Here is a 112,958-nt window from a genome sequence, read left to right as displayed (position 1 = left end):
GACGGGTGCGCCCATCGGCGTGGGAGCCGCCCGGCCACGCGGCGGCGAGGGGAACATGGGCGCACCGGACGCCGGAAGTCCGCTAAGGGGGAGCGCCGTGGACGACGCCGATCACTGTGCGGGCGGCGGATCGCGGCCCGCCCCGCCGCGTCCCTCCGCCGCGCAGGTGCGGCGGTGGCGGCGGCGGCTGGCCGGCGAACGCGACGCGGCCCGGATCTACCGGGAGCTGGCCGGGCTCCGCAGCGGGCAGGAGCGCGAGATCCTGCTCGGGCTCGCCGAAGCCGAGGAACGGCACGTCGCGCACTGGGAGGCGCTGCTCGGTGACGACGCCGGCCGCCCCGGCCGCACCGGATGGCGGGCCCGGACGATGCTCGTCCTCGCCCGCACCCTGGGCTGGATCGTCGTCCTGGCACTGCTCCAGCGCGCCGAGAGCCGGCCGCTCTACGAGCGCGACTCCGACGCCCCCGCGTCCATGGCCGCCGACGAGCGGATCCACAGCGAGGTCGTGCGCGGGCTGGCGGCGCGCGGCCGCGCCCGGATGTCGGGAACGCTGCGCGCGGCGGTATTCGGCGTCAACGACGGCCTGGTCAGCAACATCGCACTGGTCCTGGGGGTCATCGGCGGCGGGGCGAGCGGGCCGGCCGTGCTGCTGACAGGGCTGTCCGGACTGCTCGCGGGCGCGCTGTCGATGGCCGCCGGGGAGTACATCTCGGTGAACTCGCAGCGCGAACTCCTCGCGGCGGCGGCGCCCGATGACGCGGCGCGGGCGTCGCTGCCCGCTCTCGACGTCGACGCCAACGAACTGGCCCTGGTCTACCGGGCCCGCGGGATGAGCGCCGACGAGGCCCGGAGCCGGGCCGCCGCCGCTCTCTCCGGCGGGCGGGCCGACGGGGAGCGGCGGACGGGCACGGGAACGGGCGGGGCGGACGGGTCGGGAGCCGCGGGCGCCGACGTCGTGGGCAGCGGTACCGCGGCCGCGCTGTCGAGCTTCCTGGCGTTCGCGGTGGGCGCGGCGGTCCCGGTACTGCCGTTCCTGGCCGGACTGGCGGGGATCGGGGCGGTCGCGGCCTCGGGCGTGCTCACCGGCGCCGCGCTGATGCTGACCGGTGCGATCGTGGGCCTGCTCTCCGGCGCGCGCCCGCTGCGGCGGGCGCTGCGCCAGTTCGCCATCGGCGCCGGCGCCGCGGCCGCCACCTACCTGCTCGGCCTGGCCTTCGGCTCCGCCGTCGGCTGACGGGCGCGCACCGGCCCGCGTGGCGCCCGTGCGCGCCCGGCGGCGGCGGAGCCGGGGTCAGCCGAAGTAGTCGGGGAAGCGGTCGCCGCTCGGCCACGACGCCACGTCCCGCGACGCCTCCCACAGCAGCGGGTCGATGGTGCCGTAGGACAGGCCCGAGGGGTCGTCGCGCTGGTTGAACAGCGCCGCCCAGCTCATCCCGTTGTACGTGCGCACCAGGAGCGTGGAGGTCCCGGTCAGGCCGCCGGTGTGCCAGGTGTTGCGCCCGGTCCCGCCGCTGGCGACCGGGCGGACGCTCCAGCCGAACCCGTAGTAGGACCCGCCGGAGCCGATCCCGGTCTCGGGCTCGGCGAACACCCGTGAGATGGAGGTGCCGTTGAGGACGGGGGTGGCGGCGGGGGTGTCGAAGATGGTCGCGAACCGGACGAGGTCGACGGCGCTGCCGATCCAGCCGCCGTGGGAGTCCATGTTCTCCAGGTTGAACGTCCCGTAGGGCCCGGGGACGGTCGCGCCCGACCCGTCGAGCACGGTGGTACCGGTGTTCTGGGAGCGGTAGGGGACCTCGGTGGGCGCCGCGTCGGCGGCGGCGCTGCGGCCCAGCCGCATCCGGGAGATACCGACGGGGCCGAGCACCTCGTCCTGCACGTAGGACGGGTAGTCGGTGCCGGTGACGGCTTCGATGGCGCGCCCCAGCAGGAGGTATCCGTAGTTGCTGTAGGCGTAGGCGGTACCGGGGTCGTGGTCCAGCGGCAGGCCCGTGGTGTGGCGGATGACGTGCTCCATGCCGATGGGCAGCGGGACGCCGAGCGCGTCGGAGATCGCGAAGTTCCGGAACATCGGGTCGGGCGTGCTGGCGCGGTCCCATCCCCCGAGGTGGTGGAGCAGCCGGCGGATGGTGACGTCGCCCAGCCGGGGGTCGGCGCTGCCGCCGGACGGCGGCTCCAGGTCGACCAGGGACCCGATGGGGGCGGAGAGGTCGAGCCCGCCCTCCTGGACCAGGCGGGCCACTGCCGCGCCGGTGATCGGCTTGGACAGGCTCGCCAGCCGGAACAGGGAGGTCGGCTGCACGTCCAGCGCGGCGTCGTCGGTCCAGGCGTAGCCGCGGGCCAGCACCAGGCGGCCCTGGTAGGTCACCGCGAGCTGCCCGGCGGAGACGTCGCGCTCCCGCATGAACGCCCGCATCGTCTCGTCGAAGCCCGCCAGCGCGCTCACGGCGGTGCCGGTCGCCCGCCACTCGGGGGCCGCGGCCGCCGAGGGCGCACCGGCCGCTGTTCCCCCGAGCACGGCGCCGATCCCCGCGGCCACCGCCCCTTTGCCGAAACCGCGTCTGCTGATCCCCCGCGACGTCATCCCGTTGCCCCCGCATGCCGTGTTCACCTGGTGCCGTGGTCCCCCGACCCCGGCAGCGGGGAGCCTAACGCACGCCCGTCACCCCCGACCACTTCGGAAATGTCCACTTATGGCCGGGCGGCGCCAACGACGGTTCGGGGACGGCCGGGGATGAAGGCGGCGAGGGCGAGGCCGGCCAGCGCGGCCACGGCGCCGATCGCCAGCGCCGCGCGGAAGCCGTCCAGGGTCGGCACCTCCAGCGAGCCCACCTGCGTGGTCGTGTAGGCCAGCACCACACCCGTGACGGCGCTGGCGGTCGACGTGCCGATCGACCTCATCAGCGCGTTGAAGCCGTTGGCCGCCGCGGTCTCCGACGTCGGCACCGCCGACATGATCAGCGCGGGCAGGGCCGAGTAGGCCATGGCCACGCCGCAGCCGATGACGCACCCGACGACCACGATCTGCCAGACCTCGTCCAGGAAGACCAGTCCCAGGGCGTAGCCGGCGGTGATGATCACGGTGCCGATCATCAGCGACGCCTTCGACCCCCACGCCTTGGCGACCCGGGCCGCCACCGGCGAGATGAACAGCATCATCAGCCCGCCCGGGGCCACACACGCCCCGGCGACCAGCATCGACCGCCCGAGTCCGTACCCGGTCGATTCGGGGAGCTGGAGCAGCTGGGGCAGGACCAGCGCCTGGGCGAACATCGAGAAGCCGACCGCCACCGAGGTGATGTTGGTCAGCAGGACCTGGCGGCGGACCGTGGTCCGCAGGTCCACCAGCGGGTCGGGGGCGCGCAGCTCCCACAGCGCCCAGCCCGTGAAGACGACGGCGGCCGTGGCCAGCAGGCCCACGGTGGTGGTGCTGGTCCAGCCCCACGCCCCGCCCTTGGACACCGCCAGCAGCAGGCAGGTGAGCCCGATCGACAGCCCGACGGCGCCCACGGCGTCGAACCGGCCGCCGCTGCGCTGCGCCGACTCCGGGACCGCGCGCGCCACCCAGACCAGCGCGACGGCCCCCATGAGCGCGGACGCCCAGAACAGCGCGTGCCAGTCGGCGTACTGGGCGACCGCCGCCGCAGCAGGCAGGCCCAGGGCGCCGCCCACCCCGAGGGAGGAGCTCATCAGCCCGATCGCCGAGCCGAGCCGTTCGGGCGGGAGTTCGTCGCGCATGAGGCTGATGCCGAGCGGGATCACCCCCATGGCGCAGCCCTGGAGGGCGCGGCCGACGACCAGCGGCACCAGGGAGGAGCTGAAGGCCCCCACCAGCGATCCCGCGACCAGGATCCCGAGGCTGGCCAGCAGCACCCGGCGCTTGCCGAACATGTCGCCGAGCCGGCCCGCCACCGGGGTCGCCACGGCGCCGGCGAGCAGCGGCGCGGTCAGCGCCCACGACGCGTCGGCCACCGACGCGCCGATGAGGGCGGGCAGGGCGGGGACGATCGGGATCATCACCGTCTGCATGACGGCGACGACGATGCCCGCCGTCGCCAGTGCCGTGATCACGGATCCGGATCTGGGCAGGGGCGCCGCCCCTCCTCCGGTGCCGGATACGACCTCGGTTGCGCTCAAGGATGCCTCCACATCGCGTCGGCCGCCGGGGGCAGTGGCGGTCTCCCCCTGACGCGCGAGTGCATCGTACATAAAGGGTGCATCGTACAATTCGCATATCAGTAGTAACCTCCGTCACCAGAACGCCCGGAGGTGCGGCGCGGCACAGCATGTGGAGGCCGGATGGAAGCCCTGCTGGAGGTCCTGGAACGGGAGCTCATGCTCGCCGGCCGCCATTCGGCCATGGGCCCGCCGGGCTCGGCGTGCGGGCCGCGGGCCCTGGAGCGGTCGGCGTATGTCCTGCTCAGCCGACTGGAGACCGAAGGCCCGATGTCGAATGGCGAACTCGCCCACGCGTTCCGGCTGGACGCGTCGACCGTGCACCGGCAGACCGGCGCGATGATGCGGTCGGGGCTGGTGCGGCGCATCCCCGATCCCGACGGCGGGATGGCGCGCAAGTTCAGCATGACCGACGAGGGCGCCCGGCGCCTGGCCGAGGACCGGTCCCGCATCCGCGACGGTCTGGCGGCGGCGCTCGACGGCTGGACCTCGAAGGACATCGGCCGGCTGACCGAGATGCTGACCCGGTTCAACGCGAGCATCGAGGAGCGCGACGAACGGCCCTGGCCGCGGGCCGCGTCCGGGCGCGAACGCGCGAGCGCCGGCGGGGGATGAGCGCGGGCACCGCGTCACCAGCGCCGATACACGGGACGGCCGGAATCGGGGTCGACGGCGGGTCGCCACCGCGTCCGCCCGGCGCCCGCGGCGACCGCGCCGGGCCGTGTGGCGGGCGACACATCAGCGGACTTCGCGCGAATCGGCGCATACCTGGCCACCAGGTCCATCCGGACCCGGCCGCCCGGAGGCCGGGATCGGGGCACTCCCCCGCCTCAGCATGGCCGCGGGCCGAGCGGACGCCGCTGAGGGGGCCTGTGGGGCACGGCCTCGGGCGGGCCCGACCGGACCTCCGCCGGGCGGCGCGCCTGGTCGACGTTGAGCGCGAGGCCGGCCGCGGCGACGGACCGCGGTCGACCTCCAGCACCCCCGGGCGGCCGCCTCCGGCGCGCGCCGGAGGCGGCACCGGTCTCACGGAGCGGGCCGCGCTCGATCAGCTCGCCGACGACGCTGGAGACCGTGGACGCGGCCAGGCCGGTGGCCGCGGCGACGTCGGCCCGCGGGTCAGGGGACGAGCAGGATTTTGCCGAGGCCCTGGCCGCGTTCGCTGGCCCGGTGGGCCTCCGCGGCCTGGTCGAGCGGGAACAGCCGCGGCGCGGGCAGCACCACCTGTTCGCGGGTGACCGCCTCGGCGAGCATCGCCAGCACCTCCTCCGTCTGGTCCTCGGCGGTGCCGACCAGGAACTCCACCCCCGCGTCGAAGGCGGCGCCGTCGGCGATGGTGACCACCCGGTCCGCCCCGCCCGCCAGCGCGACGGCGTCCGCCAGCACCCCGTGCCCGGCGACGTCGAAGACCGCGTCGACCCCGTTCGGGGCGATCTCGCGGACGCGGTCGGCCCAGCCGTCGCCGTAGACCACGGGGGTGGCGCCCAGCGAGGCCACGTGCGCCTGCTTGGTCGGGCTCGCGGTGCCGATGACCACGATCTCCTGGGCGGCGGCGAGCTGCACCGCGATGGTGCCGACCGCGCCCGAGGCCCCGTTCACCAGGAGCGTTCGGCCGGAGTCCACCCCGAGCGCGGCGATCCCGCGCACGGCGGCCTCCCCCGCGACGGGCAGCGCCGCGGCCTGGTAGACGGTCAGGCCCTCGATCACCGGGAAGAAGGTGGTCAGGGTGGCGGACTCCGCGTAACCGCCGCCCCCGGTCCAGCCGAACACCTCTTGGCCGATCTCGACGCCGCTGACCCCGGGCCCGATCTCCTCGATGGTGCCCACGGCCTCGTGGCCGGGGACCACGGGATCCGCGGGCGCGGGGGCGTCGGCGAACATGCCCGACCGCTGCTTGACGTCGACGGGGTTCACCCCGGCCGCGAGCACGCGGATCCGCACCTCGCCGTCGCCGGGCCGCGGGGGGTCGGTCTCGACCTGCTCCAGCACCTCGGGGCCGCCGAACCGGGAGTACTCGATCGCACGCACGAAGCCTCGTGTCCTTTCGTCGATGAGGGCGGCCGCCGCGGCCCACCGGGGGGCGGCCGCCGCCGGGACCGCACGGATGGCGCGCCGTCGCCACCACGCGTGACGTCGCCACGCTAATGCGTCCGGCGCGCCACGGCACCGCGCTCCGGACCCGTCGGCGTGTCGACGCGCTTCGGCGGCTAAAATCTATTTTTCCTACTTATATAGTTCCCTATGCTCGGCGCCGTCCCCTCACGCGCGCCTGGAAAGGTGTTGATCGGCTGTGCACAGGCACTTCGTCCTCCCCGCGGTCCTGATCGCGACCCTGGCCGCGGGCGCGTGCGGGGCGCCCTCCGAACGGGCCTCCGACGGCGATGGCGACGGCGGCGCGTACACGGGCCCGCTGCGCGTCGGGGTCACCGCCGGGGACGGCGGCGACATCGCCCGCAACGTCGCGGACCTCGCCGAGAAGAGCGATACCGGCCTGGAGGTCGAGGTCGTGGAGTTCTCCGACTACAACGTCCCCAACACGGCGCTGGCCGACGGCGACCTGGACGCCAACGCCTTCCAGCACGCCCCGTTCCTGGAGGAGTTCAACGAGGCGTCGGGAACCGGCATCGTGCCGGTCGCCGAGACCTACCTCGCCCCGCTGGCACTGTACTCCGACACCGTCGACGACCCCGCCGACCTGCCCGACGGCGCCACCATCGCCATCCCCAACGACGTCACCAACGGCTCCCGCTCGCTGCTGCTCCTCCAAGAGGGCGGCCTCGTCACCCTGGACCCCGACGCCGAAGGCGAGAACCACACGGTCGCCGATATCCAGGACAACCCCAGGGACTTCGCGTTCGAGGAGATCGACGCGGCGCTGCTCCCCCGCAGCCTGGAGGACGCCGACGCGTCCATCATCAACGGCGGGTTCGCCGCCGAGGCCGGGCTCACCCCCCGAGCGGACGGGATCCTCGTCGAGGACGCAGCGGACAGCCCCTATGTCAACATCGTCGCCGTCGACTCGGGCGACGAGGACGACCCCCGGGTGGCGCAGTACGTCGAGCTGATGCGCTCACCGGAGTCCAAGGCGTTCATCGAGGAGAACTTCGGCGAGACCCTGATCCCCGTCTTCTGACCCGCTTCCCGCCCGGGCGCCGGCCCGGGGGCCGCGGGGGCGTGCGCCCCTCCCCCGCACGGGGGAGGCGCCCCCTCCCGCGCGGGATGACCGGGCCGGTCGCGTCGGGCCACGCTCGTGCCATGACCTTCTCCGCGCCCTCCCGGCCCTCCCCGCCCACCGCACACACGCCCGCGCGCACCCGCCCCGCGGCGGCCTCCGGCCCGCCGCCCGCCCGGCTCCGGCTGTGGGCCGGCGGCGCCGCCGCGTGGACCCTCCTCTACGTCGGCTCCAAGGTCCACTACGCGCTGGAGGGGCGCCTCGGCGTGACCGGCGGACCGGAGGTGGCCGCGGGTTCCTACGACGCCTACGGCCCCGGCGACGTCGCGGGCGCCCAATGGGCCAACGCCGCGGTGGGCCTGACCGTCGTGCTCCTCTTCGCCTTCTGCCGGACGCCGCGGGCGCGGCGCCTGCCCCGGTGGGCGGTGCTGCCGGCCGTCGGCGCGGTCGCGCTGATGGCCGCGGCCGGCGCGGTGGGCATGCTCGTGCGCGCCGCCGCCACCGACGCCGGAGGCGCCGTGTTCGGCGGCTACTGCCTCGTGTGGACGGTGCTGGCGGTCGGCACCCTCATCACCCTCCACCGCTCCACCGGGCCGGCCCCGGCGACCGGCCGGCCGAAGGCATGAGCGCCCTGCCCGTGCCGGACGGCGATCAGGGCGGCGGCGGGCGAGGGAGGCCGCCGGGTCGCCCGGCGGCCTCCCTCGGCCCCGGCCGGTCCCCGCCGACCGCGACCCGCCGAGCGCCCTGACGCAATGCCGTGACCAGGCGACTCCATGGTGTTAGCATCCGAGGCCATGCGCATAGGGTTTCTCGGTCTGGGCCGCATGGGTTCGCTCATGGCCCACCGGCTCACCGACGCCGGATACGACGTCACCGTGTGGAATCGGACCCCGGAATCCGCCCGCCCTCTCGTTGCGGCGGGCGCCCGGGCGGCCGATACCCCGCGCGGCGCCGCGGCCGACCGCGATCTCGTCATCTCGATGCTCGCGGCCCCGAAGGCGGTCGACGCCGTGTTCTTCGGTCCCGACGGCGCCGCCGACGGACTCGCTCCCGACACCGTCGTCGCCGAGATGTCGACGATCGGCCCGTCGGAGATCCACCGGATGCGCGACCGCCTCCCGATCTCCGTCCGGCTCATCGACGCCCCCGTGCTCGGGAGCCTCCCCCAGGCGTCCGCGGGCGAGCTCAAGATCTTCGCGGGCGGTACCGGTGCCGATGTGGCCGCGTGCGCCGAACCGCTCGGCCGCCTCGGCGACCTGCGCCACGTCGGCGGGCTCGGCGAGGGCGCCGCGCTCAAGCTCGCGGCGAACCTCTCCTTCATCACGGCGACCGTCGCCATCGGCGAGGCCATCCGCCTCGCCGAGTCCCACGGGCTGAGCACCGACACGATCCTCGACGCGCTCTCCGACAGCCCCGCGGGCGCCCTGGTCACCCGCATGCGCGACAAGATCACGGCCGAGACGGCGCCCCCCACGGGTTTCGCGCTCGGCCTCGCCGAGAAGGACCTCGCGCTGGCGGTGGCCGAGGGCGCCCTGGAGGGCGGGGTGGTGGCCGCCGCCCGCGACCGGCTGCACTCCGCGAGCACCGCCGGCCTGGCCGACCAGGACCTCAGCGCCGTCATCGGCCACCTGCGCGGCCACCCCGGCGGGCCGCGGTGACCTCCGCCGGGTGAGCGCGCTCGCGGCTACGAGGCGCTCATGCCTGCGCGAATCCACCGTCGGCGAAGAACTCGGCACCGTTGACGTAGCTCGACGCGTCCGAGGCGAGGAACGTCGTCACGGCGGCGATCTCGTCGGGCTCGGCGAGCCGGCCGAGGGGAACAGCGCCTTCGGCCTGCTGGAGCATCTCGGGTGAGACCAGCTCAAGCAGACCAGAGGTGCGCGTACCGCCCGGGGATACGACGTTGACCCGGAAGCCGTGTGTGCGCGCGCTGAGAGCCCAGCCGCGGGCCAGGGCGCGGACCGCGGCCTTCGACGCCGCGTAGACCTCAAGTCCCAGGTTGGGCCGGGTCGCAGCGGTCGAACCCGTCAGGATCACCGAAGCGTTCGTACTGAGCAGCGGCAGCGCCTGCTGGAGCGTGAAGATCGTTCCCTTGACGTTGGTGGCGAACACCGAGTCGATCAGATCTTCCGTCACCTCGCCGAACGTCGCCGCGGTGCCGACGCCGGCGTTGGCGACCAGCACGTCGATGCGTCCGGCCTGGTCGCGCACTGTGCTGTAGAACGCATCGAGCTCTGAGGGCACCGAAGCATCGCAGACCACGCCGGTCACGCCGGGTCCGAGCTCGGCGACCGCGGCGTCGAGCGCGTCTTTGCGGCGGCCGGTGATGAACACCGTGGCACCCCCGTCGCGGAATGCGCGCGCGGTCGCGAACCCGATGCCGGTGCCGGCCCCGGTGACCACGGCGACCTTGTCTTCCAAGACGGCCATGCCGCCCTCCTTCAAGTTATGGACTGTTACGTCCATAATCTTGGCCGATATGGACCGCTCAGTCAAGATTGCTTCGGCATCGGGGATTCCCGGCGCGGCCCCGTAGACGGGCCGCGCAGGCTGCGGGCAGGGGTCCCGCGCCCGCGACCCCTGGTCGGACGCCTGCGGGGCCACACCACGGCAGTGCCGACCGCCGCGGCGGTATCGGCCGCCGGGTCGCGATTCGAGTCGCCTGACGACCGGCAGCGCGCGGGAGCCCGGCCGGCGGAGCGCGGCCCTCCGCAGGAGCCGCGGCGCACGGCTTCAGGGCGCGCCCCGGGGTTCGGATCCGGTCGCAGGCCGTGGCGGTACAGGCCGGCCGGTGCGTTGCGCTACCGCGCCGGAGTGGGCAGCAACCGTGCCAGGGCGGACCGGGCCATCACGGTGAGCGCTCCGATGTCGATGCCGGTGCGCCCGAGAGCGATGAGGCCGAGTTGCGCGACGAGGGCCGCGCGGGCGGTCTCAGCAGGGTCGATGTCGGGGTCGAGGTCGCCTTCGCTCCGGGCGCGCTCCAGCGCCGCGGTGAGGACGGTGGCGATCGCGTCGTAGCTGCGGCGAGCCTCGGCCGCGACGTCCGGAGTGCTTGCGGCCAGCTCGGCGTTGCTGTTGGCCAGCAGGCAACCCCGACGCGCGATCGCCCCGGTCGGATCGCCGGTCGGGCCGAGTACGAACTCGCGCACCACGTCGATCCCCCGCGCCGCGGATGCCAGACGCTCGCGCAGCACCAGCAGGTTCGCGTCGTCGTAGTCGCGCAGCACCCGCAGGAACAGCCTGCGCTTATCCCCGAACGCCCCGTAGAGGCTGCCTTTGCCCAGCCCGCTCACGCGCAGCAGGTCGTCCATCGATGTCGCCGCGTAGCCCTTGTCCCAGAACTCGTCACGGATAGCGAGAAGCACACGATCTTCATCGAACTCACGAGGTCGAGGCATACCCGCACGATACAAGTTCTGGACCGCATGGGCCACAATGGAATCCGGGCCGCTCTGTGCCCGGATCGGCTCGGGAGAAATCCAGCCGAGAACGGTGCTGGAGTGCCAGGGCGCATCACGTCGTGATCAATCTGCGGCGCCCTGGCCGGGGGCGGCCGGCCGCCGGGTGCGCAGCCGCCCGCACATGCCGAAGCGGCGGGGCCCCGGGTGGGGCTCGGTGCGCACCACCGCCGCCCGGGCCATGACACCGGGTTCGCCCCCGGCCAGGGCGGCCAGCTGGTTCCGGGTCAGCTCCACCTCCTGCTCCACCCCCTCGCGCCAGATCTCCCGCCAGCGGGCGACCCGCGGCCGCACCAGTTCCGCGGCGCGCCGGTGGAACTCGTGCAGGGGCCCGGGCCCTCGGGCGCGCACGGCGTCGGCCAGCTCGGCGTACCCGCGCACGGCCAGGTCGCGGCGGACGCGGGCCCGCTCGGCGCGCAGTTCCTCGGGCGCCTCCGCCGGCAGGTGGGCGGCGCGCGCATAGGCGTCGTCGTCGGCCATCACCGCGCGCGGGAACGTGAAGACGGCGTCCCCGGCCTCGGGCAGGCCGGCGTTCTGCATGACCACGGCGATCCGCAGGCCGCCGCCGTTGACGAGGCGGTGCACCGTGCCCGGGGAGAACCAGAGGACGTCGCCGGCCGCGAGGTCGTCGGCGGCCACACCCTCTGGGGTGACGGTGTGCACCTCGCCGGTGCCGCCGAGGACGATGTAGCCCTCGGAGGAGGCGGTGTGCAGGTGCGGGCTGCCGCCGTGCAGGCCGTCGGGGCCCCGCGAGTCGTAGACGCGCAGGTCGCTGACCCCCGTGCCGCCGGGGAAGCGGGGTGTGGTCACGGTGTGAACTCCTTCGCGAGCGCGGCGGCCTCGTCGGCGGTGTACTCCCGGTCCGCGAACACCAGGCGATGGCGCAGGTCGAGGGTGTGGCCCGGTGCCAGGACCAGCTCCTCGTCGAAGCTCGGCGAGGGGCTGAACACAGGGAAGGGCTCGGACCGCACGAACCAGCGGATCGGCGCGCTGCCGCTGGTCGTCCCGGCGTAGGCCAGGACGGTGGCGCCGCCGTCGCGCTCGTCGTGTCGGCCGGTGAAGGCGATCCAGTCCGCCTCGGTGCCCATGACGGTGTCGGCGCCGGTGCGGCCGGTGGCGCTGTGGACCGCCCCGCCGGTCCAGGAGCGGGGGCCGCGCCAGAAGAACCCGGTGTAGCCCGCGGCGGGGCGGCCGTGGGTGGTCGGGCTGCCCAGCCGGAGGTCCGCGCCGCGGACGTTGGTCAGGGAGGTGGCGAAGTCGAGCGCCCACAGTCCGCGGGCGCTGTCAGCGGCGTGGAACCGGTGGCCGCGGACCTCCTCGATCCACCGTTCACCGGTGGCGGCGGTCCAGGCCAGGTGCTCGGTGAACGCCGCCTCGGCGCCGCCGCCGGACGTGGAGGCGAACCGCTCGTGGCGGATGGTCCCGAGGTTGTCCAGCCAGCGGTAGCCCTTTCCGCGTACGAAGGTCGGGCCGCCCCAGAAGTTCTGCCCGGACACGTGGGACCAGGTCATCTGGAGCCCTTTGTGCCAGCGGTGGTCCCAGGGCCGTATCGCGGTGAGCGGGGCCCCGCTGAGGGTGCGCAGCGGGTGGAGGTAGGGCTTGGGGGCTTCGGCCGCGGGCGCATCGGGGCGGATGACGTAGCGGGCGATCTCGACTCCGCCCGCCTCCACGGCCAGCGCGTCGTCGTCCTCGGTCAGGTGGAGGGTCTCAGGCATCGGTGTCGGCCTCCGTTCGGCGCAGGGCGGCCGTCGCCGCGGCCGGGTCGCCGCCGTGCAGGGCGGTATAGAAGGGGTCGTCGGGGGTGAGGTCGCCGCGGCGCACGGTCGTGCCGGTGAGGGCCGACCGGTACATGCCGGTGGCGAGTTCGAGCGCCCGGCGCCCGTCGGGGCCGCCGGCCGGCGGCCGCTCGCCGCGTGCCATGGCGTCGAGCAGGGCGGCGAGCTGGGCGCGGTGCGAGCTGGGCTCATCACGCCGGGGCGCCCATCCCGCGACGGTGTCGGGATCGGTCACGTGCGGCGCGGGCGTCCAGCGCCAGTGGGCGTTGTCGTAGCCGTAGAGGTGCTCCAGCTCGACCGTGGCGTGTTCGAGGTCGAAGCGCAGGTAGCTGGTCTCGCGGGGGGAGAGCAGGCTGTTGACCACCGAGAGGGTCGCACCCGAGGCCAGGCGGACGATCGCCGCGGACACGTCCTCGGTGCGGGTGGCGCGCGCGGTCGTGGCCATCGCGGCGGTGGCCTCGGTCCAGTCCCCGAGCAGGGACAGGACGAGGTCCATCTGGTGGATGCCGTGGCCCATGGTCGGTCCGCCGCCCTCGGAGTCCCACCGGCCGCGCCAGGGCACCTCGAAGTAGGCGGCGTCGCGGTACCAGAGGGTGTGGCACACGGCGACGAGCGGGCGGCCGAGGGTGCCCTCGGCCAGGTGGCGGCGCAGGCGCCGGGCGCCCGAGCCGAAGCGGTGCTGGAAGACGTAGGAGGCGTAGGGGCCGGAGGGGTCCCGCTCGTGGCGGACGACCTCGTCGTATTCGGCGAGGGAGAGGGCGGGGGGCTTCTCGCACCACACCCAGGCGCCGGCCTTGAGCGCGGCGATGGCGGTGTCCTTGTGGGCGGCCGGCGGGGTGCACACCACGACCAGGTCGGGGGCCTCCGCGGCGAGCATGGCGCCGGTGTCGGTGTAGCGGCCGGGGATGTCCCTGTGGGCCGCGGTGGCCTCCACGAGGGCGCGGTCGATGTCGCACAGGGCGACGACCGACACCCGTTCCGCGAAGGCGGCGAGGGCGGGCAGGTGCCTGCCGCGGGCGATCGCGCCGCTGCCGACGACCGCCGCACGGACCGGTGAGGGGGGACTGGGCACAGGCGCTCCTTGGGGGCGGAGCCAAAAGTGAACGTTCACTTTTCACGGTCGGCCCTAAGGTAGTGATCGTTCACCCGGACCGTCAAGACCGCCCCCGCCCCCGGAGGAAGCACCGATGACCGCGCCCGGGCCGCCGCGGCGGCCGACCATCATGGAGGTCGCCCGCCTGGCCGGCGTCTCCCACCAGACCGTCTCGCGCCACCTGCGCTCCGACGGCGGCGGGCTCAGGGCGTCGACCCGCGAGCGCGTCGACGCCGCGATCCGCGAGCTTGGCTACCGCCCCAACCTCGTGGCGCGGTCGATGCGCACCCGACGCTCCGGGCGCCTGGCGATCCTGCTGCCGGCGGCGAGCTTCTCCGGCCCGGCCCGCATGCTCGCCGGCGCCATCGCCGCCGCGCACGCGGCGGGCTTCACCGTCGAGGTGCTCAGCCTCGACGGCGGGGCCGAGGCGCGCACCGGCCGGATGCTCGAACTCGCCGCCTCCGGGCAGGTCGAGGGGATCCTGTCACTGGCCCCGGTGACCGCCGACAGCGACCGCCGGCGGCCGGACGGCGCCTCCGTCGTGGTCTCGGCCGACTACGACGACGAGATGCGCGGCATCGGCGAGATCGCCGACGGGTCGATCCTGGGCGAGCTGGTCGAAGGGCTCGCCAAGGCGGGCCACCGGCGCTTCCTGCACGTGGCCGGCGCCCCGCAGTTCGCCTCGGCCCGGGGCCGCAGGGCGACCTACGTGGAGACGGTCGACCGGCTGGGCCTGGAGTCGCACGGCGTGGCCGACGGCGACTGGTCGGCCGAGTCGGGGCGCGAGGCGGTGCGCTCCCTGCCCGAGGGGTGCGGTGTCACCGCGGTGATCGCCGCCAACGACGTGGTCGCCGCGGGCGCGGTGCGCGGAGCGCTCGAACGCGGCTGGGACGTGCCGGGCGACCTCAGCGTGACCGGCTGGGACGACGCCCCCGTCGGCGCCTACCTCTCCCCGTCGCTGACCACCGTCGCGGTGGACCTGGAGCGGCTGGGCGCGGGCGCCATGGAGCGGCTGATCGCGGCGGTGCGCGAAACCGCGCCCGCGCCGCGGCTGACCTCGCTCAACCGCGTCATCTGGCGGGAGTCCACCGGCCCGGGCCCATGGCGGTGAATACGGTGGGAAGGCGACGCGCGTGGCGCCGGACCGTCCGCGCGGAAATCCGCGCGGACGGACATCGATGGTCCCTCAGTCGAATCCGCGGCGCCGGAGGCGCACCTCGACGATGGTGGCGCATGTCGCGCCGGCCACGAGAAGGCATATCCCCGTGTACCCCGGCCCGCTGCGGATCGCGGTCTCCGTCTCCATCGGTTCACAGGAGCGCCCTCCCCCGCCCGTCAGAGCGTTCGGCCCGCACACATCACCCGGGGCATGGGCCGCCCGCCGCGATCGACCCGGTCGTCGCCGAAGACGACCGCTGGACCGGCGAGGAGCATGATGCAGCCGATCAGAACGGCCGGGTGGGCGAAAGCCGGAATGTACTCGGGAAGGGGGTATTTCCGCATGGTGCGACCGCGGCAAGGCGCGGCGGGGCGTGCGGGGTCCCGTGAAGTGAGCGTCATCGGGCGTAACAGGGATGTCCCGGCGCGCAGCGGGCCCCGCCCGTCGCCGGGACGCGGTTCACGGTCCATCGCGGCCGGTGGACCGATCGTCGTCGTCCGGGACTGGGCGGCGGGCACCGCCGCACGCCGTGCCTCCTCACCCCGGGACGGTCCCCGCCCCCGCTGAGAGGACCCGGTCGGGGCGGATCGGGAGGTGGCGGTGGCGGACGCCGGTCGCGTGCCAGACCGCGTTGGCGATCGCCGCCGCGGCGCCCACGATGCCGATCTCGCCGATGCCCTTGATACCGACCGGGTCGTCGGGGTCGATGTCCTCCACCCAGTCCGCCTCGATGAGCGGCACGTCGGCGTTGGCCGCCACGTGGTAGCCCGCGAGGTCGGCGCCGACCAGGCCGCCCGACGCCGCGTCGCGGAACGCCTCCTCATGCAGGGCCATGGAGATCCCCCACGTCATCCCGCCGATGAACTGGCTGCGCGCGGTCAGCGGGTTGACGATCCGGCCCGCCGCGAAGATCCCGAGCATCCGCCGCACGCGGACCTCTCCGGTGGCGGTGTCAACGGCGGCCTCGGCGAAGTGCGCCCCGAAGGAGTCCCTCTCCTTCTGCGCCAGGGCGCCGAGCGCCTTGGTGGTGTCGGAGCGGACGGTGACGCCCTCCGGCGGGATGCCGCCGCCCAGGGCCAGCCGCTCCTTGAGCTCCCCGGCCGCGGCCGATACCGCCCACCCCCAGGAGCGGGTGCCCATCGAGCCGCCGGCGAAAGCCGCGGGGCTCAGATCGCTGTCGGCGATGTGCATGCGGATACGGTCCGGGGCGACCTCAAGCGCCTCCGCGGCGACCAGGGCGATCGCCGTCCGCGCCCCGGTGCCGATGTCGACCGCGTTGATCCGGACCGTGAAGGAGCCGTCCGCCTCCGCCGTCACCTCCGCCGTGGAAGGGGCGGCGACGACGGGGAAGACGGCAGCCGCCGTACCGGTCCCGAGCGACCAGCGCCCCTCGCGGCGCACGCCGGGGCGCGGATCGCGGTCGGCCCAGCCGAACCGGCGGGCGCCCTCCGCGAAGCAGGCGAGCAGGTTGCGGCTGGCGAACGGCAGCCCGGACACCGGGCCCGCCTCGGGTTCGTTGCGGACGCGCAGCTCGATCGGGTCCAGTCCGCACTTCTCGGCGAGCTCGTCGATCGCCGACTCCAGCGCGAACGACCCCGGCGCCTCGCCGGGGGCGCGCATCCAGGCCGGGGTGGGCACGTCCAGCCGCACGAGCCGGTGGACGGTGCGGTGCGCGGCCGCGCGGTACAGGGTGCGTCCCGGCGCGGCGCTCGCCTCGATGAACTCGTGCTCGGTGGACGTGAGGTTCTGCGCCTGGTGGTCGAGGACGCGCAGCCGCCCGTCGGGATCGGCGCCGAGCCGGACCCGTTGCGCCGTGGGGCTGCGGTAGCCGCAGAGCGCGAACGTCTGGCGGCGGGTGAGGGCGACCCGGACCGGGCGGTTCAGGACGGTCGCGGCCATCGCGGCGGCCACCAGGTGCGGCCGGGTGGATTTCGACCCGAAGCCGCCGCCGACGTGCTCGGAGCGCACCCGCACCGACGCCCGGTCGAGGGAGAACAGCTGTGCCAGATCACCGGCCACCCATTGGGTGCCCTGGTTGGAGTCCACGACGTCGAGGCGGTCGCCGTCCCAGCGGGCCGCCGCCGCGTGCGGTTCGAGCGCGCTGTGGTACTCCTCCGGCGTGGTGTAGTCGGCGTCCACGACGACCGCGGAGGCGGCCAGCTCGGCCTCGGCGTCGCCCACGACCACCTCCGCCGGCCCGATCGGGGTCGGCCCCTCAGGAACGTAGGTGCCGGGGCGCCCGGCGGAGAACGCGACGTCGTGCGGCTCCCGGTCGTACTCGACCGCCAGCGCCTCCGCCGCCTCTCTCGCCTGCTCGGGCCGCTCGGCCACGACCAGCGCCACCGGCCAGCCGGCGTAGGGCACGCGGTCGTGCTGGAACAGCCCCAGGACCGGGTCCGGACGCTGGCCCATGATGGACGTGAAGTCGGTTTCGAGGCGCGGGGCGTTGCCGTGGTGCAGGACGGCGAGGACACCGGGCATCGCCAGAACAGGGGCGGTCTCCACGGCGCGGATGCGGCCGCGGGCGACGGTGGACAGCACGAGCCAGCCGTGGGCGAGCCCGGCGAAGGGCAGGTCCGCCGCGTAGCGGGCGGCGCCGGTGACCTTCTCCCGGCCTTCCACGCGCGCGTGCCCGGTTCCGACGGCCCGGACGGGGGCGGCAGGGGTGTCCTGGACGGTGGTCATCGGGCGGCCTCCTCTGCGAGTTCGGTGAGCACGGCCACGATCAGGTTGCGCATCAGCGCCACCTTGTAGGCGTTTCCGGTGAGCGGCCTGGCCGCCGAGAGTTCGGCGTCCGCCGCGGCCGCGAAGGCGTCGGGCGTCGCCGGTCGCCCGGTCAGCGCCCGCTCGGCCGCCCGCGCCCGCCACGGCCGGGACGCGACCGCGCCGAGGGCGAGGCGCACGTCGCGCACGTGTCCGTCCTCGACGCCGAGCACCGCGGCGACCGAGCCGATCGCGAACGCGTAGGACGCCCGCTCGCGTACCTTCCGGTACCGCGAGGCGACCGCCGCCGGCGGGGGCGCGACACCGACGCCGGTGATCAGCGCGCCGGCCGGCAGGGCGGTCTCCAGGTGGGGGGTCTCGCCCACGGGGAGGTAGAGCTCCGCGACGGGCAGTTCACCGGGGCCCTCCGCCGTTTCGTAGGCGACGACCGCGTCCAGGGCGGTGAGCGCCACCGCCATGTCCGAGGGGTGGGTCGCCACGCAGTGCTCGGAGGCGCCGAGGATCGCGTGGTTGTGGTGGTGGCCCGCGACGGCCGGGCAGCCGCTTCCGGGGGCGCGCTTGTTGCACGGTCCGGCCGTGTCGGTGAAGTAGCCGCAGCGGGTGCGCTGGAGCAGGTTCCCGCCGACCGTGGCCATGTTGCGCAGCTGCCCCGACGCCCCGGCCAGGACGGCCTGCGCCAGCACCGGGTAGCGGCGGCGCACGCCGGGATGGGCGGCGAGGTCGGAGTTGGCGACCGTGGCGCCGATGCGCAGACCGCCGTCCGGGGCCTCCTCGATCCGGCCCAGGGGGAGGTCGCCCACGTCGACGAGGCGGCCGGGGCGCTCCACACCGGTCTTCATGAGGTCGACGAGGTTGGTTCCCCCGCCGAGGTAGCGCGCGTCGGGATCCGCGCCGAGCAGCGCGACGGCCTCGGCGACGTCGGAGGCGCGCTGGTAGCCGAACTCTCTCATGCGACGGCCTCCTCGGAGTCGGCGGTCCGCGCCTCGGCCGCCCGGGCGACCGCCTGCACGATGGACACGTAGGCCCCGCAGCGGCACAGGTTGCCGCTCATCCGCTCCCGGATCTCGTCGGCGGTGAGCGCCGGGGGGCCTGCTTCGGGACTGATATCGGCGGTGACGGCGCTCGGCCAGCCCGCCGCGTGCTCCTCGATCGCCGCGACGGCGGAGCAGATCTGGCCGGGGGTGCAGTAGCCGCACTGGTAGCCGTCGAGGTCGATGAAGGACTGCTGCACCGGGTGCAGCCGGTCGCCGTCGGCCACGCCTTCGATGGTGGTGATGTCGCGGCCTTCGGCGGTCACCGCGAGCCTGAGGCAGGAGACGGTCCTGCGGCCGTCGATCAGCACGGTGCAGGCGCCGCACTGGCCCTGGTCGCACCCTTTCTTGGTGCCGGTGAGGTCGAGGTGCTCGCGCAGCGCGTCGAGCAGGGTCGTGCGGTGGTCGACGGGCAGCGTGTGCTTCTCTCCGTTGACGGTCAGGGTGATGACGCTGGACGTCGATGGGGCCATGGAAGCCTTCCTTCGCGTATGTGGTGCGCGTCGGAGCCGACCGGCGAGGTCACGGGCCTGCGGCGTGCGAGACAATGTCGGTCGGCGGTCGATTCCGGCACGTCCGTGGGGGACGTCCCGTCGGCGGGATGGCTTAAGTGGACAATTGTCCGCCACGCGGGAATCTACCGGACAACTGTCCGCTCAGCAAGGCCGGCCGGCGCCGCGGCACGGCCGGAAAAGGGAGAACGGGTGCACGACGACAGGGAGGTCCCGCTGCGCTTGGACGCGCAGCAGAACCGCGAGCGCATCCTGAGCGTGGCGCTGGCCGAACTGACGCGTTCGGCGGACGTCCCGCTCAGCGTGATCGCGAAGAAGGCGGGCGTCGGCCAGGGAACGATGTACCGCAACTTCCCCAGCCGCGAGGCACTCGTCCTGGAGGTCTACCGCAACGAGCTCCAGCAGGTGGCGGGGGCCGCGGACCGGCTGCTCCGCACGCGCCCGCCCGACCGCGCCCTGCGGGAGTGGATGGACGGCCTGGCCCGGTTCGCCGTGGCCAAGTCCGGCCTCGCCGACGCGCTGCGCAAGGCGACCAGCGCCCCCGGCAGCCCGGGCAAGCCCGGTCACGACCAGGTGACCACCGCCATCGCACGCCTGCTGAAGGCCAACGAGCAGGCGGGCACCATCCGCCCCGGTGTGACCCCCGACGACTTCATGCTCGCCGTGGCAGGGCTGTGGCAGATCGGCCCCGACGACGGGCCGGAGCGCGCCGACCGCCTTCTCGACCTGGTCATGGACGGCCTGCGCGCGGGTGCGCCGGGCCGGTGACCGGGATCGGCCCCCGCCGGCGCACCGGAGAGCGGCAGCGGGCTACTGTCCGCGCCGGACGCGGTCGTCCCACAGGCCCGCCACCAGGGCGGCGAAACCGTCGTGGGGTTCGGGGTCGTCCCCGTCTCCGGGCCACCACTCATAGGCGGTCCACTCGCCGTTCTCGGCAACGCTGTCGGCGTGCAGGAAGAGGTACTGGCCGCCGCCGCCATTGTCATCGGCGATCAGCAGCGACCTCTCCAGCAGCCTGATCAGTTCGGGGTGGTCGTCGGCCAGGCCGAAGTCCGACCATGAGAAACACGGTCCAGTCCGCGACGGTCGACGGGGGGACGGTGGCCATGGTCGAACTCCTCCAACGGTGTGTACGCGGCGGGCATCATCCCAGCACGCTGCGACATTCGGCGCCCGCCCCTCCAGACGCCGCCCGACCACGCCGGCATGGGCGGGCCGCGCTAGTGCGCCGGGGTCGACCGGATCCATTCATCGACGCGGCCGTTGAACCAGTCGGGGTACTGCAATGGCAGCCCGTGCCCCGCATCTCCATGGATCACCAGATCGCCGCGCGGATGGTCGTCACGGAGGCGGCGCATCCCGCGCAGGAGCGCCCGTGGTTCGTTCGCTCCGGCGAGAAGCAGCACCCGGCCGGGGAACCCGGGCCAAGCGGACGGCGTGCGGAACTCGGCGTTCGCCCGCGTGAACGCGAGCAGGTTCTCCTTCGAGAGTGCCCGGGCGGTACGGAGGTAGTCATCGAACAGACCGGGCGGGACGAACAGCGACCGTGCCTGCGCCTTCGCGAACCACGTCCGCCGCGCCAGGGGGGCGGCGGCCCCGACCAGCAGCAGGCTCAGGCCAGGGGCCGGAATACCGACGGTGAGCGCGCTGGTCACGATGGCGCGGCTGATCAGCTCGGGATGGGTCGCGGCCAACTCGACCGCGATCTGTCCGCCGAGTGAGAACCCCGCCACGGTGATGTCCGTGCCAGTGGGAAGCCCCTGAAGACGTCCCGCCAGCTCGGCGACGATGTCCGCGCTCGTGGTGAAGGGTTCGCCGCTGCTCCGGTCATGCCCGGGAAGGTCGGGAACGAGCACGCGATAGCGCGACCCGAAATGCGCGACCTGCGCTTCCCACATCCACCCGCCCACGCCGCCACCATGTATCAGCAGGAGGACCGGCGCACCGCTCGGCCCGCTCTCTCGCACGTGCAACTGCACCCTCCACCACGACCCGGCGCCACGAGCAGGGCCGATCACCGACGCGGATCGGCACCTCAGATCGGTGGCAGACCAACGCGGAATCACCCATCCGCGATGAAAACACCTCTGTCCACCACACTAGTGAATCCTCAGCGCTCCCGACCAACCGCGAAACATGCCTCCAGCCGGATCCCTTCGGAGCAATCGAGGATCCCATCCCCCACCGACCCCGGAACGCCCCGGAAAAATCGCCTCACATCCGGGGGACCCGCATCAGCCCCTAAGGTGAACGGTCCCTGCACCGACCGCGGTTTCCAGGCCGGATCAGAGTGAACCGAGGCCGCATACTTTCCGCCTCGCTTGCGCACGGAGACCAGCCGCCCGCCGCATTTGTCGGCGAAGCACGACGCATGGCCGCGCACGAAATGGGCCGGCTGCCGGGCTGACCACGGCCGACGAACGCATACCGACTCTTGAACGCACGCCTGAACTGCGACAGAAGCGCCTCCATGGCCGGGCCGAGAATTCTTCGGCACATATTCCGCAAGCGGCCCTCGGGAACCGGCGATGACACCCCGGATACGGGCGGGCGGATGCGGCGTAGGCCGTGGATCCACACCGCCGGACCGGCCGGAAACGGCCAATATCAGCTACTCAAGGAGCCTATCGCCGGCACATACCGCTTGGTATTTTCACGTTCGAACCGAAAGAGAAATGCGCTTGAGGGCACCAAGGTGGTCCGGTAGGGAGTAGCCGATGAGCAAGTGCAAGAGGTGCGATGCGACCGGGCTCGATGCCGGCATGACGCTATGCGACCCCTGCTTGCGGATGATCGGGTCGACCATGCAGGAGTTGGAACGGCAGGGCGTCGACCTCCTCGACCCCGACGACCCCGCCAACCCGTTCGCGCCTCCGTCGAGATGACCGCCGGGCGGCGGCGGTACCCGCCGCTGCCATCGGCCTTCCGGCGATCGCGTCGCGCATCGTGTCGCCACGGCGCTCCACCCCATCGGCCGACCGTCGTCCGGGCGCGGCCTGCTGACGGACGACGAACCATCGGGACGGGAGACCACGTTGCCCTCGAACGCCTCCCACCAGTGCCCCAAGTGCGGACGATCGGTCTCACAGGTCGGGCGACTCTGCGACGTGTGCGAGCGGTGGATCGAGGATGTGACCGCGGAGCAGGTCCGCCGCGGCGCGGCGATGCACGAGGAGTGGAAGCGCCGGGATCGGAGCGGTACCGGCTGCCTGATGGCCACGGTCGGCCTCCTGACCATCCCCATCAGCCTGGCCGCCGGCCTGATCGACACCATCGCGTGACACCGGGTGACGATGGACGCCGTGCGCGGACGATCGGCCGAGGACGCTCGTGAGACGGACGCCTGCGTAGAACGCCGACATATGGACCGAGCGGACCCCCTCGACGCGGAGGCCCCGATGCCTGAACCGATCTCTCCACAGGAGCCCGAACCCGCCGCCGCCGCCGAGGCACCGTTCGAAGTCGTCCTGACGGTCTCGGAGCCGGCCGGCGTCGGTCCGCTGTTCCGACGTCTCAGTACCATCCCGGATGCGACCGTCACCCGAAGGCGCTCCGGCCCGCGTGACGGCGAGCTCGGCGTCGCCGAGGTGTTGCAGGTACTCGTGCCTTCTTCGGCGGTGCTCGTTGTCGCGATCCGGACGCTGCCGGTGTTCATCAGGTCCCGGCGGTCGTCGGTGACCGTGACGGTGACCCGGGGAGACCGGTCCGTGACCGTCACCGGTGAGAACCTCGACGACCCCCAGAAGGTCTACGAGATCACCGACCGCCTCCTCGGCGATGACTGACCCGGCGAACCGGGACTACTCCCGGTCGCGTGCGGTCCTCATGGGTACCTGGGACTACACGGACTTCGATCAGGTCCTCGCGGTCGAACGCAGCTACGACCGGATGCGGGACCTGCTCCTGGACCCGGTGTGCGGCCCGTGGCCTGAAGCGTCCATCGTGCCGTTCGGGAACCGCCCCACGCTCGGCACGACGCGTGTCGAGCTCATCGACGCGTTCATCGCGGCCACGGATGTCGCGTTCTTCTACTACGTCGGACACGGGATCTACGATCATCGCGAGCGGCTGTACCTCACCGTGGGCGACACGAGGACCGATCCGAACTACACGGCCGCCACGGGGCTGCCGTTCGAGGCGGTGCGGGACGCGTTCCGCGCCAGCCGGGCCGCGGTCAAGATCGCAGTGCTCGACTGCTGCTACGCGGGGCTCGCCACGGAGGAGTACGGCCGCCTCTCCGCCGACCGCCTGCCCCCGGTGTCCGGCGCCTACCTGCTGATGAGCAGCGGTGCGTTCGAGGCCTCCTGGTACGAGGGCGAGGCCGTCGCCGACGCGCAGACGTACTTCACCAAGGCCCTCGTGGACACCGTGCACGAGGGTATCCGCGGCGGACCGGCCGGCCTTACGTTCGATCACGTCTTCGGCGTGGTCGCCGACCGGCTCGTCGAGGACGGCAGACCCGAGCCGGGCCGCCGCGTCGAGGACCACGCCGCCGGCTGGGTGTTCGCCCGCAACAACGCTCCCGACGCCCCACCCGAACCCGGCGCCGACCCGGACACCGTCTACCGCGAGGCGTACCGCCGAGAGACCAAGGAGGGCGTCGAGCGACTGCCGGTGATCGCCGCGATGTACCGTGCGGCGGCCGCGGCCGGACACACGCCCTCGATGAACCGGCTCGGGCAGATCGCCGAAGGCCGGGTCCAGGCGAGGATGCAGGGTATCGAGCCGGGACCCGTCGACGGTGCGGCGCTCCTGGAGGCGACGCAGTGGTACACGAAAGCGTCCGAAGCCGGCGACCCGGTCGGCCCGCTTCACCTCGGGCAGCTCTACGAAGAGCGGTACAAGGACCAGGACCAGGCGTTGTACTGGTACGCCCTCGCGGCGCGCCGGGGCAACGGCGCGGCACGCGAACGGCTGACCGGACTGGAGCAGCGCATCCGCCTCGGCATCGACGCGTCCCGGCAGCCCGGGGCCAGGGGCGGGACCGACGGGGAGCCGCGACCGGCGCGCCCGGCGCCCGCGGCCGACGCGGCCGACGCCACCGTCGCCGGCCTCGCTACCGGGGCACTGCGACAACGATGGCTGGCCGACTGGGACGGCAGTGAGGCGCTGGCCTTCGCCCAGTGCCTCGACGTCCTCATCGACGCCTGCGGCGGGCCCTACGGTGAGTGGGCGGCTCTCGACGAGGCGGAACGAGCGCGCATCGTCACCGACTTCACCGCGCTGCGGCCCCGCCGGGGGGACCTCGCGAGCGCGGCGCGCAGGTACTACGAGGCCGTCGGTCCGGGGAACCTGCGCGACCGCGCTGCGAGGCTCCGTCACCGGGCGAAGTGATCCGAACCGAACCACAGGACAAGGGAGCGCGACATGGAGATCCCGGAAGTCAGCACGGCACTCCGGCAATCCCTCGAACGCCACCGGTTCTCGCTCCAGCCGCAGCCCGGAGCGCGCCCCGGCGAGGAGACCGTCCACGTCGTCCTCGACAACGGTGCGGGAACGTTCCACGCCGGCCATGTGGACCACCACCTGGGACTGTGGTCCGCCTTCGCCGTCGTGCGAGCCCACGGGCTCTTCCGTTCCGACGAGGTCGGCCGGCACGAGTCGTTCGAGGACGCCGTGCTGACCGTCCTCACGAGTTTCACCCACGTCGAGTAGGAGGCGCCGGAATGCGTGTCGAACCACGGTTCTGCGACCAGGTCAGATGCCTCGTCCTCAAGGACCGCAGGGCCAAGGCGCTCGACGAAGCCCTCTCACCGGCCGACAGGATCGCCTTCAACGGCTTCCTCGTCTCGGTGGTCGCGGTGCTCCTCGCGCCGCGCCTGGGCGATCGGTGCGCGATCGATGACCTCGCGGCGTTCAGCGATGAGGTCGCCGCCCGGCACCGCGGCGAGCGGCGGCCGGTCAACGAGTTCGTCGTCGAGGAGATCCTCCGCGAGATCTACGGAGTGCCCCGGCTCTTCCAGACGATCCCCGTACCCCCCGCGGCCGTCTCGTCGGCGGGCGCGGCGATCGTGCGGTACCTGAACAACACGGACACCGGTATCGCCGCCGACATCGACCGCATCCTCGACACGGCCGTCGACCTCCACCAACGCCGCACCCGCCAGTGATCCCGCGCGGCCGCCACACCGAGCCGCCGGCCTCGGGTTCCGGGCAGGCGTAGCGAGAAGCCCGATCGCTGTCGGCCGACCCCCTCTTCGGCCCCCTGGGCGCATGAAACGCCCACGCGTGACCAAGCGGATGGGCCTCTGACCGGAGTCGGCCGCCCCGAACCGCCCCGGATCACGGTGTGTTCCTCGGGGGTCCAGAACGGTGACGGGAAGAAGGCACCGGGTGCCGCCCGTCCACGACGCGCCTCAGCCCGATCTGACATGTCCGGGCGCGGACCCGGACATGTCAGTGACCGACCCGTGACGTGTCCCGCCACTTCCTGCCTTCGCTCGCCACCGGCTCCCCGGGGGCGAGCGCGACCGCCGGATCCTCGCACGCTTCGGCGGCACCTGGCCCGATCGGCCGGAACGGCCGGAACGGTCTTCGCGCGAACGCCGCGGACTTCTGGACGTGGCGGCGCTGCGCGATCCGGATCGGCGCTCGGCGCGGCGCGTCCGGGACCGTGACAGCGATGAGGCCGCATGGCCGGATGCGGGCACGAGGGCTGCGGCAGCGGAGGGTTTCTGACAGCATCGGTCCGGCGGATACCCAGGCGGAAGCGGTGCCATGTCCCATCCCCCACGCGAAGGCGATCCGGCCCAGGTCGGCCCTTATCAGGTTCAGGGGCGCCTGGGCGGGGGCGGGATGGGCCAGGTGTTCTTGGGCCGATCCCGCGGCGGGCGCCCGGTGGCGGTCAAGGTGGTGCGCCCCGAGCTGGCCGACGATCCCGCCTTCCGCCGCCGCTTCGCCGCCGAGGTGGAGGCCGCCCGCAGGGTCGGCGGGTTCTACACCGCCCAGGTCGTCGACGCCGACCCCGACGCCGAACAGCCGTGGCTGGCCACCGCCTACATCCCCGGCCCCTCCCTGCACCTGGCCGTGGCGGAGTACGGGCCGCTGCCGGCCGAATCCGCGGCCGTGCTGGGCGCGGGCCTGGCCGAAGGGCTGGCCGCCGTGCACGACAAGGGACTAGTGCACCGCGACCTCAAACCGGCCAACGTGATCCTGGCCGAGGACGGTCCCCGGCTGATCGACTTCGGCATCGCCCGCGCCATGGACGCCACCTCCTACACCCAGACCCACACCGTGCTGGGCACCGCCGCGTTCATGTCCCCCGAACAGGCCCGCGCCGACGCGGTGGGCCCGCCCAGCGACGTGTTCTCCCTCGGGTGCGTGCTCACCTTCGCCGCCACCGGCCACAGCCCCTTCGGCACGGGCCCCGCCCACGCGGTGGCCTACCGCGTCGTGCACGAGCCGCCGGACCTGTCTGGTCTCCCCGCCTCCCTGACCGACCTGGTCACGGCCTGCCTGGCCAAGGACCCGGCCGACCGTCCCGGGGTCGACGAGATCCTCCGCCGGCTGGCCCCGCCCCGACCGGCCGCCACCGGCTGGCTGCCCGCCGACATCACCGCCGCGATCACCCTGCGCCGCACGGCTGTCCTGGGCCCGGACACCCCTGCCCCCGCCTCGGCGAGTGCCACGAAGGCCGCGCTGGCGGCCAGATTCCTGGGGGATGTGAAGGCGCTCATCACCCGGCGTCACGCCGTGGCCGTGGCCCCGGACGCCCCCGCTCCCGACCCGGCGCCACCCCGCAGCCGCGACCGGCGGCAGCAGCCGGCGCAGAAGACACGGGCCACGGCCAGCGATTCCCAAGGGAGAACGACGGCCTTCGGCTGGGTCGTGGCCGCCGCGTCGGCCGTCGCCGTCGTCTACTTCCTCATATGGCCCGCGTTGAGCGGGGACTCAGAGGCATCCGCTTCCCGAGCCGCCTGCGACGAGGCATTTCACGCCATCGCCGCGTTCGAGCGGGACCATCCGACGTTCGACGGATCGGTCGGCGACGACCCTGCGGCGCAGTCCGCGGCCATGCGGTTGTCCGACGACCTCGCGGCCGTGTCCGAGGAAGCCACCGATGACAACGTCAGCATCGCGATCCACAACCAGGCGGTGTTGATCCAGTCGGGGTCGGGCCCCGCCAACACCGTTTGGGCGTCCTATTACGCTGACATCGTCGACAGCTGCGACGCCGTGGGCGCCGACCAGAAGTAGCCGATGACGCCGCCGACCGCGCCTGGCGGCGGCCGGCCGCCAACCCTCGGGTGCGGTCCCCGTACGTCGGCCGCCGACTACTGCTCCGATCCGTCCTCACGGTTCTGCTCCGGACCGCGCCGGATCCGGGCCGCGTCCTTGCGTCCGACGAACGACAGGACCAGGAAGACCAGGGCGATCAGAGGCCCGAAATAAAGGAGAAAGGCCGTGATGGGCTGGTAGTAGAAATCCACTGGTCGCGCTCCCGCCTGCTGGGCGGCGACCAACCAGAGCACGACACAGATCACGAGCGCGATTCGGGCCCACGTGCGGGTCATGGCGATCTCCGTTCTCCGTTTCCAGTATGGCCCCGCCCTACGTGCCGATCAAGCCCCGAGGAGAAGGCAGAGGCCGACGCCTGCGGCCATCGGTGCCGGGCAGGTGCTGGTGCGGGTGGCGGCCACGTCGTTCGACCCGGTCGACGACCACATCCGCGCCGGCATCCCGGCCGGGATGCTCCCGATCACTCTCCCGTACGTGCCGGGGATCGACCTGGCGGGCACCGTCGCTGAACTCGGCGCGGACGTGACGGGCCTCGACGTCGGCGACCGAGTCGTGGCGATGCTGCCCCTCGACTCCGCCGGCCCGGCCGCCGCGGGCGCCGAGTTCGGCACCGGCGCGACCTACCGGCCGGTCGGCCCGCGGGTCACGGTGGTTCATGACGCGTGACTTTCCCCCTCGAATGCCGCCGACGAGGTGATGAAGAGCTCGGCCGCGGCGTCGACCTCGGCGGCCGGGGTCAGCAACCTTTGCAGCAAGAGTCCTCGCAGACATGCGGTCGCGATGATGCTCTGCCGCCTGGCGTCGGTCGCCGTGGCGCCGTCGCGAAGAGCCGCCGCTTCGAGAAGCTGCGCCAGGCCATCGATGTCGACGACGAGCTCCTGGAATGCGTCGCGTTCATAGACCGCGAGCCCGACCAGGTGGAAGAAGGCATGGGTGCGATCTTCGTGCGCGGGGTCCGAGTAAAAGTTCCAGATGGCTCTGCACAGGGCCACGAACCCGAGTTCGTCGCCGGTCGCGGCGATGACGAGGTTGTCACGGCGGCGCGCCTCTGACAGCACAGCACGCAGCAGACCCGGCCGCGATCCGAAGTGATACGTCAGCAACGTGTGGTGCACACCGAGCCGCTCTGCTACCTGGCGCATGGACAGGTTCGGGCTGGGGCCGTTCTCGCCGAACTCATCGAACAGCGCCTCCAGGAGACGCTTCTTCCCTTCCCCCACCGGCGATCTCACGTTGCCTCCGTTTGACGGTTTCACCACTGTTGAGTACGTTACCCGATATTCAATTCACCACTGTTGAGGACAGTGGGCCGCGGTCCGCGAGAGGAGGTTCGATGACCGATACATGGTCGGTCGGCGGTATATCGTCGCGGACGGATCGGGCGCCGACCCGACCGCGGTCGACGTGTGCGTTGAGGACGGCATGATCACCGCGATCGGGCGGGCGCCGGCGGGCGCGACGATCGTCGACCTCAGTGGCATGGCTCTGACCCCGGGACTGATCGACGCACACGTCCACCTGGGTCCCTCAAGCCCGGTCAGAGCGCAGTTCGGGTTTCGGCTCTCGGCTGCCGAGCTCGCTGCCGGCATCTTCGCCGCCACATTCCCGGGCTCTGTGCCTTGTCGCTGATGCCGGGTGACGCCGATGAGCTTCGGCGCGATGTGCGCGAGTCGTTCCGTCGTGCCGTCGTGGCGCGAGTCTCCCGAAGCTGTGCGTCACGGGCGGTGTCGGCGCTTGCGCGCCGAGCTGGAATCACCCATGCGAGCGCTCGTGTCGGCCACCGGCGTCAACGCCGACATCCTCGGTCTGGGCGAGACCGTCGGGATGATCCGCGTCGCGACGCAGGCCGACATGGTCGCCCGGCGACAAGACCGCTCCACGACCCGAAGGTGTTCGCCGATCCGGACCTGGCCGCCCTCGTCGTCAAAGGCGGGCGCATCATGAAGGAAGGAACCTAATGAGCGAGATATTGCACGGCTGCTTGCCGGACACGGAGTACCTGGAGGTGACCGCCCGGTCAGGGCACCGCTACGGCGTCTGGGTGACCACGCCTCCCGGTTATGCGGACTCCACGGACCCCCTACCGCTGATCTACGTATTGGACGGCAACTGGACGGTCGGCCTCACCGCACCCCTCATCGTCACCCAGGCGGACCCGTATTTGACGATCGCCCCCTACATCCAGGTCAGCATCGGGTACACCGGTAAGGAGGCTGCGGCCTGGGCACAGATCCGCAACCGCGACCTCGTGCCGCCGGGGGAACCTATCGGTGACGACACGCTGGCCACCCTCACGGCCGCCCGCGATGCGGGTGCGATGACCCAGGAGCAGGTCGACGCCTATCTCGCGGAGCTGGAGGAAGCCCAGGCCGACGTCTTCCTCGACTTCCTGACCAGCGAACTCCACCCTCACTTGGGGTCGAAGCTGCGTGTCAGCGAGTCCGGGCACGGCCTCTTCGGCTACTCCTACGGAGGTCTTTTCGCCCTCTACGCATGGCTGCGCGAGACAGGACTCTTCGCGAGCATCGGTGCGGGCAGCCCCGGTGTGGCCAGTACGGACAGCCAGATCTTCACCCTCGTCGAAGCCCTGCCGGAACTCGGCGAGGACGCAGCCGCTCCACGGCTGCACATCACGCTGAACGAAGCCGAACTGCTAGGAGACATTCCGTTCTATCGCGGTATGGCCCGTAACGTCCTTGCGACGGTGGAACAACTGCACACCCAGGGGCGGTCAGAGCAGGTTTCGAACGCGTTGTTGCGGGAGACGCACGTCACCGGGCTACAAGCATCATTCCTCAGCTACGTGAAGACGTGCCACAGCCGCTGACCGGCCACGGACGTGAGCGACCCGATAGCTCATCCGCGGCCGTGAACGGGGGTTCGACGACCTGTTCGACCAGCCCATGGCGGCGCACCCGCACGGCCGATGAAATCCGGCATCCGGCCACGCTGCGCAGTAGTCAACGCGAGATTCTCAGGAGCGCGGGTGGACCACCGCCGGCGCCCACTGCCCTGCCACAACACGTCGGCGATCGGGGTGTGCGTCATCGGCACCTACTCCCGAACCCTTCCTTCCCCGGCGGCGCTCGCCGCGGTCGCCGCCCTGTACACCGAAGCCGGCAACCGCACCGACCGCGACCTGACGATCATGGGCGACCGGGACGGCTTCTCGACCTCATGCCCCGGCGACGCCCCTCTACGACTGGGTGGGCGACGGCACGCCCACCACCTCACCCACCGAAGGAGATGACGACATGGTCGGACTGCGCGAAGGTGACTCCGGCGAGCGCGTGAAGTACCTCCAGGAACTCCTCGTGAAGGGCGGCCACTCGGTCGGCGGCTCGGGTATCGACGGCGACTACGGCCCCAACGCCTCCAAGGCCGTGCTCGCCGCCCGCAAGGCCGAGGCAGCGAGCAGGACTTCGGCGACCGGATCACCGGCGCCGCCGCCAAGCAGATCATGTCCCAGTTCATCAAGGCGCACGTCTGAGGGGCCGAGGGTGGACCCGGAACGCCCTTGAGCCGACTCGTTCCATCCGTAGGTGGTGGAAGTTGAGTAGGCGTACTCACGCGGACGGCAGCGCCCGGCCTCACGATGAGCGCATGAGAGATTCCCACGAGGAGGACAGAGGCCCGACAGACGGGACTGTACAGATAAGGGTGTAACTCTAAGGGGGTAATAGTTCACCATGAGTGACAAGACGCAGTCGAAGGCGGATACTGGCAGGTCAGACGAGGAACTCGTCGCCGAGCTCGTCGCCAAGGCCAAAGCCGAGGGCATCGACATGGTCGGGGAGAACGGCCTGCTCAGCCGCCTCACCAAGACCACCCTGGAGAACGTCCTCGCAGCTGAGATGGACGCCCACCTCGGCTACGCCAAACACGAACGCGCCGCCGAGCCCGGAGGCAACGCCCGCAACGGCACCCGGGCCAAGACCGTCACCACCGAGGCCAGCCCCGCGCAGATCGAGGTGCCCCGCGACCGCGACGGCTCCTTCTCCCCGCAGATCGTGCGCAAGCGCCAGCGGCGACTGAGCGGGGTCAACGGCATCGTCCTGTCGCTGTCGGCCCGCGGGCTCACCCACGGCGAGATCTGCGCCCACCTCGCCGAGGTCTACGGGGCCGAGGTGTCCAAGCAGACCGTCTCGGCCATCACCGACGGCGTCGTGGAACGCATGGCCGAATGGCAGAACCGGCCCCTGGACGCGGTCTACCCCGTCCTGTTCGTGGACGCCATCAACGTCAAGATCCGCGACGGCCAAGTCGCCAACCGGCCCGTCTACATCATGCTGGGGGTGACCACCGAGGGCGAACGCGACATCCTGGGGCTGTGGGCCGGCGACGGCGGTGAGGGCGCCAAGTACTGGGCGCACGTCTTCACCGAGCTGCGCAACCGCGGTGTGGCCGACGTGCTCATGCTCGTCGCCGACGGGCTGAAGGGCATGGGCGAGGCCGTGGAGGCGGTGTGGCCGCGCACCGTGGTCCAGACCTGCATCGTCCACCTGTTGCGCAACAGCTTCCGCTACGCCTCCCGCGCCGACTGGGACAAGGTCGCCAAGGCACTCAAGCCTGTCTACACCGCGCCCACCGAGGAAGCCTCCCTGGAGCGGTTCGCCGAGTTCTGCGAGGACTGGGGCGAGAAGTATCCGGCGATCGTGCGGCTGTGGGAGAACGCGTGGGCGGAGATGGTGCCGTTCCTGTCCTTCGACGTGGAGATCAGGCGGATCATCTGCACCACCAACGCGGTGGAGTCCATCAACGCCCGGATCCGCCGCGCGGTGAGGGCACGGGGGCACTTCCCCAGCGAGCACGCCGCGCTGAAGTGCGTGTATCTGGCGTTGATGAGCCTGGATCCCAAGGGCACCGGCCGCGCCCGGTGGAGCGCGCGGTGGAAGCGGGCTCTGAACGCCTTCGACCTGACCTTCGATGGCCGCCTTACCGCGACACGCCACTGAACAGGAACAACACTTACACCCTTAAATTGACAGACCCCGACAGACCCACCTGGCCCTTCATATGCCGTCCACGCGACGCTCACAGTGTTGGGGGTGCTCCTAGCCGTGGTCGATTGGTCCGTTGTGAACCTCGTGGCATTCAGCATCTCCGAAAATGGAAGCGCCGGAGCCACGCTTGCCTGGTGGGGTGGCATGGGGACAGCGGCCCTCGTTCTGGGGCTGCTGGGGCTGTCATGGGGGCTCACGGACACGAAGCGCTTCGGCCCCACGCGTTGGTGGTGTGTCGTTGTGGCGTATCTGATCGCAGTATTGCCGTTCACGATCGCGGTGGAGCATTTCTAGGCGGTGATGTCACCCCGTCGCGTCCCTGATCCCGCCCCGCCTCGCATTCCCCCGGCCATTCGGTCGGGGCTTTGTCGTTCCTGGAGGAAACTTCCCAATGAAGATGTCAAGCCGCCAAGGTCACAGGCGGTGAAGCGTGGTAAGGCGTGCCGTCACGGAGCATGGCCCACAGGACGTTGACCCGTCGACGCGAGAGAGCCAGCAGCGCCGTGCACGCATCCTCGACCCCCACCCCCGGCAGCCGCAGCGAAACCGCGACCGACGCCCGGTCCCGCGCGCTGCGAACCCTCGTCCAGGCCCTGGCCGTCACCGCGGTCGTCGGCGCCTCGACCGCCGTCTACCAGCTCGCCACGACCGGCGACGCGCTCACCGGCGCCACCGTCATCACGGCCGCTCACCGGCGCCGGCACCGTTGTAGCCGCGTGGGTCCAACGGCGCCTAGAGGGCACTGGCGAAGGAGAGGCTTGGTCTCCGGCTTCGAATCGAACCGCGCCCCCGCTGCCTCACGACGGCGGCGGGGGCGTTTCGTCGCGTCGGGGTTCAGGACAGCCTCAGAGCGGCGACCTCGGGGCACGCCCTCCATCTCGGCGGCGGGGTACTGGAGCGTGATCCACTCCAGTGTCGTGCCCTCCGGTACCTGGAAGTGGAACGCCACCCCTTCCGCTGACAGTCCCGGGCTCAGCCCGTATCCGGCGTCTTCGCCCGTGAACGCCATCGACCTGTGCTGTTCACCGTCGGAGTCGTAGGCGAAGGCCCACTCCATCCCAGGGATGGTCTCGGCGCCGCTGATGTTCTCCGCTGTCACGGTGACCGGCACGTAGACGGCGCCTTCCTGCTCGGTGTAGACCTCGCCGGCTTCGTCGCTGAAGCTCGCCACCGGATCTCCGAGGGACACGTCGGTGTAGTCGTGGAACCCGTTGGTCGGGCGCTCCTCGGTGGGCGCCTCGGCACCTTGGCCCTCAGGGACGAGGCCGAGCAACTCCGCGTCCTCTTCGCCCGTTGCCTCTCCCGCGTCCTCTCCGACGTCGTCCAGGGCGTCGGCGTCGGCGTCGGCGACGGTGAAGACCATGTACTGCTGGTAGACGAACCAACCGCCGGCGAATCCGATGATGAGCGCGACGACACCGGTCACGGTCGGGAGCACCCACCGGGGGGTGGAGGCCTGCGGGGCGGGCTCCGCGATGGGGGTGGGGGATTCAGGGGCCATGGTGGTCTCCTCGTGAGCTGGAAGGGATGACGCTACGCGCAGCTCATCCGCCCGTGCCGGGATGGACGCGCATTCTCGGGTCTCTGCACGACTCGGTGCCACCGGCAGAATCGCGTGCGGCAGCAGCGTCGAGCACCACGCGGCGGCCCGTGTGCCCCAGTACGGAGCGGTATGCGGCGCCAGGTTCAGCGGCCAGGACACCTCGCGCCTCCAGGTCCAGTCCGCGGGGCACCTCGGAGGGCCGTACCTCGGATCTGATCCGGACGTAGCGGACCGCGTGGCGCCACCTGGTGCCCGTGGTCGAGGTGTCCGGCTGGATCTCGACCACCAGCTCCGGCTCCACCCGCCGGTACGCGATCCGCTCCCGGCTGCCCCACGCCGTCGCGAGAGTGCGCGGCCACGGGTGATCGTCACCAGCACGCTGGAGCAGCGGCGCGATCTCGGCCTGCTGCGCCCGTGTCAGCTCGACCTTCTGGCCGGCGATCCGCAGCTCCCCGGCGGAATGGGATCAAGGTAGCGATCGAACACTGATCCCGCGGGGAAATCCGCACATCTGTGGATTGGATGTTGGGAATACGAAAAGCCCGCCTCGGAAGAGACGGGCTTCGCTGCCGCGCACCGGCTTCCCCCGGAGCCTCGGTCATTTGCCCTCCGCCCGGTACACGACCGGGGGTCAGATCACGTGCGCCCCCTGCCCGCCAGCTCACAGGGATGCCGTCCTCGTCACTCGGCTCCGGCGGGCCCACCGGCAGCACGGGCATCGGCACGTCCGCGTCCACCAGGTTCCGCAGGATTGCCCGTTGGAGTGGATGCACAAGGCGCGGGACTCCAAGCCGCTCTGAAGTCACGTCCGCGATCGGCCCGGCCTCATGGTCGGGCCGTTATTTTCGTGTGCCGAGGTCGTGACCATGCGACGGCGCGAATTCCCTGCTCTGGCGTAGAACGTGGGCACAACGGAAAAGAGCGAAGCCACCCTGCGCGATACACTTCCCGCGTGGAAATCACTCTCATCGAAGCCTGGGACAAGCGGTGGGACGGTAAGCAGCTCACAAACTACAGCATCCACGGCATGTCTGTGCTCTGGGCAGCGCGGATCGGAAAGCTGCTGATGTTCCTCGCCGGAACCACTATCGTCCTCGACCGGATCGGCCCCGAACGCCTGAAGACATGGGGGTGTACATTTACAGGAACACAAAAGGAGGCGGGGTATATATCTCATCCTCTTGTACGGGTTTCTGGCGATGATTTCGATCTGGTCGTTCGCATTGATTGATTCGATACCTCGGGACTTGGCCTCCCCAGTCTCACTCATAGTGATTATCGGTTTTGTGGTCAATGCGATCCCGAAGAGGTATTACGGGGTGGTAGTCGGGTGGATCGGGAGTCTCCTCGAACGCCCCTCTTTCGAGCGCGCGCTTCGCGCTATCGCCGTCCCCCTGTTCTTCATCGGGTCCGGTCTGGACTACCTGGTGTCCTGAGCACATCGCATTGGTGCCGGACCTTGGTCATCCCCGCTGCCGGCGGTCATCCGGAGCGCGAGGGCGGCCGGATCGGGCGGCCAACGAGAAGGCCCGGCCGACCCCACAGGCGCCGGGTCTTGGTCATCCTCCGCCGCCTCCGCCCCACCACGGAGGTGGGACCCAGCCCCACTGCGGCTCCCCGCCCTAGCGCGGCGTGGGCGCGTCCTTCGCGCGTTGTCTGTGTTCCCGCCAGTAGAGAAGGCATCCGAAGACCACGACGAAGCCACCCACAGCCGCCCAGGCCAAGGCGGGTGCCTCAGAAGTGTTCGTGCGCGCGATACGGATGTCCTCCGCGGTACCGATCATGAATTCCGGGGGCTGAGGAGGCGGGGAGATCGGGCACTCCAGCTCACCAGGGAGCGACAGAGTCTCGGCGGTTTGGAGGTGATACACGCCGACCTGGGGATCCCAAACGTCGTGGTCGATATCAGCACGCCCAGAGAAGTGATACCGGGCCGGGGGGCTGGCGGTTCCCTGAAGAGGGATGGTGAGGGTCCCGGCGCGCCGGGCCGAGTCTTCCAGTTCGGTGCGATAGGAGTCGGGGTCCTCACCGTGTCGTTCGGAGGGGGCGATAGTGAGGACGAGAGGGGTGTCCACCTCCACCACCTCCCCGGCGGGGACCGGGAGGTCGTACCTCACTTGTCCCGAGACGGTGACGCTGATCTTGTCTTCATCCGGTTCGAGGGAGGCCACGGAGATACCGAGGTCCGCAGTCTGCGCCCCCGGACAGTTCAGTCGGGGTAGAAATGGTGACTCCTCCGCAACGGCCGGGGCGATCGGAACCGATAGTCCCAGGGCCAGGACACAGCCCATGGCAAGTAGATGTTTCACTAGCGCCTTCACCCCGAGACTTTGTTGATGACCACGTGTGGCCGCAGTTGTCGTCGCTTAAGAGGCCCCGGCCACGGACGCACTCCCGCAGGCGCGGGGAAGGACTTCAGTGTTTGACCAGAGGGGAGGCGCGGCAACGTTTTTCGGCGGAAACCGAAAATCCGTGGTCACGTCGTTGGTCGAGACGCCGGGCACAGGTATGCGACCCTTCGACACGGTGCACCCGGACGCCGTCGCAGGCGCCGGGCCTCTCATCGATCTCAGCTCACCCAGGATCGGTCGTGATCCGGGTGGTCGGCGTACACCCCGGCCAAGTCGCCAGCGTCGAGCATGGCCAGCCGGCCTGCGGGTCGCACCCCGCGTGGCACACCCGCCCGCTCACGTCACGCGGGTCCGGGACGGGGCGGTGCGTGTGGACGATCCGCCGCTTGGCATCCACCTCCCGCAGTGCCCGGGCCGGATCATGGTGGGCAATGTGCTGCTGGGTGTCCGGAGGAAACGACACCGCCCATGGCTCCATCGGCTGGAAGGTCTTGTCGGCTCGCCACTCATCGAAGTCGCGCCCGGACCATTCGGCGCCGACCTCGGCCTTGTCAGCGGCCCGCGCCACCGCCTCATCCCCGTGCGGCCGCGCCGCCAGGAACTCGATGATGTCCATTCCACCCTCCCGTCGTGCCCTGATCGCTACGTCGGTCTCGCTCTCTCCATGCACACCACCCGACCCGCGGGCAGGCGGTAGCCGAGCCACGAGGTTCGGCCTGCCCGGCGAGGAGCGTGGCCATGTCACGTCGTGACGAGGTGTCGCCACACGAACGGCGCTGGGAAGTGATCAAGTTCGCACTTGCGCCGGGTTGGACTGGGCTCGCGGGAATCCGGTTCCTGCTGTGGTGGCTCCGAAGCGGCGACGGCCCCATGTAACAGGAAGTCGAATCCCGTTACACAGGACCCTCGGCCTGTCAGGCGGTCACCGGCGCTTCCCTCAGCAGGGTGCCGGTGGCCGCCTTCTACATGCACAGCTGCAATCTCATTTACACGAAACAGATCGGTACCCGGAGATTTTACCGAACGCACTGAAGCACGGTTCTTGTTCGCGATTCCTACGCCGAAAACTCGACGGCGAGATCGTGCGGTGGTCCGGTGACCGCCTGGACTTCGACGCCCTTCTCCGCCGCGACATCGTCGGCCCCCGCCGGTCGAAGCGGCTCGCCGACGAGGAGCCGTGCCATCTTGTGGTCTTCGACCTCCTGCGTGACGAGGACGTCGACATGACCCGGAGTCCACTCGCGGACCGCCGTGAGCTGCTGGAGGAGGCGCTCGCCTGGATCTCCGAACCGCACCTCATGCTCGGTCGGCAGACGCGCGGCCGTGACGAGACCCTGCAGTGGTACGAGGAGATGCCGCAGCTCGGCGTCGAGGACCTGGTCGTCAAGGACGAGCGCAGGACGTACCGGCCCCGACGCGCTCGCCGGGCTCCTGCCGGACGAGGACATGGCGATGGTGCGCGCCCTGGAGCTCGATGTGGACGCCACCACGCCGACCCGAGAGTTCGAGCGGCGCCTCGAACAGCTCGCCGTCGTTGGCCCGCACCTGCCGTGGCACATGAGTCGGCGGTAATAGGCGGACACCAGGGCCCAATCGGGGACGAACCTCAAACACTCACAGTAACCATCGAACGACCAGGTCACCACGCGAAACGTGACGCAAACCCGCACCAACCGGTTCACCTGGTGACCCCCTGTGGCCAAACCCCACGAACTCCGCCCTCGGAGACCTACTGTGCTCTCACCAGCGCAGAAAGAGAGATCCCCCATGTATGGACCCCCTCCTCCACCCGCACAGCCGAAGAAGAACGCGTGGCTGTGGGGCTGCCTCGGATGCGGCGGAGCCGCGTTCCTCGTGCTCATCATGGGCGTCGGGTGCGTCGCCGTCATCGGCTCCAATGTCGATGCCCCACCCGAGCCCGGGGGGAGCGGCGAACAGGCCGCTGATGACAGCGCCGAACCGGCGGCCGAAGAGGACACCGACGGCGGAGACGCCCTGATCCCCCTCGGTGAACCCGGCACGGTGGACGACTGGACGGTCACCGTCGCCGGCATGGAGACCACCAGCGTCTATGGCGACGAGTTCCTGGAGGAGACGGCTCAGGGCGAATTCCGGGTCATCAGCTTGACCGTCGAGAACACCGGCTCTGAGGCGACCTATTTCGACTCCTCCGCGGTGAAGCTGGTCGACGCCAACGGTAGCGAGTACAGCAGCCAGACCGTCCTCGGCGGCGACGACCTGTTCCTGGAGCAGATCAACCCCGGCAACTCCGTGTCAGGGGAGGCTGTGGTCGACGTTCCTGAGGGGACTGAGGTGGCCGAGGTCGTCGTCGAAGACGTCTGGAGTTTCTCGGACCCGTTGCGCTTCAGCGCCGAATAGATCCTGGACACAACGAAGCGCCCCCGCCGCCTCACGGCGTTCGGGGGCGCTGCTCGGTTGGCACCCGGAGGTCAGCCCTCCCCGCCGGGCGTGCCCTCCAGGCGGCGTCGGACCCACGCGGCTACAACGGTGCCGGCGCCGGTGAGCGCGGCCGTGATGACGGTGGCGCCGGTGAGCGCGTCGCCCGACGTGACGAGCTGGTAGACGGCGGTCGAGGCGCCGACGACCGCGGTGACGGCCAGAGCCTGGACGAGGGTTCGCAGCGCGCGGGACCGGGCGTCGGCCGCGGTTTCGCTGCGGCTGCCGGGAATGGGGGCCGGGGATGCGTGCACGGGTCCTCCAAAAGAGAAGCCATGGCCGACCGGCCGGGGCAGTCAGGTGATGCCGGTTCAGAGGTGGGCCTTGATGAACTGGGACATGATCTGTTTCGCCGCGGCGCCGGTGATCCGGTCGCCGAAGGCCTGCTTGCTGCCCTTGGACTTGTGGGCGGCGAGCACGGCCTTCGAGACGGCCGGCCCGTAGTCGCCGTCCGAGCCGCCGACCGAGTGGCCGCCCTGCACCAGCACCTCCTAGAGGAACGTCACACGCTCCCCGGAATCTCCTTGCTTCAGTCCCACCATGTCGTCCTCCAGACTCCTGCCCCCGAAGCACCCGGGGCTTCGCTGAACGTTCCGTTGGTTTTGTTCGCGTCCAGCAACAACGTTTGTCGATGAGTTTGGGCAACACCCCTGCTCATCGCCGTAGTGTGTTGATGAGTTTCAGTAACACCGGGGGGCTTGCGGTGGGAGCATCGAGGTGCTGCTTACCGTGAAGCCCCGATGCCGCAGACCCAGACCCAGCTATATGTGGCAATCCGGCACGATGTCCACACCGGCGTTGGCATCCGGGTGCGAACTCGGCGGCGTGCGCCTGGCCGACGGTTCATTCCGCGGGGGTGGGCGGGCCGAACATCACCGTGGCCGTTTCCGCGGGGCGCGGGACCGAGGACGACTGGGCGAGGACGATCCCGGCCGGTACAACGGTCCGTTCGTGGGCGACATCGGAATCCCCCGCCTCCAGCTGGTCGGCGAGGGGTGCCGGGATGATGCCGCCGTCCCGGAAGTCGATCGCGACCGGCGCCCCGTCCACGTCGGCATAGAGGAAGCCGTCGCGCACCTGGTGCCGGCTCCCGCTGTGCTGGCCTATACGGTTCGGCAGCTCCCACGCTTCGGAGCCGTCGCCGATGTGGATCGCTGTGGTCTTGGTGATGAAGACCCCGCCGAACGGCGGGACCGTCCCGGAGGGGCCGTAGTCGCCGATCGAGCCCTCACTGCGCCACAGCTCTTCCCCGGCAGGGTTGAAGGCGACCAGCTCGGGGCCCGGGTGGCCGTGCGGATCGGATTGGGCGTCGTAGCAGTCGACCTCCACCACGGTGGCCGTTTCATCGGCGATGGCGTTGTACACCGCGTGCCCGTCCTCATCGGCGTCCCCGTGCGGGGCGGGCAGCGTGGCGTCATGGATGGGGCTCCCGTCGGCGGCGTCGTAGACGGCGATGGCCGGCCCCCTGGTCAGGACGAGCCGGCCGCCTCCGAGCACGGCCTTTTCGGTGGGCTCGGGGCCGCGATAAAACAGCGGTCTCCCCTCGGGTTCCTCCGGCGCCTCGGCGGCCAGGGGGGTCAGGTCGATGTCGGGGGCGGCCACGGTGCGGCCGTCGGAGGTGTCCAGGAGCCTCCAGGCGTCGTCGTAGACCGCGACGCGGTCGGGGGCGGCGGGGTCGAACTGGAGGTGCGTGACGCCGGGGGCGCACCAGAGCCGGTCTCCGGTCTCCACGTCGAGGGCCAGGAGGGCAATGCGCGGAAGATCGTTCGGGCCATATCCGTCTCTGAGGTGGACGAGCAGCGTATCGCCGACCGTGTGTACGAGGTCGCCACTGATTGTTCGCCTGCCGCCCTCCGATATCCAGCCGAATATCCCATGGGTCCCGTCGTCGTTGAGCTCCCACTTCGCCCGGGCGCTGTCGAGCGTCCACTTCACGTGGCCGTCGGCGGCGTCGTAGACGCCGAGGCCGTCCACGTCCACCATGGCCACCGACGTGGAGTTCCCGGTCGCCATCCCGCCCCAGAAGGGCGTCCACCAGGCAGCCGTTCCGAAGGCGGCGTTGCCGTCGAAGTCCTCGGCCGCGTCCAGCAGCGGCGAGTCCTCCCGCGTGGGATCGCGCTGATCCAGCGGACGCGCGTCGGGCCATGCGTCGCTGGCTCCCTGCTGTACCGTGGGCCGCGCGCACAGTACGGCCTCGGCGGCCGGGGACCAGTACCAGGGCGACAGGAGCCCGGCGGCGACCAGCGCCGCCGTGGTGGCCGCCGCCGTCCGGGCGGCGATCCTTCCCGCCCGCCCCGGGATCACGGTCGTCAGCGTGTCCCAGTGGTCCAGGCGGACGATGACGTCGACCGTGATGAGCACGCAGAAGACGAGCACGGCCGGTGGGGGCCAGGCGGCCCAGGCCGCCGCCGACGCGGCGCCGAACAGCACGATCTCCCCGGCCACCAGCACGATCCCCGGTGCGCGCACGAGGGGTGTGCCGTCGCGCCGGGGCACCTGGCACGCGATCAGGGCGAGCACGGCCGCCGCCGCGACCCCAGCGGCGAAGAGGGAGAACATGCCGAGCACCCCCACCACCGCCGCCAGACTCACGAGCAGCGCAGCGGCATGCAGAAGGACAGCGACGACATCCGCGAGCGTCCATGTCCGAAGAAGTGGTGGTTTGGGGGATTCCGGGGTCATCGTGGGAGCTTCCCACAGCGCGGCGGGCCGCCGTGCCCCTCGCCGCCCCGATGACCACAACGGGCCACCGGGACGTCTCCTTCCCGGTGAGCGAGTCGCCATCCTGGTGCGCGGAACCGAGGAGGAAGCCCATATCGGCTCTCAGGCTGCGCCCCTGTTGCTGAATCCCGTCGACATTTACGGCGTGATCTGGCCGCAGGCGTTACCTGAACACATCAACAAGCGTTCCGGTTACTGATCGACACAGTCATTCCGTGGCGCACCATCGCGTAGGCGGCATCACCGGGGCACGAGGTGCCGATGAAATCTCGGTGGCCCTTCACGGCCCCGAAGAGCCCGTAGTCCGCCATCAGCCACGCACGCAGAGCCCGAACGGCGTCGATCTGCTCGTCAGTGATCGAGTCCTGTCCTTCCCGCACCTGCGGGGGTGTGCCGCCGCCGCTGTGCGGCCAGGACGTCGGCCAGAGGTCCTCCCCGCACCTGCGGGGGTGTGTCCACGCACGCCTACCAGGTCACCGACACGCTGATGCTCTCCGTGGACGACCAGATGGAGTTGGCGGGCGCCGCCGGGACTCTCCAGGGCCTCCTGCGCATGCGCAGCCTGGACGTCCCCGACTACGTCAGGGAGGCCCTGCACGAGGCGCTGGACACGCTCGACGGCATCCGCGGCGTGTCGAGCGAGGCCGTGTGGCAGCGTTTCCTTGCCGAGGACGCCGAGCGCTGCGCGGCCAAGCAGCAGGGCCAGGCCGAGGGCGGTGCGCGATGAGCCTGATCCACCTGTCCCTTGCCGCCGTCGAGGCGCTCGGCTCGGCCATGGGCACCCTCGACCGGCTGGCCGCCATGACGCCCGAGCAGCTCACCGCCACCGACCCCGCCACCCTGTCGGCGTGGCTGGTCGAGACGCGCGGCCAGGTCGACGCCGTCCATGCCGAGATCGTGGGCACCGCCTCCTCGGCGGCGCCGGCGGGGGGCGAGCCGGAGTGTGCGGGCCGCGCACGACGCCCGGGTCCTGGGCGCCGGGGGCGGTGGCCGATGAGCCGCGGGCGTTTCAGCGTCGACGCGGTCCTGGCGATCGCCTCCAGCCTGACCATGGCGGCCGGACTGCTGGCCGTCTCCTACGGGCACGCCTACGAAGTGGCCGAGGCGGCGGGCGCGCGCGGCTGGGAGGCCGCCGTGTTGGCCGCCGTGCCGGACGGTCTGATCGTGATCTCCATCAGCGTGCTCGCGGTCGCCCGCCGCGCCGGACAGTCGTGGCAGGTGCGCGCCGGGCTCATCCTCGGCATCGCCATGACGACCGCGGCAAACCTCGCGCACGGGATCGCCTACGGGGTAACCGGCGTCGTCGTCGCCCTGTGCGTGCCGGTGGTCGCCGAGGTGGCCTACCAGCTCGCCATGTACGCCATCACGCACGGCCGCGGGGAGCCTGTCCGGCCCGGCGAACAAGTCGCCGAGGAGGTCGAGGGGGCGACGTGCCCGAACCCGCTCCGGCCGCGGCCGCCCCGCTGGTGCCGTTCGCCTGCCCGGAGTTCGTGCCGCTGGAGACCGCCCGCGCCTCGGCGCGCGAGGCCGCCGAGCGGGCCGTCACGGCGGCGGCCGTCCAGGCGGTGCGCCAGGCCGACGCACTCGGCGCACCCTTGTCCCTGCGACGCCTGGCCGCGATGTTCCCGACGGACGGCCGGCCCCGGTCGACGCACTGGGCCACGGGGATCAAGGAGCTGGCCACGGCGCGTTCGACGGACGCCGTGTCCGGGCGCCCGCGCGCACTGTCCGGGCTGTCCGGGCTGTCCGGGCTGTCCGGGCTGTCCGGGCTGTCCGTCATACCGAACACCTCCTAATGGAGTTGTCAAGCCGCAAGTGTGACCGGAGGTGAAGGTTGATAGCACTTTCCGTCACGGATCAGCGCCCACAACACATTGACCCGTCGCCGGGCCAACGCCAGCACCGCCTGGACGTGGCTCTTGCCCTCGACCCGCTTCCGTTCGTAGAAGGTACGGGAGGCCGGACAGCACTGGATGCCGATCAGCGCGGAGGTGTAGAACACCCGTTCAGTCCGCGGTGATAGCGGCGGGGCCGGTGCAGGTTGCCGCTGACGGAACCCGAGTCCCGGGGCACAGGGGCCACCCCGGCGAGACAGGCGAGCCGGTCGGCGCTGCCGAAGCGGGCCATGTCGCCGGCCGTGGCCGCCAGGAACTCCGCTCCCAGCAGCGGCCCGATCCCGGGCATGCTGGAGATCACCCCGGCGAGTTCGTGCTCGCGAAACCGGGCCCCGATCTCGGAGTCGAGGTCGCTGATCCGGGAGTTGAGGGCCATCACCTCCCCGGCCAGCTCGGCGATGACGCCGGCGGTGGCGCGCTGGCCGGGAACGCTGGTGCGCCGGCGCCCGGCGGCATCGGCGGCGGCTTCGGCGAGGGCCGCGGCGTTGCGGACCTTACGACTGGCCCGTTTGACCCATCAACAACGTAGGACCCTCCTCATCGGCTCCCGCGGCAGCCACCTCGCCAAAGCCATGGTCCGCGAATTCCTCGCCCCCCTGCGCGCCGCCCACCCCCACATCACCTTCAAGCAGCGCACCATCATGACCAGCGGCGACAAGGACCGGGTGAGCAGCCTCCAGGCCCTCGGCAAGTCCCTCACCTCCATCTTCGCCACCCAGGTCGAGGAAGCGCTGCTGCGGGACGAGGTCGACATCGCCGTCCACTCCCTCAAAGACCTCCCCACCACACCCACGCCCAGGACCTTCCTGGCCGTCACCCCCGCCCGAGAAGACCCGCGCGACGCCCTCACCGGAACCCCCTGGGAAGGGCTTCCCGCCGGCGCCCGGATCGCCACCAGCTCCGCCCGGCGCATCGCCCAGCTCGCCCACCTGCGCCCCGATGTCACGACGGTTCCCATCCGCGGCAACGTCCCGCCGCGCCTGCGCACGACCCGGGAGATGGGGCTGCACGGCTGCCTGCTCGCCTCCTCCGGCCTGCGCCGCCTCGGCATGGGCGGCGAGATCGGTACCGACATGGACCCCGACCTGTACCCGCCTCCCCCCGCCCAAGGTGTCCTGGGCGTCCAGATCCGCGAGGGCGACCGGCACCTGACGGAGGCGGAGCACCGCTCCCCGCTGGCGGGCACCCGCTATGCCCTCCGGCACACCTGCGTCTCCACCTGGCTCAACGCCCAGGTCTCCGAGACCCTGGTCGCCCGATGGGCCGGGCACAGCGTGGCCGTCCTCAAGAAGATCTACGCCAAATGCCTCGTCGGAGAGGAGGAACACGCCAAGAAGAAGATCGAGGAGGCTCTGAAGCGAGGCCGGGCGGCGCCGGCGGGCGGCCCGGATCCTTCAGCACGTATTCAGCACAGGTAACCGGCCCCATCCGGATCGAGCCGTACCCAGCCGGACAGGCATGCGAACGCCCCCTGGTCTGCCTGCGCAGGTCAGGGGGCGTTTTTCGTGTTCGGGGAGGGTGGGCGCGAGAGGACTCGAACCTCCGACCACCCGCTTGTAAGGCGGGGGCTCTGACCAACTGAGCTACACGCCCCGGGTGCCGTGGGTGCCGCGGTGGGCGGACGGCGGATGAAATAGTACCGGTTCCGGGCCGCGCTATGCGCGGGGGCTACGACCTACGCGGGGAACCTGCGACCTGCGATCTACGGCGGGAATGGTGTCGCCGTTCCGGCCGCGGGGCCGGCGGCGCCGGGGCCCTTCCGGTCGATGGGCGCGGGCGCACGGGCGCAAAGGCGCGAGCCGTTCTCGGCGGGCGGGACCGTCTGAAGCGCGTCCGCGTCCACCGTGCCGGGCCCGAAGCCGGAGGGCCACGGCCCGAAGCCGGAGAGCCGGTCCCCAGGGCGGTTGCTGAAGGTGATGGGTCAGGTCAAGGCAGCGAGGGCCTTGCGGTAGGTGTCGATGTCGCGGGGCTCGGAGATCGGGTTGATGATCTTCCAGCGGACGACGCCCTCCTTGTCGATCAGGAAGGTGCCCCGCACCGCCACGCCGCGGGTGTCGTCGAACACGCCGTACTCCAAGGCGACCGCCCCGTGCGGCCAGAAGTCCGACAGCAGCGGGAACTCCAGTCCCTCCCGGTCTGCCCAGACCCGGTGGGCGAACATGGAGTCGACCGAGACGCTGAGCAGCTGCACGTCGTCGTTCTGGAACTCCCCCAGGTTCTCGCGAAGCGCGGACAGCTCCCCCTCGCACACGCCCGAGAACGCCAGCGGGTAGAACACCAGCAGCACGTTCTTGCGCCCCGCGAAGTCCGAGAGCCGCACCGCCTGGCCGTGCTGATCGGCCAGCTCGAAGTCGGGCGCGGTGCGCCCGGTGTCGATGGACGCCGCCACCGTCATCCCCCCAGTCCCTTCCCCCACATCTGTCCCCACGCCATACCCCCACGCCCTCTTCGCCACGCCTAGGGGTTCTCGCCGGCTGCCGACCACCGGCACGCCAACGGTGCCGCCCGCCCCCCAAGGGCGGGCGGCACTCCTCAAGGTCCGCTGCGGGGCGGACCATCACGGGGCTGCTGTGCCCCGGCACCACAGGATCGAGTCAGCGCTGCATCTTGGGAACGACGAGCCGGGTGCCCGACCAGTCGGCGCCGGCGCTCACGGCACTGGTCTGAGACAGCCCGGAGGTGGTCGCCGCCTCCGCGACATCGCTCGGTGACACGTGGCCCTCGCGTCCGGCCTTCGGGGTCAGCACCAGGATGATGCCGCCGCCCTCGACCGCGCCCAGAACGTCGACGAGGACGTCGGTGAGGTCGTCCTCCTCGTCACTCCGCCACCACAACAGTGCGGCGTCCACGACGCCGTCGTAGCTCTCATCGACCAGCTCTTCACCGGTGCGCTCGGCGATCGACGCGCGAAGCTGCTCGTCCACGTCGTCGTCGAAACCGTATTCCTGCACCACCTGACCCGGTTTGAATCCGAGTCGATCGGCCAGGCCACGTTCGCTTTGTGCCTGGCCCGCGGTCGCGCTCACGAAAGTCCTCCTCCACACTTTTTCTGTTCTGCCGGCCGTGACACTGCGTCGGGGCTCGGCGGTTCGCGGTCCCGGTTACCGGGTCGATCCCGCTGTTGCTGGCTAAGTTCACACGCTGGGAGCCTGATCCGTCAACGCGTCACCCGCCTCGCGGTTCCTTCACCTACCATCCTGCTCCGTCAGACGGGCTCGTCAAGAACGAAAGCCGAACCTGACGGTCAGGATTGTCCACGTTGAGGTCCACGACGGCGATGGACTGCCATGTTCCCAGCTGCAGCCGGCCGTCGAGCACGGGAACGGTCGCGTAGGGCGGGATGAGCGCCGGCATCACGTGGGAGCGCCCGTGGCCCGGTGACCCGTGCCGGTGCCGCCACCGGTCGTCGGCCGGGAGCAGGTCCCGCAGGGCCGCGAGCAGGTCGTCGTCGGAACCCGCGCCGAGTTCGATGATCGCCACGCCCGCTGTCGCGTGCGGGACGAAGACGTGGAGGAGCCCGTCCCCGCCCGCTCCCGCGACGAAGTGCCGGGACGCTCCGGTGATATCGGTGATGCTCTCGGACCGGCCCGTGGGCAGGTCGAGAAGTTCTGTCCGCATGCGCCAACGATTACCCAGGTTGGCCGGTGCTTCAACCCTCCCGGCCCCTGGCGTTCGCCGCTGGTGGACACGGGCTGGATCCCGTCGGCCCTTCGCCCTCCCCGCGCCGCGCGTTCCCGCACCCGGCCGCCGCCCGCGATCGGGCCGGGTGACTCCGCGCCGCCTTCCCGCCATACTCGATGACGCCCCGGACCGGGCGGGCCGTCCCGCCCCGGCCGGGGACCGATGAGCGGAGGTGGAGGGACCGACATGGGCGCTGGTCTGCGGCTGGGTCCGATGCTGCGGCATGTCACGGACACGACGGCGACGATCTGGGTGGAGACCGACTCCCCCTGCCGGGTGACGGTCGCCACGAGCTGGCATACCGCGGGCGCCGACACCTTCACCGTGCACGGACACCACTACGCCGTGTGCGAACTGACGGGATTGCCGCCGGGCGCCATGCTGCCCTACGAGGTGCGTATCGACGACGCCGTGGCGTGGCCGGAGCCGGACTCCGCGTATCCGCCGAGCCTCGTGCGGACCGTGGACCACGACGCCCCCGCCCGCATCATGTTCGGCTCCTGCCACACCAGCACCGACCACTCGGCGCGGGCCGTGGCCCGTTACGGGGTCGACATGCTCCGCGCCTACGCACTGCGCCTGGCCGATCTGCGCTGCGGCGAGGGCGCGGCCGACGACAGTGAGCCGTCGCTGCTGCTCCTCATCGGCGACCAGATCTACGCCGACGAGATCCAGCCGCGCATGAAGGCGTTCCTGGCCGAGCACCGGCGGCGCCCCGGCGCGCCCAAGGCGACCGGGGCGACCGGAACGCCCGGCGCCACCGACGCGGAGGCGGACACCGGCACGGACGCGGCCCCGGACGCTGATGCGGACGGCGCCGATGGGCCGCCCGACGACGAGGTCGTGTTCTTCGACGAGTACGCGGAGCTGTACCGCCATGCCTGGTCCGACCCCGACCTGCGGTGGCTGCTGTCCACGGTGCCCACGCTGATGATGTTCGACGACCATGACATCCGCGACGACTGGAACACCTCCGGGGCCTGGCGGCGCGACATCGCGGCCCGGGCGTGGTGGCGGACCCGGATCACCTCCGGAATCGGCGCCTACTGGGTCTACCAGCACCTCGGGAATCTCTCGGGGGACCTGCGGGCCGCCGACCCGGTGTTCGCCGACGTGGCGATAGCCGACGGCGACGCGGCGCCGATCCTCGACGCGTTCGCCGCCCGCGCCGACGACGACCCCGCCCACTACCTCTGGAGCTACCGCTACGACATCGGGCGCAGCCGGATCCTCATGGTCGACACCCGATGCGGGCGCGACGTCGCCGACGACACCCGCCGCACCATCCTGGGCGCCGACGGCACCGCCTGGCTCGATCGGCAGGTCACCGGCGGCGTCGACCACCTCGTGGTGGCGAGCTCCCTGCCGTTCCTGCTGCCCAAGGCGGTGCACCACCTGGAGGCGTGGAACGAGGCCGTGTGCGCGGGCGCGTGGGGACGGTGGCTGCGCGGCCCAGGGGAGAAGCTGCGGCGGGAGGTCGACCTGGAGCACTGGGCCGCCTTCCAGACGTCGTTCCACGCGCTCGGCGACGCCGTGGCGGGGGTGGCGGCGGGTGAGCGGGGCGAGCCCCCCGCGAGCGTGCTGTTCCTCGGCGGCGACGTGCACTTCTCCTACCTGGCGCGGGCCCGCGTGCGCGCGGGGGAGGCCCGCGGCACGGGCACCGCGATCGTTCAGCTCGTCTGCTCGCCGACGTGCAACCGGATGCCCCCGGTGCTGCGCCGGATCACCCGGCTGGCCACGAGCGCGGCCACCGCGCTCGTGGGTGCGGTCCTGGCGCGCGCCGCCGGGGCCCGCCGCCCCGTTCTCGACTGGCGGCTCGACGGCGGCCCTTGGTACGACAACTCCCTGGCGGCGCTGACCCTGGACGGCCGCGCCGCCGAGGTGTCGTGGTCCCACTCCCCCGACCCTCGGCACACCGTGTCGGAGGAGGGCCCGGCTGGCCTGGCTCCGACGGCACGGCCCGTCGTCACACGGCCGGGCGGCCACCGCCTGACGGGCTGAGCGGATTCCGCATTCCGGTTGGTTTCGGCCGGGGCTGGCGGCCGGTTCGTGTCCGTTCAAGGGTGTCCGAAAGGCGGTCGGCGCCGCGCCCGTGATCCGTGCAACGGGGTCGCCTCCGGACCGTGTCCCGGCGCTGGAGGAGCGGGCACGGTGCGGTGGGGTCGACCGGGCCGCATCCCGGGCGCGGCGGGGGGTTCGGGCGGGGCTCCGGCGCGGTCCGCGGCCCCGCGCAGCGCCGGCAGCGGTCACGGCACCTGGTAGGCGGAGTCGCGGATATCGGTGATGGCCATGTGGCCCGGAGCGTGGGCGATCGCGAACTCGGGGCGGGAGGCCATGACCGCCGCTTGGGGGGTGACGCCGCAGGCCCAGAACACCGGGACCTCTCCCGGGCGCACCTCGACCGGGGAGCCGAAGTCGGGGCGGCCGAGGTCGGCGATCCCCAGCGCCGCCGGGTCGCCCACGTGCACCGGGGCGCCGTGCACGGCGGGGTAGCGCGAGGTGATGCGTACGGCGTCGGCCACCCGGTCGGCGGGGATGGGGCGCATGGACACCACGAGCGGCCCCGAAAGCCGCCCCGCGGGACGACAGGGGCGGTCGGTCCGGTACATCGGGACGTTGCCGCCGGTCTCGATGTGGCGGACCGGGACCCCGGCCTCCAGCAACGGGGTCTCGAAGGTGAAGCTGCACCCGATGAGGAACGCGACGAGGTCGTCGCGCCACGCGTCGCGCACGTCGGTCGTCTCCGCGGTCAGGACACCGTCGGTGTACACACGGTAGGCGGGGAGGTCGGTGCGCAGGTCGCCATCGAAGATCGACGCGCTCACCTCGCCCGGGTCGGTGACGTCCAGCACCGGGCAGGACTTCGGGTTGCGCTGGGCGAACAGCAGGAAGTCGAACGCGATGTCTCGCGGCAGCGCGATCAGGTTGGCCTGGGTGTATCCGGCGGCGTAGCCGGACGTCGGCACGGCCAGCCCGGACCGGAACAGCTCCCGTGCGCGCCCGGGTTCCAGCGCGGCGGCCAGAGCGGGCGCCGGAGTCTGCGGTGTCGATTTCGATGTCGGTGTCATACGATCCCTGCCTTTCGTTCGGGGGCCGGTGCCGACCGGCTGCGGGGCCGACGGGACCCGCGGCCCGCCGGTGCGGGCGTGGTGGTGGTCTCGGCGGTGGGGCTCAAAAGGTTCGCCTGCCCGACGCGCGGACGCGCCGGGCTGAAAGCGCCCGGAGGAAGGGCCACACGGAGGACGACACGGCTGCGCACGCGCCGGCGGGCCCTTTCCGGCTCCCGCCGGAACGCGGCATCGGTCCGGCTTCCCGTGCCGGACCGGCATCCCGCGCATGCCGCAGCGGAGCACCCGGCCCCGGACCGCCCCGGCCACAGGCATCCGCCCCGACAACGGACCCTGCCCGCCTGGAGGCCCCGGGGCAGGAGCACAGCGCGGACGACATCGACGGCGGGCCCTTCCGACTCCTGCCGGAACGCGCCATCGGCCCGCCCGCCCCGCGGACCGCCTCTCTCGCCCCGGATCGTCTCCCGCGCGTGCCGCGGCGGAGGAACCGGCGGTCCGGGCCGTGTCGGCCAGAGGGGTCCGCCCCGGTAACGGGTCCTGTCCGCCCCGAGGCACTCCGGCGTGGGGCAACGTGGGGCCTCTGGTCGTCAACGGTGGAACCACAGGCGGGTACCGGGGCGTGCCTGGGCGGCGCGGGCGACGTCGGCGGCGGTGACCACGGCGATCACCGGATAGCCGCCGGTGACCGGGTGGTCGGCGAGGAACAGGACGGGGTCGCCGTCCGCGGGAATCTGTACGGAGCCGGGGACCATGCCCTCGCTGGGCAGCTCGTCGTGCCGGGTCCGCGGAAGCGCGGGGCCCGATAGGCGGGCTCCGACGCGGTCGCTGCGGTCGGTCACCGTGTAGGGGCGGGTGAGCAGGGTCTCCACCGCCTCCGGGGTGAACCAGTCGTCACGGGGGCCCAGCACGACCCGCAGGCGGAGGTCGTCCCCGGGCGGAGCCGGGACGGGTGCCTGGTCCACGGCCGGAAATCCCTCAGGGGCCGCCCCGACCGGCAGCAGCGCCCCAGGAACCGGCCGGTCGGGCCCGAGCCCGGCGAGGGTGTCGGTGCTGCGCGAGCCGAGGACCGGCGGGACCTCGATGCCCCCGCGCACCGCGACGTAACTGCGCAGGCCGCGGGCGGGGGCGCCCAGCCGCAGCTCGGCCCCGTCGGCCAGGCGCAGGACGCAGTCGGTGGCACCGCCGCGCCCGCCCGCGTCGACGGGGCAGGTCGCCCCAGTGACGGCAAGGGTGAGCGCACCATGGGCGCGCACGCGCAGGCCGCCGTAGGTGACCTCCAGCGCGGCCGCACCGAGCGGGTTCGCGACCAGCCGGTTGGCCAGGGCGTAGGCCCCGATGTCGGCGGCGCCCGAACGCCCTACGCCGAGCGCGGCGTGGCCGTACCTTCCGGCGTCCTGCACCGTGGTGAACGGTCCGGTCTCCAGCACTTCAAGGGCTGCCATCGTGGCGCCCGTCTCCCTCCTGCCGGGCGCGGCCGGCCGGGCCGCGCCTGTCCTACGTGCGTACTGGGTGTACCTGGGTGCGGCCGTCCGCAGCGTCCGTCCGGGCCAGCGCACCGCGGTCTCCGGGCTCTCCGCGCGGCGGGACCGCCGGCGGTCGGGATCCGGCCGCCCGCGGCGCGCTCCGTGTACCGGTGCTCCCACCGGACGGCGGACGGCCACCCCTCTGCCGAACGGCCACCCCTTTTTGCCGGACGGCCGCCGCTGGAAGGCAGATGCGATCGCCACCGCTGTGAGGACGATCCTCCCCCACCGCACAGCGCTGGCCCCGCGGCGGCGCGCCCGGCGTCGGCTCCGCTCCAGGCCACGACCATCCCGGGTATGTGCGGGGATCCGGTGGGCGCGGTCGGCGGGTGACCCTGTCCGGTCGCCTGTGGCGCTCCACCGCCGGCCACCGGAGAACTACAGCCGCCACCTTTGCGTTGTAGATTTTTGTAGAGATCCCCTCGCTCCCGTGGAATGCGGTGCCGAGCCCGTTGCAGGCGGCCGGGCACACGTCGCGGGACGGTATCCCGGCGCCCGGAGGGCCCGCGCTCTCCGCATCCCATGGCACGGGGGTCAGACCTCGCGGAACCTGACACGGACGCCCGGGCGGAGGATGCCCGGAGGATCGCGGTCAAGGTCCCAGATCGGGGCGTCCGTGCGGCCCAGCAGCTGCCACCCGCCCGGGGAACTGCGCGGGTAGATCCCGGTGAACTCGCCGGCCAGCGCCACCGCGCCGGCGGGGACCCGGGTGCGGGCCTCCTTGCGGCGCGGTACGCGCAGCCGCGGGTCGTCGCCCACCAGGTAGCCGAAGCCGGGCGCGAACCCGCAGAAGGCGACGGTCCACACGGCCCCGGTGTGGGCGGCCACGACGTCGCGCTCCGTCAGCCCGGTGGCCGCCGCGATGTCGGCGAGGTCGGCGCCGTCATAGGTGACATCGAGGGTGATCTCGCCCTGGTCGGTGCGGCGGCCGGGGCTGGGGCGCAGGCGGCTCACCGCCGCCGCGATCGCCGTGGTGTCGCCGCGGCCGGGTTCGACGCGCAGCAGGACCGTGCGGGCGGCGGGGACGATGTCGGTGACCCCGGGCAGCGGCATGCCCGCCAGGGTGGCCTGCAAGGCCAGCGCCGCGTCGAGGTCGGCGACCTCGACGAGCACTCCGCTGTCGGCACACGTCAGCACACGCATGGGCATCCCTTCTCGACGACGGCCGACCGCGCCGGGCGCAACGGTCCGACGCCGCCGCTGCCGGCCGCTTCCCACGGGCGGACGGTCGGCATAGCGGCCCGCGCGGCCAGCCGGGTCGGCCGCCTGAGGTGCGCACGGCACGGCGCGGTCGCGTAGCCGACCGCCTGCCAGAACGACCGCCCAAGACACGCACGACACAGGGCGGAGCCGGGACGGCCGCGCACGGTCGGCCGCCTCCATCCCGGGGCGGCCGATCGCGTCAGGTCCGGGCCGGCCGGTCGCATCAGGCCGCCGCCGCGGCGGCGAAGGGGGCGATGCGCACGCCGGCGCCCGATAGACGGTCCGCGACGGCGCGGGCCATGCGCACCGCGCCCGGGCTGTCGCCGTGCACGCACAGCGAGTCGGCGTCGATGCGGACCGTGCTGCCGTCGACCGCGGCGATGGGCCGTCCTTCGACGATGTCCAGGCACCGGGCGGCGACCTGGTCCGGGTCGCCGAGCACCGCGCCGGGTTCGCGCCGCGAGACGAGAGTGCCCTCGGGGGTGTAGGCGCGGTCGGCGAACGCCTCGCGCACCGTGCGCAGCCCGGCGTCACCGGCCAGCCGCAGCCACGCCGACCCGGGCAGCCCCAGCACGGGCAGCGATGGATCGTAGGCGCGCACCGCCGCGACGACCGCGGCGGCCTGCTCCTCGTGGTGGACGATCGCGTTGTAGAGCGCGCCGTGGGGTTTGACGTAGCGGACGCGGTCGCCGGCGATGCGGGCGAAGGCGTCCAGCGCGCCGATCTGGTAGACGACGTCGTCAGCGAGGTCGCTCGGCGGGACGTCGACGAAGCGCCGTCCGAACCCGGCGAGGTCGCGGTAGCCCACGTGGGCACCGATCGCGACCCCCCGGGCGACGGCCCCCTCACAGGTACGCCGCAGCACCGACGGGTCGCCGGCGTGGAACCCGCAGGCCACGTTGGCGCTGGTGACGACGGACAGCAGCGCGTCGTCATCGCCCAGTTCCCAGCGGCCGAAGCTCTCCCCCATGTCGGAATTGATGTCGATGTGCACGCCTGCCTCCTCGTGGTCGTTCGCCGGTGCCGGTCCGCTCGTCGGGGCCGCCGTCACTGCCACAGGTCCGCGATGCCGGTCAGGGCGTTCGCGGCGATGTAGACGGTGAGCAGCCACGCCGCGACGCCGATGCCCAGCAGCCACTTCGGGTACCGGTACCCGCTCAGCAGGTCGTGCGACCTGCGTGCGGCCACCCAGAGCATGATGCCCAGCCCGACCGGGAGGATGAGGCCGTTGAGGGCGCCGGCGAGCACGAGCAGCGTGGCGGGCGCCTGCCCCAGGAACAGGTAGATGACGGTGGAGACGGCGATGAACCCGGCGACCAGCCAGCCCTTGGCGCGGTCGAGCCGCGGGGAGAAGGTGGTGACGAAGGAGATCGAGGTGTAGGACGCGCCGATCACGGAGGTGATCGCCGCCGCCCACATGATGACGCCGAACAGCCGCAGCCCGACCTCTCCGGCGGCCTGGCGGAATGCCTCGGCCGGGGGGTTGGGGGCGTCGAGGATGGCGGCGCCGCCGGTGACCACGCCGAGGACCGCGAGGAACAGCAGCACGCGCATGACGCCGGTGACGATGATGCCGGTGACCGAGGTGCGGGCGACGGCGTCGACGTTCTCGCGCCCGGTCTGGCCGGATTCCACCAGGCGGTGCGCCCCCGCGTAGGTGATGTAGCCGCCGACGGTCCCGCCGATGATGGTCACCGTCGCCAGGAAGACGTCGGAGCCGAGGCGTTCGGGCAGGACCGACTGCACCAGGGCGTCGCCGACCGGCGGGTCGGAGACGATCGCCGCGTAGAGGGTCAGGCCGATCATCAGCAGGCCCAGGCCGATCAAGATGCGGTCCATGGCGGCGCCGGCGCGCTTGACCAGGAACAGCGCGATGGCCAGCGCCGCGGAGACCGCCCCGGCGATCCGGGCGTCGACGCCGGCGAGCGCGTCGAGGCCGAGCGCGGTGCCGGCGATGTTGCCCACGTTGAAGACGAGCCCGCCGAAGACGATGAGGACGGCGAGCAGGTATCCGGCGCCGGGCAGGACCTTGTTCGCGAGGTCCTGGGCGCGGGTGCCGGAGACCCCGATGACCCGCCAGATGTTCAGCTGGACGGCGATGTCCACGAGGATCGACACCAGGATCGCGAACGCGAAGGTGGCGCCGAGCTGGGCGGTGAACGTGGTGGTCTGGGTGATGAAGCCGGGGCCGATGGCGCTCGTGGCCATCAGGAACATCGCGCCGAGCAACCCGCTGCTGAGGGCGACGCGCTTGGCGCGCGGCCGAGGGGGCGCCTGGGGGGACTCGCTCATCATGGGCCTCCGCGGTGACGAGGGACGGGTACGGGGGCATCCGCCGAGTGACGGCGGCCACAGTGTCGTATTGTTGAACAATACTCCAATACTTCAATTTCCAGAAGGTGTCCCCAGGTGACGATCGCGTGTCGCCGTCCGCCGCTCCCATGGGGGCGGAGGAGCGCACACCGTCCGTGACAATGGACGCGGGCCGCAACCCCCGGCCCTCAGGGGAATCGAGAACAGGGAGCCGGTGTGGCGGTGGCGGGCGACTGGGCCGACGGGATACCCGACGTCGGCGAGGAACTGGAGCGGTCGAGTACCGCCGAGCGGGTCGCCGACAGGCTGCGGGAGTACGTCATCAACGGGGCGCTACCACCTGGGACCCGGCTGTCGGAGGAGAAGGTCGGCCGCAGGCTCCGGGTCTCGCGCAACACGCTCCGTGAAGCGTTCCGGCTGCTAGGGCACGAGCGGCTGCTCGTCCACGAGTTCAACCGCGGTGTGTTCGTCGCCCACCCGGGCCTCGACGACGTGGTGGACCTGTTCCGTGTCCGGCGGTCGCTGGAGCTCGCCGCCCTGCGCGGGGCGGCCGGGGCGCCGGCCGGCGCGGTCGACGCGGTGGGCGCGGCCGTGGCGTCGGGCACCGCGGCCTACGACAGGGGCGACTGGTGGGGGCTGGGTACCGCCAACATGCACTTCCACCAGGCCATCGCCGCGCTGAGCGGCAGCCCGCGCATCGACGAGACCATGCGCCAGATCCTGGCGGAGCTGCGCCTGGTGTTCCACGTGATGGCCGAGCCGCGCGCCTACCACGCCCCCTACCTGGAGCTGAACCGGCGGATCTACGAGGAGCTGGCGGCCGGCCGCCACTCCGACGCCGAGGCCCGGCTGGCCGACTACCTGGACGTCGCGGAGAAACAGCTCGTGGAGGCGTTCGCCGCAGCGGAGTCCCGCCGGAACCCGGCCTCCTAAGGGGCGATGCCGGGGACGCTGCCCCTGGGGATCACGCCCCGGCGGCCGCCTGCGCGCCGTACGCCCCGTAGGCGCGGAGGAACGTGTCGACCGCGGCATCGGACACGGCGCGGGTCTCGGCGGCGGGGACCGGGCGGGTCCCCAGCCGGGAGCGGCCCTCCATCGGTGCCGTGAGCAGCGCGAGGAACTGCTCGGCGGCCTGCGCGGGATCGCACGGGCGCAGGTGGCCCGCCAGCGAGAGGCGCGCGAACCGGTCGGCCAGGGCATCGCCGAGCCGGCCCGACGTGCGCTCCTGGACGGTCTCGATCAGATCGGGGAAGCGCGCGACCTGTTCATAGGTCAGCCAGCGCAGTGCGCGGGCGCGCTCCGAGCAGCACACGCGGATCAGCCGGTGGGCGGTGTCCTCAAGGGCCGCCCGCGGATCGCCGCCGGGTTCGCGCAGCCGCTCGGCGGCGGCGAGGTTCTCCCCCATCACCGAGTCGGCCGCGGCGGCCATGGCGTTGCGGAACAGGGTCTCCTTGTCGTTGAGGTGGTTGTAGACGGTCGGCTTGGCGACGCCCGCCACCTCGGCGATCTCACGCACGCACGCCTGGCCGTAGCCGCGCCGGGCGAAGACGGTGAAGGCGGCGTCCAGGATCGCCTGCCGCTTGTCGATGCGCCCCCGCGGGGCCGCGCGTCCGGCCGCAGCCGTCACTCCTGCCATCCCCGCATGGTAGCGCATACGGAAGCGATTCTTTACCCATGGGTTCAGTTCAGTGGCCCGGGTTGCACAACTCCTGGAACGGAGTGAGACTGAACCCAGCGGTTCATATGACTGAACCGTCAGGTAGACAACCGCATGGAGGAGCACGCCGTGATCGTCAACATCCTGCGCTTCGGCTTCAGAGACGGAACGACCGATGAGGACAAGGAGAAGGTCCTGGCGGCCATGCGCCGCACCGGGTCACTGGAGTCCGTGGCGTTCTCGGCCGTCGGCCAGGACCTCCGCCTGCCCGACGACGGCTACACGCACACCTACATCGCGGGGGTGGCGGACCTGGCGGCGCTGGAGCGGTACATGCACGACCCGCTCCACATCGGCGGCGACGACGTGATCCTGCCGCACATCGCGAAGCTTTCGGGGCTGCGCATGTCGGACGACCCGGACCCGGGTGTCAGCGCGCGGGTCGCGGCGCTGCACGAGGAGAAGGTGGCGATGTACCCGGAGTGGGGGCGGTCGCTCGACACGGTCGAGGGGCGGGCGTCCGCGGATTCCTGAGGGCCCGGGCCGGGGACGGTCGGCGCGGGGCCGCCGAGCCCGCGCGGCTCGGCGGGCCCGGGGCGCGCACCACGGTGCCGGGGGCCGCGCACGGCCCCCGGCACCCGAGGGCCGGCTCTTAGCTCTTGGTCTTGGGACGCTGGACGGGGCGCGCCGAGCGGCTCTTGCGGCGCACGGCACCGGGGGTCGTGCGCGGGATGCGCCGGGCCGGGCTGGGGGTGGTGCCGGCCGCGGGGAACCCGGGGATGAGGTTGGCGGGCTCGGCCTTCGGCTCGGCGCTGGGCACCGCGAGGCGCTCGGGGAGCCCCGAGGGGTCGAGTGCGGTGTCGTCCGCCGCGGACGCGGCGGACGAGGAGGCCTCTTCGTCGTCCTGTTCCCGCCGGGAGCCGGACTCGGCCGCCCGGCGCACGCGGGCCGCGTTCCAGGCGCGCACGCGCGCCGCGCCGCGGGTGACGAACGGCCACTCGACCGGGGCCGGCTGTGCCAGCGCCGCCCACAGGTAGGCCTTGGTGCCCCAGTCCTCCATGGCGCGCCGGGCCCGGGTGATGGTGAAGAAGGTCGGGGAGGCCAGCACGAGCTGCGGCCACGCCAGCACCAGGGCCACCAGCACCGGGAAGAGGCCGCCGCCGGCGATGGACGCGCCCGCGCCGACGACGATGGGGGTCAGGGCGAGGGCGATGCGCAGCGCGGTGATCTGCCGGAACCGGTGCAGCGAACGGCGCACCGACGCCTCGGCGGACAGTCCTTCGGGCAGCGGCGTGGGCTGCACGACGATCGCCAGCAGCAGCGAGGCAACGGCGACCGACCCCGACAGCAGGATGGTCACACCCGGAGCGGAGAATCCGCCGCCGACGACGAGCGCCACGAGGCCGACGATCGGGATCGGGGCCGGCAGGTAGAAGAGCACTTGGCGCCAGAGCTGCCCGGACTCGGTCGGCCGTTGAACGGCCGCCACCAATCTCGCGTACAGCTTTCCGGCCCTGTCGACCACCACAGCCAAGCACCCCCCAATCCTCGTGCGCTACCACCACGTGAGCGAGAGATCTCCCCGACGAGGGCGCTGACCAGCGCGTCCCCGGATTCGGCGATGCCCGGAACCGCCGACCGGAATCGTGCACGGGTCGTGACCAATCGCTCACCGATCACGTTATCGGCATTTCCACGTCCGCACACCGGGCCGGCCCGCAAAAGGACCCGATCTCCCAGGAGGCTGGACGCCCGGGGTCCGCCCCCGGTTGACGTACGCGCGCGGTGAATTACCGCTCTCCAGGTGACGCCGGATGACGCACCGCCACGCGCTCGTTCCGGAACAGATCCCGCCGTGCCTCCTCCCCGGCAACGGCGGACGAAAACCTCAGGTTCCCGATGAATCGCACCAGATCAGGCAGTTTTTCCCAGCGACCCGCGCGAGCGCTCCCCACCCGCCGGTCCGGCCTGGTCGGGGTGGCGCGCGGCCACCGCGGCGCCGGCGCACCGGCGGCGTCCCTCACTCCGCCACCGGTCTCCCGCGCTCCGTCAGCCGGCCCAGGGTCACCGCGACCCGCAGGACGAACGAGCCGCGGCCGTCGGAGGGCAGGTACCCGGTCAGCTCCGCGATCCGGCTCAACCGGTACCGGACGGTGTTGGGGTGGACGAACAGCATGCGGGCCGTCGACTCCAGGGACGACGCGTGCTCCAGGTAGACCGACAGCGTGTCCAGCAGCGGCGACCCGGCTCCGCGCAGGGGCAGGTAGATCAGGTCCACGAGCCGCCGGCGCGCGGCGGCGTCCCCCTCCAGGGCCCGTTCGGGCAGCAGGTCCTCGGCCGCGACGGGCCGCGGCGCGTCGGGCCAGGCGACGGCGGCCCGCAGCCCGCTGACCGCGGCGCGCACCGATTCCCCGGCCGCGTGCAGGTCGGGCGCCGGCGGCCCGACCACCACCGGCCCCTCGCCGAACAGCCCCGCCAGCGCTTCGGCCGCGCGCAGCCGCGCGGTACCGTCGCCGGCGTCCTCGGCCAGGCCGATCACCACGACCACGCGCTCGCCCTGCGCCCCGGCGATCACGTCGTGGCCGCCGCGGCGGGCCGTCGCGCGCAGGTCGTCGAGCACGCCGTCGCGGTCGAGGCCGCTCAGCCCGCCGGCGACGGCGATCACCGGCGTCTTCGACCAGCCCAGCGCCGACCCCCAGGTCGGCAGCCCGTCCTCGTGGTCGCCGTGCAGGAGGGCGTCGACGATCAGCGCCTCCAGCCGGGCGTCCCAGGAGCCCCGGGCCTCGGCGGCGCGCGCGTAGACCTTCGCGGAGCTGAAGGCCACCTCGCGCGTGTAGCGCAGGACCGCCTCCAGCAGCTGCTGCTGGCCCCCGGGGGCCGCCAGCTCCTCGACCTGGTTCTCCACCACGTCGATGACGACCCGGATCATGTCCACGGTCTGCAGGAGGGTGACCGAGCGGGTGAGTTCGCGCGGCGCGGTGCCGAAGACCTCGACCGTTATCGGCGGGCGGCCCCGCCCGGGGGTCTTGAACCAGTCGACGAACGCCGCGACGCCGGACTGCGCCACCAGCCCCACCCAGGAGCGGTCCTCCGCCGACATCCGGCGGAACCACGACAGCCTGCTCTCCATGCGGGCGACGGCGGCCGTGCCGATCGCCCCCATGGACCGTTCCAGGCGCTGGACGGTCTGCGCGCGCACGGCGGCCTCGTGGTCGGTGCGGTCGCCCGGGCCGGCCTCCGTGTCGTCCCCGTCCCGCGGATCTGTGGAATCTGTGCTCACCATCCCTAGAGTGGCATCCGCCGACGTGCGGGAACGACGACGCGGCCGCCGGAGACCCCCATTGAGCGCGTACCGAGCGGTCACAACGTGACCCGTTCCACTGGAATCGGGGCCCGCGGCAACCTGTTTGTAGGACCCCGACAAATCGAGCCTTCTAAACTTCGTGGTTGTCCCCATCAAGCTGGTGATGTTCTACAGGGCAAGGTGGATGTCGTGCTTGTAATCGTTGCTCCCGGCCAAGGCGCCCAGGTCCCCGGATTCCTCGCTCCATGGCTCGAACTCCCCGGCATGGCCGAGCGGTTCGACCAGTGGTCGGAGGTCGCCGGGCTCGACCTCGCCCGCTGCGGCACCGTCGCCGATGCCGATGAGATCCGCGACACCGCGATCGCCCAGCCCCTGCTGGTCGGCGCGGGCCTCGCCGCCGCCATCGCGCTCTTCGGCGACCTCGACGACGCCCCCGGGGCGATCGACGCCGTCGCCGGGCACAGCGTCGGCGAGTTCACCGCCGCCGGTGTCGCCGGAGTGCTCAGCCCCGAGGCCGCCCTCAGCCTGGTCGCCGAGCGCGGGCGCGGCATGGCCGAGGCGTCGTCGGCCATCGCCACCGGGATGACCGCCGTGCTCGGCGGCGACCGCGCGACCGTCCTCGCCGCCCTGGAGGCCGCCGGCCTCACCCCCGCCAACGACAACGGCGCCGGGCAGATCGTCGCCGCCGGCACCACCGAGCAGCTCGCGGCCCTCGCGGAGAACCGCCCCGAGGGTGCGCGGCTGCGCTCGCTGTCGGTGGCCGGAGCGTTCCACACCCACCACATGGCACCCGCGGTGGAGCGCGTCGAGCGGATCGCCGCGGCCACCGAGGTCGCCGACCCCCGCACCCGCCTGCTCTCCAACCGCGACGGCGCGGTCGTCGGCAGCGGGCGCGACTACCTCGACCGGCTCGTCTCGCAGATCAGCTCGCCGGTCCGCTGGGACTCCTGCACCCAGACCCTCGCGGACCTCGGGGTCACCGCCCTCATCGAACTTCCCCCGGCCGGAACCCTGGTCGGCTTGGCGAAGCGCTCGCTGCGCGGCGTCGAGCGCCTGGCCGTCAAGACCCCCGACGACCTCGACGCGGCACGCGATCTGATCAAGGAGCACGCCGGTCGCACCCCCGTCGACCAGGAAGGCCAGCCCGAATGAACCTGACCCCCGGGGCCCCCGGAGCGCGCCTGGTCGCGCTCGGGGAGTACCAGCCCAGCAACGTCGTCACCAACGACGACCTCGCCCGGCGGGTGGACACCTCCGACGAATGGATCCAGAGCCGCGTCGGCATCAAGGAGCGCCGCATCGCGGGCGCCGACGACACCGTGGTCAGCATGGCCGTGGCCGCGGGCGGAAAGGCGCTGGCGGCAGGGGGCATGGCCCCCTCGGACATCGACCTGGTGATCGTCGCCACCTGCACCCAGATCGACCAGATCCCCAACGCCGCCGCCAGCGTCGCCGCGCGGCTGGGGATCAGCGCGCCCGGCGCCTTCGACGTCAACGCCGCCTGCGCCGGGTTCTGCTACGCGCTGGGCCTGGCCGCCGACTCCGTTCGCGCCGGATCGGCCACCAACGTGCTCGTCATCGGCTCGGAGAAGCTGTCGGACTGGCTCGACTGGAACGACCGCACCACGTGCGTGATCTTCGCCGACGGAGCGGGCGCGGCGGTGATCTCGGCCGCCGACACCCCGGGCATCGGCCCGGTGGTGTGGGGCAGCGCCGGCGAGCAGGCCGACAAGATCCACCTGCGCGACAACAAATACCTCACACAGGAGGGCCAGGCGGTCTTCCGGTGGACGACCACCCAGCTGTACTCGGTGGCGCTGGAGGCGCTGCGGCGCGCGGGGGTCGAGCCCACGGAGCTGACCGCGTTCGTCCCCCACCAGGCCAACCTGCGCATCGTCGAGTCCATCGCCCGCAAGCTGGGCGCACCGCAGGCGATCATCGCCCGCGATATTGTCACGGCGGGCAACACTTCGTCGGCTTCCGTCCCTCTCGCGCTCTCGCGCATGGCCGGCCGCGGCGAACTGCCCTCGGGGAGCACCGTGCTCACCCTGGGATACGGCGCGGGGCTCACCTACGCGGCCCAGGTGCTGGAGATTCCCTAGACATCCGTGGACCCCGGCCTGCGCGCGCTCGCGCACAGGTCCCACGGCGAACGTACGACCGCACGAAAATCCAAGGAGAAACCCCAACATGGCGCACTCTGAGCAGGAGATCCTGGCCGGCCTCGGCGAGATCATCGACGAGATCGCCGGTGTCCCCGCCGCAGAGGTCACCCCGGAGAAGAGCTTCGTCGACGACCTCGACATCGACTCCCTCTCCATGGTGGAGATCGCCGTCGCCGCGCAGGACAAGTTCGGCGCCGAGATCCCCGACGACCGGCTGAAGGAGCTCAAGACGGTCCAGGACGTCGTCAACTTCATCCAGAAGTAGCGACGCCGCCTCCCGCGGTTCCCGCCCGGCGGGCCGCGCCGCCCCTGCCGGCGGCCCGAACACCGGCTACCCCGACCCCCCGCCGCACCGCGGGACCGAACCAACGAGACGAGAAGGGCGATAAGGCCAATGAGTCCCACCGAAGTCGTCGTCACTGGCCTCGGCGCCACCACCCCGCTGGGAGGTGACGTCGCCACGACCTGGTCCGCGCTTCTCGAAGGTCGGTCCGGCATCACGGCGCTCCCCGAGGACTGGCACGATACGCTGCCGGTCCACTTCGCCGGCCAGGCCGCCGTCGACCCCAAGGAGAAGCTGCCCAGGCAGCGCCTGCGCCGCCTGGACCGCACCCAGCAGTTCGCGCTGATCGCGGCGCACGAGGCGTGGGAGGACGCCGGCGCGCCCGAGGTCGACCCGCTGCGGCTGGGCGCGGTGGTCTCCAGCGGTATCGGCGGCATCCTCACGATCCTGGAGCAGTACGACACCTTCCGCGAGCGGGGCTGGCAGCGCGTTTCGCCCTTCACCGTGCCGATGCTCATGCCCAACAGCCCCGCGGCAGCCGTGGCCCTGGAGTTCACCGCCCGCGCCGGGGCCCACGCCCCGGTGAGCGCCTGCGCGTCCAGCGCCGAGGCCATCGCCGACGCGATCGGGATGATCCGTTCGGGCCGCGCCGACGTCGTCATCGCCGGCGGCACCGAGGCCGCCATCCACCCGCTCAACATCGCGTCCTTCGCCTCCATGCGCGCGCTGTCGACCCGCAACGACGACCCGCAGCACGCCTCGCGCCCCTGGGACGCCGACCGCGACGGCTTCGTCATGGGCGAGGGCGCCGGCATCGTCGTCCTGGAGAGCGCCGAGCACGCCCGCGCCCGGGGCGCCCGCGTCTACGCGGTGGCGGCCGGCACCGGGTACAGCAACGACGCCTTCGACATCGTGCAGCCCGACCCCGAGGGCTCCGGCCAGGCGCGGGCCATCACCATGGCGCTGTCCGACGCCGACCTCAAGCCGTCCGACATCGCGCACGTCAACGCGCACGCCACCTCGACCCCGGCCGGCGACGTCGGCGAGACCGTGGCCATCCGCGCCGCCCTGGGTGACGCGGCGGCCGACGAGGTCGCGGTCACCTCCACCAAGTCCATGACCGGGCACCTGCTCGGCGGCGCCGGCGCCGTGGAGTCCATCGCCACCGTCCTGACGCTGCACGAGGGCCGGATCCCGCCGACCATCAACATCGAGAACCTCGACCCCGCGGTCCGGGTCGACATCGTCCGCGACAAGCCGCGCGACCTGCCGGCCGACGCGGTCGCGGCGCTGAACGAGTCGTTCGGGTTCGGCGGCCACAACATCGCCCTCGCCTTCCGCCGCGTGTAGCCGCGGATCGCGCGGGCACCCGCGCGGCGGCCGGGGCGCACGCGACGAGCACCCCGCTGCCGGAGAGCCGGGTACGGCGGTGACCGGGGAGTCCCCCGGTCACCGCCTTTGTCGTCACGGAGCGTGTCCACTCCTGGTTAACGCATCAGGTCCCGGGGGCGAAGTTCACGGGAACACCGGGTCATCACGCCTGACAGTGGCGTGCGGCGCGGTGAAGATGGAGGGGTGTCCTCCTCGTCCCTCGCCGCCGGTGGCATGACCCCCGGTAACGACGCCACCGGGAGCGACGGCCCGGTGGAGGGTCCCGGCGGCGCCCCGGTCATGCGGCCGGTCGTCGATCTGGACTCCGGGTCGGTACTCGCCGTGGAAGTGGAAAGCCCCGTCTCCGCCCCCGCCGACGACCCCGCCGCCCAAGCCGAGCTGCTGGCCCGCCTGGCGCGCCGGATGACCACCCTCGAATCCCTGCTCCCGCTGGTGCTCCCGCTGCCCGCGACGGCCGTGGCGGGCGCCGACCCCGAACTGTTCCGGCTGCTCGAACGCGGGCTGCGGCGCGCGGGGCGCCGGCCCCGCGATGTCACGCTGATGCTCGGCCCCGACATGGACGGCCTGCCCCGGCGCGAGCTGGTGCGCGGGATCACCCGGGCGCGCGGTCTGGGGTTCCGCTGCGCGCTGGGCACCTCTTCGATCGCCCCCGACCTGTTCCTGGACGCCGACCCGTTCCTGGTGCGGCTGGACCCGCGCCTGACCGCGGGCATCCCCGGCGACGACCGGCGCACCGCGATGGTGGAGGGCCTGGCCCGCATCGCCCAGGGCACCGGAGCCTTCCTGCTGGCCACCGGCGTCGATTCGGTCCACCAGCTGCTGCGGCTGCGCGAGATCGGCATCCGGCTGGCGCACGGCCCGCTGTTCGCCGACGACCGGTGGAACCCCGGCGACCGGATCCGCCCCATCCCCGACACCGCGGTGGCGTCGGCCGCCTCGGCGGCTCCCGGCGACAGCGGACCCTCGATCGCGGAGTTCGTGCTGCCACCGGTGGCCATGGCCAACGACGCGACGGCCGAGGACGTCCTGGACGCGTTCACCAATGACACGGCCCTGACCAGCGTGGTGCTCATCGACCACGCCGAACGCCCGATCGCGCTGCTCGACCGGACGCGCTTCCTGCTGGCCATCACCGGGCCCTACGGGCACGCGCTGCACGCCAAGCGGCCGGCGTACCGGCTGGCCGACCCGCCGCGCACGGTGCCGCGCGGATTCCGCGCGATGGAGGCGCTGCGCGCGGCCGGCGCCGACCGGGAGCGCGTCTACGACGACCTGGTGACGGTGAACGAGTTCGGCCAGTGCACCGGGGTGGTCCACGTGGGCGACCTGATCCGGAGCCTGGCGCAGAACTGACCCGCGCCGGCGCCGCGGCCCGGCCGGCCGCCGCCGGGCCGGACGGGCACCGGGGCGCGTCCGCCCGGCCCGCGGCGCGGGCGGGCGTACGCGCGGGCGGTTACGGGCGGACCCGGCCGTTGCCGGGGTCCTCGTCCGGGGATCCGGACGGGCGGGGGAGGTCGCCGTCGAGGGCGATGAGGTCGGGGCGCTTGGGCACCCGGCCGTCGCCGGTGGAGCGCCCCATGGCGCGTCTACTGAGCCAGGGGACGAGGTACTGGCGGGTCCACCGGAGGTTCTCGCGGCGCCGCAGGATGCGCGGCAGCTGTTCGGGCGGGGCGTCCCAGGGGCACTCCCAGATCTCCCGGGGCCCCATGGGGGTACCCAGCACGTCGGCGATGCGCGCGGCGACGATGCGGTGGCCGTCGGCGTTGAAGTGCAGCCGGTCGGCGCTCCACGACCGGGGGTCGTTGAGGGCGGTCATCGACCACAGGTCGACGATCTCGGTGCCCGTGCGCTCGGCGATCGCCCGCAGGTGCATGCTGAACACCGCGATCCGCCCCCGGTAGGCGCGCAGCACGGGGATCCAGCCGGTGTCGTGGCCGGAGAGCATGACCACGCGGATCCCGGCGCCGCGCAGCCGCCGGACGCCGACCTCGAACTCGGCGGCGAGGGCGTCGAGGTCGGTACCCGGCCGCAGGACGTCGTTGCCGCCCGCGTGCACGGTGACGAGGTCGGGCTGGAAGGCGAGCGTGCGGTCGAGCTGTTCGCCGAAGATGTGCCGCATGCGCCGGCCGCGCACCGCGAGGTTGGCGTAGCGCAGGTCGGGCGTGAACGTTCCCAGGTGTTCGGCGAGACGGTCGGCGAAGCCTCGGTAGCCGCCGCCGGGGACTCGGTCGTCGAGCCCCTCGGTCAGGCTGTCGCCGATGGCCACGTACGAGCGAATGACCGCCGGGCTTTCCGCCTGAGCGCCTCCAGGGGGCTTGATCTCCAGGTCAGTCACGTCAACCAATCATGCAATTAGGCCACTGGCGCCGACACGCGGGATGACCGTGCAGCGCGCGGGGACAGGTGGCGCCGCATGGGGACCCCGGCACGCCAAGAGGGCGTTCTCAGTGGGGACTGGCAGGGGTTCGGCGCACCCCGCCAGCATACCCGCGCCCCTCGCCCGGAGGTCGGTGTACCTGGCAGAAGACCGCCGGCGCGCGCCCGCGGCCGACGGGCGCGCGGCGACGGCGTCGCCCGGGTGTCCACGGGAAACGGCCCGCGGCCGAGGCGATACGTGACAGACCTCACAAAGCACCGCGTTTTCCGCGAAGGCCCGGAGTTCCGTTCGCGGGCGGGCGGCACCCCGCCCGGCCGACGTTGCGCATTTCGGCCGCCTGGGACTACCCACGAGCCGCACGCGCACGTACGATCTCGGGGAGTGCACAGCACGCCACCGCCCTCCACTCAGGGGCGTGTTCGAAAACGGGCTTTCAGGCCGGCCTGCGACCATCGCGGCCGGCGCCGGACCGGATCGGTTTTCCGAGCACGACCACGCAGAGCCGGTGGTTCCACGGCCCGGCCCGGGCCGACTGGACATAGTGTGGAGCACTGACCGAATGCCCGTGCGGTTCAGCCTGTCACGAGCCGAATGCCTGGAGGTCGAGGTCCCCCGCAGATGAACGCCGTTTCTCCGATCTGCCTCTCCGACCTCGCGCCCGCTCTCCGGTGGAGCAACCCGGCCGACGTCGGCCCGGTCCTGCGCCATGCCCGGCTCATCGACGGCTGGTGGCGGTCGATCCCGCTGCCCCGCGTCCTCGACATCGTGGGCCCAACGTGGCTCGCCCACACCCTCGCGCACCTCGCCGCCGACCACTTCGAGCACCTGGAGCTCGCCGAGCTCCTGCCGTCGCTGCGTGCGCTGACGGTCGACCTCGCCGACATCGCCGAACCGGTGCGCGGGGCCGTCCTGGGCACCGCGGTCACCTGGGACCGGCTGATATCGGCGAGCCCGGCCACCATCGCCACCTGGCCGCTGCCGCCCGGCTGCGGGCCGATCGAGGTCATCGGGACCGTCATCGGCCGCGCCGTCCACCCCTTCGGCCGCGACACCGGCCGCACCCCCGCGCCCTCCCCCGCCCTGGTGGTCGAGGCCGTGCGGACCATCGCCAACTGGATGCCGGCGTCGGCGCCCGAACACGTGCACAACGCGCTGGCCTACCTCACATCGGCCACCGGCGCCGACTCCGCCGGCTCCCCGGCCGAGAGCGCGGACGCCGGGACCATCGACCCGCCGCAGACGCCCGCGACCCGGGCGATCCGCACCCTGCGCGCGCTGCGCGCCCAGCGCGACGAAGAGGCGCGCCAGAACGCCGCGGGCGAGCCCCGGGCCCCCCAGGTGCCGGCGCCGGCCCCCGACACCGACGCCGCCGGACCCGGCAAGAGCTTCCGCAGCTCGCTCCTCGGCCCGGGCCGCACCCTGCGCCGCCCCGCGTTCAACCCGCCCCGGGAGTTCCGCGAGGAGCCCGTGCCCGCGCCGGCCCCCGAGCTGGGCCGGCACCCCTTGGTCGACCTGCTGGAAGGGCTGTTCCGCGGCTGGTCGGACATCGAGCGCACGGTCGCCGCCGAGCGCCTGTTCGCCGCCGATCCCATCAGCATCCGGCTGCTCGCCGACCAGATCCAGGTGGACCTGGGCGCCATCCGCAACGCCCAGCGCGCCGTGGAGGAGCGGCTGCTCCAGTGGCTCGCCTCAGCCGAGGGCGCGCCCATCACCAACCACCTGCGCGACATGTCCGAGCAGCTGGGCACCGCCACGACCATCGACCACCTCATCAGCGCCCACCCCGACCACCCGGTGGACGTGCCGTCGCTGGGCACCCCGTTGTGGCGGGTGGTGATCACCCTGTTCACCGACCGCCGCCTGCACAACGGCTGGCTGGTCGCCGACGACCCCCATCGCCTGCGCTGGCAGACCCGCGAGCTGCTGGGCGACGCCCCCAGCCTGACCGAGGCCGGGCTGCGGCTCGCGCGCATCGGCATCCAGCAGCAGTCGCTGCGCGCCTGGCTGCTGAGCACCCCCGGCGTGAGCATCCGCGACGGCCACGTCCTGGTCGATCCCGCCACCCCGATGGAGGCCCCGGCGCCCACCCCCGCTTTCAGCGGGGGCCACACCGGCGTCGTCCCCGACAGCGGGTCCACGACCGCGAACGGCCTGCCGATCCGGCGCCGCCCCGGCGACCCGTCGCAGCAGCCGTCGGCCTCCCCGGCGCCGCAGGACCTCCCGCCGCAGGTCGCGGGGTCGGTACGGTGCTTCCGGGCGCCCGACGGCCGCTGGTGGCACCGGGTCGACGTCACGGGCGACCACCTCAACGGCGCGCCCGTCACCGTCCCGCCGGGCTACGCCACCCACCTGGGACTGCAACCGGGGCGGCTGCTGTGCCTCACGGCGCCCGGCGCCGACCTGCTCGTCCTGGTCTGGCGGGACCAGCCGGCCTTCGACTCGCTGCGCCCGCTGCTGCGCCGGCTCTCCGCCCAGCACGGCGACCGGGTCTTCATCACGGTCAACGGCGACCGGCTCGACGCCCGCCGGCTGCCGGCCGCCGATCTCAGCGACCACGGGCCCACCAGTCGGGCACTGCACCTGATCGGCTACACCGCGCCCGCTCCCACCGACGAAGCGCTGAAGATCATCGCCCGCCGGATCAGCGACGACAGCGTCGAGGCGCAGGCCGACCCGCAGTCGCTGCTGGACCGGCTCACCCAGCGGGGCGACACCGACATCGCCGCCGAACTGCGCCCGGTCCTGATGACCGCCCACGGCTGAGCGGGGCGCCCCGCAGGCTGAGCGGGAAGCACAGCACGACGGGACCGCGGCCGGCGCCGCGGTCCCGTCGTGTGGGGCCGGTGTATCCCTGAGGTCAGACGTTGAAGCCGAGCATGCGGAGCTGGTCGCGGCCGTCGTCGGTGATCTTGTCGGGTCCCCACGGCGGCATCCAGACCCAGTTGATCTTGACCTCGCGCTCGAACTCGTCGAGGGCGCTGGTGGCCTGGTCCTCGATGACGTCGGTCAGCGGGCACGCCGCGCTGGTCAGGGTCATGTCGAGGGTGATGATGTCGCTGTCGACGTTGACCCCGTAGAGGAGGCCGAGGTCGACGACGTTGACCCCCAGCTCGGGGTCGATGACGTCCTTCAGCGCCTCATTGATCTCCTCGGCCAGCGCGTTGTCGACGGGGGTCGCGGGGGCCCCGGCCGGCTCCGCCGCGGGTTCGTCGCGGGTCTCCGGCGCGGTCGCGGCCGTGCGGTCGTCGGTCATGAGGCGCCCTCCTTCTCCTTCTGCAGGGACTGGGCGGTCGCGTCCTTCCACGCCATCCAGGCGAGCAGGGCGCACTTGATACGGGCAGGGTATTTCGAGACTCCGGCGAAGGCCACCGCGTCCTCCAGCACGTCCTCGTCGGGCTCGCCCTGGCCCTTGGACTGCATGAGGAAGGTGAAGGCTTCGAGGGTGCGCATGCCGTCGTCGACGCTGCGCCCGATCAGCAGATCGGTCAGCACCGATGCGCTGGCCTGGCTGATCGAGCAGCCCATGCTGTCGTAGGAGACGTCGCGCACCAGCGCGGAGCCGTCGAGGCCGGCGCCGCCCGCCGCGGGTTCGAGCGTCACCCGCAGGGTGATCTCGTCGCCGCAGGTGGGGTTGATGTGGTGCGCCTCGGCGTTGTGCGGATCGCGCAGCCCCTTGTTGTGCGGGTTGCGGTAGTGATCCAGGATGATCTCCTGGTACATCGCGTCCAACCGCATCGGTGCCCCCTCTCTCAGGCCTGTGGTGCGGCCGGCACGGTCCCGAAGAACCGCTGCGCGGCCTGGACCCCCTCGACGAGGGCGTCGACGTCGGCGAGGGTGTTGTACAGGTAGAACGACGCGCGTGTGGTGGCGATCACCTGGCAGCGGCGGTGCAGCGGCCACGCGCAGTGGTGGCCGACGCGCACCGCGACCCCGCGGTCGTCGAGGACCTGCCCGACGTCGTGGGGGTGGATGCCCTCGACGACGAACGACACCGCTCCCCCGCGGTCCGCGGAGTCGCGCGGGCCGATGATCCGGACGCCGTCCAGCGCACCCAGCCGCTCCAGGGCGTAGGAGGTGACCGCGTGCTCGTGGCCCGCGACCTTGTCCATGCCGATGGCGCTGAGGTAGTCGCAGGCGGCGGCGAGCCCGACGGCCTGCGCGGTCATCGGCACCCCGGCCTCGAACCGCTGGGGCGGGTCGGCCCAGGTGGAGTGGTCCATGTGCACCACGCCGATCATGGACCCGCCCGTGATGAACGGCGGCATGGCCGCCAGCAGGTCGGCCCTCCCCCACAGCACGCCGATGCCGGTGGGCCCGAGCATCTTGTGGCCGGAGAACGCCAGGAAGTCGACGCCGAGTTCGCGCACGTCGACCGGCATGTGCGGCACCGCCTGGGCGCTGTCGAGCAGGACCAGCGCCCCGACCTCGCGCGCGCGCCGCGAGATCGCCGCGATCGGCGGCACCGTGCCCAGAACATTGGACTGGTGGCTGAGGGCGACGATCCGGGTGCGCTCGTTGACGAGGCCGTCGAGGTCGGAGAGGTCGAGGCGGCCGTCGTCGGTGATGCCGAACCAGCGCAGGGTCGCACCGGTGCGGCGGCACAGCTCCTGCCACGGCACGAGGTTGGCGTGGTGCTCCATCTCGGTGACCACGACCTCGTCGCCCGGCCCCACGCGGAAGCGCTCGGCTTCGGCGCCGCCGGTGGCGGCGTTGCTCATGGCGTAGGCGACGAGGTTGATCGCCTCGGTGGCGTTCTTGGTGAACACCACCTCACCGGCCGGGGCGCCGATGAAGCCCGCGATGGTCGACCGCGCGGCCTCATAGGCGTCGGTGGCTTCTTCCGCGAGCTGGTGCGCTCCCCGGTGCACCGCCGCGTTGTGGCGTTCGTAGAACTCCCGCTCGGCGTCGAGGACCTGGCGGGGCTTCTGCGAGGTCGCCCCGGAGTCGAGGTAGACCAGCGGGCGTCCCTCGCGGACGGTCCGGGCCAGGATCGGGAAGTCCGCCCGGATCTTCTCGACGTCGAGCAGCTCCAGCTCGCGTGTCGTCACTTCGCCGCGCCCGCCTTCGCGAACCGCTCGTAGCCCTCGGCCTCCAGCGCGTCGGCCAGTTCGGCGCCGCCGGATTCGGCGATGCGGCCGTTGGCGAAGACGTGCACGAAGTCGGGCTTCACGTAGTTCAGGATCCGGGTGTAGTGGGTGATCAGCATGACGCCGACCTCGCCGGTGGCCCGGGACCGGTTGATGCCCTCGGAGACGACCTTCAGCGCGTCGACGTCGAGGCCGGAGTCGGTTTCGTCGAGGATCGCGATCTTCGGCTTGAGCAGTTCGAGCTGAAGGATCTCGTGGCGCTTCTTCTCACCGCCGGAGAAGCCCTCGTTGACGCCGCGGGCGGCGAAGGCGGGGTCGATGGACAGGGCGCCCATGGACTGCTGGAGCTCCTTGGAGAAGGCGCGGAGCTTGGGCGCCTCGCCGCGCACGGCGGTGACCGAGCTGCGCAGGAAGTTGGACATGGACACGCCGGGGACCTCGACCGGGTACTGCATGGCCAGGAAGAGGCCGGCGCGGGCGCGCTCGTCGACGCTCATGTCCAGCACGTTCTCGCCGTCGAGGAGGACCTCGCCCGCGGTGATCTCGTACTTGGGGTGGCCGGCGATGGCGTAGGCCAGCGTGGACTTGCCGGAGCCGTTGGGGCCCATGATGGCGTGGGTCTCACCGGAGTTGATGGTGAGGTCGACGCCCTTCAGGATCTCCTGGCGCTCTTCGGCACCGATGAGGACGTCGGCGTGGACCCCGCGGATTTCGAACTTCGTCATGTCTGATTCAGCCTCAAGGATTCTTGTCCAGCGAGACGAGCACGTCGTCGCCCTCGATCTTCACTGCGTAGGTGGCCACCGGCCGGGTCGCCGGCGGGTTGATGGGCTTGCCCGACGCGAGGTCGAAGCAGGATCCGTGCAGCCAGCACTCGATCGTGCCGTCCTCGACCTCTCCCTCGGAGAGGTTCACCTCGGCGTGGGAGCAGATGTCGTTGATCGCGTACACCCGGCCCTCGCTGCGGACGACCGCGACCGGGGTGTCGGCGATCTCCACGCCGAGCACCCCTTCGTCGGGGAGGTCGCCCAGCGCGCAGACCTTCGTGAATCCACCGGTGTCCGGGGTGTTCACGACTGGCCCTGCTCGGTCAGCTTGTCCTCGACCTGCTGGAGGATCCGCTCGCGCAGCTCCGGGATCTCGATCCGGTTGATCAGCTCGGCGAAGTAGCCGCGGATGACCAGGCGGCGGGCTTCGTCGGCGGGGATTCCGCGCGACTGCAGGTAGAAGAGGTGGATGTCGTCGAGCCGCCCGCTGGCGCTGGCGTGGCCGGCGCCTTCGACCTCACCGGTGAAGATCTCCAGGTTGGGCACGGAGTCGACCCGGGTGCCGTCGGTGAGCACGAGGTTGCGGTTGTACTCGTAGGAGTCGGTGCCCTGGGTGCCTTCACCGATGATGACGTCGCCGATCCACACCGCGTGGGCGTCCTCGCCGCTGAGCGCGCCCTTGTACTCGACCCGGCTGCGGGTGTTGGACACGTTGTGGTCGATGAGCGACCGGTGCTCGTGGTGCTGGCCGGCGCCGGTGAAGTAGAGCCCGTGCAGTTCGGCGTCGCCGCCGGGGGCGGTGTAGCCGACCTTCGGCGAGATCCGGACGAGGTCGCCGCCCAGGGTGATCACGTAGCTGCGGAACCGGGCGTCGCGGCCGACCTTGGTGTACTGGTGCGACACGTGCACGGCGTCGCGGTCCCAGTTCTGGAGGCTGACGACGTCGAGCCGGGCGCCGTCGTCGGCGATGAACTCGACGTTGTCGGCGTAGACGGCGCTGCCGGTGTACTCCAGGACGACGGTGGCCGCGGAGTGGCGCTCGGCGTGGATCCGCAGGTGGCCGTTTGCCCCGCCCCGCTCGCTGCCGGTGACCGTGATGAACACCGGCGCCGAGGCGGTGGTGTCCTTGGGCACGGTCACGACCGTGGCCTCGGTGAAGTCGCGGAAGGCGAGCGCGCTCACCCGGTCGGTGGGCAGGAACGCGGTGCCCAGCCGGGGGTCGCCGTGGGCGACGGTCTCGACCCGGACGTCGTCGGGCGCGCTGGTGGCCACCGTGACGGCGCCGCCGGCGGTGTCGCGGGTGTCGTGCAGTCCGCGCATCCGCCGCAGCGGGGTGAACCGCCACTCCTCCTCGCGCCCGTTGGGCACGGGGAAGTCGGCGACGTCGAACGACCCGTGGACGTCCAGCTTGGAGATCGGGAGCTCCCCGCCGTGGGTGTGCTCCTTGATTCCGAGATTCGGGCTGGTCAACTTAACCAACCGCTCCTTCCATCTGCAGTTCGATCAGCCGGTTCAGTTCCAGCGCGTACTCCATGGGCAGTTCGCGCGCGATGGGCTCGACGAACCCGCGCACGATCATCGCCATGGCCTCGTCCTCGTCCAGGCCCCGGCTCATCAGGTAGAAGAGCTGGTCCTCGCTGACCTTGGAGACCGTGGCCTCGTGGCCCATCTCGACGTTGTCCTCGCGGACGTCGACGTAGGGGTAGGTGTCGGAGCGGCTGATGGTGTCGATCAGCAGAGCGTCGCACTTCACCGTGGACTTGGAGTGGTCCGCGCCCTCCTGGACCTGCACGAGGCCGCGGTAGGAGGCGCGGCCGCCGCCGCGGGCCACCGACTTGGAGATGATGGTGGAGGACGTGTGGGGCGCGCAGTGCACCATCTTGGAACCGGTGTCCTGGTGCTGGCCCTCGCCGGCGAACGCGATGGACAGGGTCTCGCCCTTGGCGTGCTCGCCCATGAGGTAGACGGCCGGGTACTTCATGGTGACCTGGGAGCCGATGTTGCCGTCGACCCACTCCATGGTGGCGCCCTCGTAGGCGACGGCTCGCTTGGTCACCAGGTTGAAGACGTTGTTCGACCAGTTCTGGATCGTGGTGTAGCGGCAGCGTGCGTTCTTCTTGACGATGATCTCGACGACCGCGGAGTGCAGCGAGTCGGACTTGTAGATCGGCGCGGTGCAGCCTTCGACGTAGTGCACATAGGCGCCTTCGTCGACGATGATGAGGGTCCGCTCGAACTGGCCCATGTTCTCGGTGTTGATGCGGAAGTAGGCCTGGAGCGGGATCTCGACGTGCACGTTCTTGGGCACGTAGATGAAGGACCCGCCACTCCACACCGCGGTGTTGAGCGCGGCGAACTTGTTGTCGCCGGGCGGGATGACCGTGCCGAAGTACTCCTGGAACAGCTCCGGGTGCTCCTTGAGCGCGGTGTCGGTGTCGAGGAAGATGACGCCCTGCTCCTCCAGGTCCTCGCGGATCTGGTGGTAGACGACCTCGGACTCGTACTGCGCGGCGACACCGGCGACCAGGCGCTGCTTCTCGGCTTCGGGGATGCCGAGCTTGTCGTAGGTGTTCTTGATGTCCTCGGGCAGCTCCTCCCACGAGGTGGCCTGCTGCTCCGTGGACCGCACGAAGTACTTGATGTTGTCGAAGTCGATGCCGGACAGGTCGGCACCCCACGAGGGCATGGGCTTCTTACCGAAGAGCTTCAGCGACTTCAGACGGAGCTTCTCCATCCACTCCGGCTCGCTCTTCTTGCCGGAGATGTCGCGGACGACCTCTTCGTTGAGGCCGCGGCGCGCGACGGCGCCGGCCTCGTCGGAGTCGGCCCAGCCGTACTCATAGGTTCCGAGCCCTTCGAGCTCGGGGTGCGCGATTGACGTCATTACGCGGATCCTCCTGGACTCAAGAGTCCTTCACATGGCGTTGCCCGCCGTCACCCGGGATCGGGCGGGGGTTGTTCTCAGCGGCACGCATCTCCGCTGTGGCGATGTCGCGGGGAGTGACATGGGTGGTGCAGACACCGTCGCCGTGGGCGATGGTGGCGAGCCTGCGCACGGGGGTGCCGAGCAGGCGCGCGAACACCTCGACCTCGGCCTCGCAGAGCTCGGGGAACTCGGTGGCCACGTGCGCCACCGGGCAGTGGTGCTGGCAGAGCTGTTCGCCGCCGCCCGGTGCCGGTGCCGACCCGGCCGACGCCGCGTAGCCGTCGTTGGACAGCGCTTCGGCGAGGAGCCGCACCCTGTGCTGCGGCGGGACCGCGGCGAGCAGGGGCCGGTAGCGGCGCTCCAGGTCGGCGACCTGGCTGCGGGCGAATTCGGTGACGGCCTCGCCCCCGGCCTTCTCGGCGAGGAAGCGCAGGGCGCTGGACGCGAGGTCGTCGTATCCGTGGACGAAGGCACCGCGGCCGGCGTCGGTGATGGCGAAGACGCGGGCCGGGCGGCCTCGGCCGCGGCGTGCGTGCGGCCGGGCGTCGCGCGCCTCGACCATGCCCTCGGACATGAGGTTGTCGAGATGGCGGCGGATGGCCGCGGGGGTGAGCCCGAGGCGTTCCCCCAGCGTTGATGCGGTGATCGGACCGTGCTCCAGGATGAGCCGGGCCACCCGGGCGCGGGTGCCGGTCTCGGCACCCCGCTCGGAGGCAGCAGGCATCCGGGGCGCACCCGAGGGGGCGCCTCCTTCTGCTCGCTGCGGACCGCTCACCTTTTTCACAACATCAGTGTGGCGTAAATAAGTCCTGGGGGGCAAATGGTGATCCATGCCATACATCACCAAGGCAAGCCTTGCCTAACAGGGAATTCACGCGGACGCCGCCCCGAACCCACCGGGCACGCGCAGCCCGCGGCGACACGTGGCGACCACGTTCCGAGATGGCCGTCTCACATTTCGGAACGCCTGTGCGGCCGGCCCGGAGCGCCGCCCCGCGACGCCTCCCCGTTCACCGGGAACACGGAGCGCGCTCCGATATTCCCCGTCCCACCAGGGCGTCGACGGGATTCACCGGACCGGGTACGCGCCCGCCCCCGTGCACCGGGACCGGTGACGTGCCCGATGCCGTCGCCCGGACCGGTCCGATCGCCCGCTCGGAGGGCCGGCGCCCGGCGGTCAGGAATCGAGCAGCGCTGGACGACCCGGCCCGGTCAGCGTGACGCCGTACCCACCGACGACGAGAAGGTGGTCTGCTTCTTCCGCAGCGGGAAGGCCGACGAGGAGCGCTACTCGTCGTTCGGGTTCAGCACCGAGGCGGGCCTCGACGATCCCAGCGGGCTATGGCCGGCCTCATACGCCGTGACCGCGCTGACCGGGAAGGCCGAGGAGGAGATCGCCGCCCTCGTCAGGCGGGCCGCGAGCCGGACCCCGTGAGCCGCGCGCCGTGGTAGCGGCGGAGGGCGGTACGCGCAGGGCGCGGGCCGCCGCACCGGGGCGGTGCGGGGCCTTCGCGCACCCACCGTAAACTTGGCTGCCATGAGCACTGCCGCGGTCGAGGTCACCGACTTGGTCAAGCGCTACGGGGATACCACCGCCGTGGCCGGCCTGTCGTTCACCGCTCCGCGGGGGGCCGTCACCGCGCTCCTCGGGCCCAACGGCGCGGGCAAGACCAGCACCATCGAGATCTGCGAGGGCTTCCGCCGCGCCGACTCCGGACGCGTCCGGGTCCTGGGCCTCGACCCCGCCGCCGACGGCGCGCGGCTGCGGCCCCGGGTGGGCGTGATGCCGCAGTCGGGCGGCGTGCCCACCGGGGCGCGGGCGGGCGAATGGCTGCGGCTCATGGGGTCCTTCCACGCCCACCCCGTCCCCGCGTCCCTGCTGCTGGAGCGGCTGGGGCTGGTCTCCGCCGCGAGCACGCCGTTCCGCCGGATGTCGGGCGGGCAGCAGCAGCGGCTCTCCCTCGCGGCCGCGGTCATCGGCCGTCCCGAGCTGGTCTTCCTCGACGAGCCCACCGCCGGGCTCGACCCGCAGGCCAGGCGCGCCACCTGGGACCTGGTGGCCGAACTCCGCGAGAGCGGAGTGGGGGTCGTGCTGACCACGCACCACATGGAGGAGGCCGAACGCCTCGCCGACCGCGTGGTGATCATCGACCACGGGCGCGTCGTGGCCGACGGCAGCACCGACGAACTCACCGACACCCGGCAGGAGCTGCGGTTCGAGTCGGCGGCGGGACTCGACACCGCGAGCCTGCTCGCCGCGCTGCCCGCCGCGACCCGGGTGGACGTCCACCCCTGCGGTCCCGGAACCGGCGCCGGCGACCGCACCTATGTCATCGAGACCGACGCGCCCGGCGGCCTCGGCCCGGAGTTCCTGGCCACGGTCACCACATGGTGCGCGGCCAACGGGGTGCTGCCCGCCGGGCTGAGCGTGCACCGGCGCACGCTCGAAGACGTCTTCCTCGAACTCACCGGGCGGGACATCCGCGAGTCATGATCGATCACACCCGGCGGCCCGGCCAGGGCACGTTCTCCCCCGCCCCCGGCGCCGCGCCCCTGCACCGCATGGTGGCCGCCCAGGCGTCCATGGAGCTGCGCATCCTGCTGCGCAACGGCGAGCAACTGCTGCTCACCATGGTCATCCCCGTTCTGCTGCTGGTGGGCTTCAGCCTCACCTCGGTGATGGACATCGGTGAGGGGTCCCGGGTGGGCTTCCTCGCGCCCGGTGTCCTCGCCCTGGCGGTCATGTCCACGGCGTTCACCGGCCAGGCGATCGGCACGGGGTTCGAGCGGCGCTACGGCGTCCTCAAGCGGCTGGGCGCCACGCCGCTGTCGCGGTTCGGGCTGCTCGCGGCGAAGACCGCCGCGGTACTGGTTGTCGAGGTCATCCAGATCGCGGTCCTGTGCGGGGTCGCGCTCTCCCTGGGCTGGCGGCCAGCCGCCGGTGCGGCCGGGCTGGCCTACGCCGCGCTCCTCATCCTGCTCGCCACGGCGGCGTTCAGCGCGCTCGCCCTGCTCATGGCCGGCACGCTGCGCGCCGAGGCCACTCTGGCCGGGGCCAACCTCGTCTACGTCGTCCTGCTGGGCCTCGGCGGCGTCCTCTTCCCCACCGACCGCTTCCCCGAGCCGGTCCAGGCGGTCGTCCAGGCGCTGCCCATCACGGCCCTCACCGAGGGCCTCCGCTCGGTCCTCACCGAGGGCGCCGCCCCCGCCCTCCTCCCCGCCCTCACCCTCGCGGCCTGGGCGGCGATCGCGGCGGCCCTGGCCAGCCGGTACTTCCGCTGGGAGTAGACCGCCTGATTCGCTGATTCACCGGTCGCCGGCGGTCATGCGCCGATATGTTGCGCAGCATGCCGATTACAGTCCGTGAAATTATCAAACGCGTCCAACACGATGGCTGGTACCTTGAGCGAACGTGCGGCAGCCATCGCCACTTCAAACACCCCACGAAGAAGGGCGTGGTCACCATCCCTGGGCAACTCGGTAAGACCTTGCCCATCGGGACGGAACGCAGCATCCTGAAACAGGCGGGCCTGTGAACAAAGGATCGGACATGAGCAACTACGTGATCCTCATCGAACGCGCTCCAGACGGGTATGGAGCGTGGTGCCCCGACCTGCCGGGATGCGTCGCCCTAGGCGACACGATCGAAGAGACCATCTCCGAGATGCAGGACGCCATGCGCTGCCACCTTGAGCTCATGCGCGAGGACGGGCTGCCCATACCCGCTCCGAACACCGTGGCAGCCACGATGACTGCGGTGGACGTCGCAGCCGCTTGAGTCCACTCCCCGGTAGGGTTCGGCGGGTGGAGTCGATCGGGGTGCCCTGGGTGGCGGTGGTGCGGGATCTCGGGCCGCCGGTGGTGGTGCTGGGGGTCGGGGCGGTGCTGATCGCGTTGCGCCGGCCGCGACGTGCTGGGCTGCTGTGGGGGGCGCTTGGCCTCCAGGTGGCCGCCGCCGCTCTGCCCTACCTGTGGCTCGTCGTCCAGGAGGCGACCGGCCTGGCCGGACAGACCTGGGTCGGCCTGGTGATGATCCTGGTCCAGCCCGCTGTGGCGGCCCTGGGCTGGCTGCTGGCGCTGGCGGCGCTGCTGCCGCCGCGGCGCCGGGAGCGCGGGGCACCGGACGCCCCCGGCGGCCCCGCGCAACGCGCCTCCGCCTCCGCCTCCGCCGCGGCCGGGGGCTGACGGCCGGCGTCAGGCGTCGCGCTCCAGCGGGCAGGTCATGCAGTGCGGGCCGCCGCGGCCGCGGCCGAGCTCGCTGCCGCTGATCGCGATGACCTCGATCCCGTTCTCGCGCAGGTAGGTGTTCGAGGTGACGTTGCGCTCGTAGGCCACCACCACCCCGGGCTCGACGGCGAACACGTTGCATCCGTCGTCCCACTGCTCGCGCTGGGAGGAGAACACGTCCTGGACCGGCGTGAGCACCTTGATGTCGTCGAACCCGGCCGCCGCGGCGATGGCGCGGTGCATGTCCTCCGGCGGGTGGTCGGTGACCTTCAGCTCCTTCTCGTCGTCGCCGGGCTCGATCGTGTACGACGGCAGCATGCCCAGCCCGGCGTACTTGGTGAAGACGCCGTGGTCGACGTTGGTCATGACGGTGTCCAGGTGCATCACCGCCCGCGACTTGGGCATCCACAGGCCCAGGATCCGCTCGGCCCCGCCGCGGGAGAACAGTTCGTGGGCCAGCAGCTCCACCGCCTGCGGGCGCGTGCGCTCGCTCAGCCCCACCAGCACCGATCCGTTGCCGATCGGCATGACGTCGCCGCCCTCGATCGTGGCCGGCGCCCAGGCCCGGCCCGGGTTCCACACCTCGAAGTCGGCTTCGGCGAACATCGGGTGCCATCGGTACACGGCCTCGTAGTGGATGGTCTCGCGGCGGCGGGCCTTCTTGCGCATCGGGTTGATGGAGACCCCGTTGCCCAGCCAGCAGGAGGTGTCGCGGGTGAAGATGTGGTTGGGCAGGGGTGAGAGCACGAAGTCGTCGGGGCCGAGGCTGTGGAACCAGACCGACCGCGGTTCGTCGGTGCGCAGCAGCAGCTCGCGCTTGGTGATCCCGCCGATGAGCAGGCGGCGCAGCGTGGTCCGGTCCATCGCCTCGAACGCCGTGCGGATGGAGTCGACGGCCATGGGGCCGAAGAACCGCTCATCGAGGACGTTGTCGAGGATGTAGGCGGCGGCCTCGGGGATGGCCAGGACGTCCTGGAGCAGCTCGTGGAAGAGCACGACCCGCACCCCCCGCTCGCGCAGCCGCTCCGCGAACGCGTCGTGCTCCTCGCGGGCGCGCTGGGCCCACAGGACGTCGTCGAAGAGCAGCTCGTCGTTGTTGGACGGCGTGAGCCGGGTCAGCTCCAGATCCGGCCGGTGGACGAGCACCTGGCGCAGGCGGCCCACCTCGGATGTGACCGAAAACCCCATGGCTCCCTCGGCTTCCCTTCGCGATCCGGACGAATGGAGCATTCCCCGGCACCGCGGCTCTTACGCCGCACGGCCCGCGGCCGCCTCGGGAGCCTCGGCCGCGGGCCGTCCGCACCGACCCGGGGCGGTCCGCGCCGGCCGGAAGCGGGCCGCCCCGGTCAGGGGCAGGGCTGGGCACGCCCCGCGGGTTCATAGGATGATCCCCTGTGAGCGCACATGCGACGGCGAACGCCTCCTCCCGCCCCCTCCGCATCGGCCTGCCCCCGGCGGGCGCCCTCCTGCGTGCCGCCAGCGACACCATTCCGCCCACATGGATGGTCCTCATCGGTGTCGTCTCCGTCCAGATGGGCGCGGGCATCGCCAAGAACCTCTTCGGCGTCCTGCCGCCCAGCGCCGTCGTCTTTCTGCGCCTGGCCACCTCGGCGGTCGTCCTGGTCGCGCTGGCGCGCCCCGTGCTGCGCGGGCGCACCCGCGCCGACTGGATGACGGCCATCGGCTTCGGCCTGTGCCTGGCCCTGATGAACTACTCGCTGTACCAGGCCATCGCGCGCATCCCCATGGGCATCGCCGTGACGATCGAGTTCCTGGGCCCCTTGGCGGTGGCCGTCGCCGGATCGCGGCGCCGCGTGGACCTGGTGTGGGTGGCGCTGGCCGGCTGCGGCGTCCTGCTGCTCGGCCGCAGCGACGGCGACATCACCTTCGCGGGGGTGGCGTTCGCGCTGCTGGCGGGCGCCGCCTGGGCCGGCTACATCCTGCTCAGCGCGGCCACGGGACGGCGGTTCTCGGGCACGTCGGGGCTGGCCATCGCCTCGGTCGTGGGCGTCCTCGTCATGGCGCCGGCCGGAATCGCCGAGGGCGGCACCGCGCTACTGGACCCGCGCCTGCTGGTCATCGGAACGGCCGTGGGCCTGCTGTCGTCGGTGGTCCCCTACACGCTGGAGATGCAGGCGCTGCGCCGGATGCCGCCGCGGGTCTTCGGCATCCTGATGAGCCTGGAGCCGACCGCCGCGGCGCTGATCGGCCTCGCGCTGCTCGGCGAGGTGCTCTCGGTCTGGCAGTGGCTGGCCGTGGGCTGCGTCGTGGGCGCCAGCGTCGGGGCGACCCGCACACCCCCGCCCCGGCCCGCACCCGGCGCCACGCAGCTCCCCGACACGCCCGCCGCGGAATCGGGATCCGAACGCTGAGCCACGGCGGCGCCCGCGCGCCCCGGCCCGGCCACCGGGCCACCCGGTCCGACCTGCCCGGCGACCCGGATCTCTTTCACCGATCGTGATCGCGCACGGTTAAGGCATGGCCGAAAGCGGCCACTGCTCATCGGTTTCCGTTCGATCGACCCCTGTTCGACGGGTGTCGTCATACTCCGCAACCCACCGGTAACAAGCACTCTCCGTGACGATCCTTCACAATGTGCTCACCACTCATCTACGGTTCGTGCGTGCCTCGGACCGTACAAGGACCGCGGCCCACGGCGTCCCCACCATATGTACGCCGTGTCCCCATCCGGATCTGGAGGAATCACGTGGATCGATCGTCCGCCAAGCGAACGACCCTCGGCTTCACCGCGGCCGGCGTCTTCGCCGTGCCGCTCGCCTTCATGGGCGCCGGCACCGCTGGAGCCGACGACCTCGCCCCCCTGAACACCGCGGCGAACGCCGTCGAGGGCCAGTACATCGTGGTCCTTGAGGAAGGCGTCTCCGCGAACAGCGTCACCGCCTCGGACTTCGGCATCTCGTCGGAGGCCGTCGAGCACACCTACACGACCGCGATCAACGGCTTCTCGGCCGAGCTCAGCGCGGCCGAGGTCACCGGCGTCCGCTCCAACTCCAGCGTCGCCTTCGTGGAGCAGGTCGGCACGGTCGAGGCCACCGAGACCTGGGGTCTCGACCGCATCGACCAGGAGGCCCTGCCGCTCGACGACTCCTACTCCGTCGACAACACCGGCGCCGGTGTGTCGGCGTACATCATCGACACCGGCATCGAGGCCGACCACGCCGACTTCGGCGGCCGGGCCCAGGTCGGCTTCGACGCCACCGGCGGCGACGGCGCCGACGGCAACGGCCACGGCACGCACGTGGCCGGCACCATCGGCTCCAGCACCTGGGGCGTCGCCAAGGAGGCCGACCTCTACGGCGTCCGCGTCCTCGACGACAACGGCTCGGGTACCACCGACGACGTCGTCGCGGGCATCGACTGGGTGACCGCCAACGCCGTGGACAACTCCGTGGCCAACCTGTCGCTGGGCGGCGGGGCCTCCCAGGCCATCGACGACTCCGTGAACGCGCTCTCCGAGTCGGGCGTGTTCGTCGCGGTCGCGGCCGGCAATTCGGGAGCGGACGCGGGGAACTCCTCCCCCGCCCGCGCCGAGGGTGTCGCCACGGTGGCGGCTTCGGACGAGACCGACGCCTCCGCGTCGTTCACCAACTACGGGTCGGTCGTCGACATCTACGCCCCGGGCGTGGACATCACCTCCACCTGGATCGGTGGCGGCGAGGACACCATCAGCGGCACCTCGATGGCGTCGCCGCACGTGGCCGGCGCTGCCGCGCTGTACAAGGACGCCAACGGCGACGCCTCCCAGGAAGAGGTCCAGAGCTACCTGACCGACAACGCCACCGCCGACGCCCTCAGCGGCGTGCGCACCGGCACGGTCAACCTGCTGCTGAACGTCTCCACGCTGTGAGTTCCCCGCTCCCTCACAGCGTGACCCGTCCCTGACGGGTCACGGCACCGCGCGCCCGCCACGGCCCCGGCGACCCCACGGTCGCCGGGGCCGTGTGCGTATCGGAGCACCGGCGCCCGGCGCCCGCGCAGGCGACCGGGTGGCGTCTCACGGCACCGGATCCCCCTCCTCCCCGGAACCCGCGCGCCCGCCCCGCGGGCCTCCTCGCGCGGCCGCCCGTGGCCCCGCCGCCCCAGGGCCTCCGGGACACCACGTGCCCCCTGCCGGCCCACGCCGCTCACCGCCCGCTCCCCGGTCCGGAGGACCGCCATGACCGGATCCGGCCGCGCCGGAACGAGCCGGGCGGTCGGCGCGTCTGCGTTCCCGGTGGGCGCCACCCGGGCGCTCCGGTACGGAGGTAGTACGCATGCGGATGACCATCAAGCGGGCCTTGGCGATCGCGGTTCTCGCCGCGGCGGGCACGATCGCCCTCACGGGGACGGCGACCGCCGACGACGGCGGGTCCTTCGCACCCGCCTACTACCAAGGCAAGTAGCGCACGGCGGTCCCAGGCGTCCGGCGCCGGGACCGTGGTGCATCCCCGGCGGGTGTGTCCCGCCCGCTCCGGGACCGCTCCCCCCGCGCCCTACGGTCCGGCCCGGCCGGGCCGGACCGTAGTGCGCGCATGCGCCGACCGAGCGGCGGCTCCGGCGAGAGACCGGCGTTCGCGCTGGTCATGCGCCCCGTCGAACCCCGATCCGGGGACCGGTTCGGCAGTACTACAGTGTGTCGTATGCGTGGTCTCCCAGGTCCGGCCGTGTTCGCGGCGGACGACATCGTCATTCTGTCCGTGCCGTTCTGGGCCTGGCAGGTCGCCTTCGCCGCCGTCATGGTCGGCGGCCTGATCCTGCTCGCCCGCACCGCCCTGCGGCCGACGACCGCCACGCTGCGGTGGTGGGGCCTCGCCAACATCGCGGCCAACGCGGGCATCGCCGTCACCGGGGCGACGGTGCGGGTGACCTCGTCGGGGCTGGGCTGCTCGGAATGGCCGCGCTGCACCGAGGAGAGCTTCGTCCCCATCGGCACCGGGCACGCCGCGCTGAACGCCGCCATCGAGTTCGGCAACCGCATGCTGACGTTCGTGGTGCTGGCCGTGGGGATCATCGTCTTCGTCGCCGTGCTGCGCAGCCGCCCCCGCCGGCGCGACCTGCTGACCCTGGCGACGATCATCCCGCTGGGTGTCCTGGGCCAGGGCGTGGTCGGCGGCATCACCGTCTGGTCCTCGCTCCACCCCGCCTCCGTCGCCGCGCACTTCCTGCTGTCCATGGTCGTCGTCGTGCTCACGGTCGCGTTCTACGTGCGCTGCCGCGAGCCCGAGGGGGTCCTGCGGCCCACCGTGTCCCCCCTGATGCGCGGGATCGCCACGGCCCTGGTCCCGGTCGGGTTCGCGCTGCTGGTGGCGGGCACGGTGGTCACGGGCACCGGTCCGCACGGCGGCGACGCCGAGGCGCCGCGGTGGGGCTTCGACATCGTCGCCGTCACCCGCGTGCACTCCGTGCTCGCCTGGGCCGTCACCCTGGGCGCCGTGGTCCTCGCCGTCCTGGCGGTGCGGGCCGGGACGCCGCGCGGCGTGCGCACGCCCGCTCTGCTGCTGGTGGCCTCCGTCCTGGCCCAGGGCGCGGTCGGCTACGCCCAATACCTCCTGGGCCTGCCCGAAGCCCTCGTGGTGCTGCACGTCCTGGGCTCGACGCTGGTGTGGGTCGCGATCCTGCGGGTGTACTTCGGGACCGCCGAGCGGGTCGCGGTCACCGCTGGGGAGGCCGCGGCCCCGGATTCGGCGGCCGGTGACCGGGCAGACCCGACGGCTGCGGCCCGCCCGTAGCGGGGCGCCGCTCGGCGTCGCGCTCCGCCTGTGCCCTGGCGATCACCTGCGCGAAGTCCGCCCGCTTGAGGAACCCGGAGTCGGTCACGCTCGGCGCCCAGACGGGCGCCGCGGGGCGCTCCACGCGGCCGAGGAACGCCTCGCGCGCCACGTGCATGAGCGCGAGGAAGGAGTCGCGCCGGGCCTCCCACTGCGGGCGGGCCACCCCGCGGTCCAGCCGCTGGTGCAGGAGCGCCAGCTCCGTGGCGGCGAGCTGGTAGTCCTTCATCGCCGCCCGCCCGCGCTGGCCGGCGTTGCGCTGGGCCCAGTTGCGGGCCCGGCGCCGTACCCGCATGGAGCTGAGCATCCGGACGTCGGCGGGGGTGACCAGGCCGGTCGGGATGTAGGGCGGCAGGTAGTACGAGATCGCCGCGACCTGGCGGCGCCGGTCCTGCACCGCCACCGCGATGACCGCGAGCAGCACGAAGAACAGCAGCACGTAGGCGATGCCGAACCCGAGCCAGCCGAAGATCGTGGCCCCGTTCCACAGCCCGTGCAGCAGCACCGCCGCGGCCCAGCCGACCACCGGGGCGACGAGGCGCAGTGCGCCGCGGTTGATCGCGGCGTAGGCCACGCCGATCCCGATCATCGACGTGTACAGCGGGTGGCCGAACGGGGAGACCAGGCCGCGCAGCACGAAGGTGAACGCCAGGCCGAAGAACCCCGACTCGAAGTAGGCCGTGAGGAAGTAGAGGATGTTCTCGGTGAAGGCGAACCCGGTCGCCACCATCGCCGCGTAGATGACGCCGTCGGTGTAGGAGTCGATCTCGTAGCGGCGCCGCCACAGCAGGATGAGCAGCACGAGGCCCTTCGCGCTCTCCTCGACCAGCGGCGCGCCCACGGCGGTGGTGACGAACACGCCGACATCGGGGCCGAACACGGGGACCGCCCACAGCTCCATGCCGAGCGTGTTGAGGACGAAGGAGACGACCACCGCCACGCCCGCGCCCCAGAGGAACGCGAAGACGAGCATCTGCCCCGGCTCGGGTTCGAGCCGGTCCAGCAGCAGGATGAGCGGGACCAGGATCGCGACGGGGATGACCGCGGCGACGAGGCTGATGACGAAGCCCACGACGCCGGCGACCCCGCCGCTGGAGAGTCCGGACCAGAGCAGGTAGCCGATCATCGCCAGCATGCACAGGACGCTGAAGAAGATGCCGATGGTCAGTCCGATGGAGCGGCGCCCGGGCGGGCGCCCCTCCAGAATCGCTTTCGCGTCAAGTCCGGGCATGGCCCCAGATCGTAACGTGCCGGCTGCCGCCGGGGAATTCCACCCCGCTCCTGAACAGCCGTTTCGCGCTCCCCGGAGACGCGGAGCGCCCCTCGGCGGGGCGGGCCCGGACGGCGCCGCGGAGCCCCGGGCCGCCGGGGACCGGCGCCGACAGGGTCAGGCCAGGAAGCCCGCGAGCAGCGGGTCGATCGTCACCGCGGAGAACAGCAGCGCCAGGTAGGCGTTGGACAGGTGGAAGAAGCCCATGGTCTTGAGCTCGGGCCCGGTGGCCCCGGCGCGGACGCGGGCGAGCAGCCGGTGGGCCTGCACCAGCAGCAGCGCCCCCAAAGCCAGCGCGACCACCGGGTAGAACAGGGTGGTCCCGGCGACCGGCCACAGCAGGAGCGACACCACGACGGTGGCCCAGCTGTAGAGGACGCACTCCAGCAGCACCCGGCGCTCGCCGGCCACGACCGGCAGCATCGGCACCTTGGCCGCGGCGTAGTCCTCGCGGTAGCGCATGGCCAGCGCCCAGGTGTGCGGCGGCGTCCAGAAGAACACGACCAGGAACAGGATGAGCGGCGCCCAGTCGAGCCGGTTGGTGATGGCCGACCAGCCGATCAGCACCGGCATGCAGCCCGCGATGCCGCCCCACACCACGTTCTGCGCCGTGCGGCGCTTGAGCAGCAGCGTGTAGACGAAGATGTAGAACAGGATCGCGAACGCCGACAGCGCCGCCGAGAGCACGTTGACGAACACGGCGAACCCGACCGTGGAGCCCACGGCCAGCACCAGCCCGTAGGTCATCGCGCCGCGCGGGGTGACCTGGTCCATGGCCACCGGCCGGCGCCGCGTGCGGCGCATCTCCTGGTCGATGTCGCGGTCGATGTAGCAGTTGATCGCGTTGGCGCTGGCCGCCGACATCGTGCCGAACACCAGGGTGGCCAAGGCCGTCCACAGGGGCGGTACGCCGGCGGCGGCCACGAACATCACCGGGATGGTCGTGATCAGCAGCAGCTCGATCACGCGCGGCTTGGACAGCGCGACATAGGCGCGCACGTAGGCGCCCAGGGAGGTGCCGCGCTGCGGGGCCTCGGGGCGGGCGGCGCCGTGGACCTGCGCGGCGCCCTGCGGGGGTTCGTCGAGCAGGGCCATCAGTGCCGCCGGGTGCCCGGCACCGCGCGGGGGGCCGTGGTATCGGGGGACATCCGGTCTACGGACACAGACACGCTGAACCTCAAACGAATCGGGGATGTTCACTGCTCGCCACAGAGGGGTCCGGGTCTCAATCGACGCCACGCCAGGAACCGCACAACCCCGTCAACGACATACTGTAGTACTCGCCGCGGCGCCCCCTCGACCGGGGCGCGGTCTCGCATCACCCCCCGCTGCACTGGGCATCCGCCCTGCTGCGGGGCGCCCCGCTCTCCGCGGCCGTCCGCGCGCAGCGCCGCCGCCGGCCCTGCGGCGGCCTCCGGTCCCCGCACGCGCCCCGCTTTGTCCGCATCCGGCCGGAGCGGCGGCGGCGCCCGCTCTCCCCCGCACCCGCCCGTGAATCGCGTCGCACGCGGTCCCGATGAGACGTGTTGAACATGCCGTGCCCGCGTTGGGGCGATAGGCTCGCAGTTGGTCGCACCTGTCGCGTTCGGAATTCGCGTGCCCCGCAGCGGACCCGGGAGATCCGGGCCGGCCGATGGTCCGGCCGGCCGCGTGCGGGCTCAGCGCGCCGACCGCCGTCAGGGCGGCGCGACCATGGACAACCTCACATTCACGATCCCCGGACGATGACGCCCGGGCATCAGCTGGATGCGCGAAAGGAGCCCTGAGCCCGCGTGAACATCGACACCTCGGAATCCCTTGAGTGGTCGGACCTCGACCGTCGCGCCGTCGATGTGGTCCGCGCACTCGCGATGGATGCGGTCGAGGAGGCGGGCTCCGGCCACCCGGGCACCGCGATGAGCCTCGCGCCCGCCGCCTACCTGCTGTTCCAGAAGGTCATGCGGCACGACCCGAGCGATCCCCACTGGGTCGGCCGCGACAGATTCGTCCTCTCCGCCGGACACTCCAGCCTCACCCTCTACATCCAGCTCTTCCTGGCCGGCTACGGCCTGTGCCTTGAGGACCTCATGCGGCTGCGCCAGTGGGACAGCCTCACCCCCGGGCACCCCGAGCACGGCCACACCCCCGGTGTGGAGACCACGACCGGCCCGCTGGGCCAGGGCGTCGGCAACGCGGTCGGCATGGCCATGGCCGCCCGGCGCGAGCGCGGTCTGTTCGACCCGGAGTCCGCCCCCGGCGAGAGCCCCTTCGACCACTTCGTCTACGCGATCTGCTCCGACGGCGACGTCCAGGAGGGCATCAGCCACGAGGCCAGCTCGCTGGCCGGCACCCAGAAGCTCGGCAACCTCGTCGTCATCTACGACGACAACCACATCTCCATCGAGGACGACACCCAGATCGCGTTCTCCGAGGACGTCGCCGCGCGCTACCGCGCCTACGGCTGGCACGTCCAGGAGATCGACTGGACCGCGGGCGGCACCTACCACGAGGACGTCGCGCAGCTGCACGGCGCCATCCTTGCCGCGCAGGCCGAGTCCGAGCGCCCCTCCTTCATCCGGTTGCGCACCATCATCGGCTGGCCGGCGCCGAACAAGCAGAACACCGGCGCCGTCCACGGCGCGGCCATGGGCGCCGACGAGGTCGCGGCCACCAAGCGGATCCTCGGCCTCGACCCCGACGCGGTCTTCGACGTCGCCGAGGAGGTCCTGGCCTTCACCCGCGAGGCGATCGACCGCGGGCGCGCGGCGCGCACCTCGTGGGACAGCGGGCTCGCCGCCTGGCGCGAGAGCGCCGGGGAGCGCGCCGAGCTGTTCGACCGCCTCCAGTCGGGCACCCTCCCCAAGGGCTGGGAGGACGCGCTGCCGGTGTTCCCGGCCAGCGAGAAGGGCATGGCCACCCGCAAGGCCGGCGGCGAGGTGCTGAGCGCCCTCGCGCCGGTGCTGCCGGAGCTGTGGGGCGGGTCGGCCGACCTCGCGGGGTCCAACAACACCACCCCCAAGGGCGAGCCCTCCTTCATCCCCGAGGAGTACTCCACCAAGATGTTCTCGGGCAACCGGTTCGGCCGGGTCCTGCACTTCGGGGTCCGCGAGCACGGCATGGGCTCGATCCTCAACGGCATCGCCCTGCACGGGCCCACCCGCCCCTACGGCGGCACCTTCCTGGTCTTCAGCGACTACATGCGCCCCGCGGTGCGGCTGGCGGCGCTCATGAAGCTGCCGGTCGCCTACGTGTGGACGCACGACTCGATTGGCCTGGGCGAGGACGGCCCCACCCACCAGCCGATCGAGCACCTGTGGGCGCTGCGCGCCATCCCCGGGCTCGACGTCGTCCGGCCGGCCGACGCCAACGAGACCGCGGTGGCCTGGCGCACGATCCTGCGCAACGGCGACCGCCCCTCGGCGCTGGCACTGACCCGGCAGAACGTGCCCACCCTCGACCGCACGGTCTACGCCTCCGCCGAGAACACGGCCAAGGGCGGCTACATCTTGGCCGAGGCCGGCGACGGCAAGCCCGCAGCGGTGATCATCGCGACGGGCAGCGAGGTCTCCATCGCCCTGGAGGCCCGCACCCGCCTGGAGGAGTCGGGCGTCGGGACGCGTGTGGTGTCCATGCCCAGCGTGGAATGGTTCCGCGAGCAGGACGAGTCCTACCGCAACGAGGTGCTGCCGCCCAACGTGCCGGCCCGGGTCTCGGTCGAGGCCGGGATCGGCATGGGCTGGCGGGAGTTCATCGGCGACCACGGCGAAGCGGTGTGCCTGGAGCACTTCGGCGCGTCCGCTCCCTACGCGACCCTGTACGAGCAGTTCGGGCTGACCCCCGACCGGGTGGTGGCCGCGGTGCACGCGAGCATCGCGAAGCTCGGCGGCGAGTACGGAACGACGACCGGAAACTGATCGATGTGGCGGGGGTCCTTCACCGAACCGGGGAAGGACCCCCTGCGCGTCGGGGCGCACCGGCTGCGCGGCCGACGGTGATGACGAGGAAGAGCGAAGTGATGACGAATCCGTTGCAGATCCTGTCCGGCGAGGGCGTCGCCGTGTGGCTGGACGACATCAGCCGCGAGCGCCTGCGCTCGGGCAACCTCCAGGAACTGGTCGACCAGCGCAGCGTCGTAGGCGTGACGTCCAACCCCACCATCTTCGAGAAGGCCCTCAAGGAGGGCGACGCCTACGACGACCAGCTGCGCGACCTCGCCGTGCGCGGCGTCTCGGTCGACGAGGCGGTGCGCGCGATCACCGCCTACGACATCCGCTGGGGCGCCGACCTGCTGCGGCCCGTGTACGAGGCCACCGGGCAGGTCGACGGCCGGGTGTCGCTGGAGGTCGACCCCCGGCTGGCGCGCGAGACCGAGCGCACGGTCGCCGAGGCGCGCGCCCTGTGGTGGCTGGTGGACCGCCCCAACCTGCTGATCAAGATCCCGGCGACGGTGGAGGGCCTGCCGGCGATCACGCGGGCGCTGGCCGAGGGAATCAGCGTCAACGTCACCCTGATCTTCTCGCTGGAGCGCTACCGGCAGGTCATGGACGCCTACCTGGCGGGCCTGGAGCAGGCCGCCGAGAACGGCCTCGACATCTCGCGCATCCAGTCGGTGGCGTCGTTCTTCGTCAGCCGGGTGGACGCCGAGGTCGACAAGCGCCTGGCCGCCGTGGGCACCGACCGCGCCCTGGAGCTGCGGGGCCGCGCGGCGATCGCCAACGCGCGCCTGGCCTACCAGGCCCATGAGGAGGTGTTCGGGTCGGAGCGGTTCAAGGCGCTGGCGGGCCTGCACGCCTCGCCGCAGCGCCCGCTGTGGGCGTCGACGGGGGTGAAGGACCCCGCCTACGCCGACACCCGCTATGTCACCGAGCTCGTGGCGCCGGGGACGGTCAACACCATGCCCGAGGCCACCCTGGAGGCGACCGCCGACCACGGGGTGTTCACCGGTGACACCGTGCGCGGCGGCTACGCCCAGGCGCGTGCGGACCTGGACGCCCTGGCGGAGGCCGGGGTGGACTACGACGATGTCGTGGCCGTGCTGGAGGACGAGGGCGTCGAGAAGTTCGAGACGTCCTGGAACGACCTGCTGGCGCGGGTGTCCCAGCAGCTCGGCGACGCGGGCTGACCGGTCCGTCCGCACGCATCGGGTGCCCGCTCCGCCCGGTGCGGCCCACCGCAGAACCCCGCCGCGCGCCTGCGGACGCCGCGGCGGTTCCACAAACCACCGCGGACGAGCGGAGTCGATGTGAGAGATAGCGGGGACACGACGTGAAAGAACCGGTGATGCCGGGAGCGATCCCGAACCCGTTGCGCGACGAGCTGGACCGGCGGCTGCCCCGTATCGCCGGGCCGAGCGTGCTCGTGCTGTTCGGGGTGACGGGTGACCTGGCCCGCAAGAAGCTGCTTCCGGCGATCTACGACCTGGCCAACCGAGGGCTGCTGCCACCGGGGTTCGGGCTGGTGGGCTTCGCCCGGCGCGACTGGGCGGACCAGGATTTCGCGGCGGAGGCGCACGACGCGGTGCGCGAGCACGCGCGGACGCCGTTCCGCGAGGACGTGTGGCGCCAGCTCAGCGAGGGCATGCGGTTCGTGTCGGGCGAGCTGCACGACGACGACGCGTTCGACACGCTGGCCGAGACGGTCAAGGAGCTGGACGCCCACCGCGGCACGGGCGGCAACTACGCCTACTACCTGTCGCTGCCCCCCAAGCTGTTCCCGACCGTGGTCAAGCAGCTGAAGCGGTCGGGGCTGGCGGAGTCCGACGGCGACGCCTGGCGGCGGGTGATCATCGAGAAGCCGTTCGGGCACGATCTGGAGAGCGCCAAGGAGCTCAACGCGGTCGTGGACGACGTGTTCCCGCCGCAGTCGGTGTTCCGGATCGACCACTACCTGGGCAAGGAGACGGTCCAGAACATCATGGCGCTGCGGTTCGCCAACACGCTCTTCGAGCCGCTGTGGAACCGCAGCTACGTCGACCACGTGCAGATCACCATGGCCGAGGACATCGGCGTGGGCGGCCGCGCGGGCTACTACGACGGGATCGGCGCGGCGCGCGACGTGATCCAGAACCACCTGCTCCAGCTGCTGGCGCTGGTGGCCATGGAGGAGCCGGTGACGTTCAGCGCCGACGCGATGCGCGCCGAGAAGGAGAAGGTGCTGTCGGCGGTGGAGCTGCCGGCCGACCTGTCGACCGCCACGGCGCGGGGGCAGTACGGCGCGGGCTGGCAGGGCGGCGCCGAGGTGCGCGGCTACCTGGAGGAGGAGGGGATCCCCTCGGACTCCATCACCGAGACCTACGCCGCGATGAAGCTGGAGGTGAACAGCCGCCGCTGGGCGGGGGTGCCGTTCTACCTGCGTACCGGCAAGCGGCTGGGGCGGCGGGTGACCGAGGTGGCGCTGGTGTTCCAGCGGTCGCCGCACCAGGTGTTCGCGTCGGCCGACGTGGAGGACCTGGGGCAGAACTCCCTGGTCCTGCGGATCCAGCCGGACGAGGGCGTGACCCTGCGGTTCGGGTCCAAGGTGCCCGGCGCGGCCATGGAGGTACGCGATGTGACCATGGACTTCGCCTACGGGCAGTCGTTCACCGAGGCCAGCCCGGAGGCCTACGAGCGGCTGATCCTGGACGTCCTGATCGGCGACCCGCCGCTGTTCCCCCGCCAGGAGGAGGTGGAGCTGTCGTGGCGCATCCTCGACCCGGTGGAGGAGTACTGGGCCAAGGCCGGCCGGCCGGAGCAGTACGGCGCCGGGACCTGGGGGCCGCAGTCGGGCCACGACCTGCTCGCGCGGGACGGCCGCCAGTGGAGGCGCCCATGACACCCGAGCGCGAGCGCACGCCCCGCGCTCTCCTTGGGAGCGCTTGCCTTCTCACTCCGCTGCACCGCCGGAGCGGGTGGGCCTTCGGCGATCGGCACCGACGCCTCCGCTCGTTCGTCGGCTCGCCGCTCCGGCCCAGGGGGGCCACCCGCAACCCCGGCCTCGGTTCATACCTTCAGCTTCGCGCGCGGCCGGAACCGGCCGCAAGACGCACGCCCGCGCCTGTGGACAACCCGGCCGCCGCGCCGCACCAAGGGGAGGAACGATGACGCTCTACCTTCCGCGCACCACCACGTCGCAGATCACCGAGGCGCTGACCGCCGAGCGGCACAGTGTGGGCGGCGGCGCGATGAACATGGTGCTGACCCTGGTCATCGTCACCGACGAGGCCGACCACTACGACGCCGTTCGGGCCGCGACCGAGGCCGGGCGCGAGCACCCCTCGCGCGTGCTCGCGCTGATCCGCCGCGACCCCGGCGCCGAGCCGGCCATCGACGCCGAGATCCGCCGCCCCGGCACGTCCGGCCCGGGCGAGGCCCTGCTGCTGCGCCTGTACGGGCCGCTCGGCGAACACGCCGACTCCGTCGTCACCCCTCTGCTGGTACCCGATGCCCCGGTGGTCGCGTGGTGGCCGGGCGCCGGCCCGGTCGACCCGGCCGCCGACCCGGTGGGGCGCCTGGCCCACCGCCGCATCACCGACGCGCTGCGCAGCGCCGACCCCGTCAAGGACCTGCTGGAGCGGGTCCGCCGCTATGCGCCGGGCGACACCGACCTCACCTGGACCCGGCTCACCCCGTGGCGGTCGCTGCTGGCGAGCACCATGGACCAGCCGTGCGGGTGGATCACGGGGGCCGAGGTGTCCGCGGAGGCGCGCTACCCCAGCGCGGACCTGCTGGTGGCGTGGCTCTCGGACCAACTGGAGGTGCCGGTGGAGCGGAAGGTCTCCAACGGGCCGGGCATCACCGGCGCCACGCTGATCAGCGACTCGGGGGACATCTCGATCGAGCGGCTCGACGGCCGGGTCGCCACCCTGTCGCGGCCCGGGCAGCCGGACCAGAAGGTCGCGCTGGCGCGGCGGCGGGCGGCCGAGGCACTGGCCGAGGAGCTGCGCCGGCTCGACGCCGACGAGATCTACGAAAGGACCGCCAAGCACATGACCACGCTGCTCAAGACGTCGGGCGCGCCCGCGTGAGCGCGCCCACGGTCATCGTCCACGCCGATGCCGACCTGCTCGCCGCCGCGACGGCGGCGCGGGCCGTCACCCGCCTGGCCGATGCCCAGGCGGCGCGCGGGTCCGCGTCGGTGGTGCTGACGGGGGGCGGGATCGGGATCGCGGTCCTGGCCGCACTCGCGGTGGCCCCGGCCCGCGACGCGGTCGACTGGCGGCGCGTGGACGTGTGGTGGGGCGACGAGCGGTTCCTGCCCGCCGACGACCCCGAGCGCAACGAGACCCAGGCGCGGGCGGCGCTGCTGGACCGGCTGGAGCTGGATCCGGACCGGGTGCACCCGATGCCCGCGTCGGACGGGCCCGACGGCGACGACCCGGAGGCGGGGGCGCAACGGTACGCCCGCGCCCTCGCCGCCGCGGCCGGGGCCGTGCAGAAGGCGGCCGAAGCGCCGACTCCGGTGTTCGACGTCTGCATGCTCGGCATCGGGCCCGACACCCATGTGGCCTCGCTGTTCCCGGGGCACCCGGCGCTCGCGGAGCGCAAGCGCGCGGTGGTCGCGGTGCGCGACGCGCCCAAGCCGCCGCCCACCCGGGTCTCACTGACCCTGCCGGCGATCCGCGCGGCACGCGAGGTCTGGGTCCTGGCCTCGGGTGAGGGCAAGGCCGGCGCCGTCCGCTCGGCCCTGGCCGGTTCCGCGCCGGAGCAGGTCCCGGCGTCGGGCGTGCGCGGGCGGTCGCAGACCCTGTTCCTGCTCGACCGCGCGGCGGCCTCGCTGCCCGCGGAGCGCGTGGTCTCCGACGGGGGCTGACCGGCCCCGGCGACCGGCGAGGCGGCCCCTGTCCCCGATCGGGGACAGGGGCCGTTGTCATGCCGCGGTCCCGTTCCCGGGCCCGGTCCCGGAGCCGGTGCCGGGGCGCCGGCCGCCCGGCGCTCAGCCGTCCATGGAGCGCACGCCCGCGTGGCGGCGGCCTTCGGCCACGGCGAGGTCCAGGACCCCGGGGAACCGGCGGTCGACCTCCTCGCGACGCAATGCGTTGCGCCGGCGGGTGCCCTCGTCCCACTGCCGCAGCAGCCCGGCCTCGCGCAACACGCGGAAGTGCCGCGTGGCGGCGGATTTTCCGACCGGGAGGTCGATGCGTCCGCAGAAGGCGCCGGGGTGGTCGTCGAGCATGGCGACGATGCCGAGCCGCACGGGATCGCTCAGGGCGGCCATCACCGCCAGGAACTCCAGATCCTCCTCGCGGGGGTGCACCAGGGGGTTCGCGGTTCGGCTGGCCATGCCCCGATTATGCCGTATTCATCATGTTCACATCAGCGCGTACATCCTGTAGCTTGCTCATGTTCGAATCCACGCGAACATGAATCGGGGGACACCATGAGCGACCACGGAACGGCGCCGAAAGCCGACACGGCGGCGCTGAAGCGGCGGCTGGGGCGCATCGGGGTGTGGCTCGGTACGGCACTGTCGACGACCACCGCGGCGGACAACCGCCGGGCGGCGGCCGAAGTGGAGCGGCTGGGCTACGGCTCCCTGTGGACCGGAGGGGACGCCGCCGGGGGCAAGGAGGCGTTCACGCAGGCCGCGCTGTTGCTCTCCGCCACCGACCGGATCACCGTGGCCACCGGGATCGCCAGCATCTGGTCGCGCGACGGCATCGCCGCCACGGCCGGCGCCGACGGCCTCAACGACGCGTCGGCGGGCCGCTTCCTGCTGGGACTCGGCGTCAGCCACTCCCCGCTGGTGGCGGCCCGCGGGCAGACCTACGCCAAGCCCTATTCGGCCATGCGCGACTACCTCGCCACCATGGACTCCGTGGCCTACCCCGCTCCCCTGGACGAGCCCGCCCCGGTCGTGCTGGCGGCCCTGCGCCACCGCATGCTGGAGCTGGCCCGTGACCGCACATCGGGCGCGCACCCCTACTTCACCCCCGCCGAGCACACCGCCAAGGCCCGGGGGATCCTCGGGCCCGGACCGCTGCTGGCACCCGAGGTCGCCGTCGTCCTGGACTCCGACCCCGACCGCGCGCGGCACGCGGCACGCGGCTACATGGCCGTCTACCTGGCCCTGCCCAACTACACCAACAACCTCCGCGACCTCGGCTGGACCGACGCCGACTTCGCCGACGGCGGCAGCGACGCCCTCGTCGACGCGCTCATCCCCTGGGGCGACCCCGACACCATCGCGGCGGGCGTGCGGGCCCACCACGACGCCGGCGCCGACCACGTCTGCGTCCAGCCCATCGCCCCGACCCTGGACGACCAGCTGTCGGCCCTGACCGCGCTGGCCCCGGTCCTGCTCCACTGACCCGGTGGCGCCACCCGCCGCCCGGCGACCGGCCTGCGCGGGAGCCGCCGGGCGCGCCCGGCGGCGGGCATGGGGACGGCGCCCGTGCGGGAGGGGGCACGGGCGCCGCGGGAGGGCGGGCGGGCCGGGGCGGGGCGCCCCGAGGCCCGTCCGGGTGGGTCAGGCGCTGCCGATGGCGGTCTCCACTTCCGAGATCCACTGGTCGGTGGCCTCGGCGGGGGTGAGCCGGCCGAACATGACCTCCTCGTTGATGCGCTTGGTGATGTCGACGACCTCGCCGGCGCCGATCGGCGGCACCTGGACCGCGTCGACGACGTCGGGGGTCAGCTCCTCGATGTAGTCGGCGGTCGCGGCGTCGGCCGGGGGCAGCGCGTCGCGCGTCTCGTCGCGGATCCGGGTGTTGGCGGCCAGGCCCCGGTCGGCGAGGATGATCTCGGCGGCCTCCACGTCGTTGAGGAGGAAGTCGACGAACTCCGCCGCCTCCTCCGGGTGGTCGGTGCCCGCCGAGATCGAGTAGAACATCGCCGGCTTGAGGTAGACGCCCGTCCGGTCGAACTCGGTCTCGCCCGGGAAGCGGAGCAGCTGGAGCTCGTGGCCCGACGCGTTGGAGATGACGCCGAACTGGTTGGTCCAGAAGTGCGCCATGGCGCCGGAGCCGGTGGCGACGGTGGACAGGTCGGGGCCGCCCGCGTCGATCTCGACGCTCTCGGCCGCGCCGGCGGCGCCCTCCTCCTCGTGGACGCGCGCGACGATCTCCCACCAGTCCGTCATCGTCTGCGGCGAGAATCCGAGCTGGCCGTCGTCGGTGTACACCGACTCGCCGTGCTGGCGGGCGAACATCTGGAACGGCCCCTCGGTCACGCCCATGGCCTGGGTGCCGTAGATCTCGCCGTCGGTGGCCTCGGTGATGGCCGCGCTGGTCTCGATGAAGTCGTCCCAGGTCCAGGTCGAGTCGTCGGGCATCTCCACGCCCGCCTCGTCGTAGAGCTCCGGGTCGGCCATGATGGACGCGACGTTGATGCCGGTCGCCACGCCGAAGGTGCCGTCCTCCAGCTGGCCGCTGGTCAGGGCCAGTTCGTCGATCTCGCTGAGGTCGAGCTGCTCACCGTACTCCTCGAGGTCGAGCAGCGCCCCGCGGTCCGCGTACTCGCGCAGGTAGCGCTCCTCCTGGGAGATGATGTCGGGGGCGTCGTTGGCGGCGGTGCTGGTGGCCAGCCGGTCCCAGTAGGCGTCCCAGTCGGTGTATTCGCCGGTGATCCGGATATTGGGGTGGGACGCCTCGAAGCGGTCGATGACCTCCTGGGTCCTGGTGTGCCGCTCGTCGGCGCCCCACCAGGAGAACCGCAGCTCCACCACGCCGTCGTCGGAGCCGCCGCCACCACATCCGGTCGCGGCGACCGCCAGTGCGGCGAGGACCGCCGCCGACCTGAGAACCGGTCGCATAGTCGAGTTCCTTTCGGTCATTTGATTCCGGTCGTCGCGATGCCCTTGACGAGGTAGCGCTGCCCGGCGAGGAAGAACCCGAAGATCGGTCCCAGGGCGACCACCGACATCGCGAACAGCGGGCCCCACGAGGTCTGGGCCTGCGAGTCGACGAAGGTGCGGAGGGCGACGGGGACGGTGTACATGTTCGGGTCGGTCAGGAAGATCAGCTGGCTGAAGAAGTCGTTCCAGGTCCAGATGAAGGTGAAGATCGCCGTGGTGGCCAGGGCCGGCAGCGACAGCGGCAGGATGATGCGCAGGAAGATCCGCGCGTGGCCGCAGCCGTCGATGCGGGCCGCCTCATCGAGGTCCCGGGGCAGGCCGCGGATGAACTGCACCATCAGGAAGATGAAGAACGCGTCGGTGGCCAGGAGCTTCGGGACGATCAGCGGGTAGAAGGTGTTGATCCACTCCAGCTGGGCGAACAGGATGTACTGCGGCACGATCACGACGTGGATGGGCAGCATGATCGTCATCAGCATGGCCGCGAAGAACAGCTTCTTTCCGCGGAATTCCATCCGCGCGAACGCGTAGGCGGCCATAGAGCACGACAGCAGGTTGCCGATGATCGACCCCGCCACCACGATCAGCGAGTTCCAGATGTAGTGGTGGAACGGGTATTCGAGCGCCGTCCAGCCCTCGCTGTAGTTCTCCGGCATGAACGGGGAGGGCAGCAGGCCGGGGTCGCGGAAGATGGCCTCGGTGGGCTTGAGCGAGCTGGAGACCATCCACAGCAGCGGGTAGAGCATGACCAGCCCGAAGCCGATCAGCGCCAGGTGCGTGAAGAACCGGCGCCGGGCGTCGGTGGGGCGGCGGGTGTCGGCGGGCTTAGTCGTTGTCACCATAGAAGACCCAGTACCTGGAGAAAAGGAAGTTCACGGCGGTGAACCCGGCGATGATCAGCAGCAGCAGCCAGGCCATCGCCGAGGCGTAGCCCATGTCGAACGACCCGAAGCCGCGCTGGTAGAGGTAGAGCGTGAAGAACATGGTGGCGTCGGAGGGGCCGCCCGATCCGCCGCTGACGACGAACGCCTGGGTGAAGGTCTGGAAGGCGTTGATCATCTGCAGGATGAGGTTGAAGAAGATGATGGGCGTCAGCAGCGGCACGGTCACCGAGAAGAACCGGCGCACGGGCCCGGCGCCGTCGACCGCCGCGGCCTCGTAGTACATCGCGGGGATCTGCCGCAGCCCGGCCAGGAAGATCACCATCGGCGCCCCGAAGGTCCACACGTTGAGCACGATCAGCGTGCCCAGCGCGTAGTCGGGGTGGGACACCCAGCCCTCGCCCTGGATGCCGAAGAAGCCGAGCACCTGGTTGATCAGGCCCTGGGCCCCGAACACCTGCCGCCACAGGATGGCGATGGCCACGCTGCCGCCCAGGAGCGACGGCAGGTAGTAGACCGACCGGTAGAACGCCAGCCCGCGGACGCCGCGGTCGAGCACGATGGCCAGGGCGAGCGCCATGGCGAGCTGCAGCGGGACGGAGACGAAGACGTAGGTGAAGGTGACCCGCAGCGAGCTGTGCAGCCGCTCGTCGCCGAGCATCTCGCGGTAGTTGTCCAGCCCGGCCCATTCGGGGTCGCCGATGAGGGGGTAGTCGGTGAAGGAGAAGTACAGCGACGCCAGCATCGGGCCGATCGTGATGGCGAGCATCCCGACGATCCACGGCGCGAGGAACGCGTAGGCGGCGAGGTTCTCCCGGCGGCGGCGCGAATGGGATCGGCGGCGCGGGGGCGCGGCGGGGGGAGCGGCCCCCGCCGGCTCGGTGTCCGCGCGCTCGCGGGTGGCCCCGATCACGCCGGTGCTCCCACCCGGGAGGGGGCGCACCGTGCGGGGGCGGGAAGCCGGCCGGCCCTTCGATCCAAGCTCATGTGCGTCAACCGTCCTCGGTCGGCCCGGTGGGCAGTGTGGGGGGACGTCGGCTCCCCCTGGTGCGTTCCGGACGGCGCGGGTCCGGGGATGATTCCGGTAAGCGCTATCCAGAATGTGATGAACGGTTTCTAACACCCTCGCAATGTGACGTCAATCATCACCTATGACCCCGGAGGCCCCCGGCGGCGCCGTACCGCCCGCGCGGAGCGCCTCCGATCAGCCCGAACGCCGCGCCCGAGCGCGCCCGGAGAACGGCCTCACCCTCGATACCGATCGCCACCGGCGCGTACTCCGTGCGGAGGGAACGTGTCCGGATCGTTGCCCGGCGACCGGGCGCGAGACCCCCATCGCTTCGGCGCGACCGCCGCCCCGGCGACCCGCCGCGCCGCCCCGTCCCCGCCTGTCACCCGGCCCACCCGACATCCCACGACCCCCTCTTTCGGCCCCCCGAAGTGGACCGACGCAGGGAAAGCGTTTACCGTTGGAGGTGTGATCGACTCCACCTCAGCTTCGTCACCGACCTCCACCGCCGCCACCCGCCGCTTCGCGGTCGTGGGCACGGGGTCGCGCGCCCGCATGTACACCGGCGCCCTGACCTCCACCCACGCCCACATCGCACGGCTCGCCGCCCTGTGCGACACCAACCGGACGCGGATGCGCGCCCACAACGACCTCATCGAGGCCAACGGCCACCCGCGGGTCCCCGCCTACACCGCCGACCGGTTCGCCGAGATGCTCGCGGCCGAACACATCGACGAGGTCGTGGTCTGCACCGTCGACCGCACGCACGCCGACTACATCTGCGCCGCCATGGAGGCCGGATGCGACGTCGTCACCGAGAAGCCCATGACCGCCGACCTCGACGGATGCCGGCGCATCCTGGAGACACAGCGGCGCACCGGCCGGCGCGTCAACGTCGCCTTCAACTACCGCTACAACCCGGTGCACCGCAAAGTCCACGAACTGGTGTCCTCGGGCGCGATCGGCGAGGTCGCCTCGGTGCACTTCGAATGGCTTCTCGACCTGCGGCACGGCGCCGACTACTTCCGCCGCTGGCACCGCGAGAAGGAGCACTCCGGCGGTCTGCTGGTGCACAAGTCCAGCCACCACTTCGATCTGGTCGACTGGTGGATCGGCAGCACCCCGCGCACGGTGTTCGGCTGGGGCGACCTGTTCTTCTACGGCGACGGCAACGGCCGCGGCCGGGAGCTGACCGGCGGCTACGACCGCGCCCACGCCTCCCCCGGCGCCGAGAACGACCCGTTCGCCCTGCACATGAGCGACAGCCCGGCGATGACGCAGCTGTACCTGGACGCCGAGCACGAGGACGGCTACCACCGCGACCGCAACGTGTTCGGCTCCGGGATCACCATCGAGGACGACATGTCGGTACTCGTGCGCTACGCATCGGGTGCGAAGCTCAGCTACCACCTGGTGGCCTACTCCCCTTGGGAGGGCTACCGGGTCGCCATCACCGGCAGCCGGGGCCGGCTGGAGCTCGACGTGACCGAGAACCCGTCGGTCTCGGCCGAGCGCACGGAGACGCTGCCCGTGCGCGGCATGCCCGCCCCCAAGGAGAACACGGTCTCGACCCTCACCCTGCGCCCGCACTGGGAGGAACCCCGGGTGGTCCCGGTCAGCGTGGGCGAGGGCGGGCACGGCGGCGGTGACACCCGCATGCTCGACACGCTGTTCGGTGTGCCCGGCGCCCAGCCGCGGCCCACCCACCTCGACGGCGCCCATGCCCTGCTCACCGGCCTGGCCGCCAACGAGTCGATCCGCACCGGCCTGCCGGTCGAGGTGGCCGACCTGATCCCCGAGGGCGTCACGGAAGCCCCCTGAGGCCCGGCGGCGGCCCGGGTGACCCGCACCACCGGGAGGCCGCCGCACCCGCCCGTGCGCCGGGGGGCGCCGCCATGGGCGGTGTCCCCCGGCCGCCGGTCCACCCGGACGGGTGGACCGGGCCGAACACCCCCGCTGCGGCTCATGCCCTCGACGGGCTGTCTCCGGCTCTGCTGGTGTAGGGCGATGCCGGAATACGCTGCTGCTATGCCCTCAGTCGGGCGGCGGGGGCCGTGGCGACCCCGGCGGCACGGGGCAGGGTGCCGCCGGGGCTGCGCCCATCAGCCCGGAGCGGTGTCCGAGATCCGGGCGTGGGCGGCGAACCGGTCCCGTAAAGCCGGCAGGACCGGGTAGACGGAGAATTCTTCGAGTTCCATGACGCGGGTCCAGCTTTCGGGCAGCCGCTCGCGCCACTGGGCCGCCAGCAGCAGGCCCTGGACGCGCGCGACGTCGGTCCAGTCATCGGGGAGCGGCCGGCCGGCGCGCACGCTCTCCTCGCGCTCCCAGGTGAGCAGGGCGTCGTCGAAGGTGTCGAGGAGCTTCTGCACGCCCTCGGCGCCCACCCGCTGGAGGCCCGCGCCGGGGTCGAGCGAGGCTGCGCGTTCGGCATGGTCGATCAGGTGCAGCACCGGGGTGATGTGCACGCTGCCGAACCCCAGCGATTTGCCCAGGCCCAGCTTGTGGGCGTAGACGGGGTCGGCGGGGTCGCCGCCGTGGGCGGGGTTGCCGAGGAGCAGCGCCCGCAGCAGCGCGCCGATCTCGGCGTCGGTGAGGTTGGTGAAGGTGATCCGGCCGCGGAAGGTGAGCCCCGCGCGCAGGGGCACGACGTCGCGCTTGGTGTCGCCGTCGGGGACGTGGTCGGCGCGGAGGTCGGCGTAGCGCAGGCCCTCGTCGGGCAGGGGGTCGTGGCGGTGCAGGTAGACCTTGTAGCCGCCGAGCCGGACGTCGCCCTCGTGGGACCAGGTGACGAGGTCGGGCGAGCTGCCCCATGTGCGGTCGGTCAGGGGCTGGAGCAGGTAGTTGGCGAAGCAGGAGCGCTGCGGGGAGAGGAGTTCGACCCGCAGCGCGTGCGGGAACCAGGGGTCGGGGTCGGTGCAGACGGCCGATCCGACGGAGACCCGCCCGCGCACCGCGGGTCCGGCGCCTTCGCGCTGGGGCAGCAGGTCGATGTCGCCGAAGAGCGCGCGCGGGATGTCGGGGGTGCGGCCGGCCGCCCCGGGGTCGGCGGGGTCGGGGCTCACGATGCCGTCGGGCAGGGCGCGACGGATCGGGTCGTATTCGCCGACGGCCACCCGGTAGCCGCCCGAGCGCCCGAAGGAGACCACGTGGCCCCCGCTGTCCTGGTACCACACGGGTTCGCAGGCGCCGCGATCGAGCCCGCCGGGGCGCTCCCGGCCGGAATCGGCGGCGCCCCCGGCAGAGGGCCCGCCCAGGGTCAGGCCCGTGGACAGGTCGACCGGGAAGTTGCGCTCCTGGAAGCGGGTGATCTGGTCGGCGGACTCGACCATGCGGACGAGGTGGTCGGGCACCGGCAGCCGGAGGTCGGGGGAGATCCCGGTGGGGAACAGGTAGGCGTTCTTGCGCTCCCCGGCGGTGCCGGTGAGCACCAAGACGCAGTCGTGGCTGCGGATCCCGGTGGAGTCGACCCGCTCCATCGCGCGGTCGATGTCGTTGCGCCGGCCGCGCGCCGAGGCGCGGGCGCGTTCGCCGCCGGCCTTGTCGACCGCCTGCTGGGCGCGGACGAGCTTCTCCGACCAGCGCTCGCGCAGCCGGTCGCGGACGGTTTCGCGGTGGCCGGGGGTGACGGGTTCGCCCGCGGGCAGGACCGCCATGGCCCAGAACCGGGTCTCGCCGACGGTGCGGCCGTCGACGTCGGGGCACAGGGCGGTGACCCGCAGGAACTGGAATTCCCGGTGGGTCTCGGCCGGAACGTGGCCGCCTGCGGCGGGGTCGCCCCCGGCGGAGGGGTCGGGCATCGGGAAGGGCGGCAGCCCCGGGTAGCGCGCGAGGTCGTCGCGCAGGTCGGCCAGGCGGACCTGGAGGGGGCGCTCGACGGGCAGCGGGTGGATGACCCAACCGCGTCCGGCCCCCAGGTAGCGCAGGAACCCGGCCTTGACCGCCGCGCCGGGCGGGCTGGAGGGCGCGCCGTGGCGCTCGCGGTAGCCGCGGTTCATGTTCCGCATGACGTGGCGGGCGCGCTTGTCGGTGCTGGAGGCCGCCGGGGCGCGGAAGAAGAGCTGCGGGGTGTTGACGTGGCCGGTCTCGCCGCCCGTGACGACGCGCAGGACGTTGCGCGTGAGGCCGCGCAGGGTGGCGCCGGGCAGCGCGGGGCGGCCGTCGATGGTCAGCGAGCGGGCGGGGTCGGCGCCTTTGTGGGTGGCGCCGACGAAGAGGGGAGTCAGGGAGCGGATCTCGAGGTCGATCCAGCCGGTGTGGGTGCCGGGGATGCGGCGGTCGTGGCCGGCGAGGACATGGCGCTGGGTGATGCCGTCGCGCAGGACGGATTCCTGGAGGCGCTCGGCCGGCATGGGGTGGTCGGGCAGCGGCACCAGGCCGTAGGGGGCGACGGCCTGGTGGTCGCGCAGAGGATCGGGCGGGCCGGGGCGGCGGCCGGGGGCGCCGCCGCGCTCGTCGCGGGATCGCGATCGGCCACCGGGGGGCAGTGGCGCGGATCGTCGTGCGGCGACGGAGGCGCGGCGGCGCGGCATGGCGGCAGGACTCGGTCTCCGGGCGGCGGAGTGCGGCTGATCGCTCACGCGGTCCTCCTTCTACACGGCGTCCGGTTCGTCGATGCCGAGCGGCGCCGTGGGCTTCGGCCCGGCGTGGTAGCCGGTCAGGCGATGGAAGGCCACCCCGACCGCTCCAGTGACGGGATCCTCTGCCCAGTACTCTCGGACACTGACCCAGCTGCCCGCGCTCACCGGGGTCCGCTGGTCGGTCCCGGACGCGGCGGTGGGCCATTCGACCTCGAAGTCCTGCCAGGTCACGGGGTGGCAGGCGGTGGACCCGGACAGTTCGCGGCCGATGCTGAAGGGGATGTCGCCGTCGAGGGTCCGGCTGTGCCGGTTGGCGCTCCCGGGGCGGGCGCGCCACCCGGTCAGCAGGAAGGAGCGGTCGCGGGGGCGCAGCCAGGGCGCGAGGGCGGCGGCGTCGGCGCTGTCGTGGGACACCCATGCGGCTTCGGCGCCCTCGGCGATGTGGATCTGCGCCGACGGGGAGAAGAGCACGGCGTCGAGGAGCCGCCAGGCGTCGCCGCGGTCGGGCGCGAGCAGCGGGGCGGAGAGGGCGGCGGTCTCGGGATCGTCGCCGGAGAACCGCCAGATCTCGCCGGGACAGCCACCGGTGATGCGGCCGTCGCCGAGTTCGGCGAGCAGCCACTGGGGTTCGCCGGGCGCGTAGGCGTCGAGGAGGGTGCTGCGGCTTCGGCAGCCGAACAGTTCGGCGATCACCTGCCCCGCCTGGTCGTCGGCCAAGGCGGCGCTGTGCACCCCCAGCGGAGCGGGCGGGGAGTCGGTACCGCTCGGGGCACCGGGGTCAACGGTCACGGTCGCTCCGTAAGTTGTTAGGCGGCCCCTGGGCGCCGCTCATCGGATCACCCTGCCTGGGCGGCCCGCGGTGCGGGGGGTGACCGCCGCGCGCAGGGCCGCGAGCCAGGGGGTGACGGCGGCCCGTTCGGGCCCCCGGGCGTCGTCGATGGCGGCGACGAGGTCGCACGGCTGCGGCGGGGCCCCGGGGTCGTGGCGGGTGAGGACCGCTCCGGTGACGGTCAGCCGGCCGTTGCCGATGCCCGATCCGCCGCCGATGGTGTCGAGCGGTACGGTCCGCAGTTCGCGCACGATGAGCGCGATCAGCCCGCGTACGGCGTCGTCGGGGCGGGAGATGTCGAGGGTGACGTGCGCGCGGCCGCCCGCGTAGACGTCGTCGGCGAAGAAGCGGGTGTCGACGGCGTCGCCGAAGAGCGCGTCGATGTTGACGCGGGCGGTGCGCTGGCTGGTGCCGCCGGTGAGCTCGGCGGCCTCGCGGAGCCGGATGCGCGAGGACGCCGGGGCCCTGCCCCCGCGCGACTCACCGCCCCACCAGCGGGTGTGCAGCCGCCGGCCGGGGCTGTGCTCCGGCCACTCCCCCAGGCCGCGGTCGGCCTCGCCGGAGATGTCGCGGATGAGGCGCTGGCTGACGCGTTTGAAGAGCGCGAACAGGGCGGTGTCGCCGAGGGTCGGACGCCATTCCACGCCGCCGTCGCCGGTGACCCGCGGCCGCCGCAGGTGGGTGCGGTCGACCTCGCCGATGGAGTCGGGGGCCGGGGTGTCGCCGACCATCAGCAGCCCGGGGCGGGGGACGGCCGCGCCGCCGTTGGCGGCGGGGTGTCCGGGGTCCTCGGGGGCGGGCAGGAACGCGGCGGTGGGGCGTTCGGCGAGTTCCAGGGTGAGGGTCAGTTCGTCGCGGTGGCGGCGGTCGTCGCCGTGGGCGGCCAGGGTGTCGTGGAAGGCGTCGGCCACCACCGCGGCGGGGTCGGGGGTGTCGCGCAGCCGCGCGGCGAGCAGGGAGAGCAGGCTGGCGCCGTCCTCCTCGGCCGGTGTGGCCGCGGTGCCGGCGACGGCGTCGCGAGCGCGCTCCCACCGCTCGGCCCACGTGGGCGCGTACCAGGCGGCCCAGCCCTGGGCGGTGCGCAGGTCGTGGCGGCGGGCGTGCCAGAGGTCGGCGCGCGCCGCGCCGTAGCCGCGGGCGGTGCGCGCGCCCAGGGAGATGCCGGGGCCGTCGCCGGACAGCCCTTCGGCGGCGAGGGCGGTCAGGGCGAGCAGCCGCCCCTCCGATTCGGGGTCGTCGACGCACAGCCGCAGGGTCAGGGTGAACCGGGTGCCCGCGGGCAGGGTCTCCATCTGCCAGAGCGCGCCGGGGACGGCGGCGCCGCTTCCGGGGTCGACCCGGTTGCCGGCGCGCACGGCCACTCCGGCCTCGGGGGGGAGGTCGGCGAACGCGTCGTCGAGGTCCAGCGCGCTGCGGGTGAGCTGGACGGCGGCGAGTGCGTCGTCGTCGCCGCGGGGCGGTGCGGCCTCGCCGAACAGCTCGGCGGCGGCGCCGCGCCCCGCGCCGCCCAGCCGCGCGGCCAGGTGGTGGCGGAGCAGGCCGGCCTGCGTGGTGGCGCGCAGCCGCGGGCGGCCGTCGGTGGGGTCGCGGTCGATCAGGTCGACGTCGTTGCCCGCCGTGTGCCGGGGCGCGCTGTGGGCGGCCCCGATGTGGGTGTCACCGAGCAGGCACAGGCGGGCGGTGAACTCCCAGACGATCTGCGGGCATGGCGCGGCGGCGGCCGCGAACTCGTCCAGCCCGGTGTCCCAAAGCACCCCCGGATCCGTCACCTGCCGACCTTTCCGTCAGGGGCCCGCCGGACCTGCGCCGGGCCGAGGTGTTCGCGTGCCGCCCGGCCCGCGGCCGGGACGGGCCGGTGGGGCCGCCGGCGCCCGCCGCCGGTGCGCGGGTGGACGCGTGCGCGGTCGTGGGGCCGGTCTCCCGTGCGCTCCGGGAGCCGGGCGCCGGTCCCGCGCCCGGCCGCCCATGACCGCCGGCCGGGCGAAGGGGACCGGGGCGCGGGGGGTGGGCCGTGCGGCGACGGTGCGGGGGCGCGCACGCCTGCGGCGGGGCGCACGGTCGGTCCGACCGGATCCGGGGACGGCGGTACGCGGGTCGGCCTCGGGCCGCGACCTGAGGCGGGGACGTCCGGGTGCGGGTCCGGGGCCGCGGTGCGGGCACTGCGGCGGCGCCGCTGGTGCGCGGGGCGCCCGCGGCCTGCGGCCGCGGACGCCCGCGGAGCCGGGCCCTCGCTCAGCCTCGGCCCGGCATGCACATCCGGCCGGGCCCGCTGTGCCGCCACAGCCGCAGCGGGCCCGTCGCCGGATGCCCGAGCGGGGAATCCCCGCACGAGTGTGACGGTGTCGATGGCCGCCGGCCGGCCCACGGGACGCCCGGTCAACGGCCCACCTCGGCGCGGGTGGGCCGGAGGCGCGCGGGAGCGGCGTGGGCGCGGTCCGGGCCGGGACGCGGGGTCATCCGGTGGCCTCCCGGGGGGCGGGGTCGGTGCCGGTGCCCGGCTGGGCCGCGGCCGACAGCCAGGTGCTCACCAGCAGCAGGGTGAGGCGGGCCAGGACATCGGGCCGGATCCGCCAGGCGGCCGACGCCGAGGACGGGCCGGCCCCGGCGGTCCACGCGAGGTCGACCGGGGTCAGCGCGGCGGCGAGGTCGGTGTCATCGGGCCCGGCCTGCTCCCACCACGCGGCGGGGTCGGCGGCGGCGCGCTCCAGCCAGTCGGGCAGGGAGACCTCCCCTGTTCCGAAGGGGACGGTGGCGAGGGCGGCGGCCTGCCGGGCGGCCTCGCCGAAAGGGGCGTGCGGCGCCGCTGCCGCGGGGTCTCCGCGGACCACGCCCGCGAGCCGCGAGAGCACCGCGGCGGGGGCGTGGCCGGGCACGGTGACGACCTCGCGCAGCCGGCCCAGCAGCGCCGGCGCCGGCAGGCGGGCCGAGCGGCGGGCGAGCTGGCGCGCGTGCGCGCGCACGGGTTCGGCCGCGGCCCGGGAGAGCAGCGCGTCCTGGAGGCGGGCCACGGGCGAGTCCGAGGGGTCGGCGGCGGCCTCGGCGGCCACCCACCGGGGCTCCACCCATGCGGGCGAGCCGTCGGCCAGGGGCACGGGCCGGGTCCGGAGTTCCGTCCCCTCCGGACCCGGCCGCCCGCCGGGAACCGCGAAGCGGCGCCCGGGTTCGGGGTGTGCACCCCCCGGGCGGGACAGAGGAGACCGGTCGGCGGGGACTCCGGCCGGTTCGGCGATCGGGAGCAGGGCCGCGGCGCCGTGGCCGTCGGCGGCACGGCGGCCCAGGGGACGGGCCTCGACCGCGCGGATCTCGTCCAGGGCGATGTCGCGCAGGGCGCGCAGCCGCACATGCGACCCGGGGGCCACCGCCCAGCGTTCGGCCATGGGGCCCCGGTACATCCGGTGGTAGGCGCCGACGACCTGCTGGTCGATGTGCGCGCCGGTGACCTCGGCGGCGCCGGGTCCCAGCACGGCGAGGAGGGTGGCGGCGGCAGCCGCGCGCAGCGACCCGGGCGACGGCCGGCCGAGGTGGTCGTCGATCAGGGCGGGTGCCAGCACCAGGAGGTCGCGGGAGTCCCCGCGCGGCCAGGGGCCGCGCCCGGCGTCGACGCGGTCGGCGACGAGCGGCTCGGCGCCGCCCTGGGCCGGGGTGATCCGGATGCCGCCGCCGTGGGCCCGGCTGCCGCCCGACCCCAGCGAGAGCAGGCCGTCGGCCGCCGCCAGGACGTCGAGCACGCGCCCGGCGAGGACCCGGAGCTCGGCTCCGGTGGCGGCGCGCAGCTGCCAGCGTGCCTCGAAGACCTGCCCGGGTTCGAGGCTGGTGGTGAAGAAGGGCATGGCGTTGCGCCCGGCGTCGCCTCGGGCGACACCGAGGTACTGCTCGGTGCGGGTCAGCGGCACCGCGCGGTGGCCGAGGTCGGGGGTGACCAGGCCGCCCAGGGACCGGTAGGCGATGCCGGGCGCACCGGGGGCGGCGACGAGGTCGGCCAGGTGCTGGGAGTCGCTCTCCGGGGGCAGGTGGGAGTGCCAGCAGCGCGGTGCGGGAACGGTCATGGCCGCTCCGGAGGCGTCCTCCAGGCGCGGGAAGGCGGGCGCGAACCGGATGGAGTCGCCGCGCGCGATCCACCCCTCGACGAGGTCGTCGCGGCGGGCGTGGCGCAGCGCCGCGGCGAGCATCCCCCGTTGCGCGCGGCCGCTGATCACGGGATCGGTGGTGATGCGCAGCGGGTCGTAGCGGGAGCGCACGACGAGTGACTCGGTGAGCACATAGCGCAATGCCAGGTAGGCGTATGCGGCTCTGCCGGTACCGCTGGACCGGTCGTCGGGCACCAGAGCCGAGATCGTCACACCTCTTCTTCTCGGACAGCGCCTCCCGGGTCGATTCCGGCCCAGGTCAGCGTGGCCGTGTGGGCGTGGTCGCGGTCGGTCTCGGGGGTCTCTGCCAGGCGGGCGTCGATCCTGCCCCGGCCGCGGCTGGCCTTGAGGCCCGCCTGCGTGAAGGCGAGGGCCGCACGGGCCAGGCAGCGGAGCTCGCGCGCATCGGGCGGCCGCGCCCAGCGCAGGACGGCCGTGAGGCGCAGACCGGGGTCGAGTACCCGGACGGTGCGCAGCCGGCCTTCGACGGCCGCTCCGCCGGGGTCGATCTCGACGCCGCTCTCCAGCGAGGTGAACGCGTCGGTGACGGCGCGCAGCAGGGTGGGCCCGTGGGCCGACGCGGGGTCGTCGGCACGCTGCTCCAGCGCCCAGGCGACCGCGGCGCGCACGGATTCGGGCGGGAGGGCGTGGCCGATGCGCAGGATGCGGTCGGGGCCGTGCTCGCGGGAGGCGCCGAACAGGGAACGGGCGGCCGGCAGCAGTGCGGGGTCGGCGCGCACGGCGCTCACGGCGGCGTCGCGCAGCCGGGCCGCGACGCGGTGGCGGGGCAGGTAGGGCAGGCCGTGCGCGTCGGTGACGACATCGGCGTCGGCGGCGGACCCGGAGGCGCTGGTGCCCGCGAACACCGCGGGCGCCGCGAGGCTGACGATCAGTACCGCGGGGGCCGGACCGGAGCCGCGCCGCCGCCGCGCGGCCTCGGGCACGCGCAGCACGGACGCCGGCCGCCGGGGCTCCCGCGCCCCGGGCCGGAGCCCGCCGGGGAGGTAGCGGACCTGGCCGCCGCCGTGGCGGGGGGTGGCCGTCCGCGGTTCGCCCTCGTTCATCAGGTCTCCTTGGGTGGGTGCCCCGGATCCGGCCGGGGAGGAGGGAGGGAACGCGTCCTGCGGCTGGGGTGCGCCGGCCTCCTCGGGAGCCGCGCCCGGCCGGCGGTGGCCGGGAACGGGCGCCCTCCTAGGAGCGGGCCGACGCGCTACGGGGTCTGTGCCGCGTGTGCGCGGCCATGGCGCGGCGCTCCTTCCGCCGCCGGTACGAGGCCCCGGGGCCCTCCCGTTCCCGCCCGCGGACACCGGGGGCCTCCCGCCGGCCCCGGGTCGGGGGCGGGGGCGAGGGCGGGCGGGAACCGGCCGCGGCGGCCGCGGGCCGGAACCGGCTCGGGGTACCGCCCGTCATCGGGCACCCGCCGGCGCGGGGACGGGGGGATCGGCGAGAGGGACGTCCAGGTGGATGTCGAGGAGGCCGAGCGCGTCGAGCAGTGCGGCGCGCGCGAACGGCTCGGGCAGCCGGGCGGGCAGTCCGAGGTCGCGTCGCCGGGCCAGTTCGGGCGCGGGGTCCAGGCCGTCGCGCAGCAGCGGCTCCAGCCGGGACAGCAGCCAGGAGCGCTGCGCCGCCATGGCCGGGGCCCGGAGGCCGCGCGGGGCGTCGCCGTCGAGGTAGTCGCTCAGGAACGCGTGGAACTCGGTGCCGGTCATGGGCAGGGTGGTCCGGGGCGGCACGGCGCCGGCGGGACCGCGGGCGTCCTCCAGGCGCGCGAGGACGCGCGCCGGGGCGTCGAAGAGGTGCGACCACGCCACCACGTGGTCGTCGAGCCGGTGTTCGGCGGCTTTGCGGTGCTCCTTGGCGCGCTCGCACAGCGCGGCGCAGATGTCGTAGCCGACGGACAGGGGCGCGCCCACGGGCTGGACGGCGATGCCGATGCCCGCAGAGGGCACCCCGGTGACGGTCCCGGTGCCGCCGATACGGCGCCCCCAGGGGTCCTCGCCCGCGCGCGACGCCATGGCCGTCCGGGGGTCGGCGGGACCGAGCCCGGCGGGGTCGGCGTCGAGCCAGCGCAGCGCGAACCGGGTGACGCTCCAGGCCAGCCGGGCGTCGCAGATGATGGTGAGGTCGTCGCCGGCGACCACGACCGGCCGGACGGGCACGTAGACGGTGCGGCGGTCGGTGCGGGGGCGCAGCCGGGTCCCCGCGCCGGCGCCGGTGATCACGGGGTCGCGGCCGGAGCGGTCGGTGTCGATGGCGGCGGCCACCGACCGGATGATGGCGCGGGCGAGACCTTCGGTCAGGCGGGCGATGTCGGCGGAGACGCGGCGCATGGCGGCGACGACGTCGGCGCCGGAGTCGGCGCGGGCGCGGTGGTAGCGCTTGAGGAGGTCGCCGAGGCCGTTGAAGTCGAGGTGGATGACCGCCAGCCGGCTGATGTCGCCGATCTCGCGGCCGAGGTGGTCGACATCGGTGGGCAGTTCGAGGTGGTCGAAGCCGGCGGGCGCCGCGATGCCGCGCAGCCAGGAGGTGCTGTTCTCCTGGTGCCAGCGCCGGGCGCGGACGCGCGCGGCGACGATGTCGCGGGCGGCGCGCTCGCGGACGGGGCCGCGGTCGCGGGTGTGGTCGAGCAGTTCGGCGGGGCGCCCGGTGACGTCGCACAGCGCGGTGACGCCGAGTCCGGGGACGGGCTGGTGGGCCGCTGTGAGGCGGGAGCGGGCCTGCTGGAGGGCGACGGGCAGCAGCCGAAGCGCCTCGCCCTGGGTGGCGGGGGCTCCGGGGGTGTCGGGGGCGGGGCCGTAGGCGATGTGGGCGACCACCGGGGTCAGCTGGTCGGAGACGTCGCGCAGCCGCCGGGTGTAGCGGCCGGTGAAGGTGCGGGCGCTGCGGACCGCGCCGCCGGGCCGGGGGTCGGTGAAGGCGATGTAGAGGGCCCCTCCGGCGTCGCGGAGGACGCGGTGCTCGCCGGTGGCGGGGTCGTCGAGCAGGCCCTTCAGGTGCGGGCGCTCGGTGTCGGTGAGGTCGGCGACGAGCGTGGCGCGGCCGATGGCGTCGAGGAGCCGCCGGCCCTCGAACACGAAGCGCTGGATTCCGGCGAGGTCCACGCCGACCAGGACGCCGTGTTCGCGGCCTGTGTCGGCGGGCTCCCCGGCGGGACCGGTCATCGCGCCCCTCCCGGCACCGCTGCGGACGGGTGGCGCGGGGGGGTCGAGCGCACCCGGCCCGAACGGGGAGCGGCCGCGGGCCCCGCCTGCGCCCGGCCGGAGGGGCCCCGCCGGGCGCGTGTCCGCAGGAGGGCGGGCCTATGGCCGACGCCGGCGGGTGGCACGCGCGTGGGGCCGGCCGACTGCGTGGGGCGTGGGTGCGCGGGCGCCGAGGTGCGGGGACGGGGGTGCCGCGATGCGGCGGCGGGGGTGCGGGAACACGGCAGGGGGCGCGCCGAGGGGGGCCGCGTGCGCGGGGCCGCGAGGG

General features: G+C 72.7%; 108 protein-coding genes, 1 tRNA gene and 2 pseudogenes. 55 read left to right on the top strand and 56 right to left on the bottom strand.

Annotation, left to right across the window (positions count from 1 at the left end; translation table 11 throughout):
• Window positions 1-97 precede the first annotated feature (97 nt).
• Window positions 98-1,234, top strand: a complete 1,137-nt coding sequence (locus tag ACFO4E_RS15810; RefSeq protein WP_378575420.1) for a VIT1/CCC1 transporter family protein — start codon at window positions 98-100, stop codon at window positions 1,232-1,234.
• Window positions 1,235-1,291: 57 nt separating this feature from the next.
• Here the strand turns inward: ACFO4E_RS15810 and ACFO4E_RS15805 are convergent, their stop codons facing one another.
• Complete coding sequence (locus tag ACFO4E_RS15805) at window positions 1,292-2,611, bottom strand: serine hydrolase domain-containing protein (protein WP_378575417.1); 1,320 nt, start codon at window positions 2,609-2,611, stop codon at window positions 1,292-1,294.
• An 80-nt stretch (window positions 2,612-2,691) separates the two neighbouring features.
• Window positions 2,692-4,137, bottom strand: coding sequence for an MFS transporter (locus tag ACFO4E_RS15800; RefSeq protein ID WP_378575414.1), 1,446 nt, complete (start codon window positions 4,135-4,137; stop codon window positions 2,692-2,694).
• A 162-nt stretch (window positions 4,138-4,299) separates the two neighbouring features.
• Between ACFO4E_RS15800 and ACFO4E_RS15795 the strand changes: the two genes are divergently transcribed.
• The gene (locus tag ACFO4E_RS15795) at window positions 4,300-4,791 is read left to right on the top strand and encodes a MarR family winged helix-turn-helix transcriptional regulator (protein ID WP_378575411.1); all 492 of its coding nucleotides are present in this window, start codon (window positions 4,300-4,302) and stop codon (window positions 4,789-4,791) included.
• Window positions 4,792-5,295: 504 nt separating this feature from the next.
• Here ACFO4E_RS15795 and ACFO4E_RS15790 read toward each other — a convergent pair.
• Window positions 5,296-6,204, bottom strand: coding sequence for an NADP-dependent oxidoreductase (locus ACFO4E_RS15790; protein WP_378575409.1), 909 nt, complete (start codon window positions 6,202-6,204; stop codon window positions 5,296-5,298).
• Between the two features lie 262 nt (window positions 6,205-6,466).
• On the opposite strand from ACFO4E_RS15790, the gene ACFO4E_RS15785 reads away from it, so the two are divergent.
• The 3 genes from ACFO4E_RS15785 (at window position 6,467) to ACFO4E_RS15775 (ending at window position 9,006) form a co-directional block, all read left to right on the top strand.
• The gene (locus tag ACFO4E_RS15785) at window positions 6,467-7,309 is read left to right on the top strand and encodes a MetQ/NlpA family ABC transporter substrate-binding protein (RefSeq protein ID WP_378575406.1); all 843 of its coding nucleotides are present in this window, start codon (window positions 6,467-6,469) and stop codon (window positions 7,307-7,309) included.
• 122 nt (window positions 7,310-7,431) lie between these two features.
• The gene (locus ACFO4E_RS15780) at window positions 7,432-7,974 is read left to right on the top strand and encodes a hypothetical protein (RefSeq protein WP_378575403.1); all 543 of its coding nucleotides are present in this window, start codon (window positions 7,432-7,434) and stop codon (window positions 7,972-7,974) included.
• 168 nt (window positions 7,975-8,142) lie between these two features.
• A complete protein-coding gene (locus ACFO4E_RS15775; RefSeq protein ID WP_378575400.1) occupies window positions 8,143-9,006 on the top strand; it encodes an NAD(P)-dependent oxidoreductase in 864 nt (287 codons plus the stop codon).
• 37 nt (window positions 9,007-9,043) lie between these two features.
• On the opposite strand, the gene ACFO4E_RS15770 is transcribed toward ACFO4E_RS15775, so the two are convergent.
• The 5 genes from ACFO4E_RS15770 to ACFO4E_RS15750 all read right to left on the bottom strand — a co-directional run bounded on the left by ACFO4E_RS15770 (window position 9,044) and on the right by ACFO4E_RS15750 (window position 13,653).
• Window positions 9,044-9,778: an SDR family NAD(P)-dependent oxidoreductase gene (locus ACFO4E_RS15770; protein ID WP_378575397.1), complete on the bottom strand. Its 735-nt coding sequence runs from the start codon at window positions 9,776-9,778 to the stop codon at window positions 9,044-9,046.
• Window positions 9,779-10,149: 371 nt separating this feature from the next.
• Window positions 10,150-10,713: a TetR/AcrR family transcriptional regulator gene (locus tag ACFO4E_RS15765; protein ID WP_378575394.1), complete on the bottom strand. Its 564-nt coding sequence runs from the start codon at window positions 10,711-10,713 to the stop codon at window positions 10,150-10,152.
• A 159-nt stretch (window positions 10,714-10,872) separates the two neighbouring features.
• The gene (locus tag ACFO4E_RS15760) at window positions 10,873-11,616 is read right to left on the bottom strand and encodes a cupin domain-containing protein (protein ID WP_378575392.1); all 744 of its coding nucleotides are present in this window, start codon (window positions 11,614-11,616) and stop codon (window positions 10,873-10,875) included.
• A complete protein-coding gene (locus tag ACFO4E_RS15755) occupies window positions 11,613-12,521 on the bottom strand; it encodes a DUF6807 domain-containing protein (protein ID WP_378575389.1) in 909 nt (302 codons plus the stop codon). The genes ACFO4E_RS15760 and ACFO4E_RS15755 overlap by 4 nt, the downstream gene beginning before the upstream one ends.
• On the bottom strand, window positions 12,514-13,653 hold the full coding sequence (locus ACFO4E_RS15750; RefSeq protein WP_378575386.1) for a Gfo/Idh/MocA family protein: 1,140 nt from the start codon (window positions 13,651-13,653) through the stop codon (window positions 12,514-12,516). The genes ACFO4E_RS15755 and ACFO4E_RS15750 overlap by 8 nt, the downstream gene beginning before the upstream one ends.
• Window positions 13,654-13,768: 115 nt before the next feature.
• Here ACFO4E_RS15750 and ACFO4E_RS15745 point away from each other — a divergent pair, with 115 nt between their 5' ends.
• The gene (locus ACFO4E_RS15745; RefSeq protein ID WP_378575383.1) at window positions 13,769-14,785 is read left to right on the top strand and encodes a LacI family DNA-binding transcriptional regulator; all 1,017 of its coding nucleotides are present in this window, start codon (window positions 13,769-13,771) and stop codon (window positions 14,783-14,785) included.
• Window positions 14,786-15,370: 585 nt separating this feature from the next.
• Here ACFO4E_RS15745 and ACFO4E_RS15740 read toward each other — a convergent pair.
• Genes ACFO4E_RS15740 through ACFO4E_RS15730 form a run of 3 tightly spaced genes read right to left on the bottom strand, consistent with a single transcriptional unit; the run spans window position 15,371 to window position 19,061 of the window.
• Entirely contained in the window at window positions 15,371-17,518 is a 2,148-nt protein-coding gene (locus ACFO4E_RS15740; RefSeq protein WP_378575380.1) for a xanthine dehydrogenase family protein molybdopterin-binding subunit, read from the bottom strand.
• The gene (locus ACFO4E_RS15735) at window positions 17,515-18,507 is read right to left on the bottom strand and encodes an FAD binding domain-containing protein (protein ID WP_378575378.1); all 993 of its coding nucleotides are present in this window, start codon (window positions 18,505-18,507) and stop codon (window positions 17,515-17,517) included. The genes ACFO4E_RS15740 and ACFO4E_RS15735 overlap by 4 nt, the downstream gene beginning before the upstream one ends.
• Window positions 18,504-19,061, bottom strand: a complete 558-nt coding sequence (locus tag ACFO4E_RS15730) for a (2Fe-2S)-binding protein (RefSeq protein WP_378575376.1) — start codon at window positions 19,059-19,061, stop codon at window positions 18,504-18,506. The genes ACFO4E_RS15735 and ACFO4E_RS15730 overlap by 4 nt, the downstream gene beginning before the upstream one ends.
• Window positions 19,062-19,292: 231 nt before the next feature.
• Between ACFO4E_RS15730 and ACFO4E_RS15725 the strand changes: the two genes are divergently transcribed.
• Complete coding sequence (locus tag ACFO4E_RS15725) at window positions 19,293-19,868, top strand: TetR/AcrR family transcriptional regulator (protein ID WP_378575373.1); 576 nt, start codon at window positions 19,293-19,295, stop codon at window positions 19,866-19,868.
• Between the two features lie 42 nt (window positions 19,869-19,910).
• On the opposite strand, the gene ACFO4E_RS15720 is transcribed toward ACFO4E_RS15725, so the two are convergent.
• Together ACFO4E_RS15720 and ACFO4E_RS15715 are read right to left on the bottom strand one after the other, a co-directional pair.
• Entirely contained in the window at window positions 19,911-20,300 is a 390-nt protein-coding gene (locus tag ACFO4E_RS15720) for a hypothetical protein (protein WP_378575370.1), read from the bottom strand.
• A gap of 20 nt (window positions 20,301-20,320) precedes the next feature.
• On the bottom strand, window positions 20,321-21,079 hold the full coding sequence (locus ACFO4E_RS15715; protein ID WP_378575367.1) for an alpha/beta fold hydrolase: 759 nt from the start codon (window positions 21,077-21,079) through the stop codon (window positions 20,321-20,323).
• 738 nt (window positions 21,080-21,817) lie between these two features.
• Here ACFO4E_RS15715 and ACFO4E_RS15710 point away from each other — a divergent pair.
• The 7 genes from ACFO4E_RS15710 to ACFO4E_RS15680 all read left to right on the top strand — a co-directional run bounded on the left by ACFO4E_RS15710 (window position 21,818) and on the right by ACFO4E_RS15680 (window position 27,296).
• Window positions 21,818-21,985, top strand: coding sequence for a hypothetical protein (locus tag ACFO4E_RS15710; RefSeq protein ID WP_378575364.1), 168 nt, complete (start codon window positions 21,818-21,820; stop codon window positions 21,983-21,985).
• 246 nt (window positions 21,986-22,231) lie between these two features.
• On the top strand, window positions 22,232-22,381 hold the full coding sequence (locus tag ACFO4E_RS15705; RefSeq protein ID WP_378575361.1) for a hypothetical protein: 150 nt from the start codon (window positions 22,232-22,234) through the stop codon (window positions 22,379-22,381).
• 12 nt (window positions 22,382-22,393) lie between these two features.
• On the top strand, window positions 22,394-22,885 hold the full coding sequence (locus tag ACFO4E_RS15700) for an effector-associated constant component EACC1 (RefSeq protein ID WP_378575545.1): 492 nt from the start codon (window positions 22,394-22,396) through the stop codon (window positions 22,883-22,885).
• Window positions 22,878-24,434 (top strand): caspase, EACC1-associated type, encoded by a 1,557-nt coding sequence (locus ACFO4E_RS15695; RefSeq protein ID WP_378575359.1) that lies wholly within the window; start codon window positions 22,878-22,880, stop codon window positions 24,432-24,434. Before ACFO4E_RS15700 ends, ACFO4E_RS15695 begins: the two co-directional genes overlap by 8 nt.
• Window positions 24,435-24,467: 33 nt before the next feature.
• The gene (locus tag ACFO4E_RS15690) at window positions 24,468-24,755 is read left to right on the top strand and encodes a hypothetical protein (protein WP_378575357.1); all 288 of its coding nucleotides are present in this window, start codon (window positions 24,468-24,470) and stop codon (window positions 24,753-24,755) included.
• 11 nt (window positions 24,756-24,766) lie between these two features.
• Complete coding sequence (locus ACFO4E_RS15685; protein ID WP_378575354.1) at window positions 24,767-25,210, top strand: hypothetical protein; 444 nt, start codon at window positions 24,767-24,769, stop codon at window positions 25,208-25,210.
• Window positions 25,211-25,817: 607 nt separating this feature from the next.
• Window positions 25,818-27,296 carry a serine/threonine-protein kinase gene (locus ACFO4E_RS15680; RefSeq protein WP_378575351.1) on the top strand — a complete coding sequence of 493 codons (1,479 nt, stop codon included), beginning with the start codon at window positions 25,818-25,820 and terminating at the stop codon, window positions 27,294-27,296.
• 77 nt (window positions 27,297-27,373) lie between these two features.
• Here the strand turns inward: ACFO4E_RS15680 and ACFO4E_RS15675 are convergent, their stop codons facing one another.
• Complete coding sequence (locus ACFO4E_RS15675; protein ID WP_378575349.1) at window positions 27,374-27,613, bottom strand: hypothetical protein; 240 nt, start codon at window positions 27,611-27,613, stop codon at window positions 27,374-27,376.
• Between the two features lie 103 nt (window positions 27,614-27,716).
• Between ACFO4E_RS15675 and ACFO4E_RS15670 the strand changes: the two genes are divergently transcribed.
• The gene (locus ACFO4E_RS15670; protein ID WP_378575347.1) at window positions 27,717-28,004 is read left to right on the top strand and encodes an alcohol dehydrogenase catalytic domain-containing protein; all 288 of its coding nucleotides are present in this window, start codon (window positions 27,717-27,719) and stop codon (window positions 28,002-28,004) included.
• Here the strand turns inward: ACFO4E_RS15670 and ACFO4E_RS15665 are convergent.
• Window positions 27,992-28,570, bottom strand: a complete 579-nt coding sequence (locus ACFO4E_RS15665) for a TetR/AcrR family transcriptional regulator (RefSeq protein ID WP_378575344.1) — start codon at window positions 28,568-28,570, stop codon at window positions 27,992-27,994. The two genes, ACFO4E_RS15670 and ACFO4E_RS15665, sit on opposite strands and share 13 nt — an antisense overlap.
• A gap of 112 nt (window positions 28,571-28,682) precedes the next feature.
• Between ACFO4E_RS15665 and ACFO4E_RS15660 the strand changes: the two genes are divergently transcribed.
• From ACFO4E_RS15660 to ACFO4E_RS15630, 7 genes are all read left to right on the top strand, one after another.
• Window positions 28,683-28,967: a hypothetical protein gene (locus ACFO4E_RS15660; protein ID WP_378575341.1), complete on the top strand. Its 285-nt coding sequence runs from the start codon at window positions 28,683-28,685 to the stop codon at window positions 28,965-28,967.
• A 129-nt stretch (window positions 28,968-29,096) separates the two neighbouring features.
• Window positions 29,097-29,282 carry a hypothetical protein gene (locus tag ACFO4E_RS15655; protein WP_378575338.1) on the top strand — a complete coding sequence of 62 codons (186 nt, stop codon included), beginning with the start codon at window positions 29,097-29,099 and terminating at the stop codon, window positions 29,280-29,282.
• 13 nt (window positions 29,283-29,295) lie between these two features.
• Window positions 29,296-30,165, top strand: a complete 870-nt coding sequence (locus tag ACFO4E_RS15650) for an alpha/beta hydrolase (protein WP_378575335.1) — start codon at window positions 29,296-29,298, stop codon at window positions 30,163-30,165.
• A 159-nt stretch (window positions 30,166-30,324) separates the two neighbouring features.
• Entirely contained in the window at window positions 30,325-30,588 is a 264-nt protein-coding gene (locus ACFO4E_RS15645) for a hypothetical protein (RefSeq protein WP_378575333.1), read from the top strand.
• A 4-nt stretch (window positions 30,589-30,592) separates the two neighbouring features.
• Window positions 30,593-30,859: a peptidoglycan-binding domain-containing protein gene (locus ACFO4E_RS15640; protein WP_378575331.1), complete on the top strand. Its 267-nt coding sequence runs from the start codon at window positions 30,593-30,595 to the stop codon at window positions 30,857-30,859.
• A gap of 168 nt (window positions 30,860-31,027) precedes the next feature.
• Entirely contained in the window at window positions 31,028-32,293 is a 1,266-nt protein-coding gene (locus ACFO4E_RS15635; RefSeq protein ID WP_378575328.1) for an IS256 family transposase, read from the top strand.
• A 93-nt stretch (window positions 32,294-32,386) separates the two neighbouring features.
• Window positions 32,387-32,635 carry a hypothetical protein gene (locus ACFO4E_RS15630; RefSeq protein WP_378575325.1) on the top strand — a complete coding sequence of 83 codons (249 nt, stop codon included), beginning with the start codon at window positions 32,387-32,389 and terminating at the stop codon, window positions 32,633-32,635.
• Window positions 32,636-33,029: 394 nt separating this feature from the next.
• On the opposite strand, the gene ACFO4E_RS15625 is transcribed toward ACFO4E_RS15630, so the two are convergent.
• Window positions 33,030-33,842 (bottom strand): hypothetical protein, encoded by an 813-nt coding sequence (locus tag ACFO4E_RS15625; protein ID WP_378575322.1) that lies wholly within the window; start codon window positions 33,840-33,842, stop codon window positions 33,030-33,032.
• A 994-nt stretch (window positions 33,843-34,836) separates the two neighbouring features.
• Between ACFO4E_RS15625 and ACFO4E_RS15620 the strand changes: the two genes are divergently transcribed.
• Entirely contained in the window at window positions 34,837-35,115 is a 279-nt protein-coding gene (locus tag ACFO4E_RS15620; protein WP_378575319.1) for a hypothetical protein, read from the top strand.
• Window positions 35,116-35,506: 391 nt separating this feature from the next.
• Here ACFO4E_RS15620 and ACFO4E_RS15615 read toward each other — a convergent pair whose 3' ends face one another.
• A complete protein-coding gene (locus ACFO4E_RS15615; protein ID WP_378575316.1) occupies window positions 35,507-36,205 on the bottom strand; it encodes a hypothetical protein in 699 nt (232 codons plus the stop codon).
• A gap of 253 nt (window positions 36,206-36,458) precedes the next feature.
• Complete coding sequence (locus ACFO4E_RS15610; protein WP_378575313.1) at window positions 36,459-36,851, bottom strand: DUF6221 family protein; 393 nt, start codon at window positions 36,849-36,851, stop codon at window positions 36,459-36,461.
• A gap of 226 nt (window positions 36,852-37,077) precedes the next feature.
• On the opposite strand from ACFO4E_RS15610, the gene ACFO4E_RS15605 reads away from it, so the two are divergent.
• Window positions 37,078-38,181, top strand: a complete 1,104-nt coding sequence (locus tag ACFO4E_RS15605) for an ATP-dependent DNA ligase (protein WP_378575311.1) — start codon at window positions 37,078-37,080, stop codon at window positions 38,179-38,181.
• Window positions 38,099-38,614: a DUF4352 domain-containing protein gene (locus ACFO4E_RS15600; RefSeq protein WP_378575309.1), complete on the top strand. Its 516-nt coding sequence runs from the start codon at window positions 38,099-38,101 to the stop codon at window positions 38,612-38,614. The genes ACFO4E_RS15605 and ACFO4E_RS15600 overlap by 83 nt, the downstream gene beginning before the upstream one ends.
• A gap of 71 nt (window positions 38,615-38,685) precedes the next feature.
• On the opposite strand, the gene ACFO4E_RS15595 is transcribed toward ACFO4E_RS15600, so the two are convergent.
• The 3 genes from ACFO4E_RS15595 to ACFO4E_RS15585 all read right to left on the bottom strand — a co-directional run bounded on the left by ACFO4E_RS15595 (window position 38,686) and on the right by ACFO4E_RS15585 (window position 41,284).
• A complete protein-coding gene (locus ACFO4E_RS15595; protein ID WP_378575306.1) occupies window positions 38,686-38,946 on the bottom strand; it encodes a hypothetical protein in 261 nt (86 codons plus the stop codon).
• A 57-nt stretch (window positions 38,947-39,003) separates the two neighbouring features.
• On the bottom strand, window positions 39,004-39,174 hold the full coding sequence (locus tag ACFO4E_RS15590) for a hypothetical protein (RefSeq protein ID WP_378575304.1): 171 nt from the start codon (window positions 39,172-39,174) through the stop codon (window positions 39,004-39,006).
• Window positions 39,175-39,535: 361 nt separating this feature from the next.
• Window positions 39,536-41,284 carry a hypothetical protein gene (locus ACFO4E_RS15585; RefSeq protein ID WP_378575301.1) on the bottom strand — a complete coding sequence of 583 codons (1,749 nt, stop codon included), beginning with the start codon at window positions 41,282-41,284 and terminating at the stop codon, window positions 39,536-39,538.
• A gap of 580 nt (window positions 41,285-41,864) precedes the next feature.
• Between ACFO4E_RS15585 and ACFO4E_RS15580 the strand changes: the two genes are divergently transcribed.
• From ACFO4E_RS15580 to ACFO4E_RS15570, 3 genes and pseudogenes are all read left to right on the top strand, one after another.
• Complete coding sequence (locus ACFO4E_RS15580) at window positions 41,865-42,140, top strand: hypothetical protein (protein WP_378575299.1); 276 nt, start codon at window positions 41,865-41,867, stop codon at window positions 42,138-42,140.
• Window positions 42,137-42,769, top strand: a pseudogene (locus ACFO4E_RS15575) (DUF2637 domain-containing protein); the annotation flags it as partial. The gene ACFO4E_RS15580 and the pseudogene ACFO4E_RS15575, both read left to right, overlap by 4 nt.
• A 74-nt stretch (window positions 42,770-42,843) precedes the next feature.
• Window positions 42,844-43,209 carry a hypothetical protein gene (locus tag ACFO4E_RS15570; protein ID WP_378575557.1) on the top strand — a complete coding sequence of 122 codons (366 nt, stop codon included), beginning with the start codon at window positions 42,844-42,846 and terminating at the stop codon, window positions 43,207-43,209.
• Between the two features lie 8 nt (window positions 43,210-43,217).
• Here ACFO4E_RS15570 and ACFO4E_RS15565 read toward each other — a convergent pair.
• Window positions 43,218-43,807, bottom strand: a pseudogene (locus ACFO4E_RS15565) (transposase); the annotation flags it as partial.
• Window positions 43,808-43,817: 10 nt separating this feature from the next.
• On the opposite strand from ACFO4E_RS15565, the gene hemC reads away from it, so the two are divergent.
• Window positions 43,818-44,726: a hydroxymethylbilane synthase gene (hemC, locus tag ACFO4E_RS15560; protein WP_378575297.1), complete on the top strand. Its 909-nt coding sequence runs from the start codon at window positions 43,818-43,820 to the stop codon at window positions 44,724-44,726.
• A 101-nt stretch (window positions 44,727-44,827) separates the two neighbouring features.
• Here the strand turns inward: hemC and ACFO4E_RS15555 are convergent.
• From ACFO4E_RS15555 to ACFO4E_RS15540, 4 genes are all read right to left on the bottom strand, one after another.
• Window positions 44,828-44,901: transfer RNA gene (locus ACFO4E_RS15555), tRNA-Val, on the bottom strand.
• A gap of 328 nt (window positions 44,902-45,229) precedes the next feature.
• The gene (locus ACFO4E_RS15550) at window positions 45,230-45,703 is read right to left on the bottom strand and encodes a peroxiredoxin (RefSeq protein ID WP_378575295.1); all 474 of its coding nucleotides are present in this window, start codon (window positions 45,701-45,703) and stop codon (window positions 45,230-45,232) included.
• Between the two features lie 199 nt (window positions 45,704-45,902).
• Window positions 45,903-46,334 (bottom strand): DUF3052 domain-containing protein, encoded by a 432-nt coding sequence (locus ACFO4E_RS15545; protein ID WP_378575293.1) that lies wholly within the window; start codon window positions 46,332-46,334, stop codon window positions 45,903-45,905.
• 163 nt (window positions 46,335-46,497) lie between these two features.
• Window positions 46,498-46,926, bottom strand: coding sequence for a YjbQ family protein (locus ACFO4E_RS15540; protein WP_378575290.1), 429 nt, complete (start codon window positions 46,924-46,926; stop codon window positions 46,498-46,500).
• A gap of 249 nt (window positions 46,927-47,175) precedes the next feature.
• Here ACFO4E_RS15540 and ACFO4E_RS15535 point away from each other — a divergent pair, with 249 nt between their 5' ends.
• Window positions 47,176-48,990, top strand: a complete 1,815-nt coding sequence (locus ACFO4E_RS15535) for an alkaline phosphatase D family protein (protein ID WP_378575287.1) — start codon at window positions 47,176-47,178, stop codon at window positions 48,988-48,990.
• A 245-nt stretch (window positions 48,991-49,235) separates the two neighbouring features.
• Here the strand turns inward: ACFO4E_RS15535 and ACFO4E_RS15530 are convergent, their stop codons facing one another.
• From ACFO4E_RS15530 to ACFO4E_RS15510, 5 genes are all read right to left on the bottom strand, one after another.
• Window positions 49,236-50,057 (bottom strand): putative hydro-lyase, encoded by an 822-nt coding sequence (locus ACFO4E_RS15530; RefSeq protein WP_378575285.1) that lies wholly within the window; start codon window positions 50,055-50,057, stop codon window positions 49,236-49,238.
• A 587-nt stretch (window positions 50,058-50,644) separates the two neighbouring features.
• On the bottom strand, window positions 50,645-51,499 hold the full coding sequence (locus ACFO4E_RS15525) for a 5-oxoprolinase subunit C family protein (protein ID WP_378575282.1): 855 nt from the start codon (window positions 51,497-51,499) through the stop codon (window positions 50,645-50,647).
• A gap of 615 nt (window positions 51,500-52,114) precedes the next feature.
• Complete coding sequence (locus ACFO4E_RS15520; RefSeq protein ID WP_378575279.1) at window positions 52,115-52,723, bottom strand: 5-oxoprolinase subunit B family protein; 609 nt, start codon at window positions 52,721-52,723, stop codon at window positions 52,115-52,117.
• A 283-nt stretch (window positions 52,724-53,006) separates the two neighbouring features.
• Window positions 53,007-53,777, bottom strand: coding sequence for a LamB/YcsF family protein (locus ACFO4E_RS15515; RefSeq protein WP_378575276.1), 771 nt, complete (start codon window positions 53,775-53,777; stop codon window positions 53,007-53,009).
• A gap of 53 nt (window positions 53,778-53,830) precedes the next feature.
• On the bottom strand, window positions 53,831-55,075 hold the full coding sequence (locus ACFO4E_RS15510; protein WP_378575542.1) for an NRAMP family divalent metal transporter: 1,245 nt from the start codon (window positions 55,073-55,075) through the stop codon (window positions 53,831-53,833).
• Window positions 55,076-55,318: 243 nt separating this feature from the next.
• Here ACFO4E_RS15510 and ACFO4E_RS15505 point away from each other — a divergent pair, with 243 nt between their 5' ends.
• On the top strand, window positions 55,319-56,029 hold the full coding sequence (locus ACFO4E_RS15505; RefSeq protein ID WP_378575539.1) for a GntR family transcriptional regulator: 711 nt from the start codon (window positions 55,319-55,321) through the stop codon (window positions 56,027-56,029).
• Window positions 56,030-56,060: 31 nt separating this feature from the next.
• On the opposite strand, the gene ACFO4E_RS15500 is transcribed toward ACFO4E_RS15505, so the two are convergent.
• The gene (locus tag ACFO4E_RS15500; RefSeq protein ID WP_378575273.1) at window positions 56,061-56,732 is read right to left on the bottom strand and encodes a TetR/AcrR family transcriptional regulator; all 672 of its coding nucleotides are present in this window, start codon (window positions 56,730-56,732) and stop codon (window positions 56,061-56,063) included.
• 135 nt (window positions 56,733-56,867) lie between these two features.
• Between ACFO4E_RS15500 and ACFO4E_RS15495 the strand changes: the two genes are divergently transcribed.
• On the top strand, window positions 56,868-57,287 hold the full coding sequence (locus ACFO4E_RS15495; protein ID WP_378575271.1) for a Dabb family protein: 420 nt from the start codon (window positions 56,868-56,870) through the stop codon (window positions 57,285-57,287).
• Between the two features lie 118 nt (window positions 57,288-57,405).
• Here ACFO4E_RS15495 and ACFO4E_RS15490 read toward each other — a convergent pair whose 3' ends face one another.
• Window positions 57,406-58,281: a hypothetical protein gene (locus ACFO4E_RS15490; protein ID WP_378575537.1), complete on the bottom strand. Its 876-nt coding sequence runs from the start codon at window positions 58,279-58,281 to the stop codon at window positions 57,406-57,408.
• 492 nt (window positions 58,282-58,773) lie between these two features.
• Complete coding sequence (locus tag ACFO4E_RS15485; RefSeq protein WP_378575269.1) at window positions 58,774-60,036, bottom strand: PucR family transcriptional regulator; 1,263 nt, start codon at window positions 60,034-60,036, stop codon at window positions 58,774-58,776.
• A gap of 210 nt (window positions 60,037-60,246) precedes the next feature.
• Here ACFO4E_RS15485 and ACFO4E_RS15480 point away from each other — a divergent pair, with 210 nt between their 5' ends.
• From ACFO4E_RS15480 to ACFO4E_RS15460, 5 genes are all read left to right on the top strand, one after another.
• The gene (locus ACFO4E_RS15480; protein WP_378575267.1) at window positions 60,247-61,209 is read left to right on the top strand and encodes an ACP S-malonyltransferase; all 963 of its coding nucleotides are present in this window, start codon (window positions 60,247-60,249) and stop codon (window positions 61,207-61,209) included.
• Complete coding sequence (locus ACFO4E_RS15475; RefSeq protein WP_378575265.1) at window positions 61,206-62,159, top strand: beta-ketoacyl-ACP synthase III; 954 nt, start codon at window positions 61,206-61,208, stop codon at window positions 62,157-62,159. Before ACFO4E_RS15480 ends, ACFO4E_RS15475 begins: the two co-directional genes overlap by 4 nt.
• Window positions 62,160-62,247: 88 nt before the next feature.
• Window positions 62,248-62,487: an acyl carrier protein gene (locus ACFO4E_RS15470; RefSeq protein WP_378575263.1), complete on the top strand. Its 240-nt coding sequence runs from the start codon at window positions 62,248-62,250 to the stop codon at window positions 62,485-62,487.
• A 129-nt stretch (window positions 62,488-62,616) separates the two neighbouring features.
• Window positions 62,617-63,855: a beta-ketoacyl-ACP synthase II gene (gene fabF, locus ACFO4E_RS15465; protein ID WP_378575257.1), complete on the top strand. Its 1,239-nt coding sequence runs from the start codon at window positions 62,617-62,619 to the stop codon at window positions 63,853-63,855.
• 225 nt (window positions 63,856-64,080) lie between these two features.
• Window positions 64,081-65,250, top strand: a complete 1,170-nt coding sequence (locus tag ACFO4E_RS15460; protein ID WP_378575252.1) for an EAL domain-containing protein — start codon at window positions 64,081-64,083, stop codon at window positions 65,248-65,250.
• 100 nt (window positions 65,251-65,350) lie between these two features.
• On the opposite strand, the gene ACFO4E_RS15455 is transcribed toward ACFO4E_RS15460, so the two are convergent.
• A complete protein-coding gene (locus ACFO4E_RS15455) occupies window positions 65,351-66,232 on the bottom strand; it encodes an SGNH/GDSL hydrolase family protein (protein ID WP_378575250.1) in 882 nt (293 codons plus the stop codon).
• 660 nt (window positions 66,233-66,892) lie between these two features.
• Here ACFO4E_RS15455 and ACFO4E_RS15450 point away from each other — a divergent pair.
• Entirely contained in the window at window positions 66,893-69,037 is a 2,145-nt protein-coding gene (locus ACFO4E_RS15450; RefSeq protein ID WP_378575247.1) for a hypothetical protein, read from the top strand.
• Between the two features lie 94 nt (window positions 69,038-69,131).
• Here ACFO4E_RS15450 and ACFO4E_RS15445 read toward each other — a convergent pair whose 3' ends face one another.
• From ACFO4E_RS15445 to ACFO4E_RS15410, 8 genes are read right to left on the bottom strand one after another with little or no spacing between them, the layout of a single operon-like run.
• The gene (locus ACFO4E_RS15445; protein ID WP_378575245.1) at window positions 69,132-69,527 is read right to left on the bottom strand and encodes a metal-sulfur cluster assembly factor; all 396 of its coding nucleotides are present in this window, start codon (window positions 69,525-69,527) and stop codon (window positions 69,132-69,134) included.
• On the bottom strand, window positions 69,524-70,009 hold the full coding sequence (sufU, locus tag ACFO4E_RS15440) for a Fe-S cluster assembly sulfur transfer protein SufU (protein ID WP_378575242.1): 486 nt from the start codon (window positions 70,007-70,009) through the stop codon (window positions 69,524-69,526). The genes ACFO4E_RS15445 and sufU overlap by 4 nt, the downstream gene beginning before the upstream one ends.
• A 14-nt stretch (window positions 70,010-70,023) precedes the next feature.
• Window positions 70,024-71,322, bottom strand: a complete 1,299-nt coding sequence (locus tag ACFO4E_RS15435; RefSeq protein ID WP_378575240.1) for a cysteine desulfurase — start codon at window positions 71,320-71,322, stop codon at window positions 70,024-70,026.
• Window positions 71,319-72,086: a Fe-S cluster assembly ATPase SufC gene (gene sufC, locus ACFO4E_RS15430; RefSeq protein ID WP_378575238.1), complete on the bottom strand. Its 768-nt coding sequence runs from the start codon at window positions 72,084-72,086 to the stop codon at window positions 71,319-71,321. Before sufC ends, ACFO4E_RS15435 begins: the two co-directional genes overlap by 4 nt.
• Before the next feature lie 13 nt (window positions 72,087-72,099).
• Complete coding sequence (locus ACFO4E_RS15425; RefSeq protein WP_378575235.1) at window positions 72,100-72,435, bottom strand: non-heme iron oxygenase ferredoxin subunit; 336 nt, start codon at window positions 72,433-72,435, stop codon at window positions 72,100-72,102.
• The gene (sufD, locus tag ACFO4E_RS15420; protein ID WP_378575233.1) at window positions 72,432-73,598 is read right to left on the bottom strand and encodes a Fe-S cluster assembly protein SufD; all 1,167 of its coding nucleotides are present in this window, start codon (window positions 73,596-73,598) and stop codon (window positions 72,432-72,434) included. The genes ACFO4E_RS15425 and sufD overlap by 4 nt, the downstream gene beginning before the upstream one ends.
• 1 nt (window position 73,599) lies before the next feature.
• Complete coding sequence (gene sufB, locus ACFO4E_RS15415; RefSeq protein WP_378575231.1) at window positions 73,600-75,012, bottom strand: Fe-S cluster assembly protein SufB; 1,413 nt, start codon at window positions 75,010-75,012, stop codon at window positions 73,600-73,602.
• A gap of 19 nt (window positions 75,013-75,031) precedes the next feature.
• The gene (locus ACFO4E_RS15410; RefSeq protein WP_378575229.1) at window positions 75,032-75,778 is read right to left on the bottom strand and encodes a helix-turn-helix transcriptional regulator; all 747 of its coding nucleotides are present in this window, start codon (window positions 75,776-75,778) and stop codon (window positions 75,032-75,034) included.
• Window positions 75,779-76,177: 399 nt separating this feature from the next.
• Between ACFO4E_RS15410 and ACFO4E_RS15405 the strand changes: the two genes are divergently transcribed.
• From ACFO4E_RS15405 to ACFO4E_RS15380, 6 genes are all read left to right on the top strand, one after another.
• Window positions 76,178-76,489, top strand: coding sequence for a hypothetical protein (locus tag ACFO4E_RS15405; RefSeq protein WP_378575226.1), 312 nt, complete (start codon window positions 76,178-76,180; stop codon window positions 76,487-76,489).
• Between the two features lie 102 nt (window positions 76,490-76,591).
• Complete coding sequence (locus tag ACFO4E_RS15400) at window positions 76,592-77,548, top strand: ABC transporter ATP-binding protein (RefSeq protein ID WP_378575223.1); 957 nt, start codon at window positions 76,592-76,594, stop codon at window positions 77,546-77,548.
• Window positions 77,545-78,342, top strand: coding sequence for an ABC transporter permease (locus ACFO4E_RS15395; protein ID WP_378575221.1), 798 nt, complete (start codon window positions 77,545-77,547; stop codon window positions 78,340-78,342). The genes ACFO4E_RS15400 and ACFO4E_RS15395 overlap by 4 nt, the downstream gene beginning before the upstream one ends.
• 59 nt (window positions 78,343-78,401) lie before the next feature.
• The gene (locus ACFO4E_RS15390; RefSeq protein ID WP_378575218.1) at window positions 78,402-78,590 is read left to right on the top strand and encodes a type II toxin-antitoxin system HicA family toxin; all 189 of its coding nucleotides are present in this window, start codon (window positions 78,402-78,404) and stop codon (window positions 78,588-78,590) included.
• A gap of 14 nt (window positions 78,591-78,604) precedes the next feature.
• On the top strand, window positions 78,605-78,832 hold the full coding sequence (locus ACFO4E_RS15385) for a type II toxin-antitoxin system HicB family antitoxin (RefSeq protein WP_378575215.1): 228 nt from the start codon (window positions 78,605-78,607) through the stop codon (window positions 78,830-78,832).
• Window positions 78,833-78,858: 26 nt separating this feature from the next.
• Window positions 78,859-79,239, top strand: coding sequence for a hypothetical protein (locus ACFO4E_RS15380; protein WP_378575212.1), 381 nt, complete (start codon window positions 78,859-78,861; stop codon window positions 79,237-79,239).
• A gap of 9 nt (window positions 79,240-79,248) precedes the next feature.
• Here the strand turns inward: ACFO4E_RS15380 and ACFO4E_RS15375 are convergent, their stop codons facing one another.
• Window positions 79,249-80,469 (bottom strand): arginine deiminase, encoded by a 1,221-nt coding sequence (locus ACFO4E_RS15375; RefSeq protein WP_378575210.1) that lies wholly within the window; start codon window positions 80,467-80,469, stop codon window positions 79,249-79,251.
• Between the two features lie 206 nt (window positions 80,470-80,675).
• Here ACFO4E_RS15375 and ACFO4E_RS15370 point away from each other — a divergent pair, with 206 nt between their 5' ends.
• From ACFO4E_RS15370 to ACFO4E_RS15355, 4 genes are all read left to right on the top strand, one after another.
• Window positions 80,676-81,653, top strand: a complete 978-nt coding sequence (locus ACFO4E_RS15370; protein WP_378575208.1) for an EamA family transporter — start codon at window positions 80,676-80,678, stop codon at window positions 81,651-81,653.
• A gap of 335 nt (window positions 81,654-81,988) precedes the next feature.
• Window positions 81,989-83,149 carry a S8 family peptidase gene (locus ACFO4E_RS15365; RefSeq protein WP_378575205.1) on the top strand — a complete coding sequence of 387 codons (1,161 nt, stop codon included), beginning with the start codon at window positions 81,989-81,991 and terminating at the stop codon, window positions 83,147-83,149.
• Window positions 83,150-83,555: 406 nt separating this feature from the next.
• Window positions 83,556-83,684, top strand: a complete 129-nt coding sequence (locus tag ACFO4E_RS15360) for a hypothetical protein (protein WP_378575202.1) — start codon at window positions 83,556-83,558, stop codon at window positions 83,682-83,684.
• 237 nt (window positions 83,685-83,921) lie between these two features.
• Window positions 83,922-85,010, top strand: coding sequence for a COX15/CtaA family protein (locus ACFO4E_RS15355; protein ID WP_378575199.1), 1,089 nt, complete (start codon window positions 83,922-83,924; stop codon window positions 85,008-85,010).
• Here the strand turns inward: ACFO4E_RS15355 and ACFO4E_RS15350 are convergent.
• Both ACFO4E_RS15350 and ACFO4E_RS15345 read right to left on the bottom strand, forming a co-directional pair.
• Window positions 84,934-86,280, bottom strand: coding sequence for a PrsW family intramembrane metalloprotease (locus tag ACFO4E_RS15350; protein WP_378575197.1), 1,347 nt, complete (start codon window positions 86,278-86,280; stop codon window positions 84,934-84,936). The two genes, ACFO4E_RS15355 and ACFO4E_RS15350, sit on opposite strands and share 77 nt — an antisense overlap.
• Before the next feature lie 156 nt (window positions 86,281-86,436).
• The gene (locus tag ACFO4E_RS15345) at window positions 86,437-87,414 is read right to left on the bottom strand and encodes a heme o synthase (RefSeq protein ID WP_378575195.1); all 978 of its coding nucleotides are present in this window, start codon (window positions 87,412-87,414) and stop codon (window positions 86,437-86,439) included.
• Between the two features lie 677 nt (window positions 87,415-88,091).
• Between ACFO4E_RS15345 and tkt the strand changes: the two genes are divergently transcribed.
• From tkt to pgl, 5 genes are all read left to right on the top strand, one after another.
• On the top strand, window positions 88,092-90,212 hold the full coding sequence (gene tkt / locus ACFO4E_RS15340; RefSeq protein ID WP_378575192.1) for a transketolase: 2,121 nt from the start codon (window positions 88,092-88,094) through the stop codon (window positions 90,210-90,212).
• Window positions 90,213-90,313: 101 nt separating this feature from the next.
• A complete protein-coding gene (tal, locus tag ACFO4E_RS15335; protein ID WP_378575189.1) occupies window positions 90,314-91,420 on the top strand; it encodes a transaldolase in 1,107 nt (368 codons plus the stop codon).
• 158 nt (window positions 91,421-91,578) lie between these two features.
• A complete protein-coding gene (gene zwf / locus ACFO4E_RS15330) occupies window positions 91,579-93,108 on the top strand; it encodes a glucose-6-phosphate dehydrogenase (RefSeq protein ID WP_378575186.1) in 1,530 nt (509 codons plus the stop codon).
• Between the two features lie 265 nt (window positions 93,109-93,373).
• Entirely contained in the window at window positions 93,374-94,300 is a 927-nt protein-coding gene (locus ACFO4E_RS15325; RefSeq protein WP_378575184.1) for a glucose-6-phosphate dehydrogenase assembly protein OpcA, read from the top strand.
• Complete coding sequence (pgl, locus tag ACFO4E_RS15320; RefSeq protein ID WP_378575182.1) at window positions 94,297-95,085, top strand: 6-phosphogluconolactonase; 789 nt, start codon at window positions 94,297-94,299, stop codon at window positions 95,083-95,085. Before ACFO4E_RS15325 ends, pgl begins: the two co-directional genes overlap by 4 nt.
• Before the next feature lie 123 nt (window positions 95,086-95,208).
• Here pgl and ACFO4E_RS15315 read toward each other — a convergent pair whose 3' ends face one another.
• Window positions 95,209-95,556, bottom strand: a complete 348-nt coding sequence (locus ACFO4E_RS15315) for an ArsR/SmtB family transcription factor (RefSeq protein ID WP_378575179.1) — start codon at window positions 95,554-95,556, stop codon at window positions 95,209-95,211.
• A gap of 96 nt (window positions 95,557-95,652) precedes the next feature.
• On the opposite strand from ACFO4E_RS15315, the gene ACFO4E_RS15310 reads away from it, so the two are divergent.
• Entirely contained in the window at window positions 95,653-96,582 is a 930-nt protein-coding gene (locus ACFO4E_RS15310; protein ID WP_378575177.1) for a TIGR03620 family F420-dependent LLM class oxidoreductase, read from the top strand.
• 159 nt (window positions 96,583-96,741) lie between these two features.
• Here ACFO4E_RS15310 and ACFO4E_RS15305 read toward each other — a convergent pair whose 3' ends face one another.
• From ACFO4E_RS15305 to ACFO4E_RS15295, 3 genes are read right to left on the bottom strand one after another with little or no spacing between them, the layout of a single operon-like run.
• Window positions 96,742-98,025 (bottom strand): ABC transporter substrate-binding protein, encoded by a 1,284-nt coding sequence (locus tag ACFO4E_RS15305; RefSeq protein ID WP_378575174.1) that lies wholly within the window; start codon window positions 98,023-98,025, stop codon window positions 96,742-96,744.
• 17 nt (window positions 98,026-98,042) lie between these two features.
• On the bottom strand, window positions 98,043-98,909 hold the full coding sequence (locus ACFO4E_RS15300; RefSeq protein ID WP_378575172.1) for a carbohydrate ABC transporter permease: 867 nt from the start codon (window positions 98,907-98,909) through the stop codon (window positions 98,043-98,045).
• Window positions 98,893-99,861, bottom strand: coding sequence for a carbohydrate ABC transporter permease (locus ACFO4E_RS15295; RefSeq protein WP_378575169.1), 969 nt, complete (start codon window positions 99,859-99,861; stop codon window positions 98,893-98,895). Before ACFO4E_RS15295 ends, ACFO4E_RS15300 begins: the two co-directional genes overlap by 17 nt.
• Window positions 99,862-100,425: 564 nt before the next feature.
• Between ACFO4E_RS15295 and ACFO4E_RS15290 the strand changes: the two genes are divergently transcribed.
• On the top strand, window positions 100,426-101,778 hold the full coding sequence (locus ACFO4E_RS15290; RefSeq protein WP_378575166.1) for a Gfo/Idh/MocA family protein: 1,353 nt from the start codon (window positions 100,426-100,428) through the stop codon (window positions 101,776-101,778).
• Between the two features lie 281 nt (window positions 101,779-102,059).
• Here ACFO4E_RS15290 and ACFO4E_RS15285 read toward each other — a convergent pair whose 3' ends face one another.
• The 6 genes from ACFO4E_RS15285 to ACFO4E_RS15260 form a co-directional block, all read right to left on the bottom strand.
• Window positions 102,060-104,534: a TIGR03986 family type III CRISPR-associated RAMP protein gene (locus ACFO4E_RS15285; RefSeq protein WP_378575164.1), complete on the bottom strand. Its 2,475-nt coding sequence runs from the start codon at window positions 104,532-104,534 to the stop codon at window positions 102,060-102,062.
• Between the two features lie 12 nt (window positions 104,535-104,546).
• Window positions 104,547-105,323 carry a hypothetical protein gene (locus ACFO4E_RS15280; RefSeq protein WP_378575162.1) on the bottom strand — a complete coding sequence of 259 codons (777 nt, stop codon included), beginning with the start codon at window positions 105,321-105,323 and terminating at the stop codon, window positions 104,547-104,549.
• Window positions 105,324-105,362: 39 nt separating this feature from the next.
• On the bottom strand, window positions 105,363-107,117 hold the full coding sequence (locus ACFO4E_RS15275) for an RAMP superfamily CRISPR-associated protein (RefSeq protein ID WP_378575160.1): 1,755 nt from the start codon (window positions 107,115-107,117) through the stop codon (window positions 105,363-105,365).
• Between the two features lie 699 nt (window positions 107,118-107,816).
• A complete protein-coding gene (locus tag ACFO4E_RS15270; protein ID WP_378575157.1) occupies window positions 107,817-109,703 on the bottom strand; it encodes a hypothetical protein in 1,887 nt (628 codons plus the stop codon).
• Window positions 109,700-110,554: a hypothetical protein gene (locus ACFO4E_RS15265; RefSeq protein WP_378575155.1), complete on the bottom strand. Its 855-nt coding sequence runs from the start codon at window positions 110,552-110,554 to the stop codon at window positions 109,700-109,702. Before ACFO4E_RS15265 ends, ACFO4E_RS15270 begins: the two co-directional genes overlap by 4 nt.
• A 342-nt stretch (window positions 110,555-110,896) precedes the next feature.
• Window positions 110,897-112,651 (bottom strand): hypothetical protein, encoded by a 1,755-nt coding sequence (locus ACFO4E_RS15260; RefSeq protein ID WP_378575152.1) that lies wholly within the window; start codon window positions 112,649-112,651, stop codon window positions 110,897-110,899.
• Window positions 112,652-112,958: the final 307 nt, after the last annotated feature.

This window comes from Nocardiopsis mangrovi, from assembly GCF_042653925.1.
Taxonomy (GTDB): Bacteria; Actinomycetota; Actinomycetes; order Streptosporangiales; family Streptosporangiaceae; genus Nocardiopsis_B; species Nocardiopsis_B mangrovi.
This window is presented reverse-complemented; position numbering and strand designations above follow the sequence as displayed.

Coding starts and splice junctions, on each gene's coding strand:
- ACFO4E_RS15795 (WP_378575411.1), top strand. CDS start 4,300: ATGGAAGCCCTGCTGGAGGTCCTGGAACGGGAGCTCATGCTCGCCGGC.
- ACFO4E_RS15780 (WP_378575403.1), top strand. CDS start 7,432: ATGACCTTCTCCGCGCCCTCCCGGCCCTCCCCGCCCACCGCACACACG.
- ACFO4E_RS15775 (WP_378575400.1), top strand. CDS start 8,143: ATGCGCATAGGGTTTCTCGGTCTGGGCCGCATGGGTTCGCTCATGGCC.
- ACFO4E_RS15770 (WP_378575397.1), bottom strand. CDS start 9,778: ATGGCCGTCTTGGAAGACAAGGTCGCCGTGGTCACCGGGGCCGGCACC.
- ACFO4E_RS15755 (WP_378575389.1), bottom strand. CDS start 12,521: ATGCCTGAGACCCTCCACCTGACCGAGGACGACGACGCGCTGGCCGTG.
- ACFO4E_RS15745 (WP_378575383.1), top strand. CDS start 13,769: ATGACCGCGCCCGGGCCGCCGCGGCGGCCGACCATCATGGAGGTCGCC.
- ACFO4E_RS15740 (WP_378575380.1), bottom strand. CDS start 17,518: ATGACCACCGTCCAGGACACCCCTGCCGCCCCCGTCCGGGCCGTCGGA.
- ACFO4E_RS15735 (WP_378575378.1), bottom strand. CDS start 18,507: ATGAGAGAGTTCGGCTACCAGCGCGCCTCCGACGTCGCCGAGGCCGTC.
- ACFO4E_RS15730 (WP_378575376.1), bottom strand. CDS start 19,061: ATGGCCCCATCGACGTCCAGCGTCATCACCCTGACCGTCAACGGAGAG.
- ACFO4E_RS15710 (WP_378575364.1), top strand. CDS start 21,818: ATGAGCAAGTGCAAGAGGTGCGATGCGACCGGGCTCGATGCCGGCATG.
- ACFO4E_RS15700 (WP_378575545.1), top strand. CDS start 22,394: ATGGACGCCGTGCGCGGACGATCGGCCGAGGACGCTCGTGAGACGGAC.
- ACFO4E_RS15695 (WP_378575359.1), top strand. CDS start 22,878: ATGACTGACCCGGCGAACCGGGACTACTCCCGGTCGCGTGCGGTCCTC.
- ACFO4E_RS15690 (WP_378575357.1), top strand. CDS start 24,468: ATGGAGATCCCGGAAGTCAGCACGGCACTCCGGCAATCCCTCGAACGC.
- ACFO4E_RS15685 (WP_378575354.1), top strand. CDS start 24,767: ATGCGTGTCGAACCACGGTTCTGCGACCAGGTCAGATGCCTCGTCCTC.
- ACFO4E_RS15680 (WP_378575351.1), top strand. CDS start 25,818: ATGTCCCATCCCCCACGCGAAGGCGATCCGGCCCAGGTCGGCCCTTAT.
- ACFO4E_RS15675 (WP_378575349.1), bottom strand. CDS start 27,613: ATGACCCGCACGTGGGCCCGAATCGCGCTCGTGATCTGTGTCGTGCTC.
- ACFO4E_RS15660 (WP_378575341.1), top strand. CDS start 28,683: ATGGTCGGTCGGCGGTATATCGTCGCGGACGGATCGGGCGCCGACCCG.
- ACFO4E_RS15655 (WP_378575338.1), top strand. CDS start 29,097: ATGCGAGCGCTCGTGTCGGCCACCGGCGTCAACGCCGACATCCTCGGT.
- ACFO4E_RS15650 (WP_378575335.1), top strand. CDS start 29,296: ATGAGCGAGATATTGCACGGCTGCTTGCCGGACACGGAGTACCTGGAG.
- ACFO4E_RS15640 (WP_378575331.1), top strand. CDS start 30,593: ATGGTCGGACTGCGCGAAGGTGACTCCGGCGAGCGCGTGAAGTACCTC.
- ACFO4E_RS15635 (WP_378575328.1), top strand. CDS start 31,028: ATGAGTGACAAGACGCAGTCGAAGGCGGATACTGGCAGGTCAGACGAG.
- ACFO4E_RS15625 (WP_378575322.1), bottom strand. CDS start 33,842: ATGGCCCCTGAATCCCCCACCCCCATCGCGGAGCCCGCCCCGCAGGCC.
- ACFO4E_RS15610 (WP_378575313.1), bottom strand. CDS start 36,851: ATGGACATCATCGAGTTCCTGGCGGCGCGGCCGCACGGGGATGAGGCG.
- ACFO4E_RS15600 (WP_378575309.1), top strand. CDS start 38,099: ATGGGCGTCGGGTGCGTCGCCGTCATCGGCTCCAATGTCGATGCCCCA.
- ACFO4E_RS15550 (WP_378575295.1), bottom strand. CDS start 45,703: ATGACGGTGGCGGCGTCCATCGACACCGGGCGCACCGCGCCCGACTTC.
- ACFO4E_RS15540 (WP_378575290.1), bottom strand. CDS start 46,926: ATGCGGACAGAACTTCTCGACCTGCCCACGGGCCGGTCCGAGAGCATC.
- ACFO4E_RS15535 (WP_378575287.1), top strand. CDS start 47,176: ATGGGCGCTGGTCTGCGGCTGGGTCCGATGCTGCGGCATGTCACGGAC.
- ACFO4E_RS15530 (WP_378575285.1), bottom strand. CDS start 50,057: ATGACACCGACATCGAAATCGACACCGCAGACTCCGGCGCCCGCTCTG.
- ACFO4E_RS15525 (WP_378575282.1), bottom strand. CDS start 51,499: ATGGCAGCCCTTGAAGTGCTGGAGACCGGACCGTTCACCACGGTGCAG.
- ACFO4E_RS15520 (WP_378575279.1), bottom strand. CDS start 52,723: ATGCGTGTGCTGACGTGTGCCGACAGCGGAGTGCTCGTCGAGGTCGCC.
- ACFO4E_RS15510 (WP_378575542.1), bottom strand. CDS start 55,075: ATGAGCGAGTCCCCCCAGGCGCCCCCTCGGCCGCGCGCCAAGCGCGTC.
- ACFO4E_RS15500 (WP_378575273.1), bottom strand. CDS start 56,732: ATGGCAGGAGTGACGGCTGCGGCCGGACGCGCGGCCCCGCGGGGGCGC.
- ACFO4E_RS15495 (WP_378575271.1), top strand. CDS start 56,868: ATGGAGGAGCACGCCGTGATCGTCAACATCCTGCGCTTCGGCTTCAGA.
- ACFO4E_RS15485 (WP_378575269.1), bottom strand. CDS start 60,036: ATGGTGAGCACAGATTCCACAGATCCGCGGGACGGGGACGACACGGAG.
- ACFO4E_RS15475 (WP_378575265.1), top strand. CDS start 61,206: ATGAACCTGACCCCCGGGGCCCCCGGAGCGCGCCTGGTCGCGCTCGGG.
- ACFO4E_RS15470 (WP_378575263.1), top strand. CDS start 62,248: ATGGCGCACTCTGAGCAGGAGATCCTGGCCGGCCTCGGCGAGATCATC.
- fabF (WP_378575257.1), top strand. CDS start 62,617: ATGAGTCCCACCGAAGTCGTCGTCACTGGCCTCGGCGCCACCACCCCG.
- ACFO4E_RS15450 (WP_378575247.1), top strand. CDS start 66,893: ATGAACGCCGTTTCTCCGATCTGCCTCTCCGACCTCGCGCCCGCTCTC.
- ACFO4E_RS15445 (WP_378575245.1), bottom strand. CDS start 69,527: ATGACCGACGACCGCACGGCCGCGACCGCGCCGGAGACCCGCGACGAA.
- sufU (WP_378575242.1), bottom strand. CDS start 70,009: ATGCGGTTGGACGCGATGTACCAGGAGATCATCCTGGATCACTACCGC.
- sufC (WP_378575238.1), bottom strand. CDS start 72,086: ATGACGAAGTTCGAAATCCGCGGGGTCCACGCCGACGTCCTCATCGGT.
- sufB (WP_378575231.1), bottom strand. CDS start 75,012: ATGACGTCAATCGCGCACCCCGAGCTCGAAGGGCTCGGAACCTATGAG.
- ACFO4E_RS15410 (WP_378575229.1), bottom strand. CDS start 75,778: ATGCCTGCTGCCTCCGAGCGGGGTGCCGAGACCGGCACCCGCGCCCGG.
- ACFO4E_RS15405 (WP_378575226.1), top strand. CDS start 76,178: ATGCCGTCGCCCGGACCGGTCCGATCGCCCGCTCGGAGGGCCGGCGCC.
- ACFO4E_RS15400 (WP_378575223.1), top strand. CDS start 76,592: ATGAGCACTGCCGCGGTCGAGGTCACCGACTTGGTCAAGCGCTACGGG.
- ACFO4E_RS15395 (WP_378575221.1), top strand. CDS start 77,545: ATGATCGATCACACCCGGCGGCCCGGCCAGGGCACGTTCTCCCCCGCC.
- ACFO4E_RS15390 (WP_378575218.1), top strand. CDS start 78,402: ATGCCGATTACAGTCCGTGAAATTATCAAACGCGTCCAACACGATGGC.
- ACFO4E_RS15385 (WP_378575215.1), top strand. CDS start 78,605: ATGAGCAACTACGTGATCCTCATCGAACGCGCTCCAGACGGGTATGGA.
- ACFO4E_RS15375 (WP_378575210.1), bottom strand. CDS start 80,469: ATGGGGTTTTCGGTCACATCCGAGGTGGGCCGCCTGCGCCAGGTGCTC.
- ACFO4E_RS15360 (WP_378575202.1), top strand. CDS start 83,556: ATGCGGATGACCATCAAGCGGGCCTTGGCGATCGCGGTTCTCGCCGCG.
- ACFO4E_RS15355 (WP_378575199.1), top strand. CDS start 83,922: ATGCGTGGTCTCCCAGGTCCGGCCGTGTTCGCGGCGGACGACATCGTC.
- ACFO4E_RS15350 (WP_378575197.1), bottom strand. CDS start 86,280: ATGCCCGGACTTGACGCGAAAGCGATTCTGGAGGGGCGCCCGCCCGGG.
- ACFO4E_RS15345 (WP_378575195.1), bottom strand. CDS start 87,414: ATGGCCCTGCTCGACGAACCCCCGCAGGGCGCCGCGCAGGTCCACGGC.
- tal (WP_378575189.1), top strand. CDS start 90,314: ATGACGAATCCGTTGCAGATCCTGTCCGGCGAGGGCGTCGCCGTGTGG.
- zwf (WP_378575186.1), top strand. CDS start 91,579: ATGCCGGGAGCGATCCCGAACCCGTTGCGCGACGAGCTGGACCGGCGG.
- ACFO4E_RS15325 (WP_378575184.1), top strand. CDS start 93,374: ATGACGCTCTACCTTCCGCGCACCACCACGTCGCAGATCACCGAGGCG.
- ACFO4E_RS15315 (WP_378575179.1), bottom strand. CDS start 95,556: ATGGCCAGCCGAACCGCGAACCCCCTGGTGCACCCCCGCGAGGAGGAT.
- ACFO4E_RS15310 (WP_378575177.1), top strand. CDS start 95,653: ATGAGCGACCACGGAACGGCGCCGAAAGCCGACACGGCGGCGCTGAAG.
- ACFO4E_RS15305 (WP_378575174.1), bottom strand. CDS start 98,025: ATGCGACCGGTTCTCAGGTCGGCGGCGGTCCTCGCCGCACTGGCGGTC.
- ACFO4E_RS15300 (WP_378575172.1), bottom strand. CDS start 98,909: ATGGTGACAACGACTAAGCCCGCCGACACCCGCCGCCCCACCGACGCC.
- ACFO4E_RS15265 (WP_378575155.1), bottom strand. CDS start 110,554: ATGAACGAGGGCGAACCGCGGACGGCCACCCCCCGCCACGGCGGCGGC.
- ACFO4E_RS15260 (WP_378575152.1), bottom strand. CDS start 112,651: ATGACCGGTCCCGCCGGGGAGCCCGCCGACACAGGCCGCGAACACGGC.